Here is a 115,343-nt window from a genome sequence, read left to right on the forward strand (position 1 = left end):
CGGTGGCACGGTCACTTTCAGCAGCTTGGCCACCCACGGCAGGCTGGTGCCTTGCACCAGCAGCGAGACCAGCACGATAAAGAACGCCAGGTTGAAGTACAGCTGTGCATGGGGCAGGCCGGCCATCAGCGGGAACACCGCAAGAATGATCGGCACCGCGCCGCGCAGGCCGACCCAGGCGATAAAGGCTTTTTCGCGGCCGTGGAACGCCTTGAACGGCAGCAGGCCGACCATCACCGACAGCGGCCGCGCAAACAGGATCATCCACAGCGCCAGGCCCAGGGCGGGCAGCGCAATCGGCAGCAGGTCGTGGGGCGTGACCAGCAGGCCCAGCACCAGGAACATGCCGATCTGGGCGAGCCAGGCCATGCCGTCGAGCATATGCAAAATGCCATGACGGCTGCGCACCGGGCGGTTGCCGATCACCAGGCCGCACAGGTACACGGCGAGGAAGCCGCTGCCGTGCAGGGCGTTGGTCAGGGCGAAGACGAACAGGCCGCCGGCGATCACCAGGATCGGGTACAGGCCGTTGGCCAGGTTGATGCGGTTGACCATCTGCAGCATCAGCCAGCCGCCGCCCAGGCCGATGAGGCCGCCGATGCCGAACTCGCGCACCAGGTGCAACAGCAGGTTCCAGTGCAGGCCGGTCTGGCCGCTGGCGAGCATGTCGATCAGGGTGACGGTGAGGAACACTGCCATCGGGTCGTTGCTGCCGGATTCGATTTCCAGGCTGGCGGAGACCCGTTCGTTGAGCCCCTTGCCGCCGAGCAGCGAGAACACCGCGGCGGCGTCGGTGGAGCCGACAATCGCGCCGATCAGCAAGCCTTGAATGATGTTGAGGTCAAACAGCCAGGCCGCGGCCATGCCAGTGAGGCCGGTGGTAATCAACACCCCCACCGTGGCCAGCGACAACGCCGGCCAGAGTGCCACGCGAAAACTCGCCACCCGGGTGCGCAAGCCGCCGTCGAGCAGGATCACGGCCAGGGCGAGGTTGCCCACCAGGTAGGCGGTCGGGTAGTTATCGAAGATGATGCCGCCGCCGTCGACGCCGGCGACCATGCCCACGGCCAGGATGATCACCAGGATCGGAATGCCCAGGCGGGACGAAAGAGAGCTCACCAGAATGCTCGCACTCACCAGCAACGCGCCGATCAAGAACAGGCTGTTGATGGTGGTCGCATTCAAAGGCAGTACTCCATGGGCAAAATAAGACGGACGCATTCTGACCATGCAGTCTGCGTGCCAGCGATTCTAACCTGTTGAATTGCCGCGCTGTCAAAAAGCTTTTAGCGACGGGCGCCGATCTAAATGTGGGAGGGGGCTTGCCCCCGATTGCGATTTGTCAGCTAGCTTATCTACAGCTGACCCACCGCAATCGGGGGCAAGTCGAATCGTCGCACCGCCCCTCCCACATTCTTAGAGGCGAAACCGCCCAACCATCCCGTTCAAGTCCACCGCCAGGCGCGACAACTCGCTGCTCGCGGCACTGGTCTGGCCGGCGCCGGTTGCCGATTGCACCGACAGATCACGAATGTTCACCAGGTTGCGGTCCACTTCCCGTGCCACCTGCGCCTGTTCCTCCGCCGCGCTGGCGATCACCAGGTTGCGTTCATTGATCTCGACAATCGCCGTGTTGATCGTATCCAGCGACATCCCCGCGCCTTTGGCGATGTTCAGCGTCGATTCCGCGCGCTCGGTGCTGTTGCGCATCGAATCCACGGCATGCTCGGTGCCGGCCTGGATACTGCCGATCATCCGTTCGATCTCGCTGGTCGACTGCTGGGTGCGATGCGCCAGCGCACGCACTTCGTCGGCCACTACGGCAAAGCCACGGCCGGCTTCCCCGGCGCGTGCGGCTTCAATCGCCGCGTTCAGGGCCAGCAGGTTGGTCTGGTCGGCAAGGCCACGAATCACGTCGAGCACCTTGCCGATGTCGCGCGACTCATTGGCCAGGTCGCCGATTAGCGTCGCGGTGGCTTGCACGTCGCCGCTCATGCGCTCGATGGCGCTGACGGTTTCCTGCACCAGGTCGCGGCCGTCACCGGCGGAGGTGGTGGCGTTGCGCGAGGCCTCGGAGGTGCTCACCGCATTGCGCGCGACTTCCTCGACGGCGCTGGTCATCTCGTTGACCGCGGTGGCGGCCTGTTCGATTTCGTTGTTTTGTTGGGTCAGGCCACGGGCGCTTTCGTCGGTCACGGCGTTAAGCTCTTCGGCGGCAGAAGCCAACTGAGTGGCCGAGCCGGCGATGCGTTGCAGGGTGTCGCGCAGCTTGTCCTGCATCTTGGCCATGGCAGCCAGCAGGCGGCCGGCTTCGTCGTGGCCATCGACCTTGATCGGGCGTGTCAGGTTGCCTTCGGCGATTTCTTCAGCCGCGTCCAGGGCCTGGGCGATCGGCAGGGTGATGCTGCGGGTCAGCAGCCAGGCGAACAACAGGGTCAGCGTCGTGGCGATGACCAGCAGCCCAACCACCAGGTCGAAGGCCAGGTTGTATTGGTCTTTGGCCTGCTGATTGGTGGTCAGGGCCATCTTGTTGTTGATGTCCGCCAGGCGCGCCAGCACGGCGTTGGTCTGCTCGGCGTTGCTCAGCAACTCGCTGTTGAGCAACTCGCGCAGCTCGTCGACCTGATTGGCCCGCGACATGCTCTTCATGCGCTCTTCGATCTGATGGTACTGGGCTAGCAGGCGCACGTATTCGTCGTAGGCCGCGCGTTCTTCGCTGCTGTCGATGAGTTTTTCGTAGATGCCCTGGGCGGTCCGAATCTGCTGGTTGCGCTGTTCGATGGTTTCCAGGGTTTTTTGCTGCACGTCTGGCCCGCGGTTGGTCAGCAAGCGGTATGACAGCACCCGCAGGCGCAATGTCAGCTGGGTGAACTCATCGAGGGCGCGAATACTCGGCACGCTGGACAGCGTGATGTCTTCTGCCGCCGCGCGGATTTTGCTCATTTGGTTCAGGGCGAACACACCGAGAAACAACATGAGTGCACCAATCAACGCGAAGCCTAGGAACGCGCGCGGCGCGATATTCATATTACGAAGAGACATGCGGGAGTCCTGGGAAGAAGCGCGATCCATGCGGCTATGAGACAGGGTGAGTATTACCTATCGGCAGTACGACTAAAGTCTAAAGTGGCGTGTGTTTTTATCGCATCTGACGAGGGGCCGGGTCGATTCAGGAACCAGATGGGGGAAATGCAGTCACTAAGGCTCGAAAGTGCGGCCCGGCCCTTAACAATCGGGCTGCGCGCCGGGGATAACCCTGGCATCCGAGGTGAATTTTCTTTATCGTCACCGCCCTTTTAAAAAGCCCAGGAAATCAAAATGTTAGAAGCATCCCTCAGCCAGCTGGAACAACTGGTCAGCGACCTGGTACAGCAGAATCAAGACCTGTTGGGCACCAATGAATCCCTCAAGGCGCAATTGGCCCGCGCCAAGGATGAGAACGACAGCCTGCAATTGAACCTGATGGAACAGGAAGAAAAGAACGGCGCCACCGCTGCGCGTATCCAGGCGTTGGTTGAGCGTGTGAGCGCAGGGCCTGTCAGCGCATGAACGAAGGGATAAAGGTCGTTTCGATTCTCGGAGAGGATTACTCGATCAAGGCTCCGGCCGGGGAAGATCAAACCCTGATGCACGCCGTGACCCTGCTCAAGGCCTCCCTGGCCACCACCAAGAAAAAGTACCCGACCCTGATCGGTGACAAGCTATTGGTACTGGCCGCGCTGAACCTGTGCGCCGAGCAGATCGAAATGCAACAGCGTCACCAGCAGGAACTCGACCGTTACCAAGAGCAAGTCAGCGCCACGGTCGAGGTGATTTCCAAGGCTATCGGACAGCCTTAGAACCACTCATCCTGCATGCCGAGGCACGTATCGTCGCGGGCCTCCAGTATTGCCAGTTCATGATGGCAGCCCGGTACTTCCCAGGTCAGGAAGTAGCGGGCCGCCTGGAGCTTGCCTTTATAGAACGCGGTGTCCGCCGCATTGCCCTTGGCCAGGCCTTCTTCGGCGCGAATCGCCTGCTCCAGCCAGCGCCAGCCAATCACCGTGTGCCCGAATACCTTCAGGTACAGCGCCGAATTCGCCAGGCTGCTGTTGACCTTGCCTTGGGCGAGATCCGTCAGCAGGCCGATCGTCACGCTTTGCAGGCGCGCCACCAACTGTTCCAGCGGTTCTCTCATGGCCTTCAGCGATGGATATTGCTGCGCCCGCGCGCCTGTTTCGGCGATCAACCGAATCAGTTGCTTCAGGCCCGCGCCGCCGTTCTGCGCGAGCTTGCGCCCCAGCAGGTCGAGGGACTGGATACCGTGGGTGCCTTCATGGATCGGGTTGAGGCGGTTGTCGCGGTAATACTGTTCCACCGGGTATTCGCGGGTGTAGCCGTGGCCGCCGAGGATCTGGATCGCCAGCTCGTTGGCCTTGAGGCAGAACTCCGAGGGCCAGGATTTGACGATTGGCGTCAGCAGGTCGAGCAGTTCGTGAGCGTGCTTGCGTTCGACGTCGGTTGCCAGGGTGGTGGTGTCGTCGAACAGGCGCGCGGCAAACAGGCCGAGGTCGAAGGCGCCTTCGACGTAGGCTTTCTGGGTCAGCAACATGCGCTTGATATCGGCGTGCTGGATGATCGACACCGGCGCGGTACTCGGGTCTTTGCTGTCCGGCAGGCGGCCTTGCGGGCGTTCGCGGGCGTATTCCAGGGAATACAGGTAGCCGGCGTAACCGAGCATCACCGCGCCCATGCCGACGCCGATGCGCGCTTCGTTCATCATCTGGAACATGCAGCTCAGGCCCTGGTGCGGTTTGCCCACCAGATAGCCGACACAGTGCCCGTTATCGCCGAAATTCAGCGCCGTGGACGTGGTGCCACGCCAACCCATCTTGTGAAACAGCCCGGCCAGCAACACATCGTTGCGCGCACCCAGGCTGCCATCGTCGTTGACCAGGAATTTGGGCACGATAAACAGCGAAATGCCCTTCACCCCGGCCGGCGCGTCCGGCAGTTTGGCCAGCACCATATGCACGATGTTTTCCGACAGCGGGTGGTCGCCGCCGGAGATAAAGATCTTGTTGCCCTTGAGCCGATAGCTGCCGTCCGCCGCAGGCTCTGCGCGGGTACGAATGTCCGACAGCGACGAGCCGGCATGCGGCTCGGTCAGGGCCATGGTGCCGAAGAAGCGCCCCTCGATCATCGGCTGCAGGAAGCGTTGCTTCTGCTCCTCGGTGCCGAAACTTTCGATCAGGTTGGCGGCGCCCATGGTCAGGAACGGGTAGGACGTTGACGCCGCGTTGGCCGCCTGGAAGTGCGCGAAGCAGGCCTGGGACAGCAATGTCGGCAACTGCATGCCGCCGGCTTCGAAACTGCGTGCGGCATTGAGGAAGCCGGCTTCCAGGAAGGCGTCCACGGCCGGTTTGACTTCCGGGATCAGGATGGCCTTGCCGTCCTCGTAGCGCGGTTCGTTTTCGTCGTTTTTGCGGTTATGCGGTGCGAAGTACTTTTCGGCGATGGTGCGGGCGGTACTGATGGCCGCGTCGAAGGTTTCGCGATTATGTTCGGCAAACCGCTCGCGCTGGGTCAGGCCCTCGGCATCGAGGACTTCGTACAGCTCGAAAGCCAGATTGCGGGAACTGAGGAGCGTCTCGGACATGGCGGCTTACCTGTGTGGGAAGGAGCCTGAGTCTAAGTGCGCGAATAAAGGCTGGATAGCAAGATTGATCTGGGTGATGGAGGGGCAGAACGCGGACGAGGAGTTGAAATACAGCCAAAATGTGGGAGGGGGCAAGCCCCTCCCACATGTTTACCGCGTTTCGGCAGTTAGCCGATGGTCATCAGGCTGGCGTTACCGCCCGCCGCTGCGGTGTTGACGCTCAGCGCACGCTCGATCACCAGACGCTCCAGGGCAATTGCCGTCTCGCCTTGGGACAAACCATGTACCCCGACAATCGCCCCGCCACGCTGGGCCACTTGCTGGCAAACCGCGCGCAGTTGATCGGAATCGCCGTGGTGCAGGACTGCGTCAAACAGCACATCGTCCTTGGTCCAGTCGGCCACGCGCTTGATCTTCGCCTGAATCTCTTTCGGCAGGCGTGGGAACAAGGCTTTGGTCAGCTCGGTTTCCGGCCATACCGCCGAACCGCCGACGGCCAATACCGCCGCCAGTTGGGTCAGCAGGTCACCTTCTACTTCTGCCAGGCACAGTACGTGCTCGCGGGGCAGGATGGCGTAGCTGTTGCGCTCGCCGGTCGGGCCGGCCAACAGGCGGGTGATACCGCTTTGCGATTGCGTGGCGAACCGGCTGCACAGGGCGCTCAGGTCGCTGAGCGTGTGGCTGTCGGCCCAGGCTTTCAAGGCGGTCAGCGGTTGGCTCATGGCGTCGCGCAGGCGCACGTCCGGTGCGGACAATGCATCGCCGCGAACGAAGGACTGCTCGATCGCATCGGTAGGACGCGTCGACAGCAGGCGGTACAGGTACAGCGGACCACCGGCTTTCGGGCCGGTGCCCGACAAACCTTCGCCGCCAAACGGCTGCACGCCGACCACCGCCCCGACAATGTTGCGGTTGACGTAGACGTTGCCGGCATGAACGTTGTCGATCACCTTGGCGATGGTCTCGTCGATGCGCGTGTGTACGCCCAGGGTCAGGCCGTAGCCGGAAGCGTTGATCTGGCCGATCAACTGGTCGATCTCCTTGCGCTTGTAGCGCACCACGTGCAGCACCGGGCCGAAGATCTCCCGTTGCAGCTCGTCGAAGCTTTCCAGCTCGATCAGGGTGGGCATCACGAAGGTGCCGCGCTTGATCTCTTCGCCGTCGGCGATCGCCACTTGGTACACCGCGCGGCCTTTGTCGCGCATGGCCTGGATGTGTTTCTCGATGCCGGCCTTGGCTTCGGCGTCGATCACCGGGCCGATATCCACCGACAGGCGCTCCGGGTTGCCCAAACGGCATTCAGCCATGGCGCCCTTGAGCATTTCGATGACGCGGTCTGCAGAATCTTCCTGCAGGCACAGTACACGCAGGGCCGAGCAACGCTGGCCGGCGCTGTCGAAGGCCGACGACACCACGTCGATGACCACTTGTTCGGTCAGGGCCGAGGAGTCGACGATCATCGCGTTCTGGCCACCGGTTTCGGCGATCAGCGGGATCGGTCGGCCCTGGGCATCCAGGCGTCCGGCGACATTGCGTTGCAGCAGGCGCGCGACTTCGGTGGAGCCGGTGAACATCACGCCTTTGACGCGATCATCGCCGACCAGGCGCGCACCAACGGTTTCGCCCTGGCCCGGCAGCAGTTGCAGCACGCCTTCCGGAATACCGGCTTCGAGCAGGATACGTACCGCTTGTGCGGCCACCAGCGGGGTTTGCTCGGCAGGCTTGGCCAATACCGGGTTGCCGGCGGCCAGTGCGGCGGCGACTTGCCCACTGAAAATCGCCAGCGGGAAGTTCCACGGGCTGATGCAGACCACCGGGCCCAATGGGCGGTGGGCGTCGTTGGTGAAATCGTGACGCGCCTGCACCGCGTAGTAACGCAGGAAGTCCACAGCTTCGCGCACTTCGGCGATGGCGTTGGCGAAAGTCTTGCCGGCTTCACGGGCCAGCAGGCCCATCAGCGGCTGGATCTCGCCTTCCATCAGGTCGGCGGCGCGTTCAAGGATCGCGGCGCGCTCGGCGGGCGGGGTCGCCTGCCAGATCGGGCCGGCGTTGATGGCGCACTGGATCGCGTTGTCGACGTCATCGACGGTCGCTTCCTGTACGTGGCCGACCACATCACGCAGGTCGGACGGGTTCAGCACCGGCGTCGCAGCTTCATTACTGGCGGCGCAACCCAACATCGGCGCGGCTTTCCAGTGATTGTGCGCGGTGGCCAGCAGGGCGCAGGACAACGACGCCAAACGGTGTTCGTTGGCCAGGTCGATACCGGCCGAGTTGGCGCGGTCGCTGCCGTACAGATCGCGTGGCAATGGAATACGCGGGTGCGGCAGGCCGAAGCCGCCTTCCAGCGTCGCCATTTGCTCGATGCTGGCTACTGGATCGGCCACCAGCTCCTGGATCGAGATGGACTGGTCGGCGATACGGTTGACGAACGAGGTGTTGGCGCCGTTTTCCAACAGGCGACGTACCAGGTAGGCCAGCAGGGTTTCGTGGGTGCCGACCGGGGCGTACACGCGGCACGGACGGTTCAGCTTGCCCTCGGCCACTTTGCCGACGACCTGTTCGTAGAGCGGTTCGCCCATGCCGTGCAGGCACTGGAACTCGTACTGGCCGGGGTAATAGTTCTGACCGGCGATATGGTAGATAGCCGACAGGGTGTGGGCGTTATGCGTGGCGAACTGCGGGTAGATGACTTCCGGCACCGACAGCAGTTTGCGTGCGCAGGCGATGTAGGACACGTCGGTGTATACCTTGCGGGTATAGACCGGGTAGCCTTCCAGGCCTTCGACTTGGGCGCGCTTGATTTCGCTGTCCCAGTACGCGCCTTTTACCAGGCGGATCATCAGGCGGTGGCGGCTGCGGCGCGCCAGGTCGATGACGTAGTCGATCACATACGGGCAGCGCTTCTGGTAGGCCTGGATCACGAAACCGATGCCGTTCCAGCCGCTCAGTTGCGGCTCGAAGCACAGGCGTTCGAGCAGATCCAGGGACAGTTCCAGGCGGTCGGCTTCTTCGGCATCGATGTTCAGGCCGATGTCGTATTGCTTGGCCAGCAGGGTCAGGGACAGCAAGCGCGGGTACAGCTCGTCCATCACCCGTTCGTACTGGGCACGGCTGTAACGTGGGTGCAGGGCCGACAGCTTGATGGAAATGCCCGGGCCTTCATAAATCCCACGGCCGTTCGAGGCTTTGCCGATGGAATGAATGGCTTGTTCGTAAGAGGCGAGGTACTTCTGTGCATCGTGTTCGGTGAGTGCGGCTTCACCGAGCATGTCGTAGGAATAGCGGAAACCCTTGGCTTCGAACTTGCTCGCATTGGCCAGGGCTTCGGCGATGGTTTCGCCGGTGACGAACTGCTCGCCCATCAGGCGCATGGCCATGTCGACGCCCTTGCGGATCATCGGCTCGCCGCTCTTGCCGATGATGCGGCTCAGGGATGAGGTCAGGCCTGCTTCGTTGTGGGTGGCGACCAGTTTGCCGGTCAGCAGCAGGCCCCAGGTGGCCGCGTTGACGAACAGCGACGGGCTGTTGCCCAGGTGCGGTTGCCAGTTACCGGTGCTGATCTTGTCGCGGATCAGTGCGTCGCGGGTGCCTTTGTCGGGGATGCGCAGCAGCGCTTCGGCCAGGCACATCAGTGCCACGCCTTCCTGGGACGACAGGGAGAATTCCTGCAGCAAACCCTGGACGATGCCGGCACGGCCGCCGGCGCTCTTCTGATTGCGCAGTTTTTCTGCAATCGACGCGGCCAGCTTATTCGTGGCTTCGGCCATCTGGGCCGGCAGGCGAGCCTGTTCGATCAGCATCGGCACCACTTCCGGCTCCGGGCGGCGGTAAGCGGCGGTGATCGAGGCGCGCAGTACGGATTGCGGCAGGATGCTCTCGGCGAACTCGAGGAAGCACTGATGGGCGTGGTCGGCCTGGACCTCGCCGGCGTCATCGGCCTCCTTGCTGCTCAAGCCATTGAGCTCGGTCAGGGTTGCACCACCCTCGAGTTTCTCCAGGTAATTGAAAATCGCCTGCTTGATCAGCCAGTGCGGCGTGCGATCAATGGAGGTCGCGGCCGCCTTCAGGCGCTCGCGGGTCGGGTCGTCGAGTTTGACCCCAAGGGTGGTTGTAGCCATTTTCTTATCCTCATGGGTGCCACTACCGAGTGGCATCAGCTGGCGGCAAGATTAGCTTCGGTCTGGAAGAGGTGCAACCGGGTGCAACCCTTTTTATGCATGAATTTTTCGCCGTTCCATCGGGAAAAAACCGACACTCGACCGAATCCGCTGCACTTTGGTGCATTTGCTTCTGAGATCGGCTGTTCTTGCTCCGAAAAGGAGCAAAAACGCGGTGTTTTCTGTAAAACACATCGAGGTGCAACTTATTCGCGAGAAACTGGTTGCACCTTATTTGCTTTGTTGAATAGCATTCGCGGCCAAGGTGCAACCACCCGTATGGTGTGGTTCATCGGCTGACGGCTTTCCTGGGGAAACGTCAGTCATAAATGCGCGCGATGCAGCTACGTTTACTCACTGGATCAGTGGGTGGCCGTCTGACAGACCGCCGCTACATAAAAACAAAGCCAGGGCGTCACTTCTATGAGCGTTAGTAATCCAACCCTGATCACGTTCGTGATCTACATCGCAGCAATGGTGCTGATCGGCTTCATGGCCTATCGCTCCACCAACAACCTTTCCGATTACATCCTGGGCGGTCGCAGCCTCGGTAGCGTGGTGACTGCCTTGTCAGCCGGTGCTTCCGACATGAGCGGCTGGTTGTTGATGGGCCTGCCGGGCGCGATCTACATGTCCGGCCTGTCGGAAAGCTGGATCGCCATCGGCCTGATCGTCGGTGCGTACCTCAACTGGCTGTTCGTGGCCGGTCGCCTGCGCGTGCAGACCGAGCACAACGGCGACGCCCTGACGCTGCCGGATTACTTTTCCAGCCGTTTCGAAGATAAAAGCGGCCTGCTGCGGATCATCTCCGCAGTAGTGATCCTGGTGTTCTTCACCATCTATTGCGCTTCCGGCATCGTGGCCGGTGCCCGTCTGTTCGAAAGCACCTTCGGCATGTCCTACGAGACTGCGCTGTGGGCCGGCGCGGCGGCGACGATTGCCTACACCTTCGTCGGTGGTTTCCTGGCCGTGAGCTGGACCGACACCGTACAAGCCACCCTGATGATCTTCGCGCTGATCCTGACGCCGATCATCGTGCTGCTGGCCACCGGCGGTATCGATACCACGTTCCTGGCGATCGAAGCGAAGAACCCCGACAACTTCAACATGCTGAAAAACACCAGCTTCATCGGCATCATCTCGCTGATGGGCTGGGGCCTGGGTTACTTCGGCCAGCCGCACATCCTCGCGCGTTTCATGGCGGCGGATTCGGTGAAGTCGATCGCCAAGGCGCGTCGCATCTCCATGACCTGGATGATCCTGTGCCTGGGCGGCACCGTGGCCGTGGGCTTCTTCGGCATCGCCTACTTCTCGGCGCACCCGGAAGTGGCCGGCCCCGTGACCGAGAACCACGAGCGCGTGTTTATCGAGCTGGCCAAGCTGCTGTTCAACCCATGGATTGCTGGCGTTCTGCTGTCGGCGATTCTGGCGGCGGTCATGAGCACTTTGAGCTGCCAATTGCTGGTGTGCTCCAGCGCCCTGACCGAGGACTTCTACAAGACCTTCCTGCGCAAGAACGCTTCCCAGGTTGAGCTGGTGTGGGTCGGCCGCGCCATGGTGCTGCTGGTGGCCGTGATCGCCATCGGCCTGGCCGCCAACCCGAATAACCGCGTATTGGGCCTGGTGAGCTACGCCTGGGCCGGCTTCGGCGCCGCGTTCGGCCCTGTGGTGCTGATCTCGGTGATCTGGAAGCAGATGACCCGTAACGGCGCACTGGCTGGCATTCTGGTCGGCGCGATCACCGTGATCGTGTGGAAGCATTTCGAATTGCTGGGCCTGTACGAAATCATCCCAGGCTTCATCTTCGCCAGCCTGGCGATCTACATCGTCAGCAAGCTGGGCGCGCCGACTGCGGGTATGGTTGAGCGCTTTGATGCTGCGGAGAAAGACTACAACCTCAACAAATAAAACCTCGGGCGTTATGCGCCTGATGTGTTGAAGAAAACGGCTCGCTATCTTTTGGATAGCGGGCCGTTTTTTCTCAACTGGTCAGTCAAAGTAAATGACGGTCAGACCTATCAATCCGGCTGCGCCAATAAGCGCCGTGCCATGAAGCATGAGCTTTGTGCTGCGCGGAAAGGCTTGTACCTGCGGGAGGTCAATGACTCCCCGTCTTGCATTTAGCCTGGGTAGTGCGACGGCCACATACACTGCGCAAAGCCTCATCATCCTTTCGCGCGGTGAGTTTCCCCAGTAGCTGCTGTGGAAGGCGACTAGGCGGCACTTGTCCAAGAGCGCTTCCATGGGTTCAAGTTTTCGGTAACACAAGAAGAGCCCGCTGATGGTGGTGGTGATGACTGCGGATGCAGAGCTGATGGCAATCAAGGAAGTGGCAGGGAGATTCAAGAAGTCATCAATACTCATACAAAAGCTCTCCTACCTTCTCGCCGCCTTTCCCACCTAGTGTCGTGGTTTTGGCGGGGGATTTTTCGGTGGTTTTTTGCTTTTGGGAAAAGGGCTACTGAGTTGCGCCAGGTTTCCGACAGAGGCGTGAATGTTCACTGCCTTTGCGCCGACGACCTTGCGGCACAAGGTCGCCTGCTTCACGCGCCATGCAGATGTTAGCCATGGCGCGCGGGTCGCTTATCTGGCCTCAGGCGTGTGTTGCAGCCAGCGCCTGTTGCAGATCCTCGATCAAGTCTTCAATCGCCTCGATCCCCACCGACAGGCGAATCATCTCCGGCTTCACGCCGGCCTTGGCCTGTTCCTGCTCGTTCATCTGGCGATGGGTGGTGGACGCCGGGTGGCAGGCCAGGGATTTGGCGTCGCCGATGTTCACCAGGCGTTTGAAGATTTGCAGGGCGTCGTAGAAGCGTACACCGGCTTCGTAACCGCCCTTCAGACCAAACGACAGGATCGCCGACGGTTTGCCCTGCATGTATTTCTGCGCGAGTGCGTGGTGCGGATGATCGGGCAGCCCGGCGTAGCTGACCCACTCGACTTCGGCGTGATCTTGCAGGAACCGCGCGACCTTCAAGGCATTCTCGGTGTGGCGTTCCATGCGCAGGGCCAGGGTTTCCAGGCCTTGCAGCAGCAGGAAGGCGTTCATCGGCGCCAGCGCTGCGCCGGTGTTGCGCAGCGGTACGGTGCGGGCGCGGGCGATGAAGGCGGCGGGGCCGAATTTTTCGGTGTAGACCACGCCGTGGTAAGCCGGTTCGGGCTGGTTGAGGCCGGGGAATTTTTCCGCGTATTTCGCCCACGGGAACGTGCCGCTGTCGACAATCACGCCGCCCAGGGAGTTGCCATGGCCGCCAACGTATTTGGTCACCGAATGCACCACGATATCGGCACCGAACTGGATCGGTTTGCACAGGATCGGCGTGGCCACGGTGTTGTCCACCATCAGCGGTACGCCACGGGCGTGGGCCACGTCGGCGAGGGCTTGCAGGTCGATGATGTTGCCCGCCGGGTTGCCGATGCTCTCGCAGTAGACCAGTTTGGTGTTGTCATCGATCAGTTCGGCGATGGCGGCGGCGGAATCGTCGCGGGCGAAGCGCACATCGACGCCAAAGCTCGGCAGCAGGTGGGCGAACAGGGTGTAGGTGCCGCCATAGAGCTGCGGCGTGGTGACGATGTTGTCACCGGCGCGGGTCAGGGTCTGGATCGCATAGTGGATCGCTGCGCTGCCGGCGGACACGGCCAGCGCGGCGATACCGCCTTCGAGCGCGGCCATGCGTTGCTCCAGCACATCGTTGGTCGGGTTCATGATCCGCGTGTAGATATTGCCGGGTACGTCCAGGTTGAACAGGTCGGCGCCGTGCTGGGCGTTATCGAATTCGAAGGCGACGTTCTGGTAGATCGGCACCGCGACGGCCTTGGTGGTCGGGTCGGACTTGAAGCCGTGGTGCAGGGCGATGGTGGCGTCTTTCATGGTTATTGTTGACCTCCTTGGTTTTTAAGGGCGCCCCCGGGCAGGGTGGGAGCTGGCTTGGCTGCGATGGCATCATCGCGGAGTGCAGGTAATACCGCGTCGCTTGTGTCGCGGGCAAGCCCGCACATGCTGTAAGGATTAGATTGTTTTCACAAGGACGCCTGTCTTTGCGGCATAAGGACCGCCCGGCATGCGGCCCTGCACCTTTGCCCGTGTAGCAGGTAAACTTCGCCCCCTGCGCAGGAGCAACCATGAATTATCGTCACGCCTTTCACGCCGGCAACCACGCCGATGTCTTCAAACACCTGACCTTGACCCGCCTCATCGCCTTGATGTCGCGCAAGGAGCAGCCGTTCGCCTACCTCGATACCCATGCCGGGATCGGTCTGTACGACCTGCAGGGCGATCAGGCCAACCGTACCGGTGAATACCTGGAAGGCATCGCCCGTCTGTGGGGCAAGAGCGATCTGCCGCCATTGACCGCCGACTACATGCGCGTGCTGCACGAGATGAACCCGGATGGCCAGTTGCGCTACTACCCCGGTTCGCCGGAACTGGCACGCCGCCTGACCCGCCCCCAGGACCGCGTGCTGCTCAATGAAAAGCACCCGGAAGACGGCGTGCTGCTCAAGGACAACATGAAGGGCGATCGGCGCGTCAAGGTTCACCTGGGCGAAGGCTGGCATGTGCCACGCGCGTTGCTGCCGGTGCCGGAAAAGCGTGCGCTGATGCTGATCGACCCGCCGTTTGAACAGCTCGACGAAATGCAGCGCTGCGCGGCGTCGCTCAAAGAGGCGGTCGGCCGCATGCGCCAGACGGTCGCAGCGATCTGGTACCCGGTGAAGGACCAGCGCATGCTGCGCCGTTTCTACCAGGACCTGGCCGGCACCGGTGCGCCGAAGTTGTTGCGCGTCGAATTGCTGGTGCATCCGTTGGACACGCCCAACACCCTGACCGGCTCGGGCCTGGCGATTGCCAACCCGCCGTGGGGCTTGGAAGAGGAGTTGCGTGAGCTGCTGCCGTGGCTGTCCAAGCAACTGGGCCAGACCCAGGGCGGGTGGCAGATGGATTGGCTGATTGCTGAGTAACCGAGTCTGGCGCAGGCCCATGTGGGAGGGGGCTTGCCCCCGATAACGGTGTGTCAGTCCATACATCTGTACCTGATACATTGCTATCGGGGGCAAGTCGAACCGTCGCACCGCCCCTCCCACATTTTTTTAGATCGGGCAGGTCACGCCTGTACCGCCAATCCCGCAATACCCCTGCGGATTCTTCGCCAGGTACTGCTGGTGATACGCCTCGGCGAAGTACACCGTCGGGGCCTCGTCGATTTCCGTGGTGATGGGGCCCAGGCCAGCCTTGGTCAGCTCTTGCTGATACGCCTGCGCACTGGCCTGCGCCGCCGCCAATTGCTCCGGCGTGGTGGCGTAGATCACTGAACGGTACTGGCTGCCGATGTCGTTGCCCTGGCGCATGCCCTGGGTCGGGTTGTGCAGTTCCCAGAACATCTTCAGCAAGTCTTCGTATTTCACCTTGGCCTGGTCATACACCACCAGCACCACTTCGCTATGGCCGGTCAGGCCCGAGCAGACTTCTTCGTAAGTCGGGTTCGGCGTGTAGCCGCCGGCATAACCGACCACGGTACTGACTACGCCATCGCGCTGCCAGAATTTGCGTTCTGCGCCCCAGAAGCAGCCCAGGCCGAAGATCGCGAAGCCGACGTCGTCGAGGAACGGGCCGAGCAGCGGGTTGCCGTTGACGAAGTGCGTCTCCGGCAGCGTCATCGGGGTTTCGCGGCCAGGCAAAGCTTGTTCTGCAGTAGGAAGCACGTTTTTGTTCACCAGAATTTCCGAGCGCAAGACCATGATCAGTCCTCTCGTCAGGTTGAGTTAACAGTAAAGAATCAGACAGCCAGTGTGCCCGAGTGTTACAGCGCTGTCAGGCGATTGGCCCGCGAGGGTAGCGTTTAAGCTTCTCGAGCAGCTCTGAACCGGGGATGGGCCGGTCGAACAGATAGCCCTGGCCGACGTCGCAACGGTGCCGACGCAGGAACGCCAACTGCTCGGCGGTCTCGATGCCTTCGGCCACGACCTTGAGCTTGAGGTTGTGGGCCATGGCGATCACGGCGGAGGTGATTTCCATGTCGTCCTGGTTGTCCGGGATTTCGTGGATAAAGCTGCGATCGATCTTGATGATGTCGATCGGGAATTTTTTCAAGTAGCTCAGCGACGAGTAACCGGTGCCGAAGTCGTCCATGGCCAGGGTCAGGCCCAGGCTTTTCAACTGGTCCAGTTGCAGACGGGTGTCCTCGGTGGCCTCCAGCAGCAGGCCTTCGGTCAACTCAAGTTCGAGCAGGTTGGCCGGCAGTTCTTCTTCCTTGAGGATCGAGGCAATCGAGGCCACCAGGTCCGGGTCGGAGAACTGTTTGGGCGACAGGTTGATCGCCACCTGCAGGTTGCCCAGGCCGGCGGCGCTCAGTTGCTTGCTCATGCGGCAGGCCTGGCGGGCGATCCATTTGCCGATGGGGATGATCAGGCCGGTTTCTTCGGCCACGCTGATGAACTGGTCGGGGCGGATCATGCCCTTTTCCGGGTGGTTCCAACGCAGCAGCGCCTCCATGCCCAGCAAGCGGCCACTGCGCAGGCACAGCTTGGGCTGGTAGAACACGTCCAGCTCGTTCTGGGTCAGGGCGCGGCGCAGGTTGTTTTCCACGAACAGTTTGTAGCTGGCCTCGGCGTTCAGCGCTTCGGTAAACACTTGTACCTGGTGTTTGCCGTTGGCTTTGGCCTTGTGCAGGGCCAAGCCGGCGTTGCGCATCAGGGTTTGCGGGTCGCGGCCATGCAGCGGCGCGCAGGCCAGGCCCACGGAGCCGGTGACGCTGATCAATTGGTTGTCGACGAACATCGGCTTGTCGAGGGTCGCCAGCAGTTGGCTGGCAACGAGCTGGCCGCTCTCCAGGTCGGTGTCGTCGAGCAATACCGCAAATTCGTTACTGGCAAAGCGCGCCAGGCTGCCACCGGCGCTGAGGCTGTTGCGCAGGCGCCGGGCCAGGCTGATCAGCAGCTTGTCGCCGGTCTGGTGGCCGAGGCTGTCGTTGATCCGCTTGAAGTTGTCGATGTCCACCAGCAACAGACAGATCGGGCTGTCGCTGTCGCGGGCAAAGCGTTCGTCGAGGTTGCGGATAAACGCCGGACGGTTGCCCAGGTTGGTCAGGTTGTCGGTATAGGCCAGGCGCTCGATGCGCTGCTGGGCCAGCTTGGTCTGGGTGATGTCTTCGTAGATGCCGATATAGTGGGTCAGCTCGCGATTGTCGCCATAGACCTTGGAGATCGACAGCTGGCCCCAATAGGGTTCCAGGTTCTTGCGTCGGCTCTTGAACTCGCCCTGCCAGCTGTTGCTCTTGGCCAGGCTCGACGGCGCGTCGAACAGCAATTCGCTGAGGTTTTCCAGCGCGGGCAATTGCGCCAGGCGATGGCCGTGGACCTCTTCGGTACTGTACTGGGTGATCGCGGTAAAACTGGGGTTGACGTACTCCACCACGCCATCGCAATTGACCAGCAGGAAGGCGTTGGCGCTTTGTTCCACCGCGCGCTGAAACAGGTGCAGGGCGCTGGTGGCGGTACGACGGTTGTGATTGTTGATCACTTGCGCGAACTGATCCGCCAGCTCGCCGGCAAAGGCGATCTCGTCGGACTGCCAGACGCGTGTGCAGCCGCTTTGTTCCAGGCACAGCACACCCACGACCTGGCCATCGACACGGATGCTCGCGTCGAGCATTGCATACACGTCGTTGGCCTGCAGCGATTCGGCCATTTCGCGGGTGCGTGGGTCGCGCATGACATTGGTAGCATCGATCGCCCGGCTGGTTTGCAGGGCTTCGAGATAGTCCGGAAAGCCACTGGCGTCAATTGGCTCAGGCAAGTGGTGGCGCTGATCGGCGCGCTGGTACGCCGAAATCGGTACCAGGCGCTGGCCTTCGAGGTTCCAGATGCTGGCGCAATCGATCTGATAGATATCGCAGGCGCTGCGGGTAATCAGCTCGGCGGCTTCCTGCAGCGAATTATTCGTGGTGTAGCGCTGGCGTGCGAGCAGCAGGATCAGCTCTTGCTGGGCGCGTACCCGTTCCAGGTGCAGCAACTGTTCCTGTTGCGCGCGCTGGTTGAGTTCCAGGGCGATCTGCAGCCGGCTGTTCTGGCTTTCCAGGTCTGCTGTCGGCGCTGTCGACGGGATCTCGCTGAACAGGCCGTCGACCACCATCAGGTAGCCCCGCAGCAGGTGGCGATTGTGTTGTTTGTAGGCTTCGCCCAGTTCCAGCAGGCTTAGAGGGCCGTCGTTGGTGTGCAGGGTGTAGCGCACCAGGTAATGAGGGCTCTCGGCCAGTTGCTGCTGGATGGCATCGTGCAGTTGATAGCGCGCCTGTGGCTCCATCAGGCTGGCGTAGGGCGAGCCGATCAGCGCGCACAGTTCAACCGCCGGCAGGCCGAATTGGCGCTCGCAATTGGGGTCTAGGTAGAGCAGGGCCCAGCTTGCCTCATTCAGCCGCTCGAAACGCAGCATACCGAGGCGCGAAGGCACCGGTAATTGCGTCACTACCTCGGCCGCCGTCCGGGCGACATCGGGTTGGCTTTTCATGGGGAAGCTCACTTGAAAAAACGCACTCGGCGCCGGGCTCACGCCCTCTTTACTGTTGCCTGCAGCAAGGTTGCATCATGCAGCCCAGGCTGACAAGAGAGGATGAAGGCTAAGTGCTATAAGGGTTGTATCGGCTACGCGGTCGATTTCTGCAATCGGGGTGATAGGTGGTGTACAACCCTGTTTTTACTGTCCAAGAAACGCGCAAAAAAAGCCCCGCCAAGTGGCGGGGTTGAGGTACGAGCGTGGCGCTCGGAAATCGATGCAATCGGGCCTCCCTCGTGCAAGGGAGGCCCGTCGCGGCTTACAGCAAGATGGTGCGGATATCGTTCAGCAGTTGGCTCAGGCGCTGGGTGAAGCGTGCCGCCGCGGCGCCGTTGATCACGCGGTGATCGTAGGACAGCGACAGTGGCAGCATCAGCTTCGGCTGGAAGGCTTTACCGTCCCATACCGGCTGGATGGTCGCCTTGGAAACGCCCAGGATCGCCACTTCCGGCGCATTGACGATTGGCGTGAAGCCAGTGCCGCCAATGTGGCCGAGGCTGGAGATGGTGAAGCATGCGCCCTGCATGTCGTCCGCGGTGAGCTTCTTGTCGCGGGCCTTGGCAGCCAGCGCAGCGGCTTCGGCAGCCAGTTGCAGCAGGCTCTTCTGGTCGACGTTCTTGATGACCGGTACCAGCAGGCCATCCGGGGTGTCGACGGCAAAGCCGATGTGAACGTACTTCTTGCGAATGATCGCCTTGCCGCTTGGCGCCAGCGAACTGTTGAAGTCCGGCAGCTCCTTGAGCAGGTGCGCGCAGGCCTTGAGCAACAGTGGCAGCACGGTCAGTTTCACGCCGGCCTTCTCGGCCACGGCTTTCTGCGCAACGCGGAAAGCTTCCAGGTCGGTGATGTCGGCCTGGTCGAACTGGGTCACGTGCGGGATGTTCAGCCAGCTGCGGTGCAGGCTCGACGCGCCGATTTGCATCAGGCGGGTCATCTGCACTTCTTCGGTTTCGCCGAAGCGGCTGAAGTCCACGACCGGGATCGGCGGAATGCCCGCACCACCGGTAGCATTGCCGGCAGCCGGGGCTTCCTTGGCTTTCTGCATCATGGATTTGACGTAAACCTGTACGTCTTCCTTGAGCACGCGACCGTGCGGGCCGGTGGCCGTGACGGCGTTCAGCTCGACGCCGAACTCGCGGGCCAGTTGGCGCACGGCAGGGCCGGCGTGAACCTTGGCACCGCTTCGTGCCGGTGCCGCCGCCGGGGCCGGTGCGGCCTCGGCGTTTGCGGCAGGCGCTGGAGCCGCGGCGACCGGTGCGGCTTCAGCCTTGGCAGCCGGCGCAGCGGCCGGTGCCGGGGCAGCAGCCGACGCAGCGCCTTGGACTTTCAGCTTGAGGATGAAGTCGCCAGTGCCGACTTCGTCTTCCAGCTTGACCGCGATGCTTTCCACCACGCCGGCAGCCGGCGAAGGGATTTCCATGGAGGCCTTGTCGGACTCCAGGGTGATCAGCGACTGGTCGGCTTCGACGGTGTCGCCGACCTTGACCAGCAGTTCGATGATCTTGGCCTTGCCCGACGAGCCGATGTCCGGGACATGAATGTCCTGGATGGTGGCTGCGGCCGGTGCGGCAGCCGGGGCCGCAGGGGCCTCGGCAGCAGCAGGTTTTTCAGCCGGCGCTGGCGCCGGTGCAGCTGCGGCAGCTGGAGCAGGGGCCGCAGCGGCGGCGCCCTCGATTTCCAGCTCCAGCAGTTCGTCGCCTTCTTTCAGGCGATCGCCCAGCTTCACTTTCAGGCTCTTGACCACGCCGGCCTTGGGAGCAGGGATTTCCATGCTCGCCTTGTCCGATTCCAGGGTCAGGATGCTCTGGTCGGCTTCGACGGTGTCGCCGACCTTCACAAACAGCTCGATTACTTCACCTTCACCGCTGCCGATGTCAGGTACGCGAATGAGTTCGCTCACAAAAAGTCTCCTCAGCAGTCCAGTGGGTTGCGTTTTTCCGGGTTGATCCCGAACTTGACGATGGCGTCAGCCACCACCTTGGGTTCGATCTCACCGCGGTCAGCCAAGGCTTCCAGGGCTGCCAACACCACGAAGTGACGGTCGACTTCGAAGAAGTGACGCAGCTTCTTGCGGCTGTCACTGCGGCCGAAACCGTCGGTGCCCAGGACTTTGAATTCCTTGGACGGGACCCACTGGCGAATTTGTTCCGCAAACAGCTTCATGTAGTCGGTGGATGCGATCACCGGACCTTTACGGCCAGTCAGGCATTCTTCGACGTAGCTCAGCTCAGGCTTCTGACCTGGGTGCAGGCGGTTGTTGCGTTCTACGGCCAGGCCGTCGCGACGCAGTTCGTTGAAGCTGGTCACGCTCCACACGTCGGCGCCTACGTTGAATTCGTCACGCAGGATCTTCGCCGCTTCACGCACTTCGCGCAGGATGGTGCCGGAGCCCATCAGTTGCACGTGATGCGCTGCTTCCTTGGTGTCTTCTTCGAGCAGGTACATGCCCTTGATGATGCCTTCCTCGACACCGGCCGGCATGGCAGGTTGCTGGTAGGACTCGTTCATCACGGTGATGTAGTAGAAAACGTCCTGCTGCTCCTGGGTCATCTTCTTCATGCCGTCCTGGATGATCACCGCCAGCTCATAGCCGTAGGTTGGATCAAAGGTGCGGCAGTTCGGAATGGTGGCCGCCAGGATGTGGCTGTGACCGTCTTCGTGTTGCAGGCCTTCGCCGTTCAGCGTGGTGCGGCCGGCGGTGCCGCCGATCAGGAAGCCACGGGTACGGCTGTCGCCTGCTGCCCAGGCCAGGTCGCCGATACGCTGGAAGCCGAACATCGAGTAGAAGATGTAGAACGGCAGCATCGGCTGGTTGTGGCAGGAGTACGACGTACCGGCCGCGATGAAGGAACTCATGGCGCCCGCTTCGTTGATGCCTTCTTCGAGGATCTGGCCCTTCTTGTCTTCCTTGTAGAACATCACCTGGTCTTTATCGACTGGCTCGTAGAGCTGGCCGACGGAGGAGTAGATGCCCAACTGACGGAACATGCCTTCCATACCGAAGGTACGGGCTTCGTCCGGGATGATCGGCACGATGCGCGAACCGACTTCCTTATCCTTGACCAGCTGCGCGAGGATCCGCACGAAGGCCATGGTGGTGGAGATTTCACGGTCGCCCGAGCCGTCGAGGATGGCCTTGAGGGTATCCAGCGCCGGTGTTGGGATGTTGACGCTCTTGGCACGGCGCTGTGGCACGAAACCGCCCAGTGCGGCACGACGCTCGCTCAGGTAGCGGGCTTCGGCGCTGTTCGGCTCTGGCTTGAAGAACGGCAGGTTTTCCAGCTCTTCGTCCTTGACCGGGATGTCGAAGCGGTCGCGGAACAGCTTCAGGCTGCCGACATCGACTTTCTTGGTGTTGTGCGCAGTGTTCTTCGCTTCGCCGGCACCGGTGCCATAACCCTTGATGGTCTTGGCCAGGATGACGGTCGGTTGTTCTTTGTGGTTGACCGCTTCGTGGTACGCCGCGTAGACCTTGTACGGGTCGTGGCCGCCACGGTTGAGTTTCCAGATCTCGTCGTCGGACAGGTCGGCAACCATCGCCTTGAGTTCAGGCGTGTTGAAGAAGTGTTCACGCACGAACGCGCCGTCTTTGGCCTTGTAGTTCTGGTACTCGCCGTCGATGACTTCGTCCATGCGACGTTGCAGGATACCGTCGACGTCCTTGGCCAGCAGTGGGTCCCAGAAACGGCCCCAGATGACTTTGGTCACGTTCCACTGAGCACCGCGGAACACGCCTTCGAGTTCCTGGATGATCTTGCCGTTGCCGCGAACCGGGCCGTCGAGGCGCTGCAGGTTGCAGTTGATGACGAAGATCAGGTTGTCCAGCTTCTCGCGGCCGGCCAGGGAGATGGCACCCAGGGATTCCGGCTCGTCGCACTCGCCGTCGCCCAGGAAGCACCAGACTTTCTGCTTGCCTTCGGGGATGAAACCACGGGCTTCCATGTACTTCATGAAGCGCGCCTGGTAGATCGCCTGGATCGGGCCCAGACCCATGGAAACGGTCGGGAACTGCCAGAAATCAGGCATCAGCCAAGGGTGCGGGTAGGACGACAGGCCCTGACCGTCGACTTCCTGGCGGAAGTTGTTCATCTGTTCTTCGCTGATGCGACCTTCCATGAACGCACGGGCGTAGACGCCTGGCGAGGTGTGGCCCTGGAAGTAGATCAGGTCGCCGCCGTGTTCGTCGGTCGGGGCCTGGAAGAAGTAGTTGAAGCCGATGTCATAGAGCGTTGCGCTGGAAGCGAAGCTGGAGATGTGACCGCCCAGGTCAGAATCTTTCAAGTTCGTACGCATTACCATCGCCATGGCGTTCCAACGTACCAGCGAGCGAATGCGGCGTTCCATGAACAGGTCGCCAGGCATGCGTGCTTCGTGGGTAACAGGGATGGTATTGCGATATGGCGTGGTGATGGCGTAGGGCAGTTGCGAGCCGCTGCGGGTCGCGAGTTCGCCCATACGGGTCATCAGATAGTGAGCACGGTCTTCGCCTTCTTTGTCGAGAACCGATTCCAGGGCGTCCAGCCATTCCTGGGTTTCGACGGGATCGAGGTCTTGCATGGCTTGCTCCAGGGCGGAAAGGCTACCAGAATCGGTTGCCTGAAGTTTGCGACTGGCCTTGTGGGCAGACGACATAAATTCTTGGATGGCCGGAGGTTGCTCCGGCGTCCTGTAGTTTTACTACAAATCGTCGGCCATTTCAGCCTTTCGAATGTATATACGAGTAGTAAAACTACACAAGACTGAGCGGATTGCTCGGTCCGTTAGGTGAGCATAATCGTTATTGTTGATCTTTTGCGAAGAAGAAAAGGTAGAAATTTAATGTTACCTGCCAAAATTTATGAATTTTCAGCTATTTCTAACTTTTGTTCGACAGTCATTCATCGCGCCTGCCTCCTGCGTTCACCGCAACAAGCCCTTTACGCGCCGTTCAAGGATAGACCATGAGCCTTCCAACGCTGGCCGAGCTGCCGGCCGTTCTCTTGCCGTTCGCCATTCGGGCCGAACAGTCATTCCGTGACGCAGTGGCCGCGCTGGACGACGATCATGGCCTTTCTGAATGGACGCCGCAACGCTGGGCCGATTTCGCGCGGGTGTGCGCGGCCAGTGATTTCGTGATTGAACAGAGTGTTCGTGACCCGTTGATGTTGCTCGAACTGGTCGCCTGGGGCGAGTTGGACCGTGGTTTTGCGCCGGGCGAGCTGTGCGGGCAGATCGCCGGTGCCGTGCAACAGGCTGAAACAGAAGATGAGTTGGGCCGCGTGCTGCGCCGCCAGCGTACCCGCCAGCAAGTCCGCATCATCTGGCGCGACCTGACCCGCCAGGCGGATCTGGTGCAAACCTGTCGCGACCTCTCCGACATGGCCGACGCCAGCATCGACCAGGCCTACCAGTGGCTGTACCGGCGCCATTGCGCGCAGTTCGGCACGCCGACCGGGCGCCGCAGCGGTGAGCCGCAGCAGATGGTGATCCTCGGCATGGGCAAGCTCGGCGCGGTGGAGCTGAACCTGTCATCCGACATCGACTTGATCTTCGCCTACCCCGAAGGCGGCGAGACGGTGGGGGTGAAGCGCGCCCTGGATAACCAGGAGTTCTTCATTCGCCTGGGGCAAAAACTGATCAAGGCCCTCGACCCGATGACCGTCGACGGTTTTGTCTTCCGTGTCGACATGCGCCTGCGGCCTTACGGTTCGGCGGGCGCACTGGTGCTCAGCTTCAATGCGTTGGAACAGTATTACCAGGACCAGGGCCGCGACTGGGAGCGCTACGCCATGATCAAAGCGCGCGTGGTAGCCGGCGATCAGGTGGCCGGTGCGCAACTGCTCGACATGCTGCGACCGTTCGTCTACCGCCGCTATTTGGACTTCTCCGCCATCGAAGCGCTGCGCACCATGAAGCAGTTGATCCAGCAGGAAGTGCGGCGCAAGGGCATGGCCGACAACATCAAGCTCGGTTCGGGCGGCATCCGCGAAGTGGAATTTATCGCCCAGGCGTTCCAGTTGATCCATGGCGGGCGCGACCTCAGCCTGCAGCAACGGCCGTTGCTCAAGGTGCTGGGCACCCTGGAAGGCCAGGGCTACCTGCCGCCGGCGGTGATCGCCGAGTTGCGCGATGGCTACGAATTCCTGCGTTACACCGAGCATGCGATCCAGGCGATTGCCGACCGCCAGACCCAGATGCTGCCGGACAGCCCCGAAGACCAGGCGCGCATTGCCTTTATGCTCGGCTTCGCCGATTGGGCCGCGTTCCATGAGCGCCTGATGTACTGGCGTGGGCGGGTGGATTGGCACTTCCGCCAGGTGATCGCCGATCCGGATGAAGAAGACGGCGAAGAAAGCGAATTGGTCGTCGGAGGGGAATGGTTGCCACTGTGGGAGGAGTCCCAGGACGAAGACGCGGCCTGCCGCCAACTGGCCGAAGGTGGCTTCACTGACGCGCCCAAAGCGCTCAAAGCCTTGGCCGGCCTGCGCGGCAGCCCGCAATTGCGCGCCATGCAGCGCCTCGGTCGCGAGCGCCTGGATGCGTTTATCCCGCGTCTGCTGGCGCAGGCCGTCGAGCACGCCAACCCGGACCTGGTGCTGGAGCGCGTCTTGCCGCTGGTGGAAGCCGTCGCCCGCCGGTCCGCCTACCTGGTGTTGCTCACGGAAAACCCTGACGCCCTGCGGCGCCTGTTGACCTTGTGCGCTGCCAGCCCGTGGATCGCCGAACAGATCACCCGCTTCCCGCTGCTGCTTGACGAATTGCTCAACGAAGGCCGCTTGTTCAAGCCGCCGTTGGCGCCGGAACTCGCCGCCGAACTGCGCGAACGCCTTACGCGTATCCCCGAAGACGACCTTGAGCAGCAGATGGAAGCGCTGCGGCACTTCAAGCTGGCTCACCGCTTGCGGGTGGCTGCCTCGGAAATCGCCGGCAGCCTGCCGCTGATGAAAGTCAGCGACTACCTGACCTGGCTCGCCGAAGCCATCCTCGAACAAGTGCTGGCCCTGGCCTGGCGCCAGACCGTCGCCCGCCACGGCGCGCCGCAGCGGTTGGATGGCAGCGTGTGCGATCCTGGATTCATCATTGTCGGTTATGGGAAAGTCGGCGGCATCGAATTGGGGCATGGTTCGGACCTGGACCTGGTGTTTATCCATGACGGCGACCCGCAGGCCGAAACCGATGGCGCCAAGCCGATCGACGGCGCGCAGTTTTTCACGCGCCTGGGCCAGCGGATCATTCACTTGCTGACCACGCAGACCAACTCGGGGCAATTGTATGAAGTGGACATGCGCCTGCGGCCGTCGGGCGCATCCGGTTTGCTGGTGAGTTCCCTCGGCGCCTTCGCGCGCTATCAGGAAAACGAAGCCTGGACCTGGGAACATCAGGCCCTGATCCGCGCGCGGGTGTTGGTGGGCAGCCAGGACGTGGGCCGCGCCTTCGAACAGGTGCGGGCCAAGGTGTTGGGCCGTGAACGCGACTTGACGAAGCTGCGCCAGGAGGTCAGCGAGATGCGCGCCAAGATGCGCGATAACCTCGGGACCCGGGCCACGGCGGCCGGTACCGGCGCGAATGCCTTCGAACCGACGGTGGCGTTCGACCTCAAGCAGGACGCCGGAGGTATCGTCGATATTGAATTTATGGTGCAATACGCCGCTTTGGCATGGTCTGCGCAACATCCGTCGTTGCTGCGCTACACCGACAATATCCGCATTCTGGAGGGCCTGGAGCAGGTCGGGCTGATGCCCGCCGCCGATGCCCATTTACTGCGCGAGGTATATAAGGCCTACCGTTCCGCGGCGCACCGCCAGGCTTTGCAGAACGAAGCCGGTACGGTGGCCGGGGATCAGTTCGCCGACGAACGGCGCCAGGTGATGCGAATCTGGCAGGCGCTGGGGTTAAGCTGACACTCGATTAAATGAGCGACGCCAATCTAATGTGGAAACCGGCTTCATGTGGGAGCAGGCTTGCTCGTGATGCAGGCGCTGCGGTCTGTCTAGCGGACCGCGGTGATGCTATCGCGAGCGAGCCCGCTGCCACACAAAGTGCGATCTACAGTAATCATCGAGGCGGGGAGGCGTAAGCCTCCCCGCATCGTTTGTGGAAACTACATGAATATTCTGATCGTTGGGCCCAGCTGGGTCGGTGACATGGTGATGGCGCAGACACTGTTCCAGTGCCTCAAACAACGTCATCCCGACTGCCAAATCGACGTGCTCGCCCCTGAGTGGAGCCGGCCGATCCTTGAGCGCATGCCGCAAGTGCGCCAGGCCTTGAGCTTCCCGCTCGGCCATGGCGCCCTCGAACTGGCGACCCGCCGTCGCATCGGCAAATCCCTGGCCGGGCAGTACGACCAGGCGATCTTGCTGCCCAACTCGATGAAATCGGCGCTGGTGCCGTTTTTCGCCGGTATTCCCAAGCGCACCGGCTGGCGTGGCGAGTTTCGCTACGGTCTGCTCACCGACGTGCGCAAGCTCGACAAGGCGCGCTACCCGCTGATGATCGAACGCTTCATGGCCCTGGCCTACGCGCCGGGTGCCGAGTTGCCGACGCCGTATCCGCGCCCGAGCCTGCAGATCGACCCGATCACCCGCGACGCGGCCCTGGCCAAGTTCAGCCTGGCCCTCGACCGTCCGGTGCTCGCGCTGTGCCCCGGTGCCGAGTTTGGCGAGTCCAAGCGCTGGCCGTCGGAGCATTACGCCAAAGTCGCGGAGACGAAGATCCGCGAAGGCTGGCAGGTGTGGCTGTTCGGCTCGAAGAACGATCATGCGGTGGGTGAAGACATCCGCCAGCGCCTGATCCCCGGCCTGCGCGAAGAAGCGGTGAACCTCAGTGGCGACACCTCGCTGGCCGAGGCCATCGACTTGCTGTCCTGCGCGGATGCGGTGGTGTCCAACGACTCCGGGCTGATGCACGTCGCGGCGGCGCTGAACCGCCCGCTGGTCGCGGTGTACGGCTCGACCTCCCCAGGGTTTACCCCGCCGTTGGCCGACAAGGTCGAAGTGGTACGCCTGGGCCTGGAATGCAGCCCGTGTTTTGACCGCACCTGCCGTTTCGGCCACTACAACTGCCTGCGCCAGTTGTTGCCGCAACCGGTCAACGAAGCCTTGCAGCGGTTGCAGGGCACTGTGGTCGAGGTTCACTGAGTTGCGGGTACTGGTAATCAAGACCTCATCCCTGGGCGACGTGATTCATGCGTTGCCGGCACTGACCGATGCGGCGCGGGCGATCCCGGGCATTCGATTCGACTGGGTGGTGGAAGAAGGCTTTGCCGAGATCCCCACCTGGCACCCGGCGGTGGACAAGGTGATCCCGGTGGCGATTCGCCGCTGGCGCAAGAACCTCTGGCAAACCTTCAAAAGTGGCGAATGGCGGCGCTTCAAGCAGCGTATCCAGTCAACCAAATACGACCTGGTGATCGACGCCCAGGGCCTGCTCAAAAGCGCCTGGCTGACCCGCTACGTGCGCGCCCCGGTGGCCGGGTTTGACAAAAACTCGGCGCGTGAACCGATCGCGGCGCGCTTTTATTCGCGGCGCCTGGCCGTGGCCCGCGGGCAGCACGCGGTGGAGCGCCTGCGCCAGCTGTTCGCCGTGGCCCTCGGCTATGACTTGCCCAAGGCCCTGGGCGACTACGGCCTGAGCGTCGACAAGCTGCTCGGCCTGCCGCCGAAAAAGCCGTTTGTGTTGTTGCTGCACGGCACCACCTGGGACACCAAGCACTGGCCCGAAGCCTACTGGCGCGAGCTGGCCGAGCGCATGGGCCGCCTGGGTGTGGACGTGAAGTTGCCATGGGGCAATGCCGCCGAAAAGGCCCGCGCCGAACGCCTGGCCCAGGGCCTGGACAACGCCGAGGTGCTGCCCAAACTGAACCTGGCCGGCGTCGCCCGCGTGCTCGCCGGCGCCCGCGCCTGCGTTGCGGTGGACACCGGCCTCGGGCACCTGGCCGCAGCCCTGGACGTGCCGACCATTTCGCTGTTCGGCCCCACCAACCCCGGCCTGACCGGCGCCTACGGCAAGAGCCAGATTCACCTGGCCAGCGACTTCCCGTGTGCGCCCTGCCTGCTGAAACAGTGTACCTATCAACCCACGGCCGACGATCTGCGTCGGTTCGACATCAAGCGCGAATCGCCCCTGTGCTTCACGCGGCTGAACCCTGAGCGTGTGGCGAGCCGGCTGAGCACGTTGTTACTGGCCGAGGAGATGCACTGATGCAACTGGCGTTTGTTCTGTACAAGTATTTTCCGTTCGGTGGCTTGCAGCGCGACTTCATGCGTATCGCCCTGGAGTGCCAGCAGCGCGGTCATCAGATCCGTGTCTACACCCTGATCTGGGAAGGCGATGTACCGCCCGGCTTCGAAGTGCTGGTGGCGCCGGTCAAGGCGCTGTTCAACCATCGCCGCAACGAAAAACTCTACGCCTGGATTCAGGCCGACCTGGCCAAGCGCCCGGTGGACCGCGTGGTCGGGTTCAATAAAATGCCCGGGCTGGACCTGTACTTCGCCGCCGATGGCGTGTTTGAAGACAAGGCACAAACCCTGCGCAACCCGATGTACCGCTGGTTCGGCCGCTACAAACACTTTGCCGAGTACGAGCGCGCCGTCTTCGAACAGAGCGCCAAGACCCAGATCATGGTGCTCTCGGCCCATCAGCAGGAATTGTTCACGCGTTACTACGGCACCCAGGCGCAGCGCTTTCATTTGCTGCCGCCGGGCATCGCTCGTGACCGGCGCGCGCCGCCGAATGCCGCGCAGGTCCGCGCACAGTTTCGCGATGAGTTCGGCCTGGCCGAGGACGATTTGCTGTTGGTGCAGATCGGTTCCGGCTTCAAGACCAAGGGCGTCGACCGCAGCCTCAAGGCTGTGGCCGCATTGCCGTCGGCGCTGAAGAAACGTACCCGGCTGTTTGTAATCGGCCAGGACGACCCCAAAGTATTCCAATTACAGAGCGCCGCACTGGGCCTGGGCGAGCAAGTGCATTTCTTCAAGGGGCGCAGCGATATTCCGCGCTTTCTGCTGGGGGCCGACCTGTTGATCCACCCGGCCTACAACGAAGCGGCCGGCATGGTGCTGATCGAGGCGGTTGTCGCCGGCCTGCCGGTGCTGGTGAGCAAGGTCTGCGGTTATGCCTTCTATATCGACAAGGCCGGCAATGGCCGGGTGTTGGACGAGCCGTTCGAACAGGCTCAACTCAATCAATACCTGGTCGATATGCTCGACGATCCACAAGCGCGCGCGACCATGAGTCGCAATGGTCTGGCCTTCGCCGAGACGGCCGACCTCTATAGCATGCCGCAGTACGCTGCGGACCTGATCCTGGCGGAGCCGAACCGATGAAGTTGATGCTTGCCGAACCGTTCAAGACCCTTTGGGCCGGACGCGATGCGTTCGCCGAAGTCGAGAAGCTGGACGGCCTGGTGTACCGCGAACTCGATGCCCGTCGTACCTTGCGTACAGAGGTCGAGGGCCGCGGTTATTTCGTGAAGATTCACCGTGGTATCGGCTGGGCCGAAATCCTCAAGAACCTGATCACCGCGAAGTTGCCGGTATTGGGCGCCGGCCAGGAATGGCGGGCGATCCAGCGCTTGCAGCAAGTCGGCGTGCCGACCATGACCGCCGTGGCTTATGGCGAAAAGGGCAGCAACCCGGCCGACCAGCATTCGTTTATCGTCACCGAAGAGCTGGCGCCCACCGTCAGCCTCGAAGACCTGAGCATGGACTGGCTCAAGCAACCGCCATCGTCAGTCATCAAGCATGCGCTGATCGCCGAAGTGGCGCGCATGACCGGCATGATGCACCGCGCCGGGGTCAACCATCGCGACTGCTATATCTGCCATTTCCTGCTGCACACGGACAAGCCGCTGGTGGCCGATGATTTCAAGTTGTCGGTGATCGATCTGCACCGTGCGCAGGTGCGCTCGAAGATCCCGCTGCGCTGGCGCAACAAGGACCTGGCGGCGCTGTATTTTTCGGCGCTGGATATCGGCCTGACCCAGCGTGACAAGCTGCGTTTTCTCAAGGGCTACTTCCAACAGCCGTTGCGCCAGATTCTCGCCGAAGAGGCCGCACTGCTGCAGTGGCTGGAGCACAAGGCGGCCAAGCTCTACGCGCGCAAACAACGTTACGGGGATGCGCTCTGATGGCGGGTTGGAACCTGGAACCCGCATACGCCGGCCTCGCGGATGATTTTGGAAGCCTTGAAGCGGTGTTCGCCCTGCAAGGCGAGCGGCTGACCCGCGACCCGCTGTCGGAAGTGATCCGGGTGGCGCGCGGCGGGGTCAATTATTACGTCAAGCGCTACGTCGGTGCCGGCAAGGGCCTGCGCCGCTACCTGGGCAAGCCGCGGGTGAAGTCCGAGTGGCAGAACCTCAAGCGTTTCGCCAAGTGGGGCATTCCCACCGCCGACGTGGTCGCCTGGGGCCTGGAGCGCAATGGCCTGGCCTACGCCCGGGGCGCGCTGATCACCCGTGAGTTGCCCAAGACCGAAGACTTGTCGGTGCTGGCCGAGCGCAGCGACGTGCGCCTCAAAGACCCCAAATGGGTCGATGCGGTCAGCCGCCAGCTCGCCGAATACACGCGTACCATGCACGATCATCACTTCACCCATAACGACTTGAAGTGGCGCAACCTGCTGATCGACGACCAGCACACCCTGTACCTGATCGATTGCCCCAACGGCGATTTCTGGCGCGGGTTCTGGCTCAAATACCGCATCACCAAAGACCTGGCCTGCCTGGACAAGGTGGCCAAGTATCACCTGTCGGCCACCCAGCGCCTGCGCTTCTACCTGCAATACCGCCAGCGCGCGCACCTGAGTGCGTCGGACAAACAGCGAATTCGCCATGTGGTGAAGTTTTTCGAGGGACGCGAATGAGTGATTTCCTGGCGGCCGAAGACCGCGCTCTGCTGGAGCGCAACGGTCTGGCCAGTTTCGATGCCCTGTGGGCCAAGCAACTGGACGCGGTGGACGAGCCGAACACCAGCCGTGGCGGCTGGAGCAGCGTGTTCCGCCTGGAGCTCGACGGCCACGGTTACTACCTCAAGCGCCAGAGCAACTACCTCACGCGCAGCTTGCACCGACCGTTTGGCGAGCCGAGTTTTTCCCGCGAGTTTCGTAACATCAGCCGTTATCGCGCGTTGGGTATCCCGGCCTTGCAGGCGGCGTTCTACGGTGAGCGCAAAGTCGCTGGCGAGCACCGCGCGATGCTGTTGACCCGCGCCCTGGACGGCTGGAATGACCTGGACTCGTTGCTCGAACAGTGGCCGCAACTGAGCGACGCCCAGCACCGTGCGATCCTGTTGGCCTGCGGCCAATTGGCGCGCCGTCTGCACGGCGTGGGACAGGTCCACGGGTGTTTTTACCCCAAGCATATTTTCCTGCAGGCCACCGGCGACGGTTATGCCGCGCAGTTGATCGACCTGGAGAAAACCCGCCCACTGCTGTTTGGCTGGCGTGACCGGGTCAAGGACCTGGAGCCGCTGTTGCGCCGTGCGCCGCAGTGGTCGGATGCGCAAACGCGTCACCTGCTGGCGGCGTATCTGGAACAACCTGAAGACAGCCCGCTGGTCGCCACCTGGCAGCAGCGCCTGACCGCTCGCCGCAGCCACAAGGAGCACCGTTGATGCGTTTATCCGCGCTGAAACAGGCCGGCCGCAGCCCAAACCTGCCGCTGACCATCGAACTGGCGGACGCCGCAGGCCCTGGTCAATTGCAATTGCTCAGCCTGTTGCGCGTGTTGCCGGGCCAGCGCTATGTGGGCGCCGGTGTCTGGCGCGGTCGCGCGGTGTTGGCCAAGTTGTTGGTGGGCAGCAAGGCGGCGCGGCATTTTCAGCGTGAGCTCAACGGCGTGCGCCTGCTGGCCGAGCAAGGCCTGACCACGCCGCTGCTGCTGGCCGACGGTTTGCAGGAAGGCGAGGGCGGTTGGCTGCTGTTTGAGTTTATCGACGGCGCCGAAAGCCTGGCCGATGCCTGGCAAGCGGTCGAAGGCCTGCCGCCGTTGGCCGATGAGCAGACCGCTGTGCTCGCCGAAGCGCTGGACGCGATCGCCCGCATGCACGCCAAGGGCCTGTGGCAGGAAGACCTGCACCTGGACAACCTGCTGCGCCAGGGCGGCAAGCTGTACCTGATCGATGGTGCCGGGATCTGCGTGGAACAGGCGGGCCAGCCGCTGTCGCGCAACCGGGTGCTGGAAAACCTCGGGGTGTTTTTCGCCCAGTTGCCGAAAAACCTCGCGCCGTTTACCGAAGAGTTGCTGGTGTATTACCTGCTGAGCAACGGCGAGCATGCGTTACCGCTCGAAGCCCTGGAGAAGCAGGTGCGCAAGGTCAGCGCCTGGCGCCTGAAGGACTTCCTCGACAAGGTCGGCCGCGAATGCACACTGTTCAGCGTGGTGCGCGGCGCGTTTGGCTTGCGGGCGATCCGTCGCGAGGAGGAGCGCGCGATGCTGCCGGTGCTGGAGCAGGCCGATGCCTTGCTCGACCAGGGGCATTTGTACAAGACCGGCGGTGCGGCCAGCGTGGCCAAGGTCGAAGTGGCCGGCCGGCCGCTGGTGATCAAACGCTACAACATCAAGGGCTTCGCCCATTGGCTCAAGCGTTTCTGGCGCCCGAGCCGCGCCTGGCATTCCTGGCGCGAAGGCAATCGCCTGGCGTTCCTCGGCATTGCCACACCCAAGCCGCTGGCCGTGCTGGAAAAGCGCTTTTTCTGGCTGCGCAGCCGCGCTTACCTGGTCACTGAATACCTGCCGGGGCCGGACATCATCGAGCGCTTCGCACCGTATGTGGAGCAGGGCGACGCGCCTGAAAACGAACTGCTGGCGCTGGACCACCTGTTCGCCGAGCTGATACGCGAGCGCATTAGCCATGGCGATTTCAAGGGCCATAACCTGTTCTGGCACGACGGCCGCTGGGCCTTGATCGACCTGGATGCGATGCGCCAGCATCGCTCCGACGCCAGCTTCGCCGCGGCGTTTGCCAAGGATCGCGCACGCTTCATGCGTAATTGGCCGCAAGGCAGTGCGCTGTATCAGGTCATCGATCAGCGTTTGCCGAAGGAAGTCGGCGGCGCCGGCTGACGGTCGAGCGGGTTTTTCAGGTAGGACGCGGTCAAGTGTGGGGGCGGGCTTGCAGGGGCCTGTCCCCCAGCAGCCAGTTGGCCTGCACGAACTGCTCGAATCTGGCAATTATGTATCATTTTATACAATGCCCGGTTGCGAGGCTGTCTTGATACGGGTTGCGGGCTTTAAGTAAGTTAGAAGTTGAAACGGATTCGGCGGATAGCGCGAAGTGTGCTGGCTTATATCAGACTTGTCCTAGAGCAATTTATTGGGGCAAGGTATTTGTTTGGTTGTATTGTACTTCTTGTTTTAAACGGATACATGTGTGGCGCATGTTGCGGGTTGAGCATTCTTTTGTCGTTCTATAAATTTGTTCTACAGCCGATGAGGTTGTTCAATTATTTATAGGAGGTTTTTATGTCGTCTATCAATGCTAACTCAAACGTGGCTGCTGATTATCAGAGGTACGAAAATAATAACTTTAATGAGAAGGGGCAAAACAATCCGCTGGATCAGGCGGCCGGGGAAGATGCTGAGTATTTGGGTGCGCAAAATCAGCCGATTGATCATGAGATTCAATCCGACGGTAATGGTGGTTTCTATCAGCCGGGTACGGGCAGGGGGCAGCCGGGTAATGGTGAGCCAGGGTTAGGAAGCATCAACGTTGGAGCGGGGCATCAAATTGACTTTGATGGTGCGGAGCCTCCGCGGTCGCTGCACTATTAAGGCGCCCGTGGGCGTGTAACGTCGAAAAGAATGCTGCTGCATGGGTATGCGCAGCATTCATGTCGTCTCGTTGTTATTGCGTTTTTTGGGTAATGGGTTTCATGCCGTTGATCATGTTGATAGTTGCAGGTGCGGTTTAAAGGAAGGGTTGGTTTGAACGTTAACCAAGCGTATTGATTTGCCCGTCAGTGCTCTTTGCTCCGGTGTGTTCGCGGCGCGAAGCAACTAATCCTGTATTGTCTTATCGGAACTTTCTCACATGACGTATCGGTGTGCCGGTGTAGGCTATCTTCGCTGGCGATGTTAGTGTGGTCGACCCTCTATGCTGAACGGTGTCGTTCATGATCCGTATGTACCCTGTGTTGCTTGCTGCTCTCCTGGCAATCTCCGGTTGCGGGACCATCAACACCGTCTTTCGCCCGGACGCTGTCGCCAGCCAGAACCTCAAGGAGTCGCGCAGCTACTGCGAAAATATCCCGCGCATCTACAGTGGGGTGATCTACGGGTTTTGTACGCTCAATGCTGAGCCCGCCCCAGAAAAAAGCCTGAATGACCGAGCCCTGTCGGACCACGAGAACAATGCTTTCCCGATCATCGCCATCGAGTTCATCGGCTCTGGCGTGCTGGACACCCTGGTCCTGCCCTACACGATCTACCGTCAGAACAAGGACGGCAGCATCGAGATCTTCCGCTGAACCTCCTCGACGCTCGCCGCTAACAGCTTCCTCCTGCTTTTGAGCTATAATCCCGCCCTTTAGCTGTTTCTCGCCCAGGCGAGAGGCACACTTTTTTCAGGCGTAACGCGCCTGCATGCAGACTAAAAGAGGCTAGACCCCTGTGGCATTGACGATTCTTGGCCTGTCCGGCGCCCTTAGCCATGATCCTTCCGCAGCCCTGTATATCGACGGCAAGCTGATCGCGGCCGCCGAAGAAGAACGCTTCGTGCGCGACAAGCATGCAAAGCACCGCATGCCCTACGAATCGGCGAAATTCTGCCTGGAACAGGCCGGCATCAAGCCCTCCGACGTTGATGTGGTCGCGATCCCGTTCGCCCCGATCAGCCTGTTCGGCGAAGCGCGCTGGCACTATGCCAAGCGTTACTGGTACGCCCCGGACCGCGCTCTCGATGCGATCCTGATGGGCAACCGGCGCTACAAGCGCTACCGCAACAAGATCGTCTGGTGCCTGGAACAGCTGGGCTTCGATCCGAAGAAAATCAAGATCGAGCCGGTTGAACACCACTTGGCCCACGCCTCCAGTGCCTACCACTGCTCCGGCTTCAAGGAGAAAACCGCGATCCTGGGGATCGACGGCAAGGGTGAGTACGCCACCACGTTCTTCGGCTACGGCGAAAACGGCAAGATCCACAAGATCAAGGAATTCTACGATCCGGACTCCCTCGGCGGCCTGTACGGCGCGGTCACCGAGTTCCTCGGTTTCGAGATGCTCGACGGCGAGTTCAAGGTCATGGGCATGGCGCCTTATGGCGATGCCAGCAAGTACGATTTCTCGCGCCTGGCCTCCTTTGAAAACGGCGAGCTGGTGATCAACACCGACTATGCCAACGTCATCGGCCTGCGTCGTTATAAAGAGAAGGGCAAGGGTTTCTACTTCTCGCCCAAACTGATCGAGTGGCTGGGGCCCAAGCGCGAAGGCGACATCGCCGACGAACCGTACATCCACTACGCGGCCAGCATGCAGGCGCTGTTCGAGAAGCTGTCCCTGCAGATGATCGACTACTACCTGGGCGACATCCTCAAGGAAACCGGCAAGCTGGCCTTCGCCGGCGGCTGTGCGCTGAACGTCAAGCTGAACCAGAAGATCATTGCCCGTGACGACGTGAAAGAGCTGTTCGTGCAACCGGCGTCCGGCGATGCCGGCACCGCCGTGGGCGCCGCCGCTTACGTGTCCAACGCCCGTGGTGTGCCGGTGGAGAAGATGGAACACGTCTACCTCGGCCCGTCCTACAGCAACGAAGACGTGATCGCCGCTTGCGCCAAGCACCCGAGCAAGCCGGACTGGCGCAAGATCGACAGCATGCCTAAACGCATCGCCAAGATCATGGTCGACGGCAACCCGGTGGCCTGGTTCCAGGGGCGCATGGAGTTTGGCCCGCGTGCCTTGGGCGGTCGTTCGATCATTGGCTGCCCGAGCGCTACCGGCGTGGCGGACCGCATCAACCATCAGATCAAGTTCCGCGAGCGCTGGAGGCCTTTCTGCCCGTCGATGCTCGACACCGTGGCCCCGCTGATGATCAAGGTCGATCACCCGGCGCCGTTCATGACCTTCACCTTTGAAGTGTCGGAAGAGTGGAAAACCCGCGTGCCGGAAGTGGTCCATGAGGATGGCACGTCCCGCGCCCAGGTGCTCAAGCGCGAATACAACCCGCGCTACTACGACATGATGAAAGAACTCGAAGTGCTGACCGGCAACGGCGTGTCCCTGAACACTTCGCTCAACCGTCGTGGCGAAGCGATGATCTGCTCGCCGACCGATGCGCTGAACATGTTCTTCGGTTCCGACCTGCAGTACCTGATCATGGAAGACATCCTGGTGGTCAAGGACGGCGTGGACCCTTATGACGCTGTGGTTTAAATGCTGAATCGCTTCCAGGGTTGGCGTGAACGCGGCTGGGTACCTGTCGAGGCCGAGGTCTACGCCCAGGCCTGGCAGCGGTTTGGCGGCAGCGTGGCGACGCATCCGCTGATCGTCGAACGGTTGGCGGACCTGGCGCAGATTCCGGTGCGCTACCTGGGCTGGGAGCAGGACGGCGAACTCAAGGGCGCGATTGCCACTTGGGGGCGCGACCTGGCCTTGTCCAAGGACGTGCTCAAGCGGCGCGGCAAGAAAGGCGTGTTCGATCTGGGCAATGCCGAAATCATCCTGCCGATCGCCGCCGACGCGCAGTTGCCGGTACGCCACCGTGGGCGCTACCTGTCGGCGTTGAACGAGGGGCGCGTCAGCACCCTCAAGCCCCAGGCCGAGCAGTTGGCCATGGCGCGCACCCCGGAAGACCTGTCGAAGAAGTTTCGCTACAACCAGCGCCGCGAATTGCGGTTGCTCGAAGAAGCCGGCGGCGTGGTGCGGGCGGTGAGTGAGTTTTCCAGCGGCGAGCTGGCGGCGATCTACTGCGACCTGTTCCAGCGCCGCTGGGGCTTCCCGGCCACCGGCGCCGAGCATCTGGCGCAGGTGCTGGGCTTGCTCAAGGAGTTCCTGGTGGGCTCGGTACTGTTTCTCAACGATGCGCCGATTGCCGTGCAACTGGTGTATCGCGTCGAGGCGCCCGAGTGGGTCAGCATCGAATACGTCAACGGCGGTGTCGACCCTCAGACCCGTGAGTTCAGCCCCGGCAGCGTGTTGAGTTTCCTCAATACGCAAAGCGCCTGGGAACAGGCGCGGGCCGTGGATAAACCGCTGCGCTTTTCCTTCGGGCGCGCCGACCGTGAATACAAGGAGCGCTGGTGCAACCCGGTGCCGGTGTTCAGCCTATGAGCCGCAAGCAGCAACTGCTCAAGCGTCATCGGCGCACCAAGCGCATCGCGCTGCTGATTGGCTTGCTGGTGCTGATCGCGGCCGGTGTGCTCGTGGCCTGGTGGCTGCCGTTGATTCTGGCGGTGGTGCTGTGGGCGGCCCATGAAGCCTGGTTTGCCGATCATCTGTTCTATTCGCCCAACGAGGATTATGCCTACGCATTCCCTCACGGCAGTGAAGTGCCAGGCCTGCGCCTGGACGCGGGGCGGCTGCTGCTGGACGCGCCGCTGGCGGCGGACGACACCCTGATCGTCGGCATCGAGCTGCGCAGCTCGTGGCTCGGGCGTTTCATCGACCCGGCGGTGGAACTGCTGGGCCTGCAAACGCCGGACCGGCAAGTGTTCGAGCGCGGCGTCGGCGGGCGCCGTTACCTCAATCTGACCGGCGCCGCCGAGGCATTGGCCGCCGGCAAACTGCGGGTGCGCGGGCGTTTTTGCCGGATCAACGGCCAGCCGACGCTGTGGCGTTTCCGTCAGCCGGATTATCGCCAGCAACGTGTGATGGTGATTGCGCCCCATGCCGACGACGCCGAACTGGCGGCCTTCAGCCTGTACAGCCAGGCGGCCGAAAGTTGGATCGTCACGTTGACCGCCGGTGAAATCGAAGCCGAGCATTATCAACAGATGGGCCTGCCCAAGGCGCAAGCGGCGCAACTCAAAGGGCGCCTGCGGGCCTGGGACAGCATTGCCGTGCCGCGCTGGGCCGGCGTTCCCGAAGCACAGTGCGTGCAATTGGGCTACTTCTGCATGCAGTTGGCGGCCATGCAGGCCGCGCCGGACCAGGCTCAAGCCTCCCGCGAGGCGCAATTGAGCGATACGCGGCTGTTTCGTCAGTTCAATGCCTTTGCGCTGCCCGGCGACGTGGACGGCGCGCCGACCTGGCACAACCTGATCGCCGACCTGCGCGCGCTGCTGCTCAAGGCGCGACCGCAGGTGATCGTGCTGCCGACGCCGTTGCTCGACCCGCACGCCGACCATATCTGCGCTCACGCGGCGATACTGGAAGCCCTGGAAGGCCTGGCGTGGCAGCCCGACACATTGCTCGGCTACGCCAATCACTTGCATGATAACGACCGCTGGCCCATGGGCGACTCGGGCGCCGGCGTGGCCCTGCCGCCGCGTTTCGACACCGCGGACGAACTGGTCCCCTGCAGTTTCACGCTCGCCTTGAGTCAGCAGCAGGACAAGGCCATGGCCCTGGGCATGATGCACGACCTGCAACCGCGCGCGCCGTTCAAGCGCCGTGTGCGTCGCTGGTTGCAACAGGTGCTGGCCGGGCGTAGCCCATCGCCATACGGAGAGAACGAATTCTTCCGCAAGGCTGTGCGTCGGCATGAATTGCTGTGGGTCCTGAAACAGGACTGAGACCTTATTTACGGCAGACCGCATCCGTTTGCCGCACCATTTTTTGCCGGGCTGCGCGCCCGCAGCCAGATCGCTGCATGGAGAGTTATGAAGCCTCGTTTCAAGGTTTTGCAGTTACAGCCGGACTACAACGTCAAGACCAATGACTTCGCCGACCTGGGTGAGCAGATCGTCAAATCGTTGCCGGTTGAACGCTTCGAGGTGACATCGGGGTATCTCAGTGGCCGCCCGTTACCGGGCCAGCCGCTGAGCGTGGCCGAGCACTCCCACTATTTCGAACTGCCGGAGAAGTCCCTCAAGGGCATCCGCTTTGGCGCCATGTGGCAGATCTACAAGTATTGCCGCGAGCAGAAGTTCGATGTGGTCATCTGCAACCGCTTCAAGTCGGTGAACATGATGCTGTCCCTCAACCGCTGGTTGAAGATCCCGCTGTGCATCGGCATCTCCCATGGTTTCGGCGAGTACGCCCGTGGCTACCGCCGGCGTCAGACCCAGCGCTGGGTGAGCCCGGCGTGGCGCTTCGTCGGCGTGTCGGAGGCGGTGCAGGAGTACCTGGTGGCGCTCAATTGCGGGTTCACCCGTGAAAACACCACCTATGTCACCAACGCCATCGACATCCCGCAGGCAGAAGCCTTGCAGTTGCCGCGCGATGAAGCACGCAAGGCCCTGGGCCTGCCGCTGGACGCGCGGATGATCGGCGCCCTGGGCCGCCTGGTGCCGATCAAGGGCCACACGCATCTGCTGCAGGCGTTTGCCACGCTCAAGGACAAATACCCGCAGGCACAGGTGGGGATCATCGGTTCCGGCCGCGCCGAAGCCGACCTGCGTGCCGACATCGAGCGCCTCGGCCTGACCGGTCGCGCGCACCTGTTGGGGTTCCGTGAAGACGGCATGAAGTACGTGCGCGGTTTCGATATCTGGACCATGCCGTCGCTGTTCGAAGGCCTGGGCCTGGCGCTGCTGGAAGGCATGAGCGGGCATTTGCCGGTGATCGCCTCCAACGGCCCGGCGATGCTGCCGCTGGTGCAGGGCGCGGGCGGGCTGTCTCACGATCCGGGCAACGTCGAGCAACTGGCTGCGGCGCTGGATACTTACCTGGCACTGAGCGATGAGCAATTGCGTGCCAAGGGCGAGGAGGTGTTCCGTTACCTGGTAGCCAACCACACTCTGGACGAGTTCAAGCACAAGTACCTGACCCTGATTGAAACCGGTTTGCGTGAAGTAGGTAGAGCATGAATCAGCCACAACCCCTGGTCTCGGTGATCATCGCGTCCTACAACCATGGCCCGTACATCGAGCAGAGCATCCTCAGCGTGCTGGGGCAGACCTACGCGAACATCGAACTGTTGGTGGTCGACGATGGCTCCAAGGACGACAGCGTCGAGCGCATCCGGCGCTTGCAGGCCGAGCACGGCTTTGATTTCCAGGTCCAGCAGAACCAGGGGCTGACCAATACGCTCAACGGCGCGATCGCCCGGGCCAAAGGCACGCTGATCGCGCCGTTCGGTTCCGACGACATCATGTTGCCCGAGCGCATTGCGGCCCAGGTCGCCTATATGGAAGGCAAGCCCAAGGTCGGCATCTGCGCGGGCAACATCGAGTTGATCGATGGCGATGGCCAGCCCTATCCCGACAGGAAGCAGCACCGGGACCTGCCGTTTCGCAGCCTGGACTTCGATGACCTGTTCCTGGACCGCAAGCCGTTCCCACCAGCACCGACCCTGTTGATCCGCCGCGAAGCGCTGGAGCAGGTGGGGGGCTTCGATCCGCTGATTCCGCTGGAAGACTTGCTGATCGAATTGAAGATCACCCACGCCGGCTACACCATCGACGTGTTGAACATGGTCATGGCGCGCTATCGCCAGCACGCCACCAACACGTACAAGAACCATCGCTACATGATTCAGAACATCCTCAAGACTTATGGATTGTTCAGCGAACACCCGTCGTATGACGCGGTGCGCTACAACTTCCTCAACTCGATGTTCCTCAAGACCGCCGACCGTGACCGGCCGCTGGCGCGGGAGATCCTCAAGCAGATCCCGTTGAAGTTCTGGGGGCGCAAGACCCTGCGCGGGCTGGTGCGGTTGTACCTGGCGCCCCTCAGAAGCTGAGGCGGCGGTGGCAGTGAAAAAGGCGACTATCAGCAGTGATAGTCGCCTTTTTTATCAGGCAGCCGGGCTAGCCAGGCCCTGGACCTGCTCGCGGATTTTTGCCGTGGCTTTTGGGCTGGCGATGCTGGCGTAACCCTTGGCCAGTTGCTCGAAGTGCGTTTCGAACAGCCAGTTACGGTCCTGCGGGTAACGTTGCATATGGCGCAGGTTGCGTTGGCGCAAGGCATTGCGCAGGGCCGACGGGAAGATGCGCAGGTCGGCGATATCGATCAGCGCGAACTCGCCGTCATCCATCAGCAGCACGTTGCCCAGGTGCAGCGAGCGGAAGTACACACCACGCTCATGCAATTGGGCCATGAATCGACCGAAGCGCTCGATCAGCGATTCGCGCAGGCTGCTGTCCAGGCTTTGCAGGGCCTGGCGCAGGGTCAGGCCGGGCAGTGGCGAGTAGGTGACGGCGCTGCTGGCGTCGCGCAGACCGTACACGCCGAGGATCTGCGGGGTGGGAATGCCCAGGCTGCGTAATTGTTCGGCGTTGCTGGCAAACCGTTCTGAGTAAGGGTTGAAGCTGCCCGAGGTGTACCAGCGGCGTGCGCGGAAAACCTTGAGGAAACTGCCGTCTTCCAGGCGCAGGACTTTCGGGCCCAGGCCGTCGGCTTCAATCACATGGGCGTTGTGGCACAGTTGATCGAAGGCCTCGGCCTTGAGGGTTTGCACCGGCATGCGCAGCAGGCTGTGACGGCGCTGGGCGATGCTCAGGCCGGCGATGATCGCCAAAGGAATCCACAGCAGGAACCAGTGTTCCTTGGGCCGCGACAGGATGCCGCCGCCCTCGGTCAGGCCGGCGCCGATGCCGTAGGCCAGCAGGGAGGACGCAAGGATGAACAGCGGTTGCGCCCGCTCTTTGAGGCTTTTGTACAGGCCCCAGCCGAGCATGAAGATCCACGGGATAAAGCCGATGATGCCGACGTAATACAGCACGCCCAGGGCAAAGCTATGGGGTTCGCGCAGTTGGTAGCCGTTGGCCAGGGTCAGGTACAGCTCGGAGTCGTAGCTGTGGCCGATCCACGGGTGTTCGGCGATGCGCTGCAGCGTCATGCTCCACAGTTCGAAGCGGAACGAACTGCCACGGTTGGTGATCAGTTCAGGGTAGAACAGCAAGAGCGCCGCCGCGCCCAGGACCAGGCCCGCGATCATCATGGCCGAGCGGCGGTTGCGGCTGACAAAACTCATCCACAGGAGGGCCAGGGTCAGGGCCACCAACGGTGTGCGGGAACCGGTGGCCAGGACCGCGGCGGTCATGATGGCCAGGGCCGGTATGCTGAACCACAACACCGGTAAGCGCTGGCTGGTCATGCAGACATACAACCAGTAGACGCTGAAAAAACCGAACACGTGGGAGCTGAGCAGCGGGTTGTCGAGGGCGCCGCGGCCGCCGATCATGCGTATTTCAAGGCCCGGCTCAAACCCCTTGGCGAAGGCCACCAGGTCACACAGGGTCGCCACCAGTGCGATCACTGCCGCACTGAAGAACACGGGCTTGAACAGGTCGTTGCGGTAATGCAGCAACAGCCCGCAGCCGGCAAACAACATGAACGTGTGCAGCGGTCGCTTGAACAGGTCGGTGTCGGGATGAAACTCCGGGCTCCAGAACAGGCTGGTCAGGGCCCAGGCGGAGAAGACCAGGAATGCGATGGCCAGCGGCTCACGCAGCAATTCCATGAATTCCCTGGGGCGCAGGCACAACAGCAACAAGGTCGGCGCGCTGAACAGGACGTAGTAGAACCTGTGCAGCACGTTGCGATTGGTGACGAAGAACAGCGAACTCAGCAGAAGCAACAAGCCAATGGGCAAAATCCATAGGACCAGGAAGTCGAAGACGCGATTTGAGCCATAAGTAAGACGCTTGCACTGCATACGGTAAAAGCCATTTCAGAAATAGAAAGCCGACCATCTTAAAGTAGTGGCTATATAATGTCGCCGGTTGGATTTCGCCGGCCCGCGGGTCATGTGGGGTGCAAGTACAACAGAGAAGCTGTGCTAAAGTCAGCCTCCTTTTTTAAAACGCCGCGTGATATGACCGACTCCAGTCCGAGCGCAAGCCCTTCGAGCTTGAAAATATACTTCCGCCTGCTCAGTTACGTCAGGCCCTATGCGGGTTTGTTCGCGCTGAGTATTGTCGGATTTCTGATTTTCGCGTCGACCCAGCCGATGCTGGGGTACATCCTCAAGTACTTTGTCGACGGCCTTTCGAACCCGCAAGCCGTGTTGTTCCCCAGCGTGCCGTTCCTGCGCGACCTGCAATTGCTGCAGGCCGTGCCGCTGCTGATCATCCTGATCGCCGCCTGGCAGGGCCTGGGTTCGTTCCTCGGTAACTACCTGCTGGCCAAGGTTTCCCTGGGCCTGGTCCACGACCTGCGGGTGCAACTGTTCAACAACCTGCTGACACTGCCCAACCGCTACTTCGACAATCACAACTCCGGGCACCTGATTTCCCGCATCACCTTCAACGTGACCATGGTCACGGGGGCGGCGACCGATGCGATCAAGGTGGTGATTCGCGAAGGCATGACCGTGATCTTCCTGTTCGCTTCGCTGCTGTTCATGAACTGGCGTCTGACGCTGGTGATGATCGCCATCCTGCCGTTGATTGCGGTGATGGTCAGCACGGCCAGCAAGAAATTCCGCAAACAGAGCAAGAAGATCCAGGTGGCCATGGGCGACGTGACCCACGTGGCGTCTGAGACCATCCAGGGTTACCGCGTCGTGCGCAGCTTCGGCGGCGAGATCTACGAGGAAAAACGCTTCCTCAAGGCCAGCCAGAGCAACACCAACAAGCAACTGCGCATGACCCGCACCGGGGCGATCTACACCCCGGCGCTGCAACTGGTGATCTACACCGCCATGGCCGTGCTGATGTTCCTGGTGCTTTACCTGCGCGGCGACGCATCGGCGGGCGACATGGTGGCCTACATCACTTTGGCCGGTCTGCTGCCTAAGCCGATCCGCCAGTTGTCGGAAGTCAGTTCGACCATCCAGAAGGGTGTGGCGGGCGCCGAGAGTATTTTCGAACAGCTGGACGAAGAGGCTGAAGTCGACAACGGCACGATCGAGCGCGACAAGGTCAGCGGCCATCTGGAAGTGCGTCACCTCAACTTCACCTATCCCGGCACCGAACGTCCTGTACTCAAGGACATCAGCTTTACCGCCGAGCCTGGGCAGATGATCGCCCTGGTGGGGCGCTCGGGCAGCGGCAAGTCGACCCTGGCCAGCCTGATCCCGCGTTTCTACCACCATGCAAGCGGTGAAATCCTGCTCGATGGCGTCGAGATCGAAGACTACAAACTGCTCAACCTGCGCAAGCACATCGCCCAGGTGACCCAGCACGTGACCCTGTTCAGCGACACGGTGACCAACAACATCGCCTACGGCGACCTGGCCGGCGCACCACGGGCCGACGTCGAAGCCGCCGCGATGGATGCCAACGCCAAGGACTTCATCGACCAGTTGCCTAAAGGCTTCGACACCCAGGTCGGCGAAAACGGCGTGCTGCTGTCCGGCGGTCAACGCCAGCGCCTGGCAATTGCCCGCGCCCTGCTCAAGAATGCGCCGCTGCTGATTCTCGACGAGGCCACCTCGGCCCTCGACACCGAGTCCGAGCGCCACATTCAGGCGGCGCTGGACAAGGTCATGCAAGGCCGCACGACCCTGGTGATCGCGCACCGCCTGTCCACCATCGAGAAGGCCGACCTGATCCTGGTGATGGACGACGGGCGTATTGTCGAGCGCGGCACCCACGGTCAATTGCTTGCACAGAACGGCTACTACGCCCGCCTGCATGCCATGGGCCTGGATGCCCCGGTGTCGGCGGATATCACCTGATACCCTTGGTGGGGCGGGCAATCCGCCTCACCAACGTTCCTGCAACATCTTCTGTCACACCCCCACAAGCCTTCTGTAACCCTGTGCTAATATCGCGCCCCTGTTCATTTTGTATGTGGGTTGCTCCATGAAGTTGTCCATGCCGCGATTCGATCAAGCCCCTGTCTTGGTGGTCGGCGATGTCATGCTCGACCGTTACTGGCATGGCGGAACCTCACGGATTTCCCCTGAGGCGCCGGTACCGGTAGTCAAGGTCGAGCAAATCGAAGACCGTCCAGGCGGCGCTGCCAACGTTGCCCTCAATATTGCCGCCCTCGGCGCCCCTGCCTCCCTGGTGGGCGTGACCGGCGACGACGAAGCCGCCGACAGCCTGGCCAACAGCCTGCGCGGTGCCGGCGTGCGCGCGCTGTTCCAGCGCATCGCCCATCAGCCGACCATCGTCAAGCTGCGGGTCATGAGCCGTCACCAGCAATTGCTGCGCATCGATTTCGAAGAACCCTTCGCCACCGACGCCCTGGCCCTCAGCGCGCAGGTCGATGAGTTGCTCGAAGGCATCAAGGTGCTGGTGTTGTCCGACTACGGCAAAGGCGCACTGAAGAACCACCAGATGCTGATCCAGGCCGCCAAGGCCCGCAATATTCCGGTGCTGGCCGATCCCAAGGGCAAGGACTTCTCGATTTATCGCGGCGCCAGCCTGATCACGCCGAACCTCAGCGAGTTCGAAGCCATCGTCGGCGGTTGCGCCGATGAGCACGAACTGGTGAGCAAGGGCGCGACGCTGATGGCCGAACTGGACCTGGGCGCCTTGCTGGTGACCCGTGGCGAGCACGGCATGACCTTGCTGCGCCCGGGCTATGCGGCGATGCACCTGCCAGCGCGTGCGCGTGAAGTGTTCGACGTCACCGGCGCCGGCGACACCGTGATTTCCACCCTGGCCGCCTCCATCGCGGCCGGCGAGGAATTGCCCCACGCCGTGGCCCTGGCCAACCTGGCAGCGGGCATCGTGGTCGGCAAGCTCGGCACCGCCGCGATCAGCGCGCCCGAACTGCGCCGTGCGATCCAGCGTTCCGAAGGCTCGGAGCGTGGGGTGTTGAGTCTCGAGCAATTGCTGCTGGCGATTGACGACGCGCGCGCCCACAACGAAAGCATTGTGTTCACCAATGGCTGTTTCGACATCCTGCATGCCGGTCATGTGACGTACCTGGAACAGGCGCGCGCCCAAGGCGATCGCCTGATCGTCGCGGTCAATGACGATGCGTCGGTCAGCCGCCTGAAAGGTCCGGGCCGCCCGATCAACAGTGTCGACCGACGCATGGCGGTCCTGGCCGGCTTGGGTGCGGTGGACTGGGTGATCAGCTTCCCCGAAGCCACCCCGGAAAACCTGCTGGCCCAGGTCAAGCCCGATGTGCTGGTCAAGGGCGGCGACTATTCCGTCGACCAGGTGGTCGGCGCCGACATCGTCAGCGCCTACGGCGGCAAGGTCAAAGTGCTGGGGTTGGTTGAGAACAGCTCGACGACCGCGATCGTGGAAAAAATCCGCAATCACGAATAAGGCTTGCGGCCGTAGGAGCGGGCCTGCTCGCTCCTACGGTCTGGCCTTCTTTGGCACGATCTTGCGCAACATCTGCCGGGCCTTGCCGGTCAGGCGCTTGAGCTTCGACTCTTTCTCCGGGACGGCCAGGCCTTGCTGCCTGAGCCAATCCTTCCAACGAATCCGCTCGTCGCGCACCACCCAGCCGTCCTGCTGGGCGAAGCTCTCCGCCAGGTACAAACCCCGCGTGCTCGCCGGGTACAGCTGATCTTTCTTGACCGTATACAGTTCGGCGAGCGGCTGCCCGTCCTTCAAGGGCATCAGGTACAGGTCCGGGCGCTGGCGGTCCAGGCGCGCGACCAGTTGATCGCCTTCGAGTCGCTCATCCACATGGAACAGGCTCAAGGATTTGGCTTCCTTGGGCACCTCCAGGCGCAAGTCATAAATCAATTGCAGCGAGGCCGTAGGCAAGTGGACGTAGGCCCGTGGGCGCTCGATCAGTTGCGTGGTCGCGCATCGCACCGGGCGGGCCGCGCCGGACAAGGGGCTCAAGCGAAACGGCAAGGCTTCGCGGTAGTGCAGCGCGGCGGAGTAGGGCGCCGGCAGCCAGGTGTCGTTGAAGCGCCCGCTGAGCCAGCCTTCGGGCGTCTCCAGCAGGCACTCTTCGGCGATTTCCTGGATGGCGGTGTGCAGCGGCAGGTTCAGCTCATGGGCGGGGACGTAGCCGGAAATCAGCTTGAGCACCACGTCGCCACGGTCCTGGCGGCGTTGGCGCACCAGCACCCAGTAATCCTTGTTTTGCCAATGCAGGGTCAAACGCACCGACACGCCGAGGTTGGCCAGCTCGAGGGCGAAACGCTCCGGGTCTGTCACTTCTACCGGCTTGCGCCGTTGCAGGGTCTGGGCAAAGTTGAGCGGCATGCCGACGCTCTGGTAGCTCAGGCCTTCGGGGGTGGCTTCGACATGCAGTGGCAGAGTCTTGAAGTTGCTGGGGTTTTTTCTTATGAGCGTTCGCGACATGTCGGCTCCTTCTTACGTCGGGGCGGCCGCGTCGGCGGCATCAGAGTTGACGAATGACCTGGGCAGCGGTCGCCACGTTGTGAGCCAGGTGCAGCGGATTAATGGTCCCGACAATAGCACTGGCGACACCCGTTTGCGCAAACAACAACATGAAACTGGCACGTATGGGGTCCATTCCCGGTTCCAGGCAGACGTGGCCGCTGGCGAGGGCTTTTTTCACCAGGATGCCTTTGCCATGGGCGGCCGCATAATCAATGACGGCTTTCTCGGCCTGTTCGTTCAGATTGTAGGTGACCATTGCGCAATCGCCCTGTTCCAGAGCCTTCACGCCGCCTTCGACGGTTTTGCCGGAGAAGCCGAAACCGCGGATTTTGCCCTCTCGTTTCAAGTCCGCGAGGGTCTGGTACACCTCGCAGTCGTTGAGAATGTGCAGGTCGTTGCCGTCGGAATGCACCAGCACCAGGTCGATAAAGTCGGTTTCCAGTCGTTTCAGGCTGCGTTCGATCGACATCCGGGTATGGGCCGCGCTGAAGTCGTGACGGGACACGCCGTTGTCGAATTCTTCGCCGACCTTGCTGACAATCACCCACTCGTTGCGCTGGCCCCGCAACAGCGGCCCCAGGCGTTCTTCGCTGCGGCCATAGGCCGGCGCGGTATCGATCAGGTTGATGCCCAACTGACGGGCCTGGCGCAGCAGCAGGCGCGCTTCGTCGTCATCGGGAATCTGGAAGCCGCTGGGGTATTTCACCCCTTGGTCGCGACCGAGCTTGACGGTGCCCAGGCCCAGCGGCGACACCAGCAGGCCGGTACTGCCCAGCGAGCGGTGCAGGTCGTGCAGGGTGGGCAGGCTCATGGCAACAGTTGCTCCCAGGCCGGTTGGCCGATGGCGGGTTTGGGCAGCTCGGGCAGCGGGGTGGCGGGGCCGGGTTGGATGCCATCGCGTTCGAGGGCGTGGAGCACCCGGTCGGCGAAGTCCGGTGCCAGGGCCAGCTTGGTCGGCCAGCCCACGAGCAGGCGGCCCTGTTCGGCGAGGAAGGCGTTGTCGGGGCGAGTCAGGCCCGATTGCAGCGGCTCGGCACGTTCGACGCGAAGGGTGGCCCATTCGGTGTGGCTCATGTCGATCCACGGCAGCAGAAGCGCCAACTCGTGCTGCGCGGTGGCGATCTGTTCCTGTGGCGTGCGTGCTACGCCGTCGGCCTCGGCGATGTCGCCGCCGATGTACCACACCCAGTTGCCATCGGCGGCCGGGTGCGTGGTCACGGTGAGGCGCGGTTTGGTGCCGCCGCCCAGGCAGTGGGCGTACAGCGGTTTCAGGCCTGGGCCTTTGGCGATGATCATGTGCAGCGCACGCTTTTGCATGGCCGGCTCGCTCAGGCCCAGAGCGGCGAGCAGATCGGCAGTGCCGCCGCCGGCGCTCAAGACGATGCGCTGGGCGCGGATCTCGCGGCCGTCGACTTTCAGACCGACCAATGCGTCGTTTTCCCGCAGCGGTTCGATGTGTTGTCCGGCGAGCAAACCATCGCCGGCCAACTGCGCCAGGCGTCCGATCAGGCTCGGCACGTCGACCACCAATTCCGACAGGCGATAGACCTTGCCCTTGAAGCGGCGGTCTTGCAGGGCTGGCGGCAGGGCGTCGCCCTTGACCTGATCGACGCGGCCGCGCACGGCCTTGCTGGCGAAGAAGCTGGTGAGGTTGCCGGCGAGCGTGCCAGGGGACCACAGGTAATGGGCTTCGGATAGCAGGCGCACGCCGGTCAGGTCCAGTTCGCCGTGACCGGCCAGGGCCTCACGCCAGCGCCGCGGCATATCGGCAATCGCTTCGGAGGCGCCGGTGAGTGCACCGTGCAGCGCGTATTTCGCACCGCCATGAATGATGCCTTGGGACTTCACGCTTTGCCCGCCTCCCAGGGTGGCGTTTTCCACCACCACCGTGGAAAACCCCTGGCGGCGCAGGCGCGCATTCAGCCAGAGGCCGGCAACTCCGGCGCCGACAATCAGAACGTCGGTGGAAATAACGGATGGCATGGGCAACCTCAGTGTTCAAATCAAGGTGCCAAGTATACAGACTCAACGAATGGATCTTTGCGCGGGATCAATATTGACGCGTGAGGTCAGTGCCCCGCCGTTTTCGAGAACAGTTGAATCACCACCACGCCCAACACAATCAAGCCCATCCCCAGCATTGCCGGCAGATCGAGCTTCTGCCCATAGATGAACAGCGCCGCGACGCTGACCATCACGATGCCCATCCCAGCCCACACGGCATACGCCACGCCGACCGGCACTGTACGCACCACCAGGGTCAGCATCCAGAACGCCACGCCGTAGCCGACGATCACCAGCAGCAGTGGGATCGGTGTGCTCCAGCCCTTGATGGCTTTCATGGAAACGGTGGCGATGACTTCCGAGCAGATGGCGATGGCCAGGTAGTAGTAGGCAGGGGTCATGGTGCGGTCCTCGGTGTGTAGCGCGCTGGATAAGGTCGGCATTCTAGAGGCTCGTCAGATGGGGTAAAGTCATTACCTATCCGAATTAAAGATGGGTTGTGCCATGAATGTGCAGTGGAACCTGGAACAGATGCGCCTGTTCGTCAGCGTCGCCGAGCAGCGTTCTTTTTCGGCGGTGGCGCGTCAGCAGCGCAAGGCTCAGTCGGCGGTCAGCAACGGGATCGCCTTGCTGGAAGCGGACCTGGGCGTCAGCCTGTTCGAACGAAGCAGCGGCCGCCAGCCGCGCTTGACCGAAGCCGGCACGGTGCTGCTCGAAGAGGCTCGGGAAGTGCTGCGCCAGTGCGAACGCCTCAATGGCCGCGCACTGTCGTTGGTGCGCGGCGAAGAAGCCTGCCTGCGCCTGGCCCAGGATGAAGCGATGCTGTACCAGCCGGTCCTCGACAGTCTCGACGCCTTGGCCGGCCAGTTTCCCAACCTCGAGGTGCAGCTTTCCAGCGCTGCCCAGGGCGATGTCGCACGCAAACTGGTGGAGCGCAGGGCCGACCTGGGCATGTTGTTCTATCACGATCAAATCCCCGAAGCGTTGGAGCGGCGGGTCGTCGGCAGTGTGGAAATGGTCACGGTGTGCGGGCGTCGCCATCCGCTGGCGGCGCAGCAAACCGTGGACTGCCAGGGGTTGGCGCAGTATCGCCAGTTGCTGATGTCGACCCAGACCAGCGTCTACCCCGGCAGCGAGGCCGCCAGCCCGCAGGTGTGGCGCGCCGACAGCTTCTACGTGCTGGCCGAATGGCTTATCCGTGGCCTGGGTTGGGCCTGGTTGCCCCGGCATGTGGTGCAATACCCCGCGTACCAGAACCAAATGGTCGAACTCGACAGCGAATGGACCCCGCCGGCGCTTGTGGTCGAGCTGGTGTGGCGCCGCGATGAACCCCTGGGCCCTGCCGCGCGCTTTCTCGCCGAGCGTTTTGCCGAGTGCTTGCAGGCGATCGATTGAAAAAGCCGATAAACTCCGCCGCCATGAATAGAACTCTCTACAGCTGTCTGTTTTACCTGGCGCTGCCGTTGGTGGCTTTACGTCTATGGCTGCGCGCGCGCAAGGCGCCGGCCTACGCCAAGCGCGTGGGCGAGCGCTTTTCCTACGGCTTGCCGCGGATGCAACCGGGCGGGATCTGGGTGCATGCGGTGTCGGTGGGCGAAAGCATCGCCGCCGCGCCGATGATCCGTGGCCTGCTGGAGCGTTACCCGCAGTTGCCGATGACGGTCACCTGCATGACGCCCACCGGCTCCGAGCGTATCCAGGCATTGTTCGCCGATGAACCGCGCGTCCAGCATTGCTACTTGCCCTATGACTTGCCCTGCGCGGCCAAGCGTTTTCTCGACCGTGTCCAGCCCAAACTGGCCGTGATCATGGAGACCGAGCTGTGGCCCAACCACATCCACGCCTGCGCCCAGCGCGGGATTCCGGTGGCGCTGGCCAATGCACGCTTGTCGGCGCGTTCGGCCAAGGGCTACGCACGTTTTGCCAAACTGACGGCGCCGATGCTGGCAGAAATGAGTCTGATCGCCGTGCAGACCGAGACTGAGGCCGAGCGTTTCCGCAGCCTGGGTGCGCGTCCGGACACGGTGCAAGTGACCGGCTCGATCAAGTTCGACCTGACCATCGACCCGCAACTGCTGGCGCGCGCGGCCGCGTTGCGCGAACAGTGGGGCGCCGGCGAGCGCCCGGTGTGGATCGCCGCCAGTACCCATGAAGGCGAAGATGAGGTGGTGCTGGCGGCCCATCGCCAACTGCTCGCCAGCTATCCCAATGCGCTGCTGATTCTGGTGCCGCGTCATCAGGAACGCTTCGGCCCGATGTTTGAGCTGTGCGAGCGACAAGGGTTCGCCACGGTGCGTCGTTCCAGCGGCGAGCCGGTCACCGCGCACACCGCCGTGTTGCTCGGCGACACCATGGGCGAGTTGCTGTTTTTGTATGCCTTGGCCGACAGCGCGTTGGTGGGTGGCAGCCTGGTCGCGACCGGCGGGCACAACCCACTGGAACCGGCGGCGTTGGGCAAGCCAGTGATCATGGGGCCGCACCGGTTCAACTTCCTCGAAATCAGCGCAATGCTGCGCGACGCCGGGGCGTTGCGTGAGGTGGATGATGCCGAAGGTTTGGCCGAGGCCGTGCGGCAGCTGTTCGAGCTACCGCAGGATGCCCAGCGGATGGCGCAGGCGGGGCTTAAGGTGATGCAGGCCAACCAGGGCGCGCTAACCCGTTTACTGGATGGCCTGGATAGGCTGATAACGCACTAAATGTGGGAGGGGGCTTGCCCCCGATAGCGGTGTGCCAGTTGAAGTCATGTTGACTGACTCGCCGTCATCGGGGGCAAGCCCCCTCTCACATTAGTAGCCAGGGCGGGCCTTGAGCTGCTCGGCGGCGGCCTTGGCCAGGTCCGGCGGCAGGAAGTCGCGGTCCGGGTTGTAGTCGGCCTTGAGATAACGCGTCAGGTCTTGCAGGTCCCCAGGGTTCAACGTGCCGGCTGCCTGCTTCAAGCGCAGGTTGTCGAGGATGTAGTCGTAGCGGCTGTTGTTGTAGTTGCGCACCGACGCATAGAGCTGGCGCTGGGCGTCGAGCACGTCGACGATATTGCGCGTACCCACCTGATAACCGATTTCCGTGGCTTCCACTGCGCTCTGGTTGGAGATGATCGACTGGCGGCGTGCCTGCACCTGCTCCACGTCGGTGTTGACCGCGCGGTGCAGGTTGCGCGTGTTTTCCACCACCTGGCGGCGCAGGCCTTCGCGTTGCTGCTCGGTCTGGCCCAGGCGCGAGTACGATTCGCGCACTTGCGAGCTGGTCAGGCCACCGCTGTACAGCGGGATATTCAGGCGCAGGCCAATGGTGCGTTGCGAGACATCGCCGCCATAAGGCGTGCCGAAGGCATTCGGGTTGCTGAAGCCGAGCGCGTCGTTATCGCCCTTTTCATACTGCGCCACGGCGTCCAGGGTCGGCGCATGCCCGGCCTTGCGCTGCTTGAGGGTTTCCTCGGCGGCGGTGACGGCGTAGTTGCTGGCGAGCAGGTTCAGGTTCTGGCGGCCGGCGGTTTCGACCCAGGCCTTGGCGTCGTTCGGCAGCGGCGGCAGCACCGGCAGTGTATGCACAATGCCCTGGATCGAATTGTATTGACGGTTGGTCAGCGCGATCAGTGCTTCGAAGGCGTCGTCCACCTGGCGTTGCGCGACGATCCGGTTGGCTCGCGCGGTGTCGTAGCTGGCCTGGGATTGCAGCACGTCGGTCTTGTCCGACAGGCCCACGTCGAAGCGCTCGTTGGACTGGTCCAGTTGGCGCTTGAAGGCGCTTTCTTCGGCCTTGGTGGAGGCCAGGTTGTCCTGGGCGCGCAGCACGGCGAAGTAGTTCTCGGCGCTTTGCAGGATCAGGTTCTGTTCGGTGGCTGAAAGTTGCAGCGCAGCCTGTTCGTTGACGGCTTCGGCGGCTTGCAGCTGGAACCAGCGGTCGGCGCGGAACAGCGGCTGGCTCAAGGTCGCGCGCCAGGAATGCGCGTCGCGGTTGGCGGTGGCGGCCGGGGTGTCGATCTGGGTGCGCGAATTGTTGATATCGGCACCGGCCGACAGGTTGGGCAGCAAACCGGCGCGGGCCTGGGGCACCACTTCTTTCTGCGCACCGTACTGGGCGCGGGCGGCGGCCAGGTCGGCGTTGTTGTCCACCGCTTCCTGGTAGACGCTGACCAGGTCGGTTCGGGCGGACAAGGGCGCTTCAGCTGCCCAGACCATTCCGTTGGTCGCACAAGACACGGCGAGAGCCAGTGAGAGTTTGCGCAGCATGAATTGATCCCTAGTTTTAATATTACGATGATAATTTAACGCCCAAGGCTACGGTTGGCCATTCCTGGCGTCAAGCGTCGGGGCAGTCACCGAGTGTAGTGGTGGTTACACGGCGCAACAATCCTGCAATTGCGCCATTCATCACGCTGAATGCTCCGTTATTGGCAATTTGCCCTCACCCTGTCTAGACTGGCCGGGTTCTTGTCGGGGTGCCTTGTTGGAAGGCTGAGATCGGTAAATACCGGATCCCGTTGAACCTGATCAGGTTAACGCCTGCGTAGGGAACAAGATTTCTCGTCACCCGGCGAGTCCTCTTGTGCTTTGTCCGGGATGTTGTTCGACCTTCGAACAACCCTCGAGTACCCAGCACAGCACTGCTTCCAGTGCGTCCATCCGCCACAGGTTCGCTCCGACAAAAATCCACCGCCTGGATAGTTGGAGAGCCCGTGATGAGTACAAAACCAAAAAATACCGTGCATTTGAGTGAATCGGCCAAGGTCGACTCCGGCTCCGTGCAACCGTTTACCCGCTCGCAGAAAATCTACGTGCAAGGCACCCGTCCGGACATCCGCGTGCCGATGCGTGAAATCAGCCTCGACGTCACCCCCACCGATTTCGGTGGTGAGATCAACGCCCCCGTGGTGGTCTACGACACCTCCGGCCCCTACACCGACCCCAACGTCATCATCGATGTGCGCAAGGGCCTGGGCGATGTGCGCTCGCCGTGGATCGAGTCGCGTGGCGACACCGAACGCCTGTCGGGCCTGAGCTCGCACTTCGGCCAGCAACGCCTGACCGATGCCGAACTGACCGCGCTGCGCTTCGCCCATGTGAAGAACCCGCGCCGCGCCAAGGCCGGTGCCAACGTCACGCAGATGCACTATGCGCGCAAAGGCATCATCACCGCCGAGATGGAATACGTCGCCATCCGCGAAAACATGAAGCTCGAAGAAGCCCGCGCCAGCGGCCTGCTCGACCAGCAACACGCCGGCTACAGCTTCGGCGCCAGCGTGCCGAAGATCATCACCCCGGAATTCGTGCGCGAAGAAATCGCCCGCGGCCGCGCGATCATCCCGGCCAACATCAACCACACCGAACTGGAACCGATGATCATCGGCCGTAACTTCCTGGTGAAGATCAACGGCAACATCGGCAACAGCGCCCTGGGCTCGTCCATCGAAGAAGAAGTGGCGAAACTGACCTGGGGCATTCGCTGGGGCTCGGACACGGTGATGGACCTGTCCACCGGCAAGCACATCCACGAAACCCGCGAGTGGATCATCCGCAACTCGCCGGTGCCGATCGGCACAGTGCCGATCTACCAGGCCCTGGAAAAAGTCGGCGGCGCCGCTGAAGACCTGACCTGGGAGCTGTTCCGCGACACCCTGATCGAACAGGCCGAGCAGGGCGTCGACTACTTCACCATCCACGCCGGCGTGCTGCTGCGCTACGTTCCGCTGACCGCCAAGCGCGTTACCGGCATCGTCTCCCGCGGCGGCTCGATCATGGCCAAGTGGTGCCTGGCGCACCACAAAGAGAACTTCACCTACACGCATTTCGACGAAATCTGCGAAATCATGAAGGCCTATGACGTCAGCTTCTCCTTAGGCGACGGTCTGCGCCCGGGTTCGATCGCCGACGCCAACGACGCCGCGCAATTCGGCGAGCTGGAAACCCTCGGCGAGCTGACCAAGATCGCCTGGAAGCACGACGTGCAAACCATGATCGAAGGCCCCGGCCATGTGCCGATGCAACTGATCAAGGAGAACATGGACAAGCAGCTCGAATGCTGCGACGAGGCGCCGTTCTACACCCTCGGCCCGCTGACCACCGACATCGCGCCGGGCTACGACCACATCACCTCCGGCATCGGTGCGGCGATGATCGGTTGGTTCGGTTGCGCCATGCTCTGCTACGTCACACCCAAGGAACACCTGGGCCTGCCGAACAAGGATGACGTGAAGACCGGGATCATCACTTACAAGATCGCCGCCCATGCAGCCGATCTCGCGAAAGGTCATCCGGGCGCGCAGATCCGCGATAACGCACTGAGCAAGGCACGCTTCGAGTTCCGTTGGGAGGACCAGTTCAACCTCGGCCTCGACCCGGACACCGCGCGTTCGTATCACGACGAAACCCTGCCGAAGGACTCGGCCAAGGTCGCGCATTTCTGCTCGATGTGCGGGCCGAAGTTCTGCTCGATGAAAATCACCCAGGAAGTGCGTGAGTACGCGGCCAACCAGCGCATCGATGCGGTGGATGTGGAGGTGGCCAAGGGCTTGGCCGAGCAGGCGGAGCGGTTCAAGCAGGAAGGCAGCCAGCTCTACAAGAAGGTCTGATCCGAGGTTGTAGGCGCTTTCAAGGGCCTTATCGGGGGCAAGCCCCCTCCCACATTTTGAATTGTGAACACATTCAAGTGTGGGAGGGGGCTTGCCCCCGATAACAATCTTTCAAACAACAAATGCCCCTCAGAGATTCCATCCTTGAGCATTCAACCCAGCACCTATTCCCCCGACATCGCAGTACCGACCGGCAAACGCGTTTTCGGCGCCCGCGATCTGTTTTCCCTGTGGTTCTCCCTCGGCATCGGCCTGATGGTCCTGCAAACCGGCGCGCTGCTCGCGCCCGGCCTGGGCCTGGCCGGTGGGTTGCTGGCGATTTTCCTCGGCACCCTGGTCGGCGTGCTGCTGCTCGCCGCTGTCGGCGTGATCGGCAGCGACACCGGGCTGTCCGCCATGGCCGCGCTCAAGCTCAGCCTCGGCGCCAAAGGCGCGAGCCTGCCGGCATTGTTGAACCTGCTGCAACTGATCGGTTGGGGCGCGTTTGAAATCATCGTCATGCGCGATGCCGCCAGCCTGTTGGGCGCGCGGGCCTTCAGCGACGCCAGCCTGTTGGCCAGCCCGATGCTGTGGACCCTGTTTTTCGGTGGCCTGGCGACCTTGCTGGCGGTCAGTGGCCCGCTGACGTTCGTGCGCCAGATCCTGCGTAAATGGGGCATCTGGCTGCTGCTCGCGGCCTGCCTGTGGCTGACCTGGAACCTGTTCGCCAAAGCCGATCTCGCCACGCTATGGGCCCAGGCCGGTGACGGTTCGATGCCCTTCGCGGTGGGGTTTGATATCGCCATCGCCATGCCGCTGTCGTGGCTGCCGCTGATCGCCGATTATTCGCGCTTCGGCAAACGTGCGAAAAGCGTGTTCGGCGGCACGGCGCTGGGCTTTTTTATCGGCAATTTCTGGCTGATGAGCCTGGGCGTGGCCTACACCCTGGCGTTTGCGCCGAGCGGTGAAGTCAATGCGCTGTTGCTGGCGCTGGCCGGCGCGGGGCTGGGGATTCCGTTGTTGCTGATCCTGTTGGATGAGTCGGAAAACGCCTTTGCCGATATTCACTCGGCGGCCGTCTCCAGCGGGATTCTGTTGCGCCTGAAGGTCGAGCACCTGGCCTTGGCCATCGGTGTGCTCTGCACGTTGATCGCCTGCTTTGCTCCGTTGGCGCAGTACCAGAACTTTCTGCTGTTGATCGGTTCGGTATTCGCGCCGCTGTTTGGCGTGGTGCTGGTCGATCATTTCATCCTGCGCCGCCGCGGCCAGGGCGCGCTTGCCACGCTACGCTGGACGGCGTTGCTGGCCTGGCTGGGCGGCATCGGCACCTACCACTTGCTGGCCAACCTGTATCCGGATATCGGCGCGACCCTGCCGGCACTGGCGCTGGCAGGGCTGTTGCAGTTCATCCTCGGGCGCGTCTTCAGCGGCGCGCGGGCACCAGCTCAGGCTTGATGATGCCTTCCAGGCGCGAGTAAGGAATCTGCAACTCGATGTGGCCCAGGGCATACGGCGCGATCGTGGTGGTGGGGTACTTGAGGGTCACGCTGGCGGAGGTCAGCGCCACGTTCGGGGTTTTCTGGAACGGGTAGCGCTTGACGAACTCCGGCTCCAGGCTCAGGCGGGTGCTGATCAGCCAGCTGTTGTGCGCCACCTGGGCGGCCTTCCAGAATGCTTCTTCCTTGCCGGGCAGCAGCATGTCGCTCAGCGACAGGGCTTTTTGCTGCGGGCGCGAATAGTTGATGAAGGCGCGGCCCGGTTCGCCGTGGGTGGCGCCCTGGTCCAGGTAGCTGGACAGTTCGATGATCACCAAGCCGTCATGCTGCTCGCGTACCTTGGCCTGCAAGTACATGCTGTTGCGTGGCGCGGCGGTGCTCAGGAACTGCTCGCGGTACGTCGCCAGGCTCGACGGCAACGGGTCGCTCGACCGGGTGCGGGTCATTTCCAGCAGGCGTTGTTCGATCAGTGCGTCGAGCTTGGGCTCCTTGGCAAAATGCACGGTGTCGATATTCACCAGCGGGCAATCGGCGTTGGCGCAGTCCGGCTTGCTTTGCTCGCTGGCGTCGCGGGTGGCTTCCAGCGGGGTGCTGTAGTTCGGTTGGAACAGGCTCTGGCAGGCGCCGAGCGTCAAGGCGATACACGCCACGGAGGCGATTTTTAAAAGTGACATGTAGGGTCTTCGTCCGTCGATAAGAGCGAAATTCGTGGAGCTTCGACTACCGGCATGGCAGTCAGTTCGCCACTAAGCTCATTAGAGTGAGTTTGACGCCCGCCGTCTATCCCGGCAACCGTAAAGGGGCTGCGCCAACGGGCAGGAGCGCGTTAGGATGGCGCCAATTGCACGGGCATAACGAGGAAGGATATGACGGACATCGCGAAATCGACGCCGAGCACGATCGAGATTGTTCAGCGCGACAATGCCTATCAGGGTTTCTACAAGCTCGATCGCGTGCAACTGCGCCACGAAAAATTCGACGGCGGCATGAGCCGGGTGATCAACCGCGAGGTCTTCGTGCGGCATGACGCCGTGTGCGTGCTGCCCTACGACCCGCAGCGCGATGAAGTGGTGCTGATCGAGCAGTTTCGCGTCGGCGCCATGGGCCGTGCCGCCAACCCGTGGCTGGTGGAAATGGTCGCCGGCCTGATCGACAAGGACGAACAACCGGAGGAGGTTGCACACCGCGAAGCCGAGGAGGAAGCTGGACTGACATTCTCCGCACTGTGGCCGATCACCCAATATTTCCCTTCGCCCGGCGGCAGTACCGAATTCGTCCACTTGTACCTGGGCCGTTGCGACAGCTCGGGCGCCGGTGGCGTTCATGGACTGGAAGAAGAGGCAGAAGATATCCGCGTCAGCACCTGGGCTTTCGAAGATGCCTTGCAAGCGGTGCGTGATGGTCGGATATCCAATGCGCCCAGCATTATTGCCTTGCAATGGCTAGCGCTCAATCGCGCGGAAGTGAGGGGGTTATGGCAGTAAAGGCACGGGAACGATACCGGGTTGACCTGATCGGGCTGCAAGCCGCCTGCGAGGCCAACTATGCGCGGCTGATGCGCCTGCTGCCGGACATGCGCCACACGCCCGAGGCACGGCGCATCGCCGTGACCCATGGCGACCAGATGCTCGGCGTGCTGACCCTGGAAGTCATCGTCAATTGCCCGTACACCACCACCCTGCGCGTGCGCCAGGAGCACAGCCTGCCATGGCTGCCGGTGCCGCAACTGGAAGTGCAGGTGTACCACGATGCGCGAATGGCCGAAGTCATCAGCGCCGAACATGCGCGACGCTTTCGCAGCATCTATCCTTACCCCAATGTGTTCATGCACCAGCCCGATGAGAAAGCACAGCTCAATGTGTTCCTCGGTGAATGGTTGAGTCACTGTCTGGCCCTGGGCCACGAGTTCGAAGTCGTGCGGTAGATGTGAACTGCATCTGCTTCCCTGGGTTTCCTCTTTGTGTCCTGCCCCAGCATAATCGCGCCATACGTCCATTCCTGTGATTGCCTTGGGAGAGCACCTTGCCCCGCGTACCCACCGTGACCCCCGATGCACCGGCAGTGCTGGTGCAACTGTCCGACAGCCATCTGTTTGCCGAGGCCGACGCCACGCTGGTGGGCATGAACACCCGCGAGAGCTTGCAACGGGTGATCGGCCTGGTGCGCGAGCAGCAGCCTCGGATCGACTTGCTGCTGGCCACGGGGGACTTGTCCCAGGACGGTACGTTGGCGTCCTATCAGCACTTCAGGGAGATGACCGCGCCCTTTGGTGTGCCGGCGCGCTGGATTCCCGGCAACCACGATGAGCCGCAGATCATGGCCCACGCCGCCCTGCACAGCGACCTGCTGGAACCGGTGGTCGACGTCGGCAATTGGCGCATTACCCTGCTCGACTCCGCCGTACCCGGTTCGGTGCCGGGTTATCTGCAGGACAGCCAGCTGCAACTGCTGGCCCAAGCCTTGAGCGAAGCGCCGCACCGCCATCATCTGGTGTGTTTCCACCATCATCCGGTGCCCATCGGCTGTGCGTGGATGGAACCCATCGGCCTGCGCAACCCCGAGGCACTGTTTGCCGTGCTGGACCGTTTCCCTCAGGTCCGGGCCTTGCTCTGGGGGCATGTACACCAGGAGATCGACCGCGAGCGCAACGGCGTGCGCCTGCTGGCGTCGCCGTCCACCTGCATCCAGTTCACGCCGGGCAGCGAGGACTTCAACGTCAGCACCGAGGCGCCGGGCTATCGCTGGCTGCGTCTGCATGCCGACGGGCGGTTGGAGACCGGGGTGGAACGGGTCAAAGGCTTTGCCTTTACCGTGGATTACGCCAGCAACGGCTACTGAAGGTGGGAGGGGAAGACAGGGGACTCACCACTCCGATCCCTGTAAACTGCGCCTTTTTGGCGCAAGCACGGAGAGCCCGGCATGTCCGCTTCGATCCTGTATATCCACGGTTTCAACAGCGCGCCTGCGTCGAACAAGGCCAGCCAGTTGATCCGCGTGATGGACACCCTCGGCCTGGCCGACCAACTGCGCGTGCCGGCCCTGCATCACCACCCTCGCCAGGCGATTCCTCAATTGGAGGCGGCCATCGCAGAACTGGGGCGGCCGCTGCTGGTCGGCAGCTCGCTCGGCGGCTACTATGCAACCTGTCTTGCCGAGCGCCATGGCCTCAAGGCGCTGCTGGTCAACCCGGCGGTCAGCCCCCATCGGATGTTCGACGGTTACCTGGGCACCCAGAAGAACCTCTATACCGATGAAACCTGGGAACTGACCCACGATCACGTCACGGCGCTGGCCGAGCTGGAAGTCCCGGCGCCCCAGGATGCCGCGCGTTATCAGGTGTGGTTGCAGACCGGGGACGAAACCCTGGATTATCGCCTCGCCCAGCAGTATTACCGGGCCTGTGCCTTGCGCATCCAGGCCGGTGGCGACCACGGTTACCAGGGGTTTGCCCGGCAGTTGCCGGCGTTGTTGAGCTTTGCCGGCATTGGCGCGGATCAGTATCAATCCTTCGATTTCTCGGCACTGTAATTGCCTTGGAAACCGCAGGTCACTTTTTAATCGAACGACTCACGACGAGACCCCATGGCCACTCCCAGCGCTAGCTCTTATAACGCCGACGCCATCGAAGTCCTCTCGGGCCTCGACCCGGTGCGCAAACGCCCCGGCATGTACACCGACACCAGTCGGCCGAACCACCTTGCCCAGGAAGTCATCGACAACAGCGTCGACGAAGCCTTGGCCGGGCACGCCAAGTCGGTGCATGTCATTCTCCACGCTGACCACTCCCTGGAAGTGTCCGACGACGGTCGCGGCATGCCGGTGGACATTCACCCGGAAGAGGGGGTGTCGGGCGTCGAGCTGATCCTCACCAAGCTGCACGCCGGCGGCAAGTTCTCCAACAAGAACTACCAGTTCTCCGGTGGCTTGCACGGTGTCGGTATTTCCGTGGTCAACGCCCTGTCGACGTTGGTGCGGGTGCGGGTCAAGCGCGACGGCAACGAATACGAGATGACCTTCGCCGATGGCTACAAAGCCACCGACCTGCAGGTGATCGGCACCGTTGGCAAGCGCAACACCGGCACCAGCGTGTACTTCGCCCCGGACCCGAAATACTTCGATTCGCCGAAATTCTCCGTCAGCCGCCTCAAGCATGTGCTCAAGGCCAAGGCCGTGTTGTGCCCGGGCCTGCTGGTCACCTTTGAAGACAAAGGCAGCGGCGAAAAGGTCGAGTGGCACTACGAAGACGGCCTGCGCTCCTACCTGGAAGACGCCGTCAGCGATTTCGAACGCCTGCCCAACGAGCCGTTCTGCGGCAGCCTGGCCGGGAACAAAGAAGCCGTCGATTGGGCGCTGCTGTGGCTGCCCGAAGGCGGCGACAGCGTGCAGGAAAGCTACGTCAACCTGATCCCTACCGCCCAGGGCGGTACCCACGTCAACGGCTTGCGCCAGGGCCTGCTCGACGCCATGCGCGAGTTCTGCGAATACCGCAGCCTGCTGCCGCGCGGCGTGAAGCTGGCGCCGGAAGACGTGTGGGAGCGCATCGCGTTCGTGCTGTCGATGAAAATGCAGGAGCCGCAATTCTCCGGCCAGACCAAAGAGCGTTTGTCGTCCCGCGAGGCGGCGGCGTTTGTCTCCGGTGTGGTCAAGGATGCGTTCAGCCTGTGGCTCAACGAGCACCCGGAATTGGGCCTGGCCCTGGCGGAGCTGGCGATCAACAACGCCGGCCGTCGTCTCAAGGCCAGCAAGAAGGTCGAGCGCAAACGCATCACGGCGGGCCCGGCACTGCCGGGCAAGCTGGCCGATTGCGCCGGGCAGGACCCGATGCGCTCCGAGCTGTTCCTGGTGGAAGGTGACTCCGCTGGCGGTTCCGCCAAGCAAGCGCGGGACAAGGAATTCCAGGCGATCCTGCCGTTGCGCGGCAAGATCCTCAACACCTGGGAAGTCGACGGCAGCGAAGTCCTGGCCAGCCAGGAAGTGCACAATATTGCCGTGGCCATCGGCGTCGACCCCGGCGCGGCGGACATGAGCCAGTTGCGCTACGGCAAGATCTGCATCCTCGCCGACGCCGACTCCGACGGTCTGCACATCGCCACCTTGCTGTGCGCGCTGTTCGTGCAGCACTTCCGCCCGTTGGTGGACGCCGGTCACGTCTACGTCGCGATGCCGCCGCTGTACCGTATCGACCTGGGCAAGGAGATTTTCTACGCCCTCGACGAAGGCGAGCGCGATGGCATCCTCGACCGCCTGATCGCCGAGAAGAAACGCGGCAAGCCGCAGGTCACGCGATTCAAAGGCCTGGGTGAGATGAACCCGCCGCAACTGCGCGAAACCACCATGGACCCGAACACGCGGCGCCTGGTGCAGTTGACCCTGGACGACTTCGCTGCCACTTCGGAAATGATGGACATGCTGCTGGCGAAGAAACGCGCGCCGGACCGCAAGTCCTGGCTGGAGTCCAAGGGCAACCTCGCCGAGGTCCTGGGCTGATGCGTACAGGTTTCGCCCTGGCGATCCTGATGTTGAGCGGGTTGGCGGCCACCCAGGCGGTCGCCGCGCCCGTGGCTGAGCTCAAGCTGGTGTCCGAACACCCGGTGGACGGCATGCGCGGCGGTAACCTGTCGGGCCTGGCTTTGTGTGGCAACGCGTTGTGGACGGTTTCCGACCGCGACGACGACCAGATCTACCGCCTGGATATCAGCGCGCCGACCTGGCAGGCCGAAACGGTGAAGCTCGACGTGCCGCCCGTGCCTGACTCCGGCCTGCCCTGGGGGCTGCGTTCGCGCACCAAGGCGGCGTCGCTGATTCGCGGCGGCGACCTGGATTTTGAAGGCATCGGCTGCGATGCCGCGGGTAACCGCTACGTGGTCAGCGAAGCCCATGCGGCGGTGCTGAAAGTGCCGGCGAGCGGTGCGCCCGAGTGGTTGAAGATCGCCCCCGGCATGGTGCGTGAGGCCCGCGCCAGCGGCATGTTGCTGCATTTCAATGCGTTGTTCGAAGGCCTCGCGGTGAACCCCGAGGGCAATCAGATCTGGCTGGCGGCGGAGCGTGAACGGCGCGGGCTGATTTCCATCAAGCGCCAGCAAAGCGTGTGGGATTGCGCGGGCGCGTGCGTGCTGTTGAGCGAGGCCGGCCAGGAAGTGCAGCCGGCGCAGTTCCCCAGTGCCAAGGCGGTGTCCAAGGACTTTTCCGACCTGGCGCTGTTCAACGGTAAGTTGTTTACCCTGGAGCGCAATGCGTTCCAGATTTGTCGGCGCGATGCGGTCACGGCCAAGGTCGAGCTGTGCTGGTCGTTCGCCGACGAGACCCTGACGCCCGAACGGCGCTACGCCCAGCCTTATGGCCTGGCCGAAGCCCTGGTGCTGGATGCAGACGGTGCCTGGTTGGGCATCGACAATAATTTCGGCGCCCGCGCCGATGGCGAAAAACGCCCGGTGGTCTATCGTTTCGCCGCCCCCGCCGGTGGCTGGAGCGCCCAGCCATGAGCCACCCCTGTTTTGAATTGACCCGGCGCCGCGGCATTTCCGCTGCGCCTTACCAAACAATGATGAGGCCCGCATGAGTGACATCCTCGCAGACAGCTTAGACGGCGTAGAACGCCGGTCGCTGGCTGACTTCACCGAAAATGCCTACCTCAACTACTCCATGTACGTGATCATGGACCGTGCCTTGCCGCATATCGGCGACGGCCTGAAGCCCGTACAACGGCGCATCATCTACGCCATGAGTGAGTTGGGCCTGGACGCAGATTCCAAGCACAAGAAGTCGGCGCGTACCGTCGGTGACGTGCTCGGTAAGTTCCACCCCCACGGCGACTCGGCCTGCTATGAAGCCATGGTGCTGATGGCCCAGCCGTTCAGCTACCGCTACACGCTGGTAGATGGCCAGGGGAACTGGGGTGCGCCGGATGATCCCAAGTCTTTCGCGGCCATGCGTTACACCGAGGCGCGCCTGTCGCGTTATTCGGAAGTGCTGCTCAGCGAACTGGGCCAGGGCACCGCGAACTGGGGCCCGAACTTCGACGGCACCCTCGACGAGCCCCTGGTGTTGCCGGCACGTTTGCCGAACATCCTGCTCAATGGCACCACCGGCATCGCCGTCGGCATGGCCACCGACGTACCGCCGCACAACCTGCGGGAAGTCGCCACGGCCTGCGTGCGCTTGCTCGATGAACCCAAAGCCACGGTCGAGCAGCTCTGCGAGCACATCCAGGGCCCGGATTACCCGACCGAAGCGGAAATCATCACGCCGCGTGCCGACCTGCTGAAAATGTACGAAACCGGCAAGGGCTCGGTGCGTATGCGCGCCGTGTACCACGTCGAAGACGGCGACATCATCGTCACCGCGTTGCCGCATCAGGTGTCCGGCGCCAAGGTGCTGGAACAGATCGCCGCGCTGATGCAGGCCAAACCGTCGAAATTGCCGCAGGTCGCTGACCTGCGCGACGAGTCCGACCACGAAAACCCGTGCCGCATCGTGATTATTCCGACCAACAGCCGGGTCGACCATGAAGTGCTGATGCAGCATCTGTTCGCCAGCACCGACTTGGAGTCCAGCTACCGGGTCAACATCAACATCATCGGCCTGGACGGCAAGCCGCAGCTGAAGAACCTGCGCAATCTGCTGGTGGAGTGGCTGGAGTTCCGCGTCCAGACCGTGCGTCGTCGCCTGCAGTTCCGCCTGGACAAGGTCGAGCGCCGCCTGCACCTGTTGGACGGCTTGCTGATTGCCTACCTCAACCTGGATGAAGTGATCCACATCATCCGTACCGCCGAGCACCCGAAAGCCGAGCTGATCGCGCGTTTCGAGCTGAGCGAGATCCAGGCCGACTACATCCTCGACACCCGCTTGCGTCAGTTGGCGCGACTGGAAGAAATGAAGCTGCGCGACGAACAGGACGCGTTGCTCAAGGAGCAAGCCAAGCTGCAAGCCCTGCTGGGCAGCGAAACCAAGCTCAAGAAGCTGGTGCGCAGCGAGCTGATCAAAGACGCCGAGACCTATGGCGACGACCGCCGTTCACCGATCGTTGAGCGCGCCGAAGCGAAAGCGCTGACAGAAACCGAGCTGCTGCCAAACGAGAAAATTACTGTCGTTCTGTCGGAAAAGGGTTGGGTCCGTTCCGCCAAGGGGCATGATATCGATGCGACCGGCTTGTCGTACAAGGCTGGCGACGGCTTCAAGACCGCCGCCGCCGGGCGGTCCAACCAGTTTGCGGTGTTTATCGACTCCACCGGGCGCAGTTACTCGGTGCCGGCCCACACCTTGCCGTCTGCGCGCGGGCAGGGCGAGCCGTTGACCGGGCGCCTGACGCCGCCACCGGGGGCGAGTTTCGAATGCGTGCTGCTGCCGGACGACGACTCGCTGTATGTGATCGCCTCCGACGCGGGTTACGGCTTTGTGGTCAAGGGTGAAGACCTGCAGGCCAAGAACAAAGCAGGTAAAGCACTGTTGAGCCTGCCGAATAACGCCAAGGTGATCCTGCCGCGGCCGGTGGACGATCGCGAGGGTAATTGGCTGGCGTCGGTGACCACGGAAGGGCGTTTGCTGGTGTTCAAGATCAGCGACCTGCCGCAGTTGGGCAAAGGCAAAGGCAACAAGATCATTGGTATTCCCGGCGAGCGGGTGGCCAGTCGCGAAGAGTACGTGACAGACATCGCAGTGATCCCGGAAGGCTCTACCCTGGTGCTACAGGCCGGCAAGCGCACGTTGTCGCTGCGCCCTGACGACCTTGAGCACTACAAGGGCGAGCGTGGCCGACGCGGTAATAAACTGCCTCGTGGCTTCCAGCGCGTGGATGCTTTACTGGTGGAAACGCCGGTTTAGCGCGGATTAGAGCTCTTGATCTACGATTTAACGCGTAGATCGACGCTTTCGCGCTGGAGTCATGGCGCATATTCACGGATGATATGGCCTTTCCAGCGCCGGCGTGGCCGAGCGTGTTTAGGTTATTTTTAGTATTACATTGTGGTTTGCCTTGTGGCAGCCGCCTGGATGGGATGATGACTGCTCCACGCCTTCCTTTTATTTTTATGCTCGCTGGCCTTCTGGGGTTGGCGGGTTGCAGCACGCACCAGCCGGTGTCGCTGTACCAGCTGGACAGCGGAAGTCCCGCTCAGCCAGCTCAATCGGCCGGCATGGCCGTCTTGCTCGGCCCGGTCGTCGTCGCTGACTACCTGCAACGCGAAACATTGCTGCAACGTCAGAACGACGGCAGCCTGCAAGGTTCCACCGATGGTCGTTGGGCGGGTAGTTTGTCGTCCGACATCAATCAGTTGATGTTGCGCCAGGTGGCGGGTCAGTTGGACAGTCAGCGTGTGGTCCTGGCGCCTGCGCCCGCCGGTTTTTCCCCGGATGTGCAGGTGTTGCTGACCATTACCCGACTCGACTCCGGCACCTCGCAACCGGCGATCCTCGATGCGCAATGGCGCTTGATTGACCGCCGCGGCCAGGTGCGTGATAGCCGCATCGTGCATCTGCAGGAAGAGCATGCCGGCACCACGGCGTCCCAGGTCCAGGCCCAGGGCGTGCTGTTGCAGCATCTGGCGCAGCAGTTGTCGGTGGCCCTCAAGCCATTGGCCAACCAGCAACCAGTCGCCGAGGCGCCGCGCAAGCAAGCGCCGGTACAGGCCAAGCCGGCGGCTCCGGGGAAACCGAAAATGCCGATGGCTACGCCGATCCGCACGGATATGGAAGTGTTCAGGTTCTGATCTGAATGGCTCCAACCCAAAAGGCCCGCTTATTCAGCGGGCCTTTTGTTTGTGCGCGATTTACTTGAGGCTTGTGGCGTCCAAATGTGGGAGGGGGCTTGCCCCCGATAGCGATGTGTCAGTTGCCGCCGTTTTGACTGACGCGCCGTCATCGGGGGCAAGCCCCCTCTCACATGTCAGTCAGGGCTTGGCACGGGACTCGTGCATCCGCGCCAATTGCCGCTCCAGCATCGACGGATACGGCTCCATCAAGCGCTCTACGCAACTGGCGCCCTCGGGGCTGGCAATCGGACGGATGCGCGCGCGTTGGCGGATCAGCGTGTCTTCGCTGATCTTGCGCTCCACCAGCAGCAGGTTGCGGCTGTGTTGGGACAGGGCCAAGGCGTCCTGGGCGATTTCGGTCAGCAGCAGGTCGATCTGGCTCATGCCGAACAGGTCGTCGCCAACGGTCAGGCCCAGTTGCAGTTGCAGCGTGATGCCGCTGTCGGCCACTTCGATCTGCAACTCATGGCCCAGGGCGCGCAGCAGTTCGCCGCAGCAGATGGCGTTGGTCAGGTAGTCTTCGCCGCTGTCTTCGCTGTGGAACAGCATCAGTGTGCTGCCATCGTTCAGGGTGTGCAGCTCGCTCTGGTAGAGCGAGGCGGCCTGGTCGAGGCAGTCGCGGTAGCGTTCCAGCAATTCCGTCAGGCGGGCGCGGGGCAGGCGGCGCAGTTGGTCCTGGGCACCCAGTTGCACGGCCAGGACCGCACTGTGTTGGGGTTCGGCGTTCTTTGCCGGCACGGGCTTCGGCGCGATGGCCGGGCTGCTGGCCGAGGTGTCGCGCAGGTCGGCGAACGGGTCTTCGTCGTCCAGCTCGTCTTCTTCGGCCTTGATTACATGGCGTGGCGCAGGCTTCAGGCCCGCGACCGGCGCGCTTTCGTCAAAGCCCGGGTCGCGCAGGTTGCGCACTTCAAAGGCAGGTTCGTCGTAATCGCTGTCGTCGAACTCGGGCTCGGGTTCAACCTCGTGTACCACCGGTTCCGGGGCGAAGCTGGCGTGAAGCTGGCGCGCAAGGTCGCCGATCTCGTCCTGACGATCGGTGGCCGGGGTGTGCTCGTCGATATCCCGCAGCCAGATGCGCAGTTGCATCAACGGCGTGGAGATATGCCGCCCCAGGCGCAGGCTCAAGGCCAGGGCCAGCGCCAGCAGGATCGCGCTGAGGATGCCCATGCTTTGCAGGCTGATGGTCATCGGCTGCTGGAATTGCTGCATGTCCAGGCTGATGCGCAATTGGCCGGCTTTCACATCCTGAAACGTGATATTGCTCTGGTACAGGCCTTCGGCCTCACCCAGCAGGCCGTTTTTCGGGCGTTGCCCGGCTTCGGCCATGATCCGGTTGTCCACGCTGTAGATGGCGGCGTGGGCCACCAGCGGGTTCTTGGTCAGGTTGTTGAGCAGCACGTTGAGGCTGAGGATGTCGTTGGACACCAGCAGCTCGGTCGCCGAGGTGGCGGTCTGGGTGGTCAAGCTCTCGCCCAGGGCATCGGCTTGTTCGTGCATGGCCTGTTTGAACTGCAAACCCATCACGCAGGCGTAGATCACCAGGGCCAGGGCGACCAGGATCACGTTATGGCTGGCGATGCGTAATGCGATCGGTACACGGCGGTGGCGCAGTGCCCGGAAGATCAGCAGGAAGAAGTTGTCGGTTTTTACTGGCGTGGGCCGGTTCACTTGAGCTCGGCTCTTTAGTCCGTGAAGTTGACGCGCAGTATAGCGACAGGCCCAAGACCGGCAAAGCGCTGGCTGTGCCCGATGGTCACTGAAAGTGGGTAGAATGCGGTTTTTTTCCAGCCTGGGGGTGCGCTTTGCGCGAAATTGTCCTGATTAACATCACGGGGGAAGACCGGCCAGGTCTGACCGCCGCCATTACCGGTGTTCTGGCCCAGGGTGGTGTGAACATTCTCGACATCGGCCAGGCGGTGATCCACGACACCCTGTCCTTCGGGATTCTGGTGGAAATCCCCAGCACCGAGCAGGCGTCGTCTGTCCTCAAGGACATCCTGTTTACCGCGTACAAGCTGGATCAGCAGGTGCGTTTCACCCCGGTGTCCGAAGAGGATTACCGGCATTGGGTGTCCGGCCAGGGCAAAAAACGCCATATCGTGACCTTGCTGACCCGCAAGGTGACGGCCGAGCAGTTGCAGCGCGTCAGCTCGATCACCGCGCAATATGGCTTGAATATCGACCATATCGACCGTCTGTCGGGCCGCATGCCATTGGACACGCCAGATGACCAGGGCAAGGGCTGCATCGAGTTTTCCGTGCGCGGCGAACCGGCCGATCCCCAAGCCTTGCGTGCCGACTTCCTGAGCGTGGCGCAGGAGCTGAATGTCGATATCGCCTTCCAGGAAGATTCGCTGTTCCGCCGCAACCGCCGCCTGGCGGTGTTCGACATGGACTCCACGCTGATCGAAGCCGAAGTCATCGACGAACTGGCCAAGGCTGCCGGTGTGGGTGAGCAAGTCTCCGCGATCACCGAGCGCGCCATGGCCGGCGAGCTGGATTTCCGCGCCAGCTTCAAGGAGCGCCTGGCGTTGCTCAAGGGCCTGGATGTCAGCGTGCTGGATTCGATCGGCGCCTCCCTGCGCCTGACCGAAGGCGCCGAAACCCTGTTCGCCGAACTCAAGCGCCTGGGCTACAAGACTGCGATCCTGTCCGGCGGCTTCAGCTACTTCGCCAAGCAATTGCAGGCCAAGCTGGGCATCGACTATGTGTTCGCCAACGAGCTGGAAGTGGTGGATGGCAAGGTGACCGGCGTGGCCGTGGAGCCGATCGTCGACGCGCAGCGCAAGGCCGACTTGCTGCGGGAATTGGCTCACAAGGAAGGTTTGCGTCTGGAGCAGACCATTGCGGTCGGCGACGGTGCGAATGACTTGCCGATGCTGGCGATTGCCGGGTTGGGCGTGGCGTTCCGCGCCAAGCCGCTGGTCAAACAATCGGCCAAGCAGGCGATTTCGACCCTTGGGTTGGACGGTGTGTTGTATTTGCTGGGCTTTCGCGACCGCGACGGGCAGCTCTAACTGAAACAATGCGCTTAAAAATGTGGGAGGGGGCTTGCCCCCGATGGCGGTGGTTCAGCTACAAATAAGTGACTGACCCACCGCTATCGGGGGCAAGCCCCCTCCCACATTGGATCTTTGCAGGTTTCGGATCAGGCTTTCGGCAATGCGATACCCTGGCCCATCTGCACTGGCGAACCCGCCACCAGTGTTTCTGCCCACTTCACCTGATCCGGCCCGAACAGCACGATCGCGGTCGAACCCAGCTTGAAGCGACCCAGCTCTGCGCCTTTCTCCAGGTGAATCGGCGCACGCGCGGCTTCGTCGTAGCGGAAGGTTTTCAGCTCGCGCTTGGGCGGCGTGACCAGGCCGGCCCACACGGTTTCGATCGACGCCACAATCATCGCGCCCACCAACACCACGGCCATCGGGCCGCGTTCGGTGTCGAACAGGCAGACAACCCGCTCGTTACGCGCAAACAGCTCCGGCACGTTTTCGGCGGTGGTCTGGTTGACCGAGAAAATCCGCCCTGGCACGTAGACCATCTCGCGCAAGGTGCCCGCCAGTGGCATATGCACCCGGTGGTAGTCTTTCGGCGACAGGTAAATGGTGGCGAAATCGCCGCCCATGAACGGCGCAGCCATGGCCGCATCGCCGCCCAGCAATTCCAGCACGCTGAAGCTGTGGCCCTTGGCCTGGAACACGCGACCATGCTCGATCGGGCCGAGCTGGCTGACTGCGCCATCGGCTGGGCTCAGCACGGCGCCCGGGGTTTGATCGAGTGGGCGCGCGCCGTCTTTCAGGGCGCGGGTGAAGAACGCGTTGAAGTGTTCGTAGGCGCTCAGGTCTTCAACCAGGGCCTGGGACATGTCCACTTGATAGCGCTTGGCGAACCAGGCGGTGAAGGCGTTCTTGAACCAGCGCACGCGGCACTCGGCAATGCAGCCGGCCAGGCGCGACAGCAAGTGGTGCGGCAGCAAGTACTGGCTGAGGATGAACAACTGCTTTTTCATTAACTGTCCTTAAACCTTAAATCTCGACGGGGGTGTCGGGGTGGTTGCCCCATTCGCCCCAGGAACCGGCATAACCTTTGACTCGCGGATAACCGAGCGCCTTGGCCACCAGGTAGGTGAAGCCAGAGCGGTGATGAGTCTGGCAGTGGGTGATGATTTCTTTGTCGCGGGTCAGCCCGAGGTTTTCGAGGATCTGCGGCATGTCGCGGCGGATGCGCAGGTTGCGCGCCTTGTCCATGCCGGCAGTCCACTCGAAGTTCACGGCGCCGGGGATGTGACCGCCCTTGGCTGCCAGGACCTTTTCGCCGGAATATTCCAGCGGGCCGCGTGCGTCCCAGATGCCCAGGTCGGCGGCGCCGAGACGGCTTTGCAGGTATTCGCGGGTCGCGGTGGGGCCGTCATGCAGGGTGAGGCTGACAGGCCCGCCAGCCGGGGCCGGCACCTCGGTGGACAGCGGGAGCGGGTCTGCCAGCCACGCCAGCAGGCCGCCGTCGAGGTAGTGGTATTTCGTGTGGCCGATCACGTCGAGCAGCCAGATGAAACGTCCGGCCCAGCCACCGCCTTCGTCGTCGTAGACCACGTAGGTCGCGTCCGGGGTGTGGCCCAGCTCGCCGAACAGTTTTTCCAGGTCTGCCTTGTTCGGCAACAGGCCGGGGGCTGGCGGCTGGCCCAGTTGGGTGCGCTTGGGGTCAACGAAATGCGCGCCGGGGATATGCCCTTCGGCGTAGCGGGCGGCGCTGGTGAGGTCCACCAGAATCAGTTGGTCGGCATCAAGGCGGCCAAGCAGGTCGCTGGGTTCGATCACCAGCGGCAAGCCAGAGAAGTCAGGCATGTGAGGTCTCCTGGGCACAAATGTTGGCGATAAAAGAGGGCGATTGTAGCGCAAGCATCAGCCGGTGCGGTTGGTAAAGCTGTGCAGGGCTTTCTCGATGCATTGAGCGGTTTTGCCGAAGGCCTGCACGGTGGTTTCCGAGAACGGCCCGCCGCCCTGGTCGGCGATCATCAGCATGACCACCCGGCCGTTGCAGCTCAGTGAGCGCAACAGCAGGTGTTCACCGTTGAACAGGCGACGCAGGATCGGCGGCAACAGGGCGGCAAATTGCGCGTGGTTGTCGGGCGTGAGGCGCACCTGGGCGGATTTTTCCAGCATGCGTTGCAGCAGCGTGCTGTTGACCACGTCCAGGCTCAAGTTCGCGGCGTCCTTCGGCAGGCCGGCGGCCTGGTGGACGCGCAAGGTGCTCAGGGCGCGATCGGCCATGAACAGCAAGACGCGCTGCATGCCGCTGGCCTCCAGGGCTTCCTTGGCGCAGGTGGTCAGGTGCATGGCGTTGGCGAAGCGGCTTGGCTCCATCAGCAGTTCGGTGCAACGGCTGCGCCAGACGGCCAGGGCCTCGGCGGTCGGCGGCGGTGCGGGCAGCAGGCCACGATGGATTTTCTGTACATTCCACGGCCAGATCAGCGACAGCGCCGGGTGCCAGAGGTCGGGCATCAGGGTTGCGCGAGCGCTGATCACCGCTTGCTGGTGAACCTGTTGCTGCACCTCGCTCAACGGCTGTTGCAGGTACAGCGCGGTGAGGTATTGCCAGCGCTCGGTATGCGGGCAGGTCCAGGATTCCTGGGCCGACATCGCCAGGCCGTTGGCCAGCAACACCGTATTGGCCGGCTGGTTCAGCCAGCGCCGCAAACTGGGCTCGGCATCCAGCAGTTGTTGCTGGCGCAGTGGGTCGTCTTCCCGGGCGATGCGCAATGCCTTGACCAGCAAGCGTTGCTCGGTCAGCAGCAGGTGATAGCCCTGGGATACCCAGATCGGCAGGTGCCAGGTTTCGGTCAGGCCAAGGCACAGGTCGAGCAGGCGCACGCCGAACAATTCCTGTTCGACCTGACGCGCCGATTGGCCTTTGTGGATCACCCGCAGTTCCCATTCTTCCAGGAGCTTGGGGTAGGCCACCGCCATTGGCCACAACGGCGCCAGGAACAGCAGGCTGCCCCAATGAATGTCTTGCCACAACCGCGCCAGGCGGCTGGCGAACAAGCCGCTGGCTTGCTGCGACGCGTGGCGGCTGACCAGCACCAGTTGGCGAAAGGCGACGGGGATTTCATTCATCGGCACCGACGGCAGCCGTTCCAGCAGGTCCTCGGCGCGTTTGAGGCCGAGACGGTTAAGCGCCACCTCAAGGTTTTCTGCCGGTTCCGCCATGCTGCCATGGGTGTGGCTGTTGGCCTCGCGCATTACGCTGAGTACCAGCGACGGGCTGTTCTGCATCAGCTCGGCAATATCTCGCAAAGAACTGCGGCTATCGCGGATGGCTTTGCACACGCGCTCGTGGCTGGCCTGGGGAACGGGCAACCGGACTTCGTCCAGGCACTTGATCCAAGCGGCGAGAGAGATGGGTCTTACAGATGGGGCTGTCTTTTCATTGGCCATGATTGGGGCGCGATCATCACTTACTTCAACACGCCCTGAACGGGCCGAACTGGCTTTTCGCCTTGACGGCCTATAGTCTGGCGCAGTTTTGCCGATAAGTAGAACAAGAGTTTTTCAGTTACCCCAAATATGTCCATGAACCCGACGGCGCAAGTACAAAACCCCTATGGCTAAAATAATCGGCATCATCGTCGTCCTTGCAAGTGTGCTCGGTGGCTATGTCCTGTCTCACGGCAAGATTGCTGCGTTGATCCAGCCCTTCGAAGTGATGATTATTGGCGGCGCGGCATTCGGCGCATTCTTGCAGGCCAACCCCGGCTACATGACCATGCACGTGATCAAGAAGTCGCTGGGCATGTTCAGCTCGCGCTTCTCCCACACCTTCTACATGGAAGTGCTGGGCCTGGTTTATGAGATCCTCAACAAGAGTCGCCGTGAAGGCATGATGGCCATCGAAGCGGACATCGAAGACGCTGCAGCGAGCCCGATTTTCGCCAAATACCCGGCAGTGCTCAAAGACGAGCGCATGACCGCCTACATCTGCGATTACCTGCGCATCATGTCCTCCGGCAACATGGCCCCCCACGAGCTGGAAGGCCTGTTCGACATGGAACTGTTCAGCCTCAAGGAAGAGCTGGAGCACCCGTCCCACGCCGTCACCGGTATTGCCGACGGCATGCCCGGCTTCGGTATCGTTGCGGCGGTACTCGGTATCGTGGTGACCATGGCCTCCCTCGGCGAGGGCGACCAGGCGGCCATCGGCATGCACGTAGGTGCGGCGCTGGTGGGTACGTTCTTCGGTATTCTCGCGGCCTACGGTTTCTTCGGTCCGCTCGCCACCTCCCTGGCCCACGATGCCAAGGAAGAAGTCAATCTGTATGAAGCGATCAAGGCCAGCCTGGTGGCTTCGGCCTCCGGCATGCCGCCTTCGCTGGCGGTGGAATTCGGTCGCAAGGTGCTGTACCCGAAACATCGCCCGAGCTTTGCCGAGTTGGAACAAGCGGTTCGCGGTCGCTAAGCCATGGAAAACAACCAGCCGATAATCATCAAGCGCGTCAAGCGCTTCGCTGCGGGGCACCATGGTGGCGCCTGGAAAATCGCCTTCGCCGACTTTGCAACGGCGATGATGGCGTTCTTCCTGGTGCTGTGGCTGATGTCCACCGCGACCCCCGAGCAGAAGATCGCCATCGCCGGTTACTTCAAAGACCCGATCGGCTTCTCGGAAAGCGGCACACCCTTCGTGATCGACCTGGGCGGTTCGCCGCAGTTGGCGCCGGAGCGCACCATCAACCCTGAGGTCAAGACCGAGGCGCCGCAGGAAAAAATTCCGATCGAGCGCGACACCGTCGAGAGCCTGGCCGAACAGGTCGAGCAGGAACGCCTCGAATTGTTGCTGAAGGAATTGCAGACCAAGGTCGAAGAAAACCCGCAGTTGCTGAAATTCAAGGATCAGATTTCCTTCGAGATCACGCCGGATGGCTTGCGCATCCAGATCACCGACGCCGCCAACCGGCCGATGTTCGACTCTGGCAGTGCGCGGTTGAAGCCGTACTTTGAAGACATCTTGCTGGCCATGGCCGACACCATCAAGGCGGTGCCGAACAAGATCAGCATCAGCGGTCACACCGATGCCAAGCCGTATTCGGGGCAGGGCGACTTCGGCAACTGGGAGCTTTCGGCCAACCGCGCCAACGCCGCCCGACGTGCGCTGGTGGCCGGCAGCTACCCGGACTCGCAGGTGGCGCGGGTGGTGGGTTTCGCTTCGTCGCAGCTGTTTGATTCGAAGGACCCATTCAACCCGATCAACCGTCGGATCGATATCGTCGTGCTGACCAAAAAGGCCCAGCGCGCGATTGAAGGTGATCAGCCGCCACCGCCCCCAGATACGGGCACGCAGGGCGGTGCACCGGCCGACCCGAACGCGATCCCGCCGGGGCAGGAGCCGTTGCCGGCGCATGAGCTGCGGCAGAAGCTGAATCTGTTCGAAGGTGGCGGGATGAAAGACCCTACGGTGCCGGGTACGGGATCGTAAGCTGTATACGACAAGGCCGCGATAAACGCGGCCTTGTCGTATGTGCTGTTTAGTAACTGCTCTCGGGCAAACTCGCAATAATCGACCGATAGCTGTTCATCCGTTGCTGCTGCACGCGGCCATCTTCCAACGCCTTGAGCAGGGCGCAACCGGGTTCGCGGTCATGTTTGCAGTCGCGGAAGCGGCAGGTGCCGATCAGGTCGTTGAACTCGATGAAACCGGCTTCCACGTCGCTGCGGCTGACATGGCCGAGGCCGAATTCACGAATGCCCGGGGAGTCGATCAGCTCACCGCCGCCGGGGAAGTGGAACAACCGCGCGGTGGTGGTGGTGTGGGTGCCCTGGCCGGACAGCTCCGACAGCGGGCCGACACGGGTGTCGACTTCCGGCAGCAGGCTGTTGACCAGCGAGGACTTGCCCACGCCAGACTGGCCGACGAACACGCTGATGCGCCCGTCCAACTGGTGTTGCAGCTGTTCCATGCCATTGCCGTGATGGGCCGACACTTCCAGCACCGGGTAACCCAGGGTGCGGTAGACCGCCAGCAACGCGTTGAGCGCCGGGGCGTTCTGTTCGTCGATCAAGTCGAATTTGTTCAGCAGCAACAGCGGGCGAATGCCGGCATGCTCGGCGGCGACCAGGTAACGGTCGATCAGGTTGGCATGAGGCTCGGGCAGCGGTGCGAAGACGATGACGATCATGTCGACGTTGGCCGCCACCGGCTTCAACTGGCCGCGGCTGTCGGGACGGCGCAGTTCGGTGGTGCGGGGCAGTTGCGCGACGATCACGCCGATGCCTTGGTTGCCGGCACGCCACACCACTCGGTCGCCGGTCACCAGCGCCGGCAGGTTGGCACGCAGGTGGCAGCGGAAGACCTGGCCGGCGAGTTCGCCTTCGAGCGCCTCGACCTCGACCTGCACACCAAAGTGCGCGATCACCAGGCCCGTTTGTTCGGGGCCCAGGTCGCCGCCCTCGAGCGCTTCCACGGCGGAGGATTCACGTTTGGCGGCGCGTGCGGCGCGTTCGCCCTGAATCTTTTCGATGCGCCAGTTTTGGCGACGGTTGAGCTGGCGTTTGGCCATTGGTGTTCCGTGTCGATAATGCAAAGGTTGGGTGAAACGGTCGCGAGTCTAGCACGGCCCCGCCTGCTAAACTGCGCAGCTACGCCAAGGTGCCAAGAGAATCAAGCCATGCAAAACCCACAGAATCTGATTTGGATCGATCTGGAAATGACCGGTCTGAACCCCGACACCGACGTCATCATCGAGATGGCGACCATTGTCACCGACAGCAACCTCAACACCTTGGCCGAAGGTCCGGTGATCGCCATCCACCACAGCGACGCCGTTCTCGCCACCATGGACGAGTGGAACACCCGCACCCACGGCAACTCCGGCCTGACCCAGCGCGTGCGCGACAGCCGTGTCAGCATGGCCGAAGCCGAAGCCGAAACCATCGCCTTCCTGGAAAAGTGGGTGCCCAAGGGCAAGTCGCCGATCTGCGGTAACAGCATCTGCCAGGACCGCCGCTTTCTTTATAACCACATGAAGGCGCTGGAAAGCTACTTCCACTACCGCAACCTGGATGTGTCCACGCTCAAGGAACTGGCCGCGCGCTGGGCGCCGGAAGTCAAAGACAGCTTCCATAAAGGCAGCACTCATTTGGCGCTGGATGACATTCGTGAGTCGATCGCCGAGTTGCAGCACTACCGCAAGCACTTCATCAAGGCTTGATGCTGGGGGCGCCTCGGTCTTTCGCCAAGCGCCCTCTTTTGGTGCCGTCAGCAAATGATTAGACTGCGCGCCTCTTTGTAAGGATCGCCATCATGCTGCTGATGCTCTACCTCGTCGCCATCACCGCCGAAGCTATGACTGGCGCCTTGTCTGCCGGTCGGCGCGGCATGGATTGGTTTGGCGTGGTGCTGATCGCCTGCGTGACGGCGTTGGGTGGCGGTTCGGTGCGCGATGTGCTGCTCGGGCATTACCCGCTGACCTGGGTCAAGCACCCGGAATACCTGGTGCTGACCTCCGTCGCCGCGCTGGTGACGATCTTTATCGCGCCGCTGATGCGCCGCCTGCGCTCGCTGTTTCTGGCGCTGGATGCCGTGGGGTTGGTCGCCTTTACCCTGATCGGCTGCATGACCGCCCTGGAAATGGGTCACGGTATGTTGGTGGCGTCGGTCAGCGGCGTGATCACCGGGGTGTTCGGTGGGATCCTGCGGGATATTTTCTGCAACGACATCCCGCTGATCTTTCGCCGTGAGCTGTACGCCAGCGTGTCATTCCTCGCCGCTTGGTTCTACTTGCTGTGCCTTTACCTGCAATTGCCGGGCGAGCAGGCGATTATGCTCACCCTGTTCAGCGGCTTTCTCCTGCGCCTGCTGGCGATCCGTTTTCACTGGGAAATGCCCAAGTTCATCTACAACGACGACGTTCACTGACGCTCGGCGTGCTGCTTCAGCGCCCATTCCACATGTTCGCGCACCAGCTCCGACGGGTAGTCCCGGCGCGCCTTCAAGGCTTCCAGCACCGGAATGCTCGATGGCGCATTGCCCAGGCCTACCGCCAGGTTGCGCAGCCAGCGCTCGTAACCTGCGCGGCGTAGGGGCGAGCCTTCGGTGCTGCTGAGGAATTTTTCCTCGTCCCACATGAACAGTTCGGCCAGTTGTGCGTTATCCAGGTTGTGCCGTGGCTTGAAATCGCTTTCGGCGGTGGTGCGGGCGAAACGATTCCATGGGCAAACGATCTGACAGTCATCGCAACCGAAAACCCGATTGCCGATCAGCGGGCGCAAGTCTTCAGGGATCGCGCTCTTGAGTTCGATGGTCAGATAGGAAATGCAGCGCCGCGCGTCCAGCACGTAGGGCCCGACGAACGCGTTGGTCGGGCAGATATCCAGACAGGCGGTACAGCGGCCGCAGTGCTCGGTGGCGTGGGGCGGATCGACCGGCAGCGGCAAGTCGACAAACAACTCGCTGAGGAAGAAGTAGCTGCCGGCCTTGCGATTGAGGACCAGGGTGTTTTTGCCGATCCAGCCCAGCCCGGCTTTCTCGGCGATGGCTTTCTCCAGCACCGGCGCGCTGTCGACAAAGGCGCGAAAGCCGAAGGGGCCGATTTGTGCCTGGATGCGTTCGGCCAGTTGCTGCACGCGCTTGCGGATCAGTTTGTGGTAGTCGCGGCCCAGGGCGTAACGGGAGATGTAGGCTTTTTCCGGTTGGGCCAACCGTTGCGCCATGTGCGTGTCGCCGGGCAGGTAATCCATGCGCAGTGAGACCACGCGCAAGGTGCCCGGCACCAACTCGTCGGGGTGCGAGCGTTTGCTGCCGTGGGCGCCCATGTATTCCATCTCGCCGTGGTAGCCCGCGTCGAGCCAGCGTTGCAGGTGCTGTTCATGCTCGGCCAGGTCCAGGCCGCTGATGCCGACTTGTTGAAAGCCCAGCTCGCGGCCCCAGTCTTTGATCGATTGGGCGAGCGCGGGCAGATCGGAAGTAATAGCAGGCATGAGACACGGGAAACCACAGGTTAGATGAGTATAATTCTGCCAGACATCGGAGCTTGAAGACGCATGCCGCAGACAAAACACGCAATAACCGACGTTCAGCCCCTGTTGCCCGGCAATTTGCCGCAACTGGCTGCGCGTTCCCTGGACGCCCATAAAGGCCGTTTCGGTCATCTGCTGGTCATCGGCGGCGACCGAGGCTTTGGCGGCGCTGCGTTGCTCAGTGCCGAAAGTGCGCTGCGCAGCGGGGCGGGCATGGTGTCCCTGGCGACTCGCCTTGAACATGTGCCCGCCGCGCTGGCGCGCCTGCCGGAAGTCATGAGCGTCGGCGTGAGTTCGGCCAACCAATTGATGGGTTTGCTCGAAAAGATCTCGGTTATCGTCATTGGCCCGGGCCTGGGCCATGCCGCCTGGGGCAAGAGCCTGCTGTCCGTCGCCGCCAACGCCAAGCAGCCGCAAGTCTGGGACGCCGATGCCTTGAACCAGCTGGCGACCGGCAGCGTCAGCCTTCCCGCCAACTGCGTGATCACCCCGCATCCGGGCGAAGCGGCGCGCTTGATGGGTATTTCGACAGCTGAGGTTCAGGCGGATCGTCTTAACGTGGCGCGCGCGTTGAGCCAGAAATTCAATGCAGTGGCTATTCTCAAGGGGGCGGGCAGTCTGATCGCCTGCCCGGACGGTCGCGTCGCGCGATGTGACCAAGGCCATCCGGCCATGGCGACCGCGGGGCTCGGCGACGTATTGGCCGGCCTGGTGGGCGCGTTACTGGCACAAGGCATGCCCGCTTATGAAGCCGGCTGCCTGGCCGTGTGGCTGCACGCCACGGCCGGAGCCCGGCAGGGCACCTTTGGTCGCGGCCTGGCGGCCAGTGACCTGATACCTGCCATCCGTCAATTGCTCGAGGAACAGTCGCCGTGTCTGAAGTAAACCTTTTCCTGGCGGATGAAGCGGCAATGGTCGCCTTCGGTCATCGGATTGCCCAGGTGACAGGCGGCGCGGGGCTGATCTTTCTCGAGGGCGACCTGGGGGCGGGCAAGACCACGCTGTCGCGGGGCATCATTCGCGGGTTGGGCCATGCTGGGGCGGTGAAAAGTCCGACCTTTACGCTGGTCGAGCCTTATGAGATCGGGGCGACAAGGGCCTTCCACTTTGATCTCTATCGTCTGGTGGACCCCGAAGAGCTGGAGTACATGGGGATTCGGGATTATTTCGAGGATGACGCGCTGTGCCTGATCGAGTGGCCAGATAAAGGCACAGGCTTTTTGCCAAAGCCGGACCTGACCATTACCATTACGCCGCATGAGCACGGACGTCGGCTGAAGTTGTTGCCCCAGGGTGCGCGCGGTGAGTCGTGGTGCGCTGCTCTGGCATTGGAATTCAAATAATTGGTGGGGTTAGGTATGCGCTTTCGCGCGTTGGTTGCTGTCGTAGGGGTGTTGCTTGCGGCAATGACTGTCAATGCTCTGGCTGCTTCACAGGTGAAGAGTGTTCGCCTGTGGCGAGCGCCGGATAACACGCGACTGGTGTTCGACCTGTCTGGCCCGGTCCAGCACAGCGTCTTTACCCTGACGGCGCCTGATCGCCTGGTGATCGACATCAACGGTGCGACCCTGGCCGCGCCGCTGAAAATCTCCACTGCCAACACGCCGATTACCAGCATGCGTTCGGCCCAGCGCACGCCGACCGATCTGCGCGTGGTCATCGACCTGAAAAAGGCCGTGACCCCGAAGAGCTTCTCCCTGGCGCCCAACGCCCAGTACGGCAACCGCCTGGTGGTCGACCTGTTCGACAACGCCGCCGATGCCGCACCGCCGCCCGCGCCGACGCCGAGCGTGGCGACCGTACCGGCCGTGCCGGTCAACCCGTCGCAACCGCAGGTCAAGTTGCCACCGCCGCCGCCGGCGCCAGCGGGTAAACGCGACATCATCGTGGTGATCGACGCCGGTCACGGCGGTGAAGACCCGGGCGCTTCCGGTTCGCGTGGCCAGCATGAAAAAGACGTGGTGTTGGCCATCGCCCGTGAACTGCAGCGCCAGGTCAGCGGTATGAAAGGCTATCGCGCCGAGCTGACCCGTACCGGCGACTACTTCATCCCGTTGCGTGGCCGCACCGAAATCGCGCGCAAGAAGGGCGCCGACTTGTTCGTCTCGATCCACGCCGACGCCGCGCCGTCGGCCGCCGCCTTCGGCGCCTCGGTGTTTGCCCTGTCGGATCGCGGCGCCACGTCCGAGACGGCCCGCTGGCTGGCCGACAGTGAAAACCGTTCCGACTTGATCGGCGGGGCCGGCAACGTGTCCCTCGACGACAAAGACAAGATGCTCGCCGGTGTACTGCTCGACCTGTCGATGACCGCCTCGCTGACCTCCAGCTTGAACGTCGGGCAGAAAGTCCTGAGCAACATTGGCCGTGTGACATCGCTGCACAAACAACGCGTGGAGCAGGCCGGGTTCATGGTGTTGAAGTCGCCGGACATCCCGTCGATCCTGGTGGAAACCGGGTTTATCTCCAACTCCAACGAAGCCTCGAAACTGGCCAGCGCCAGCCACCAGCAGGCATTGGCGCGTTCCATCAGCGCCGGCGTGCGCCAGTTCTTCCAGCAGAACCCGCCGCCGGGCACGTATATCGCCTGGCTGCGCGACTCCGGGAAAATCGCCCAGGGCCCGCGTGACCATCGCGTCCAGCCGGGCGACACCCTGGCGATGCTGGCGGTGCGTTTCCAGGTGTCGCCTGCGACGTTGCGCAGCGCCAACAACCTGAAAACCGATGAGCTGAAAGTCGGCCAGGTGTTGACCATCCCCGGCACTGAATTGGCGGCACAGTAATGAGCGAATCGATCCTCAACAGCGGCTCGCGCATCGAACTGCTCAGCCCGCGCCTTGCCAACCAGATTGCGGCGGGCGAGGTGGTCGAGCGGCCGGCGTCGGTGATCAAGGAGTTGCTGGAAAACAGCATCGACTCCGGCGCCAAGCGTATCGATGTCGACGTGGAGCAAGGTGGCGTCAAGCTGCTGCGGGTGCGTGACGACGGCAGCGGCATCTCCTCCGATGACCTGCCGCTGGCCTTGGCGCGGCACGCCACCAGCAAGATTCGCGACCTGGAAGACCTTGAGCGGGTGATGAGCCTGGGCTTTCGCGGTGAGGCCCTGGCCTCGATCAGTTCCGTGGCGCGCCTGACGCTGACCTCCCGCACGCGCAGCGCCGACCAGGCCTGGCAAGTGGAAACCGAAGGCCGCGACATGGCGCCTCGGGTCCAGCCGGCTGCGCATCCGGTGGGCACTTCGGTGGAGGTGCGCGACCTGTTCTTCAACACCCCGGCGCGGCGCAAATTCCTCAAGGCCGAGAAAACCGAATTCGATCACCTGCAGGAAGTCATCAAGCGCCTGGCCCTGGCGCGCTTCGACGTGGCATTCCACCTGCGCCACAACGGCAAGACCATCCTCAGCCTGCACGAAGCCAACGACGACGCCGCGCGCGCTCGGCGGGTGGCGGCGGTGTGCGGCGCGGGGTTCTTGGAGCAGGCGCTGCCGATTGAAATCGAACGCAATGGCCTGCGCCTATGGGGTTGGGTGGGGCTGCCGACGTTCTCCCGCAGCCAGGCGGACTTGCAGTATTTCTTTGTGAACGGCCGGGCGGTGCGCGACAAGCTGGTGGCCCACGCGGTGCGCCAGGCGTATCGCGACGTGCTGTTCAATGGGCGGCACCCGACGTTTGTGCTGTTTTTCGAGGTCGACCCATCGGTGGTCGACGTCAACGTACACCCGACCAAGCATGAAGTGCGCTTCCGTGACGGGCGCATGGTGCATGACTTTCTCTACGGCACCTTGCACCGCGCGCTGGGCGATGTGCGCCCGGATGACCAACTGTCCGCGCCGATCGTGACGGCGGTGGTTCGTCCGAGCGGCCCGCAAGCCGGCGAGTTCGGCCCGCAGGGCGAAATGAGCCTGGCGGGCAACCTGCTGCAGTCGCCGCAACCCCAGCCGAGCTACACGGCGCCGGGTTCGGGTTCGGGTTCGGGGGCAGGCTATCAGTATCAATACACCCCGCGTCCGCAATCGGCGGTGCCGGCGGCCGAGGCCCAGGCGGCCTATCGTGAATTCTTTGCGCCGCTGCCGGGCGCCGAGCCGAGCGCGGTCGCGTTGCCCGAAGGTGGCGGGGATATTCCGCCGCTGGGTTATGCATTGGCGCAGCTCAAGGGCATCTACATCCTTGCGGAAAACGCCCACGGCCTGGTGCTGGTGGACATGCACGCGGCCCACGAACGGATCATGTACGAGCGTCTGAAAATTGCCATGGCCAGCGAAGGCCTGAGCGGTCAGCCGCTGTTGGTGCCGGAATCCCTGGCGGTCAGCCAGCGCGAAGCCGATTGTGCCGAAGAGCACGCCAGCGTGTTCCAGAAACTCGGTTTTGAACTGCAACGCCTGGGCCCGGAAACGCTGGCGATCCGCCAGATTCCCGCGTTGCTCAAGCAAGCCGAGGCCAACCGGTTGGTGGCCGACGTCTTGGCGGACCTGATGGAGTACGGCACCAGTGACCGTATCCAGGCGCACATCAACGAACTGCTCGGCACCATGGCCTGCCACGGCGCGATCCGCGCGAATCGCCGCCTGGCCTTGCCGGAAATGAACGGCCTGCTGCGCGACATGGAAAACACCGAGCGCAGCGGACAATGCAACCATGGCCGACCGACCTGGACCCAAATGGGCCTGGACGATCTGGACAAACTGTTCTTGCGCGGCCGCTGATGAGTGCCTTGCCCCCCGCGATCTTCCTGATGGGCCCCACGGCCGCCGGCAAGACCGACCTGGCTATCGAGCTGAGCAAAGTGCTGCCCTGCGAGCTGATCAGCGTCGACTCGGCCCTGGTTTATCGCGGTATGGACATCGGCACGGCCAAGCCTTCGAAGGAGTTGCTGGCGCAGTATCCGCACCGCTTGATCGACATCATCGACCCTGCGATGAGCTATTCGGCGGCGGATTTTCGCAGCGATGCCCTGGCGGCCATGGCCGATATCACCGCGCGCGGCAACATCCCGCTGCTGGTGGGCGGCACGATGCTCTACTACAAGGCTTTGCAGGAAGGCCTGGCGGATATGCCGCCGGCCGACGCCCAGGTGCGCGCCGAGCTTGAAGAAGAAGCGGCGCGCCTTGGCTGGCAAGCCCTGCACGAGCAACTGGCGGCGGTCGATCCGGTGTCCGCTGCGCGCATCCACCCCAACGATCCGCAGCGCCTGAGTCGAGCTCTGGAAGTCTGGCGGGTAAGTGGTCAAACCATGACCGAGCATCGGCAGCGACAATCTGCGCAAAGTGCTGACGCAGGCGCATCGGGGCGGTCACAATTGCCCTATACTGTGGCGAATCTGGCGATTGCTCCGGCAAATCGCCAGGTGCTGCATGAACGAATTGCACAAAGATTCACAATTATGTTGGAACAGGGGTTCGTGGAGGAGGTCGTAGCACTGCGTTCAAGAGGTGACCTGCATCCGGGGTTGCCTTCGATACGTGCTGTAGGCTATCGCCAAGTCTGGGATCATCTGGATGGCAAGCTGACGTCAGCCGAAATGCAGGAGCGCGGCATCATTGCCACGCGCCAATTGGCGAAGCGCCAGTTCACCTGGCTGCGCAGCTGGAGCGATTTGCACTGGCTGGACAGCCTGGACAGCGACAATCTGTCACGCGCCTTGAAATACTTGGGAACGGTCTCCATATTGAGCTGAGTCCTTGCAATTGCCGTCTATCCTTGGGGGTGTGACGGCCATAAGCTATTTATTTTCCGATTTTTTATTATTGATCCTTAAAGGAGTGCGGCACATGTCAAAAGGGCATTCGCTACAAGACCCTTACTTGAATACTTTACGTAAAGAGAAAGTGGGGGTTTCCATCTACCTGGTCAACGGTATCAAACTGCAAGGTACGATCGAATCGTTCGACCAGTTCGTTATCCTGCTGAAAAACACCGTCAGCCAAATGGTTTACAAGCACGCTATCTCGACAGTCGTTCCCGTCCGTCCAATCCGTCTGCCTAGCGCGACTGATGGCGAACAGGGTGACGCTGAGCCAGGTAACGCCTGATAGGAGTCTCCTTTGTTCTTTGAGCGCCACGGTGGTGGTGAGCGAGTGATCCTCGTTCACTTGGATGGACAGGACCCTGAGGCGCGCGAAGATCCGCAGGAGTTTCAGGAGTTGGCTAATTCGGCCGGCGCCGAGACCGTTGCGTTTTTTAACGTGCCGCGTCATCGGCCAACCGCCAAATACCTGATTGGCAGCGGCAAGGTCGAGGAACTGCGCGACCTGGTCCATGCCGAACAGGCCGATCTGGTGATCTTCAATCACATCCTCACGCCCAGTCAGGAACGTAACCTCGAACGTGTTTTCGAGTGTCGCGTGATCGACCGTACCGGCCTGATTCTCGATATTTTCGCCCAACGCGCGCGTACCCATGAGGGCAAGCTCCAGGTTGAACTGGCCCAGCTTGACCACATGAGCACCCGGCTGGTGCGCGGCTGGACTCACCTTGAGCGTCAGGGTGGCGGTATCGGCATGCGTGGCCCGGGCGAGACCCAGCTGGAAACCGACCGGCGACTGTTGCGGGTTCGCCTGCGTCAGATCAAGGGCCGGCTGGAAAAAGTCCGCAGCCAGCGCGAACAATCGCGACGTGGCCGCAGCCGTGCGGATATCCCGACCGTTTCCCTGGTGGGTTACACCAACGCCGGCAAGTCCACGCTGTTCAACAACTTGACCAAGTCGGACGTGTACGCGGCCGACCAACTGTTCGCGACCCTCGACCCGACCCTGCGTCGCCTGGAACTGGCCGACCTGGGGCCGATCGTGCTGGCCGACACCGTGGGCTTCATTCGGCACTTGCCGCACAAGCTGGTCGAGGCGTTTCGGTCTACGCTCGAAGAGTCGAGCAACTCCGACCTGCTGTTGCACGTGATCGATGCGGCCGAGCCGGATCGCATGTTGCAGATTGAACAGGTGATGGTGGTGCTGGGCGAGATTGGTGCCCAGGACTTGCCCATCCTCGAGGTCTATAACAAACTCGATTTGCTTGAAGGCGTTGAGCCACAAATTCAGCGCGACGAGGACGGCAAGCCCCAGCGGGTCTGGCTGTCGGCGCGTGATGGCCGGGGCCTGGACTTGCTCGAGCAAGCGATTGCCGAGTTGCTCGGCAACGATTTGTTCGTCGGCACCTTGCGCTTGCCTCAGCGTTTTGCTCGACTGCGTGCACAGTTTTTCGAGCTGGGCGCGGTACAGAAAGAAGAACACGATGAAGATGGCGTCAGCTTGCTGGCCGTTCGATTGCCGCGCTCGGAGCTGAATCGGCTGGTCAGTCGCGAAGGCGTTGTACCGACAGAGTTCATCGAGCAACACACTTTGCAATAAAAGCCTGAGAAAGCGGTTGTGCCGCAGTAGCAGGCATTCTGTAGCATTGGTCGGCGCGCCGTGGGTGCGTCTTTGCTTTATCAGATGGAGAGCGCTATGGCTTGGAATGAGCCGGGTGGCAACTCGAATAATCAGGATCCTTGGGGTGGTAAGCGCCGCAATAATGGCGACCGCAAGGGGCCGCCGGATCTCGACGAGGCCTTCCGAAAGCTGCAGGAAAGCCTGAATGGGTTGTTCGGTGGTGGAAAAAAACGCGGTGGTGACGATGGCGGTCGCACAAGCAAGGGCGGCGGCTATGGCCTGCTGGGTCTTGGGCTTGTCGTGCTCGCGGCCGTGTGGCTGTACAGCGCGGTCTACGTGGTGGACGAGCAGGAGCAAGCCGTGGTGCTGCGCTTCGGCAAATACTACGAGACTGTCGGCCCGGGCCTGAACATCTACTTCCCGCCGATCGACAAGAAGTACATGGAGAACGTCACGCGTGAGCGTGCCTACACCAAGCAGGGCCAGATGCTGACCGAAGACGAGAACATCGTCGAAGTGCCGCTGACCGTGCAGTACAAGATCAGCAACCTGCAGGACTTCGTGCTGAACGTCGATCAACCTGAGATCAGTCTGCAACAGGCGACTGAGAGCGCCCTGCGCCATGTGGTGGGTTCCACCGCGATGGATCAGGTGCTCACCGAGGGTCGTGAATTGATGGCCAGCGAGATCAAGGAGCGCCTGCAACGGTTCCTCGACACCTATCGCACCGGTATCACCGTCACCCAGGTCAACATACAGAGCGCAGCGGCACCGCGTGAAGTGCAGGAAGCCTTCGATGACGTGATCCGCGCCCGTGAAGACGAGCAGCGTTCGCGCAACCAGGCTGAAACCTACGCCAACGGCGTCGTGCCGGAAGCCCGTGGTCAGGCCCAGCGCATCCTTGAAGATGCCAACGGTTACCGCGATGAAGTGGTCTCCCGCGCCAAGGGTGAGGCGGATCGTTTTACCAAGCTGGTCGCCGAGTACCGCAAGGCACCGGAAGTCACGCGTGAGCGTCTGTACCTGGACACCATGCAGGAAGTCTTCAGCAACACCAGCAAGGTTCTCGTGACCGGCGGCAAGGGTGGGCAGAACAACCTGCTGTACCTGCCGTTGGACAAGATGATCGAAGGTGGACGTAGTGGCGCCAGCGCACCGGCCACCGGTTCGAATGCCGCTGCCAACGAAGCGAGCGCCCGTGCGGCTGCTGACTTGCTGCAACAGCAAACACGTACCAGGGAGAGTCGTTGATGAACAATAAATCGCTGACCGCCCTGATTGTGGGCGTCGTCGTGGTCATCGCTGCCTGGAACTGCTTCTACATCGTCGCTCAGACCGAGCGTGCGGTGCTGCTGCAATTCGGTCGCGTGGTCCAGGCAGACGTCCAGCCGGGCCTGCATGTGAAAGTCCCCTACGTCAACCAGGTGCGCAAGTTCGACGCGCGCCTGATGACCCTGGATGCACCGACACAGCGTTTCCTGACCCTGGAAAAGAAAGCCGTGATGGTTGACGCCTACGCCAAGTGGCGCGTCAAGGATGCCGAGCGCTTCTACACCGCGACCTCCGGCCTCAAGCAGATTGCCGACGAGCGTTTGTCGCGTCGTCTGGAATCGGGCCTGCGTGACCAGTTCGGTAAACGCACCCTGCACGAGGTGGTGTCCGGTGAACGTGATGCGCTGATGGCGGATATCACCCGTTCGCTGAATACGATGGCGGAAAAAGAGCTGGGGATCGAAGTTGTCGATGTCCGGGTCAAGGCCATCGATCTGCCGAAGGAAGTGAACCGCAGCGTGTTCGAGCGCATGAGCACCGAGCGTGAGCGTGAAGCGCGTGAGCACCGCGCCAAAGGTAACGAACTGGCCGAGGGTATCCGTGCGGATGCCGACCGTCAGCGTCGCGTACTGCTGGCCGAGGCCTATCGCGAGTCTGAAGAGGCGCGTGGTGACGGTGATGCGCAAGCCGCGTCGATCTACGCCAAAGCCTACGGCCAGGACCAGGAGTTCTACGCGTTCTACCGTAGCCTGCGTGCCTACCGTGAAAGCTTTGCGAACAAAACCGACGTCATGGTGCTGGACCCGAGCAGCGACTTCTTCCGCTACCTGGAAAAGTCCAAGTAACTCATTGTTCACTCCCGTCGGGCGGCTAAAACGCCTGGCGGGGTGATCCTTTGAGAAAACGGGTGTATGATGCGGCAGCCGGGAAATCCCCGGCTTTTTTGCGTCTGCATGTTTGATTCGGCAGGCGCGACAGGTTTTTCGAGGAAAGTGCCCGACGAGGCCGTTTGCAGGCCGTTCGTCACGTCGCTCTTGCGCGTGGTTTATGCCGGGGGCGGGCATTTTCTGCTTCACTCAAGGCTCGGCCGAGGGCTGGCCGCCCGGATCATAGGGGAATGGCGTAATGGCAACGGTAGACCGCTGGCTGCTGCCAGATGGCATCGAAGAAGTACTGCCACCAGAAGCTGCGCGCATTGAAGTAGCGCGTCGCCAGGTGTTGGATCTGTTCCAGAGCTGGGGTTACGAGTTTGTCGTGACCCCGCATATCGAGTACCTGGAATCCCTGCTGACCGGCGCGGGCCAGGACCTCGATCTGCGCACGTTCAAGGTCATTGACCCGCAATCGGGCCGGCAAATGGGGTTCCGTGCCGACATCACGCCGCAAGTGGCGCGCATTGATGCACACACCCTGCGTCGCGAAGGCCCGAGCCGCCTGTGCTATGCCGGCAGCGTGCTGCATGCAAAACCGCGGGCGTTGTCGTCGTCGCGCAGCCCGATCCAGTTGGGCGCCGAGTTGTATGGCGATGCCAGCCCGAGCAGCGACGTGGAAGTCATCAGCCTGATGCTGGCCATGCTGCAACTGGCTGACGTGCCGGATGTCCACATGGATCTGGGCCACGTCGGTATCTACCGTGGCCTGGCGCGTGCGGCCGGTTTGTCCGGTGAAGTGGAGCAACAGTTGTTCGATGCCCTGCAGCGCAAGGCAATCGATGAAGTCGTCGCCTTGACCGAAGGCGTGCCGGCCGAACTGGCTGACATGCTGCGTGCGCTGGTGAACCTGTGCGGCGGCCGCGAAGTCCTGGACGCTGCCCGTGAGCGCCTGGCCAATGCGCCGGCGCCAGTATTGGCGGCACTGGATGACGTGCTGGCGATTGCCGCGCAGTTGTCGGCGAGGTTCCCGCAACTGCCGCTGTATTTCGACCTGGGCGAGTTGCGCGGCTACCACTACCACACCGGTGTGGTGTTCGCTGTGTTTGTGCCGGGTGTTGGCCAGGCCATCGCCCAGGGCGGTCGTTATGACGATATCGGCGCCGACTTCGGTCGTGCGCGTCCGGCCACCGGCTTTTCCACCGATTTGAAAACCCTGGTGACCCTGGGGCGTGCTGAGGTCGAGCTGCCGTCTGGTGGCATCTGGATGCCCGACAGTACGGACGCAGCACTCTGGCAGCAGGTTTGTCAGTTGCGCGGTGAGGGTCAGCGTGTCGTCCAGGCGTTGCCTGGGCAGCCATTGGCCGCCGCCCGTGAAGCGGACTGCGACCGGCAATTGATTCTGCAGAACGGGCTTTGGCAAGTATCGCCACTGGCTTCTTGAGTTTTCCTGCCGGCCATCGCCGGCACCAAGTTTGCGCGAATGAGGACAAGTGTTATGGGTAAGAATGTCGTAGTCCTGGGCACCCAATGGGGTGATGAGGGCAAAGGCAAGATCGTTGATCTGCTGACCGAACATGCTGCCGCCGTAGTGCGCTACCAAGGTGGCCACAACGCTGGCCACACCCTGGTCATCGATGGCGAAAAAACCGTCTTGCACCTGATCCCGTCGGGCGTCCTGCGCGAAGGCGTGCAGTGCCTGATCGGCAACGGCGTGGTGGTTGCACCCGACGCCCTGATGCGGGAAATCACCAAGCTGGAAGAGAAAGGCGTACCGGTGCGCGAGCGCCTGCGTATCAGCCCAGCCTGCCCGCTGATCCTGTCCTTCCACGTCGCGCTGGACCAGGCCCGTGAAAAGGCCCGTGGCGAGCTGAAGATCGGTACTACCGGTCGCGGTATCGGCCCAGCCTACGAAGACAAGGTTGCGCGTCGTGGCCTGCGTGTTGGCGACCTGCTCAACATGCCGCGCTTTGAAGACAAACTGCGTGAACTGGTGGATTACCACAACTTCATGCTGGTGGGTTACTACAAAGAGCCAGCCATCGAATTCGACAAGACCCTGGCCGAATGCAAGGAATACGCTGAGCTGCTCAAGCCGCTGATGCTGGACGTGACGGCCGAGCTGCACGACCTGCGTCGCGCTGGCAAAGACATCATGTTCGAGGGCGCCCAAGGTTCGTTGCTGGACATCGACCACGGTACCTACCCCTACGTGACCAGCTCTAACACCACCGCTGGCGGCGTCGCTACCGGTTCGGGTGTTGGCCCGATGTTCCTGGACTACATCCTGGGCATCACCAAGGCTTACACCACGCGGGTCGGTTCGGGTCCATTCCCGACTGAACTGTTCGACGAAGTGGGCGCGCACCTGGCTAAACAAGGTCACGAGTTTGGCGCGACTACTGGCCGTGCTCGTCGTTGTGGCTGGTTCGATGCCGTTATCCTGCGTCGCGCTATCGATGTGAACAGCATCTCGGGTATCTGCCTGACCAAGCTGGACGTACTCGACGGTCTGGAAACCATCAACATCTGTGTCGGCTACAAAGATGCAGAAGGTAAGGTCGTTGCCCCGACTGACGCTGACAGCTACGTGGGTCTGCAGCCGGTGTACGAAGAAGTGCCGGGCTGGGTCGAATCGACCGTGGGTGCCAAGACCCTGGAAGAGCTGCCCGCCAACGCTCGTGCGTACATCAAGCGCGTTGAAGAGCTGATCGGCGCACCGATCGACATTATTTCGACGGGCCCGGACCGCAACGAGACCATCGTTCTGCGTCACCCGTTCGCTTAATAAGCTGTTGATGTAAAACGCAAAGGGCTCCTCAGGGAGCCCTTTGTCGTTTAAGTTCGCCAAGCGGCACGACCCTTGCTGTGTTTCCTTCTTTCGCGGTGCTATCAAATTAATGGCACCCGTGGTGGAGGGATTCCCGATGTCTGCCGTTCTCTCATTGTTACAAAGTCGTCTGTTGCGGCCGGTGTTCGTTACCCTAGGTATCGCTCTTTTGGTGCAAGTGCTGGTGGCGGTCGCTCTTACTCGGAGCACAGTCACGGCGCTGGAAGCTGATTTGGGCAATCGCCTCGGGGTCGACAGTCAGAAACTGTCCGGCGAATTGGCCCAGGCCGGCAAGGAAGTCACATCCAGCCTGGACAGCTTGTCCAGCAGTACCCGTCAGCGTCTGACCGTCGGGCTTTCCACGCGCCTGCAGGAAGAGCAGAAGCAACTGCGTGCGACCCTGGAAAAAGACCTGCAAGACTCCGCTAACGACATGGCGCAACTGCTGGCCTCCGTGGCGCCTCGCGCCATGTGGGACAACGATGTGCCGACGCTGTCGGAGTTCGCCCGACGGGCCCAGCGCAATCCCAACGTGTTGTTCGTGGTCTACGACGACGCCGCCGGTGAGCATCTGACCCGCTATCTGAACCGGGAAAACCCGATCAACCAGGCGCTGCTGGAAAAGGGCAAGGGCGACCGCGCCCTGGATAAAGTGCTGGACGCCGCCAAGGCGGACCCTTCCGTGTACTACGTCGAAGCGTCCATCAGCCCCAACGGTGTCGAGATCGGCAAGGTTCGCATGGGGGTTTCGACCGCGTCGGTGGAAGCCAACCTGCAGGCGCTGGATAAGCGCTTTGCGACACTGATCGCCAGCGGCGATCAGTTGGTGGGCGATAGCCTCAAGGGTGCGGCGGCCGATAGCGCGGCCGCCATGGGCGCAAGACTGCAGTCGGCGCAGGCGACCGCCACCCAGATGACCGCCAACACCACCAATGCCGTGCAGGACGCGGCGGGCACCTTGCGCTGGCGCATCGGCATGGGGCTCGCGGCGGTCGGCTTCGGTGTGCTGCTGCTGATCGCGGTGGTGCTCGGGCGGCGGGTGGTCAATCGCCTGAAACTGTTGATCGCGGCCATGGATGATCTGGCGGCGGGCGAGGGCGACCTGACCAAGCGTGTGCAGATCAACAGCAAAGATGAGATCGGCGACATGGCGTCGGCGGTCAATCGCTTTGTGGATAAGTTGCAGCCCATCGTGCGCGAGGCCGGCGATGTGGCGCAGCGTACCGGTGTGGAAATCGGCGCGATGACCTTGCGCAATGCCGGCGCCGATGCGGCTGCCGGTTTGCAGCGCGACGAAGTGGCCGAGAGCCTGCGCGCGCTGTCGCAGATGGCGGATGAGGCGCAGGCCGAAAGCCATGCGATGCAGGCCGCGCTGCAGCAGGTGGTGGATATACGCCAGGCCACGGATGAAAACTCACGCACTTCGGCTGAAGTCGGCAGCTTGATCGAAGCGCTGGCGGGCCAGGTGCAGGCCGGTTCCAAGGTCATCGAGCGCCTCGCCGCGCAAAGCGAGCAGATCGAAGTGGTATTGACGGTGATCCATGGCATCGCCGAGCAGACCAACCTGCTGGCGCTCAACGCGGCCATCGAAGCGGCGCGTGCCGGTGAGACCGGGCGTGGCTTTGCGGTGGTGGCGGACGAGGTGCGTGCGCTGGCGAGTAAAACCCAAAGCTCCACCGGCGATATCCAGGCACATATCGTGGCGTTGCAGCAGGGCGCGCGCGAGGCGGTCGAAACCATTGGCAAGGCCGGGCGCCAGGCCAACGAAGGCTTGCTGGTGCTGCGCGACAGTGTGCGCTTGCAGCAGACGGTGCAGGCCTCGGTGGAGCAGGTGCATGCGGCGATTGGCCTGGCCACTCGTGCGGCCGAGCATCAGGCCCAGGGCGCGCATGCGGTGCGTGGGCGGGTCGAGGTGATCCATGCCCAGGCCGAGCGTGCCGCACAGGCTGTGGTGGAAACCACGGCCAGCGGCAAGGTGCTGGATGGCTTGGCGGCGCAGTTGAAGGCGAGCCTGGGGCAGTTCCGGGCTTAGTGTGGTCTGTGTCGCCCCCATCGGGAGCAAGCTCCCTCCCACATTCGACTGCATTCCAAAGCTGGAACCCAGTCAACTGTGGGAGGGGGCTTGCCCCCGATAGCGGTTTCAGCGACTCAGATACATCCGCGTCGTGAGCAAATAAACCGGCAACCCCGACACCAGAATCAACAACGCCGCATACGGCGCCGCCGCCGCGAATTCGATATTCGAGGTGTGCGCCCACACCGCCGTCGCCAGGGTATTCAGCCCGGTCGGGCTGAGCAGTAATGTCGCGGTCAATTCCTTCATCGCATCGAGAAATACCAGCGCGAATGCCGCCCCCAAAGCCGGGAAAATAATCGGCAGGGTCACTCGGCAAAAGGCACTGAACGACGACGCCCCCAACGTGCGTGCAGCCTCTTCCAGCTGCGGTGCCGCCTTGTTCAAGGCCGTCCGGATCGGCGCCTGGGCCAGCGGCAGAAACAGCAGCGCATAGGCAATCAACAGCAGTGCCGACGTCTGGTACAGCGCCGGCACGTAGTGCAAGGCGAAGTACACCAGCGTCAGCGCAATCACCAGGCCGGGCAGGGCGTGCAGCAAGTACGGCAGGCGCTCGGCCCAGAGCGCCAGCGGGCCTTTGTAGCGCACCACCAGCAACCCCACCGGCACCGCGAGTGCCAGGCACAGCGCCGCGCCGCCCAGCGACAGCGCCAGGGAGGACAGCAGCGCCTCACCAATCTCGGCCACCGGGAACGCGGCCGACGAGCCCACCGCCAGCCAATAGCCGAGCATCCCCAGCGGAATGCCGCTGCCGATGATCGCCAGCGCCAGGCAATACAGCTGCCCCAATGGCGCCCACTTGCCCAGTCGGATCTGTTCCGCATGCCGCGCCGCGCCCTGGCCGATCCGCACATGTCGGCCCTTGCCGCGCACGCGCAGTTCCAGCCACAGCAGTGTCAGGCACATTGCCAGCAACACCGCCGACAGCATCGCTGCATTGGCGTTGCTGAATTCCAGTTCGAATTGCTGATAGATCGCCGTAGTAAAGGTCTGCAGGCCGATGATCGACAGCGCGCCGAATTCCACCAGCATATGCAGCGCGATCAACAATGCCCCGGCCAACAGCGACGGCCACAGCAAGGGCAGGGTGATGCGCCGGAACACGCCCCAGCGATTCAGCCCCAGGGTGCGCGCGGACTCTTCGAGGGAGGGGTCGAGATTGCGCAGGGTCGCCGCCACCGGCAGAAACACCAGCGGGTATTTCGACAGGGTCATCACCAGGATCGCCCCGCCGAGCCCTTCGAAGTTAGCGCTCAGCGACACCCAGGTGAAGCTGCTGACAAACGCCGGCACCGCAAACGGCAGGCACAGGATCACGCCCCAGAGACGGCGCCCCGGCAGGTTGCTGCGCTCCAGCAGCCAGGCGAGAGATAGGCCGATCACGCCGCACGCCAGCGTCACCCCGACCATCAGCGCCAGGGTGTTGCGCAGCAGCCCGAACACATACGGGCGCCACAGCAGATGCACGGCCTCCGCCCAGCCCGCTTGCCAGGCCTTGAGCCCGACATACGCCAGCGGCAACAGGCTCAAGCCCACCAGGAGCAGCACAGGCAGCAACAGCCAGATCGACGGGCGCTTGCGTCGCGGGCTGTAGCCCCCGCGCAGGGCGGGAGCGCGGAGCGATGGGTTCATCAGTTCAGGCCAACGTCACGTTCCAGGTCCAGGGCTTCTTGCGCGTTGCCCAGGTCGGCGGGGGTGACTTTCGGCGGTTGCAGCTCGCTGAACGGCTTCAGGCCGCGACTGGACTCCATGCCCTTGCGCAGCGGATATTCGGCCGAGGTGTTGGTGATTACGCGCTGGCCTTCTTCGCTGACCATGAACGCCAGCAGTTGCTGGGCTTCTTGCGGGTGCTTGCTGGATTTCAGTGCGGCAGCGGAAGACACGGTGATCAGGCCGCCGGCATCGCCGTTGGTGAAGTAGTGCAGTTGCGAGTCCAGGTTGGTTTTTTCCTTCTTCAGGGCAAACCAGTAGTAGTTGTTCACCAGCACGCTGGCGACTTCGCCGTTTTCCACGGCTTTGAGGGCGACCATATTGTTGCTGTACACCTTGCCGAAGGCGCGCAGGCCGGTCAGCCATTCTTCGGCGGCTTCGCGACCGTGCAGCTTGATGATCGCCACGGCTTGCTCCTGGAACGCGCCGCTGGTGGGCACGAAGCCGACCTTGCCTTGCCATTCGGGGCGGGCGAAATCCAGGACCGACTTGGGCAGGTCTTTCTCGGCGATCAGTTTCGGGTTGAAGGCCACGACGCGGGTGCGCGCGGTCACGCCCATCCAGTCGCCCTGGCTGCCGATGTAATCCTTGGGCAATACCTCAAGGGTGCCGGCGTCGATTTTCGCCAGCAGGCCTTGCTCGCCGAGTTTGTTCAACGGCGGCGATTCTTCGGTGTAGATCACATCGGCCGGGGAGCGCGCGCCTTCTTCGACGACCTGGCTGGCCAGTTGGTTGCTGCTGCCTTTGCGCACGTTGACGTGAATGCCGGTCTTGGCTTCGAAGGCTTTGGCGAGTTCATCGCCGACTTCTTTGTGTTGGCCGTTGTACAGGGTCAGGGCAACCTTGTCGGCGCAATAGGCGGTGGGCGAGAGCAGGGTCAGGCCGAGCAGAGTGAGGCTAAGGCCACGCAGAAGGGATGTCTTGAGATGGGTGCCACGGATCATCATCCGGAAGTTTCCTCGCTTGAGTGCAACAAATCGTTGCAAGGATAAACGATAAAGCTTCTCAAGTGCGGATGAAGGAGAAATCCATGGGGCGGTTTTCACACCCCAGAAACGAAAAAACCCGCTTTCGCGGGTTTGATCTGAATTTGGTGCCCAGGAGAAGACTCGAACTTCCACGACCTTGCGATCACCAGCACCTGAAGCTGGCGTGTCTACCAATTTCACCACCTGGGCATTATCAAGCAACGTTGCCGCTGTTGATGGAGCGAACTATACGGAGCGCTTTTTGATCTGTAAACCCCTGATTCGAAAATATAAATCAGTTTTTCGTTAAGAATCAAAGGACTGTAACGCAAAAACCCGCTTTCGCGGGTTTCTGGATAACTCAAGGCTGACCTCGAGTTTTGAATTGGTGCCCAGAAGAAGACTCGAACTTCCACGACCTTGCGGTCACCAGCACCTGAAGCTGGCGTGTCTACCAATTTCACCATCTGGGCAGTATCTTCAACGTTGCCGTCGTCGATGGCGCGCACTATACGGAGTGGCTTTTGAACTGTAAACCCCTGCCATGAAAAAAGCCTGGAAAATTTCGCCAATGGTCGTACAAGGTGCGTGTTGGGGGTCACAAAGTGCTTTAAAACGCTTGTTGACGCCTGAAATTTCCCGTTTCAATACGCGTATGCCAAACTAACCCGCATATAGACAAGGTGAAAACTCTCTAATGGCCGATTGGCAGTCCCTCGATCCCGAGGCCGCTCGTGAAGCGGAAAAATATGAAAACCCTATTCCTAGCCGCGAACTGATCCTGGCGCATCTCGCCGATCGTGGTTCGCCTGCTAGCCGCGAGCAGCTGGTTGAAGAATTCGGTCTGACCACCGAAGACCAGCTCGAAGCCCTGCGCCGCCGTCTGCGTGCCATGGAGCGCGATGCTCAGTTGATCTACACCCGCCGTGGCACCTATGCGCCCGTGGACAAGCTCGACCTGATCCTGGGTCGCATTGCCGGCCACCGTGACGGCTTTGGCTTCCTGATCCCGGATGACGGCAGCGACGACCTGTTCATGAGCCCGGCGCAAATGCGCCTGGTGTTCGATGGCGACCGTGCGCTGGCGCGCGTGTCGGGCCTGGACCGTCGCGGCCGCCGTGAAGGCGTGATCGTCGAAGTGGTGTCCCGTGCCCATGAGTCCATCGTCGGGCGTTACTTCGAAGAAGGCGGCATCGGCTTCGTCATTCCGGACAACCCGAAGGTCCAGCAGGAAGTGCTGGTGACCCCGGGCCGCAATGGCGCGGCCAAGGTCGGTCAGTTCGTGGAGGTGAAAATCACCCACTGGCCGACCCCGCGCTTCCAGCCTCAGGGCGATATCATCGAAGTGGTCGGCAACTACATGGCGCCGGGCATGGAAATCGACGTCGCGCTGCGCACCTACGATATTCCTCACGTCTGGCCCGAAGCCGTGCTCAAGGAAGCCGCCAAGCTCAAGCCGGAAGTCGAAGAGAAGGACAAGGAAAAGCGCATCGACCTGCGCCATCTGCCGTTCGTCACCATCGACGGCGAAGACGCCCGCGACTTCGATGATGCGGTGTATTGCGAAGCCAAGCCTGGCAAGTTGCGCCTGTTCTCCGGCGGCTGGAAGTTGTACGTGGCGATTGCCGACGTCTCCAGCTACGTGAAGATCGGTTCGGCGCTGGATAACGAAGCCCAGGTGCGCGGCAACTCCGTGTATTTCCCTGAGCGCGTGATCCCGATGTTGCCTGAGCAGCTGTCCAACGGCCTGTGCTCGCTGAACCCGAAAGTCGACCGTTTGGCCATGGTGTGCGAGATGACCCTCTCGAAAACCGGCGAAATGACCGACTACCAGTTCTACGAAGCGGTGATCCACTCCCAGGCGCGCCTGACCTACAACAAGGTCAGCACCATCCTGGAAACGCCGAAGACCAGCGAAGCCAAGGCCCTGCGTACCGAATATGCCGGTGTGGTGCCGCATCTCAAGCAGCTGTATGCGCTTTACAAGGTGCTGCTGGGCGCACGTCATGTGCGTGGCGCGATCGATTTTGAAACCCAGGAAACCCGGATCATCTTCGGTTCCGAGCGCAAGATCGCCGAGATCACCCCGACCACCCGCAACGACGCGCACAAGCTGATCGAGGAATGCATGCTGGCGGCCAACGTGGCCACCGCTGAATTCCTGAAGAAGCACGAAATTCCTGCGTTGTACCGGGTACACGACGGCCCGCCGCCGGAGCGTCTGGAAAAACTGCGCGCCTTCCTCGGCGAGCTCGGCCTGTCCCTGCATAAAGGCAAGGACGGCCCGTCGCCGAAGGATTACCAGGCACTGCTGGCCAGCATCAAGGACCGTCCGGATTTCCACCTGATCCAGACCGTGATGCTGCGTTCGCTGAGCCAGGCGGTGTACAGCGCCGACAATCAGGGCCACTTCGGCCTGAATTACGAGGCGTACACCCACTTCACCTCGCCGATCCGTCGTTACCCGGACTTGCTCACGCACCGCGCGATCCGCAGCGTGATCCACTCCAAGCAGGACACCCCGCACGTCAAGCGCGCCGGTGCCATGACCATTCCGAAGGCGCGGATCTATCCTTACGACGAAGCGGCCCTGGAACAGCTCGGCGAGCAGTGCTCCATGAGTGAGCGCCGTGCCGACGAAGCCACCCGCGACGTCGTGAACTGGCTCAAGTGCGAGTTCATGAAGGACCGCGTGGGCGAGTCGTTCCCTGGCGTGATCACGGCCGTGACCGGCTTTGGTCTGTTTGTCGAACTGACCGATATCTACGTCGAGGGCCTGGTGCATGTCACCGCCTTGCCGGGTGACTACTACCACTTCGATCCTGTGCATCACCGCCTGGCGGGCGAGCGTACCGGTCGCAGTTTCCGCCTGGGCGACACGGTCGAAGTGCGCGTCATGCGCGTCGACCTGGACGAACGCAAGATCGACTTCGAGATGGCTGAAAAAACCATCGCCGCGCCGATCGGCCGTAAAAAACGTGGCAGCGAAACCGCCGCGCCGGCCACCCAAGGCAAGGGCGCTCCTGCGAAAGCTGCGGTTGCTGAGCCTGCGCCGGCCAAGGCCAGTCGTCGTCCGGCGGCCAAGGACAAGGTTCCCGAGGCCTACCGCCCAAGCGATGCAGCGGCGAAAAACGCCGAACTGCGCAGAAGCCGTGAGTTGAAGCAGCAGTTGCTCAACGAAGCCAAAAGCGGTGGTAAAGCGGCGTCTGGGGGAAAGCCCCACACGGCGGAAAAGCCGTCGAGCAAGCCCAGTAAACACCGTAAAGGCCCGCCAAAAGCGGGTTCGGCCCCCGCGAAAAGCGGCGGGTCGCGTAAACCTAAGGCCAAGTCATGAGTCTGGAAAAAATCTACGGCGTCCACGCCGTAGAAGCACTGCTGCGTCATCACCCTAAGCGCGTCAAACAGGTTTGGCTGGCGGAAGGTCGCAGCGAGCCGCGCGTGCAGGCGCTGGTCGAGCTGGCCAACGAAAACCGCGTGGCGATCGGCCAGGCCGAGCGTCGCGAAATGGACGTATGGGTTGAAGGCGTCCACCAAGGCGTCGTCGCGGATGTCAGCCCGAGCCAGGTGTGGGGCGAGGCGATGCTCGACGAGCTGCTCGACCGCACCGAAGGCGCACCGCTGTTGCTGGTGCTGGACGGCGTGACCGACCCGCACAACCTCGGCGCCTGCCTGCGTTCTGCGGATGCTGCCGGTGCGCTGGCGGTGATCGTGCCCAAGGACAAGTCGGCCACGTTGACGCCAGTTGTGCGTAAAGTCGCATGCGGCGCGGCGGAAGTGATTCCGTTGGTGGCCGTGACCAACCTCGCGCGCACCCTGGAGAAACTCCAGCAGCGCGGCCTGTGGGTCGTGGGCACGGCGGGGGAGGCCGAGGTCAGCATTTATGACCAGGACCTCACCGGCCCGACCATCCTGATCATGGGCGCCGAAGGCAAGGGCATGCGTCGCCTGACTCGCGAGCATTGCGATTATCTGGTTCATCTGCCGATGGCTGGCAGCGTCAGCAGTCTCAACGTGTCGGTCGCTACCGGCGTGTGTCTGTTCGAGGCCCAGCGCCAGCGCGGTGCGAAGGCCAAGACCAAGAAGTAATGTCGGGCCTGGCATAGATGCAAAATGTGGGAGGGGGCAAGCCCTCTCCCACTTTTGTTTTGTGGTGTCTGGAAGATTGTTCAAATAATCACCAATCACCTTGCGCCCTTCCTCCCCCTTCTCTACAATTGCGCCCCTTGCCTTCCTGGCAGGCACCGATGTGCCTCCCTGCGGCAAGATCCATAAGTGTCATTCACTCCTTGTCTGACCGTTTTTGAGCGGCAGGCTACAACCCGTAAGGAGCATTCATGCGTCATTACGAAATCATCTTTTTGGTCCACCCGGATCAAAGCGAGCAAGTCGGCGGCATGGTAGAGCGTTACACCAAGCTGATCGAAGAAGACGGCGGCAAAATCCACCGTCTGGAAGATTGGGGCCGTCGTCAACTGGCCTACGCAATCAACAATGTTCACAAGGCTCACTACGTGATGCTGAACGTTGAATGCACTGGCAAGGCCCTGGCCGAGCTGGAAGACAACTTCCGCTACAACGATGCTGTGATCCGTAACCTGGTCATCCGTCGCGAAGAAGCCGTTACCGGCCAATCCGAGATGCTCAAGGCTGAAGAAAACCGCAGTGAGCGCCGTGAGCGTCGCGACCGTCCTGAGCACGAAGGCGCTGAAAGCGCTGATAGTGATGACAGCGACAACAGCGATAACGCTGACGAGTAATCCACGGACCTTTTAAGGAGCCTATCAAATGGCACGTTTCTTCCGTCGTCGTAAATTCTGCCGCTTCACCGCTGAAGACGTGAAAGAGATCGATTACAAAGATCTCAACACTCTGAAAGCCTACGTATCCGAGACCGGCAAAATCGTTCCAAGCCGTATCACCGGTACCAAAGCACGTTATCAGCGTCAGCTGGCCACCGCTATCAAGCGCGCCCGCTTCCTGGCCCTGCTGGCCTACACCGACAGCCACGGCCGCTGAGACCGGGCAGTCGACAAGTAGTAAGGGATTGAATGCATGCGCGCCTTAGCTGAGTTCATCATGCGCGGTCGCGTGCAGGCCACTCTGGTAGTGGCTGGATGTGCAGCATTGCCGTTGTTGTATTGGTTGGGTGCTGCCGCGGGATGCCTTGTGCTTCTGCGGCGCGGTTTGCAGGATGCCGTTGGCGTCCTGGCCCTGGGGTTGCTGGCCGCCTTGATCTGGTGGCTGCAATTGGGCGAACCCAAAGTGCTTATGGTGCTGCTGGGGTCGTCGAGCCTTGCGTTGGTTTTACGCGCAAGTGAGTCCTGGGTCCGCACGCTGCTGGTCAGCGTGGCATTGGGGTTGGTGTTTTCAGTGTTGCTCGGCGCGGCTTTCCACCCGCAAATCGAGGCGCTGGCGCAAGAGATCGTCAAGGTCCTGCCGCTGGCTCTCGGGGAGCTCTACCAGCAATTGTCGGTAGACGAGCGAGCGCGCCTTGCGGCGCTGATAGCACCGGCCCTGATCGGCCTGATGGCGGTGGTGTTGCAGATTGTCAGTGTGCTGAGCCTGATGCTTGGGCGTTACTGGCAGGCGTTGTTGTACAACCCGGGTGGTTTTGGTCGCGAGTTTCGCAGTATCAGAATCCCCGCGGGCCCGGCGATGTTGCTGCTGGCATGCATGGTGGTCGGACCGAACTTCGGTCCAGAGGCGGCCTTGTTATTGCTGTTTTGCAGCGTACCGCTGGTGTTCTCCGGGCTGGCCCTGATTCACGGGCTGGTGGCGCAGAAGCGCCTGGCCAGGTTCTGGCTGGTGGGGTTGTACGTCACGCTGATGCTGTTCATGCAGCTGATCTATCCGTTACTCGTGGTTTTGGCCATTGTCGACGGCCTGATTGATTTTCGCGGTCGTCTGGCGCCGAAAGACGCCGATAACGCGAACGGTGAAGGTTAAAAGTTAGAGGATTTTCACATGCAACTGATCCTTCTGGAAAAAGTCGCCAACCTGGGCAACCTGGGCGACAAAGTGAACGTTAAGGCCGGCTACGGTCGTAACTACCTGCTGCCATACGGCAAAGCCACCGCTGCAACCGCTGCCAACCTGGCTGCGTTTGAAGAGCGTCGTGCTGAGCTGGAAAAAGCAGCAGCAGACAAAAAAGCTTCGGCCGAAACTCGCGCTGCCCAACTGGCTGAGCTGGAAGTGACTATCACTGCCACCGCCGGTGACGAAGGCAAGCTGTTCGGTTCGATCGGCACCCACGACATCGCTGACGCACTGACCGCCTCTGGCGTTGAAGTTGCGAAAAGCGAAGTTCGTCTGCCGAACGGCACCATCCGCAACGTAGGTGAATTCGACGTAGCCGTGCACTTGCACGCTGAAGTTGAAGCCACTGTACGCGTTGTCGTGGTAGCAGCTTAAGTCGCACCTAACTGACTGGCACCTCGCGTGCCAGGCGGTTAACATCGGGCACGATCCTGTTTACAGGTCGTGCCTTTTGTTTTTTTCACCCCCCCTAATTCCAAGTGGCCATGAACGATATTTCAGCTCCTGAGCAATACGATCTGCAAACCGCTGCCCTGAAGGTGCCGCCGCATTCCATCGAGGCCGAACAGGCCGTGCTCGGTGGTTTGATGCTGGACAACAACGCCTGGGAACGCGTGCTGGATCAAGTCTCGGACGGTGATTTCTATCGTCATGACCACCGCTTGATCTTCCGCGCCATCGCCAAGCTGGCCGACCAGAACTCACCAATCGACGTGGTGACCCTGGCCGAGCAGCTGGACAAGGAAGGCCAGACCTCCCAGGTCGGCGGCCTGGGCTACCTCGGTGAGTTGGCCAAAAACACGCCGTCCGTCGCCAACATCAAGGCATATGCCCAGATCGTTCGCGAGCGCGCCACCTTGCGCCAGTTGATCGGCATCAGCACCGAAATCGCCGATAGCGCCTTCAACCCCGAAGGTCGCAGCGCCGCCGAGATCCTTGACGAGGCCGAGCGCCAGATCTTCCAGATCGCCGAAGCCCGGCCGAAAACCGGCGGCCCGGTCAGCGTCAACGACCTGCTGACCAAGGCCATCGACCGTATCGATACGCTGTTCAACACCGACAATGCCATCACCGGCATCTCCACCGGTTACACCGACCTCGACGAGAAGACCAGCGGCCTGCAGCCGTCCGACCTGATCATCGTCGCCGGCCGTCCATCCATGGGTAAAACCACCTTTGCGATGAACCTGGTGGAAAACGCCGTGTTGCGCAGTGACAAGACCGTGCTGGTGTACTCCCTGGAGATGCCAGGCGAATCGCTGATCATGCGGATGCTCTCGTCCCTGGGCCGTATCGACCAGACCAAAGTGCGTGCCGGTCGCCTGGAAGACGACGATTGGCCGCGCCTGACCTCGGCGGTCAACCTGCTCAACGACCGCAAGCTGTTCATCGATGACACCGCGGGCATCAGCCCGTCGGAGATGCGCGCGCGTACCCGCCGCCTGGTGCGTGAGCACGGCGATATCGCCCTGATCATGATCGACTACCTGCAACTGATGCAGATCCCGGGTTCCAGCGGCGACAACCGGACCAACGAGATTTCCGAGATCTCCCGGTCCTTGAAAGCCCTGGCCAAGGAATTCAACTGCCCGGTGGTGGCGCTGTCGCAGCTCAACCGCTCCCTGGAACAACGCCCCAACAAGCGCCCGGTGAACTCCGACTTGCGTGAATCCGGAGCGATCGAGCAGGATGCCGACGTGATCATGTTCGTCTACCGCGACGAGGTGTATCACCCGGAGACCGAGCACAAAGGCATTGCCGAAATCATCATCGGCAAGCAGCGGAACGGCCCGATCGGCTTTATCCGCCTGGCGTTCATTGGCAAATACACGCGTTTCGAGAACCTTGCGCCGGGCAGTTACAACTTCGACGACGACGAATAATCCTTCTGTTCAATTCCTACTGTTATCGTCGGAATTGGTCAAAATTTGTGCTATATTCCGCGCCCGCGATTTTTCATCTCAACACCGGTCACCGTCATGCAAACAGCCAAGCCGTTATTTGACTATCCCAAGTACTGGGCCGAATGTTTCGGTCCTGCGCCATTCCTGCCGATGAGCAGGGAGGAGATGGATCAGCTTGGCTGGGATTCCTGCGACATCATCATCGTCACCGGTGATGCCTACGTTGACCATCCGTCGTTCGGCATGGCGATCATCGGCCGGCTGCTGGAGTCCCAGGGCTTCCGCGTCGGGATCATTGCCCAGCCGAACTGGCAGTCCAAAGACGACTTCATGAAGCTCGGCGAGCCGAACCTGTTCTTCGGCGTCGCGGCCGGCAACATGGACTCGATGATCAACCGCTACACCGCTGACAAGAAAATCCGCTCCGACGACGCCTACACCCCTGGCGGCATGGCCGGCAAACGCCCGGACCGCGCGAGCCTGGTGTACAGCCAGCGGTGCAAGGAAGCCTACAAGAACGTGCCGATCGTGCTCGGTGGCATCGAAGCGTCCCTGCGCCGCATCGCCCACTACGACTACTGGCAGGACCGGGTGCGCAATTCGATCCTGATCGACGCCACCGCCGACATCCTGCTGTACGGCAACGCCGAGCGGGCCATCGTCGAAGTGGCCCAGCGCCTGTCGTGGGGCCACAAGATCGAAGACATCACCGATGTGCGCGGCACCGCGTTCATTCGCCGTGATACGCCCGAAGGCTGGTATGAGGTGGACTCCACCCGTATCGACCGTCCGGGCAAGGTCGACAAGATCATCAACCCATACGTGAATACCCAGGACACCCAGGCCTGCGCCATCGAGCAGGAAAAGGGGCCGGTTGAAGATCCGCAGGAAGCCAAGGTCGTGCAGATCCTGGCCAGCCCGCGCATGACCCGTGAGAAGACCGTGATCCGCCTGCCATCGGTGGAAAAAGTCCGTGGTGACGCGGTGCTTTATGCCCACGCCAACCGCGTGTTGCACCTGGAAACCAACCCAGGCAACGCCCGTGCCCTGGTGCAGAAACACGGCGAAGTGGACGTGTGGTTCAACCCGCCGCCCATTCCGATGACCACCGAAGAAATGGACTACGTGTTTGGCATGCCTTACGCACGTGTCCCGCACCCGGCGTATGGCAAGGAAAAAATCCCGGCCTACGACATGATCCGTTTCTCGGTGAACATCATGCGCGGCTGCTTCGGCGGCTGTACCTTCTGCTCGATCACCGAGCACGAAGGCCGCATCATCCAGAACCGTTCCGAAGAGTCGATCATTCGCGAGATCGAAGAAATCCGCGACAAGGTTCCGGGTTTCACCGGCGTGATTTCCGACCTCGGCGGCCCGACCGCGAACATGTACCGCATCGCCTGCAAGAGCCCGGAAATCGAATCCGCGTGCCGCAAGCCGTCGTGCGTGTTCCCTGGCATCTGCCCGAACCTGAACACCGACCACTCGTCGCTGATCCAGTTGTATCGCAGCGCCCGTGCGTTGCCGGGTGTGAAGAAGATCCTGATCGCCTCCGGCCTGCGCTACGACCTGGCCGTTGAGTCGCCGGAGTATGTGAAGGAACTGGTCACCCACCACGTCGGTGGTTACCTGAAGATCGCCCCGGAACACACCGAGGAAGGTCCGCTCAACCAGATGATGAAACCGGGCATCGGCAGCTATGACAAGTTCAAGCGCATGTTCGAGAAGTACACCAAGGAAGCGGGCAAGGAGCAGTACCTGATCCCGTACTTCATCGCCGCCCACCCTGGCACCACCGATGAAGACATGATGAACCTGGCCCTGTGGCTCAAGGGCAACGGTTTCCGCGCCGACCAGGTGCAGGCGTTCTACCCGTCGCCGATGGCCACCGCCACCGCGATGTACCACTCGGGCAAGAACCCGCTGCGCAAGGTCACCTACAAGAGCGACGCGGTGACCATCGTCAAGAGCGAAGAACAGCGCCGTCTGCACAAGGCGTTCCTGCGCTACCACGACCCGAAAGGCTGGCCGATGCTGCGCGAAGCACTGACCCGCATGGGCCGCGCCGACCTGATCGGGCCGGGCAAGGATCAACTGATCCCGTTGCACCAGCCGGCCACCGACAGCTACCAGAGCGCGCGTCGCAAGAACTCGACGCCGGCCGGCAGCCACAAGGTCGCCAAGGAAACCACCACCAGGATCCTCACCCAGCACACCGGCCTGCCGCCCCGTGGCAGCGACGGCAGCAACCCGTGGGACAAGCGCGAGCAAGCCAAGGCCGCGGCCATGGCGCGCAACAAGCAGGCCGCCAAGGAACGCGCGGATGCGGCCAAGGGCAAGGGCGGCAAGCCAGCCCGCAAGCCGGTGGTACCGCGTTGATCGTTGCCTGAATATGCCAAACGCCAGCCTCGTGCTGGCGTTTTGCTTTCTAGCCGGTGGGGAGTCTGTTTGTTAAGGTGGCGGCCATTAAATCGCTATCGGGAGCAAGCCGAATCGTCGCATCGGCCCTCCCACATTTTGAATGTATTCACACTTCAAATGTGGGAGGGGGCTTGCCCCCGATGGCGTCAGTCCAGTCCCCAACTTTTCAAGGAAGAACACCCCCATGAGCAACCCCCTGCTCAACATCGGCATGGACTCCAACCGCTCGCAGTTCATGGCGCGCCAGCGCATCGAGAGTGAAGTCGACCTGCCTCGGCTGTTTGCCATCATCGACGCCGACCCCGGCATCGTCGGCGCGGGCGTGGTGTATATCGACGCTGACTTCAACGTCGTGACCCTGCGCGAGTTCAAGCCGATCTGCAGCATTCGACCCAAGCGCATCATTGTGCGCGAGGCGCAGAAATACATCGCCCCGGCGCAGTTCGCCGACCAAGTGCTGAACAACCCGCGCGAGTCGCGACTGGTGAGTGAAGCCTTCAACACCACGTTGTCCTGCGGCGGCGCGGTCATTGGCTGGCTGGTGGTGTTGAGCGGCACCATCGCTATCCCGTTCACCGCTGGCGCCAGCACGGTCGTGACGGCCATCGGCTATACCGCCGCCTCGGCCAGCACCGTGTCGTGCCTGGTCGGTGGGTTCCGCACGCGCAACGAAATCGTCAACCCGTCGATGAATGATTACCTGGATAACGAAGAGTGGTACCAGACGGCGACCAAAGTCCTCGACGGTGCCGCCTTGGTCGGCGTGGGCGCCTCGGCGCTGACGACAGTCAAGCTGGTCAACGTCACTCGTGCGGCCACGGGTAAAAGCCTGCGTCAGGTGCTCAAAGGCCTGAACGGGCAGGAGCGGGAGAAACTCACCAAAGAGCTGCTGAAAGTGGCCGACCCGCAAATGTCGAACAAGATGCGCAAGCTGCTGCAACTGAGCGGCGAGTTGCCCAAACGCTTTACGCCGACCCAGCTCAAGCACGCCACCTATGTCCAATTGGGCGATGCCTTCAGTGCGGGGCTGAGCGTCTGGGGCTTGAAGCGTTCGGATAACTACAAACAGGCCAAGACCTTCGCGATTGGCTTGTACGAAGAGGCCGAGTGATGGGTGGTGTTCCTTCGCTTAAACCGTTTTTGCTGGAGCATTTTCCCGCATTCATCGGCGTGATTCTCGCTGGTTGCCTCGGCGGTTCGGCGGCGATTTCCCTGGCGGCCAGCACCTATTTTTCCGACGTGCCCATGGCAACCAATGCCACTGTGTCCTGGTTCGTGGTGATAGCCGCCGCACTGTTCGTGGCCAACAGCAACTTCCTGGTGGTGCGCGGCCGAGCCTGGGGCGTGTGGGCGATGGTGGCGTTTTTTGCGGTGTGCCTGTTGGTCGTGCTGCCGACACTGCTCTACCGGCCGCACTGGTTTATCTACAGTGAAAGCCTGTTCTGGCCATTGCTGGGGTTGTTGCTGATCAACAGCAAGGGCTATCGGTCGATGGTCAAGAAGTTGGTTGAAGTGCGGCGGTTGCGGGAGGCGGCCAAGGCGGGGCTGTAGCCTCGGCACGTGGTTTCAGATTTTGACGTTCTGGCGAATGTTCCAGCCGTATTTGACGGCGCCGCCGTCCTTGCCGCCGTCGGATTTTTGCGGCTGGTAGCTGACTTCGACCGTGGCGAAGTTCAGGGCTATCACCTCAGTCAGCACATCGCTGCTGGTCACCGCGTCGGTTTGGTAAGACGTGACCATCACTTCCTTCAGCGTGATCACCAGATACTCCACGGCATTGCTGCCACCGGCCTTGCGCACCACCAACCGTGCCTCCGGGTAATGCTTGCCGGTGGAGCAGGCCATCATCAGGTTGGGTGAAGACTTGTCCATGACCTTGGAGACAGACAGGTTTTCAATATTGACCTTGCCGGCACCGCCGCCGCTGCCGGTATGCATCGAACCGGTCTGGGACATGCCCCAGCCCCATCGGCTGATCTCGATTTCGTCGCGATGGGCCTGGTCTTTGGACTCGCCCTTGATGTCCCCCAGCTTCAAAAACATATCAGTTGCCATTGTCACTCCCTGTTTTGGTGTGCGCCGGTAGTGGCGCGGGGCGTACTTTTTCTTATTCGGGATATGGCTTACAAGGTGCGGCATCACGATCAGGAAGTGCCTGTCCGGATAAAGCGAAGCTTCTGACATTTTTCGGGGATAGGCAGTCTTTACCCTCTGCGCTCTTGTGAACCTCAGGACTAAAGGGATGACTTCCAGCGTATTCAGAGACAGTTTCCTCAGTCCCAATTACATGACGCGGCAGCGGCTGGAAAGCAGTATTGATCTGCGCAAGTTATTTGCGGCGATTGATGCTGATCCGGCCATCGTCGGTGCCGGCGTGGTGTACATCGACGCGCAGCTACGGATGGTTGTGCTGCGTGAATTTCAGCCGATTTGCAGTATCGCACCGAAGAATGTGATTTTGCGCGAGGCGCCCAGCTATGTCGGGCGGGTGGAGTTCGCTCGGCAACTGGCGAATGAACCGCGAGAGTCGCAGGTGGCGTTTGAGGCGGTGAATACAGCTTTGGCGTGTACTTCTGCGGTGATCAGTTGGATCAGTGGTACTGAGTGGATCGGCGCTCAGTCCGTTCAGCTTTGGGGTTACTGGGGTGGTAGCTGCGATAAGCTTTACATCAGCAACAGCCAGTTCAATTCAGTGCTTAGTTGGCGGCCAGAGGACTCGCAACGAAATTATTGACCCGGCTCTTAACGATGCTCTGGATAGCGAGCCATGGTATCAGGCTGTGACGATTGGTTTGGACGCTGTTTCGCTACTGGGCGCTAGTGTCTCGGCACTGGCAACTATACGACTGGTTAATGCGACAAGAAAATCTACCGGAAAAACTTTGCCGCAGGTGTTGAAAGGACTGAGTCGTCAAGAGCGAGCAAAGTTGACCCAGGAGTTGTTGAGTATTCGGCACCCGGAAATGACCCGGAAAATGATCAGGTTGAAGCAACTCGCTGGAAAAATGCCAAAGCGTTTTACGCCCGCAGAAGTAAAACAGGGCACTGTTTTGCAGATTCAAGACGCTCTAGGTGCTGCCTTAGGGGTTGCTAGCAGTTCGATGTCTGGGAATATTCGCACTGTCGCGGTCGGAATTTATGAGGAGATGACCGAGTGATATTGCTGCTGCCCCTTCGCCCTTTTCTCAAGCGTTATTTACCCGTGTTTCTCGGGGGGATTTTTTCAAGCATTTTTGCTGGATCTTCCGTAGTGGTGGTAGTGCAAAATTACTATCTCAAAGCCATTTCTTTAGCTATTTCGGCACAAGTAGCGTGGTGGGCATGTGTCGTTCTGGCATGCGCCTTGAGTCTTAGCAACATTATGATTGTCCGTGGGCGACGAGACTGGGTGTGGGTCATGGTTGTCTATTTTGGAGCCTGCCTGGTTACCGCTCTTCCGGCCATTCGTTATTCCGCTCATCTGTTCATCTATGCCGAAAGTTTGTTTTGGCCATTGCTTGGTCTGCTGATTCTCAACAGCAAGCGTCATCGTGAGATGCGTGGGAAGCTTGTTGAACTTCGTTTTAGGCGAAAACGGATACAGAAAATTGCTGACAGGCTACAAAAAAGGTGATTTTGCTTTGATTAATTGGGAGCGTTGCCTCATTCCCGACAACTTACTGTTCGGGAACATCCGGATCGTCGCGGTTGGGCTGTATGAGGATATATCAGAGTGAGACTTCTCGGACGGAAACCTCTCATACCGGTGCGCCCTTTTCTTTTGCGCTACTTTCCCGTGTTTATCGGCGTAATTTTAGCGGGCATCTTCGGCAGTTCTTCTGTTGTTGTGCTGGTGGAAAACTATTATTTTCCATCGTTATCGAACGCGGCAGCTAAAAGTGCCGGCGTGCTCTTGGTCTGGTTTATCACCCACTGCAATTTCATGATCGCCTACGGGCGACCGAAGTGGGTCTGGGGAATGTATGGCCTTTTCATCGCCTGCCTGTTGGTCGCTGTGCCAGGTTTTCATTTTTCACCGAACCCATTCATTTACGCGGAATGCTTCTTTTGGCCGGTACTCGGCCTGCTGCTGCTTCGCAGCAAACGCCACCGGGAACTGCGTGCCAAATGCGTAGAACTTCGCCATATGCGCGGGAAGGTAAGGGTGGCCATTGAAAAGCGGCGTAAACACGAGCGCGCAATAATCAGAATAAAGAAATCGAGGTAATTCCCCACCCCGCCCCCAAAACCGATACCGCCCCACCCACTCCCCGCCACATATATGTGCAGCTCTTGCACCATTGCACCAACGTTGGCGCCGTTTTGGTGCTGTACTGCACCGGGTCTTACGATAAAGCGCAATGACTGCCGCTCTGGCATAAGTCTTGCGCGCGTTGTGTCCATGCCCTGGCTTGCAGGAGGCCGCCGTGTCGATTCATGTCGCGTTGCACCACGTTACGCATTACCGCTACGACCGCGCTGTCGAACTCGGCCCACAGATCGTGCGTTTGCGCCCGGCGGCCCATAGCCGCACGCGGATTTTGTCCTACGCACTGAAAGTGCTGCCCGAGCAGCATTTCATCAATTGGCAGCAGGACCCTCAGGGTAATTACCTGGCGCGCCTGGTGTTCCCGGAAAAGACTGACGAACTGCGTATCGAAGTCGACCTGGTCGCCGAGATGGCGGTGTTCAACCCGTTCGATTTTTTCCTTGAACCCTACGCGGAAAAAATCCCGTTTTGCTACGCCGCCGACGAGCAGCGCGAGCTGGCGCCGTACCTGGAAACCTTGCCGCTGACGCCGAGGTTCGCCGCTTACCTGGCGGGTATCGACCGCACGCCGCTGCCGGCCGTGGATTTCCTGGTGGGCCTCAACCAACGCCTGGCCGCCGATATCGGTTACCTGATCCGCATGGAACCCGGCGTGCAGACCCCGGAATTCACCCTGGAAAATGCCTCCGGCTCGTGCCGCGATTCGGCTTGGCTGCTGGTGCAATTGCTGCGCAACCTGGGGCTGGCCGCGCGGTTTGTGTCCGGCTATCTGATTCAGCTCACCGCCGACGTCAAAGCCCTCGATGGCCCGTCCGGTACCGAGGTGGACTTCACCGACCTGCACGCCTGGTGCGAAGTGTATTTGCCCGGCGCCGGCTGGATCGGCCTGGATGCCACCTCCGGGTTATTCGCCGGTGAAGGCCATATTCCGTTGGCCTGTAGTCCCGATCCATCGTCTGCCGCGCCGATCAGTGGCCTGGTGGAGCCGTGCGAGTGCGAATTCACCCACGAGATGTCGGTAGAGCGCATCTGGGAAGCGCCACGGGTAACCAAGCCCTACACCGAAGAACAGTGGCTGGCGATCCAGGCCCTGGGGCGGCAGATCGATGGCGACCTGCTGGCGGACGACGTGCGCCTGACCATGGGCGGCGAACCGACCTTCGTCTCCATCGACGACCCCGACGGCGCCGAGTGGAACACCGCTGCCCTGGGGCCGGACAAGCGTCGCCTGTCGGCCGAGCTGTTCCAGCGCATGCGCAAGCACTACGCGCCCAAGGGCCTGGTGCATTTCGGCCAGGGCAAGTGGTACCCCGGCGAGCAACTGCCGCGCTGGTCGCTCAACTGTTACTGGCGCCGCGATGGCGAGCCGATTTGGCACAACAGCGCGCTGATCGCCGATGAGCAACAGGACTACGGCGCCGACGGCGTGCTGGCCGGGCGTTTCCTGGGCTGTGTTGCCGAGCGCCTGAAGCTGCCGGCGCGCTTTGTGTTTCCGGCCTTTGAAGACAACTTCTATTACCTGTGGCGCGAAGGCGCGCTGCCGCAAAACGTCACCGCCCTTGACCCGCGCCTGAGCGATGAGCTGGAACGCGAGCGTCTGCGCAAAGTGTTCAGCCAGGGCCTGGACAAGGTCATCGGCCAAGTGCTGCCGCTGGCGCGCACCGCTGCCAATGACCGCTGGCAGAGTGGGCGCTGGTACCTACGCGACAATCACTGCCGACTGGTGCCGGGGGATTCGCCGCTGGGTTATCGCCTGCCGCTGGCCTCGCAGCCCTGGGTGACGGCGGCAGAGTACCCGTTTGTCCACCCGACCGACCCCAACCAGGACTTGCCCGAGCTGCCGAGCACGGCGCAATTGCAACGCCATGGCGAAGCGGCGCCGAGCGCCGAGCGCCTGCCGAAGATCGACGAGTCCGCCGACTGGCTGACCCGCACCGCGCTGTGCGCCGAAGCGCGCGAAGGCCGCCTGTATCTGTTCATGCCGCCGCTGGAGCGCGTCGAGGACTACCTGGAGCTGGTGGCCGCCATCGAAGCCACCGCCGAAGAGCTGCACTGCCCGGTGCTGCTGGAGGGCTACGAGCCGCCGGCGGATTACCGTCTGAGCAACTTCCGGGTCACGCCCGACCCGGGTGTGATCGAGGTCAACGTGCAGCCGTCCGCCACCTGGGACGAGTTGGTGGAACGCACCGAATTCCTCTACGAAGAGGCGCGGCAAACCCGCCTGACCACCGAAAAGTTCATGATCGACGGGCGCCACACCGGTACCGGTGGCGGTAACCACTTCGTGCTGGGCGGCGCGACACCCAAGGACTCACCGTTCCTGCGGCGTCCCGATCTGCTGCGCAGTTTGATCAGCTACTGGCACAACCATCCGTCGTTGTCCTACCTGTTTTCCGGCTTGTTCATCGGCCCGACGTCCCAGGCGCCCCGGGTCGATGAAGCGCGTAACGATGCGCTGTATGAGCTGGAAATCGCCTTCGCGCAAATGCCCGCGCCAGGCGAAGAGTGCCCGCCGTGGCTGGTCGACCGCCTGCTGCGCAATCTGCTGATCGACGTGACGGGCAACACCCACCGCGCCGAATTCTGTATCGATAAGCTCTACTCGCCCGATGGCGCCACCGGGCGCCTGGGCCTGCTGGAGTTGCGCGCCTTTGAAATGCCGCCCCATGCGCGCATGAGCCTGACCCAGCAACTGCTGCTGCGCGCGCTGGTAGCGCGCTTCTGGCGCGAACCCTATGCGCCCCCGAAACTGGCGCGCTGGGGCACTGAGCTGCATGACCGTTTCCTGTTGCCGCACTTCATCGAGCAGGATTTTGCCGACGTGATCGTCGAACTCAACGCCGCCGGCTACCCGTTGCGCGCCGAATGGTTTGCCGCGCACCTGGAATTCCGCTTTCCCAAAGTCGGCGACTACGCCGTCAGCGGTATCGAACTCGAACTGCGCCAGGCCCTGGAACCCTGGCATGTGCTGGGCGAGGAGGGCGCGGTGGGCGGCACGGTGCGTTATGTGGATTCGTCCCTGGAGCGCCTGCAGGTGAAGTTGAGCGGGCTGCCACCGCAACGCTATTTGCTCACCTGCAACGGCATCCCGGTGCCGCTGCAAGCGACCGGGCGCATCGGCGAGTTCGTCGCCGGCGTGCGGTATCGCGCCTGGCAACCGGCCAACTGCCTGCAGCCGACCATCGCGGTCCACGCGCCGTTGGTGTTCGACCTGCTGGACACCTGGATGCAGCGCTCCCTGGGCGGTTGCCAGTATCATGTGGCGCATCCGGGCGGGCGTAACTACGACAGCCTGCCGGTGAATGCCAATGAAGCCGAGAGCCGGCGCATGGCGCGGTTCTTCCGCCTGGGTCATACCCCGGGCAAGCAGCCGGTTCCGACCGTAGTGGTGAACGATGAATTACCGATGACCCTGGATCTGCGACGTTTCCCCAATAAAAATGACTGAATGCAAGCCAAAATGTGGGAGGGAGCTTGCTCCCGATTGCGGTAAATCAGCCGATACATGAGTTGACTGACCCACCGCAATCGGGAGCAAGCCCCCTCCCACAAAGGATTTGCAGTGTTTGTTAGGTTAATCTGAGCCCCCTTGCCCCTGCCGAGCGTTCCATGTCCGACTTGCTCGACCGTTACCCGCTGACCGCGGGCACTTATCACGAACTGCTGGACGACAGTGGCGCGGTGCGTGCCCATTGGCGGCGCCTGCTCGACCATCTGCAACGCAGCACCCCCGCGCAACTGGCCCAGCGCCAGGCGTTGCTGACCCGGCAGATCCAGGAAAACGGCGTGACCTACAACGTCTACGCCGACCCCAAGGGCGCTGATCGCCCGTGGGAACTGGACCTGCTGCCCCATGTGCTGGCGGCCGATGAATGGCAGCACCTGTCGGCCGGTATTGCCCAGCGTGCGCGGCTGCTCAACGCGGTACTGGCGGACCTCTACGGCCCGCAACGCTTGATCAAGGAAGGCCTGCTGCCGGCCGAACTGGTGTTCGGGCATAACAATTTTCTGTGGCCGTGCCAGGGCATCCAGCCGCCCGACGGTACGTTCCTGCACCTGTACGCCGTCGATCTGGCGCGCACCCCGGATGGTCGCTGGTGGGTCACTGCCGACCGCACCCAGGCCCCTTCGGGCGCCGGTTATGCGCTGGAAAACCGCACCATTGTGTCCCGCGCCTTTCCGGATCTGTACCGCGACCTGCAGGTGCAGCACCTCACCGGTTTCTTCCGCACCCTGCAGGAAACCCTGGCGCGCCAGGCGCCCAGCGATAGTCA

At 62.0% G+C, this 115,343-nt stretch carries 91 protein-coding genes, 2 tRNA genes, 2 pseudogenes and 1 riboswitch (2 of these 96 only partly in view); of the genes and pseudogenes, 66 read left to right on the forward strand and 29 right to left on the reverse strand.

Annotated elements, in window-relative coordinates; genetic code table 11:
• The 3 genes and pseudogenes from JN756_RS02235 to JN756_RS32300 all read right to left on the reverse strand — a co-directional run.
• On the reverse strand, nt 1-1,185 hold the 5' portion of the coding sequence (locus JN756_RS02235) for a potassium/proton antiporter (RefSeq protein WP_046384946.1). 558 nt of this gene lie to the left of the window's left edge; 1,185 of the gene's 1,743 nt are visible here — the first part of the coding sequence; its start codon is at nt 1,183-1,185; its stop codon lies off the left edge, out of view.
• 231 nt (nt 1,186-1,416) lie between these two features.
• A complete protein-coding gene (locus JN756_RS32295; protein ID WP_371928164.1) occupies nt 1,417-2,289 on the reverse strand; it encodes a methyl-accepting chemotaxis protein in 873 nt (290 codons plus the stop codon).
• A 30-nt stretch (nt 2,290-2,319) separates the two neighbouring features.
• Nucleotides 2,320-3,072: pseudogene (locus tag JN756_RS32300) on the reverse strand (MCP four helix bundle domain-containing protein); the annotation flags it as partial.
• Nucleotides 3,073-3,318: 246 nt separating this feature from the next.
• On the opposite strand from JN756_RS32300, the gene JN756_RS02245 reads away from it, so the two are divergent.
• Both JN756_RS02245 and JN756_RS02250 read left to right on the forward strand, forming a co-directional pair.
• Nucleotides 3,319-3,549: a hypothetical protein gene (locus tag JN756_RS02245; RefSeq protein WP_017849821.1), complete on the forward strand. Its 231-nt coding sequence runs from the start codon at nt 3,319-3,321 to the stop codon at nt 3,547-3,549.
• Nucleotides 3,546-3,839: a cell division protein ZapA gene (locus JN756_RS02250; protein WP_017849820.1), complete on the forward strand. Its 294-nt coding sequence runs from the start codon at nt 3,546-3,548 to the stop codon at nt 3,837-3,839. The genes JN756_RS02245 and JN756_RS02250 overlap by 4 nt, the downstream gene beginning before the upstream one ends.
• Here the strand turns inward: JN756_RS02250 and JN756_RS02255 are convergent.
• Both JN756_RS02255 and putA read right to left on the reverse strand, forming a co-directional pair.
• A complete protein-coding gene (locus tag JN756_RS02255; protein ID WP_057003648.1) occupies nt 3,836-5,638 on the reverse strand; it encodes an acyl-CoA dehydrogenase in 1,803 nt (600 codons plus the stop codon). The two genes, JN756_RS02250 and JN756_RS02255, sit on opposite strands and share 4 nt — an antisense overlap.
• Before the next feature lie 167 nt (nt 5,639-5,805).
• Entirely contained in the window at nt 5,806-9,759 is a 3,954-nt protein-coding gene (gene putA / locus JN756_RS02260; protein WP_017849817.1) for a trifunctional transcriptional regulator/proline dehydrogenase/L-glutamate gamma-semialdehyde dehydrogenase, read from the reverse strand.
• Nucleotides 9,760-9,840: 81 nt separating this feature from the next.
• Here putA and JN756_RS02265 point away from each other — a divergent pair, with 81 nt between their 5' ends.
• Both JN756_RS02265 and putP read left to right on the forward strand, forming a co-directional pair.
• Nucleotides 9,841-10,098, forward strand: coding sequence for a hypothetical protein (locus JN756_RS02265; protein ID WP_126588441.1), 258 nt, complete (start codon nt 9,841-9,843; stop codon nt 10,096-10,098).
• 123 nt (nt 10,099-10,221) lie between these two features.
• On the forward strand, nt 10,222-11,706 hold the full coding sequence (gene putP / locus JN756_RS02270; RefSeq protein WP_046384943.1) for a sodium/proline symporter PutP: 1,485 nt from the start codon (nt 10,222-10,224) through the stop codon (nt 11,704-11,706).
• An 81-nt stretch (nt 11,707-11,787) separates the two neighbouring features.
• Here the strand turns inward: putP and JN756_RS02275 are convergent, their stop codons facing one another.
• Nucleotides 11,788-12,162 carry a hypothetical protein gene (locus JN756_RS02275; protein WP_201021748.1) on the reverse strand — a complete coding sequence of 125 codons (375 nt, stop codon included), beginning with the start codon at nt 12,160-12,162 and terminating at the stop codon, nt 11,788-11,790.
• Nucleotides 12,163-12,391: 229 nt separating this feature from the next.
• Nucleotides 12,392-13,669 (reverse strand): O-acetylhomoserine aminocarboxypropyltransferase/cysteine synthase family protein, encoded by a 1,278-nt coding sequence (locus JN756_RS02280; RefSeq protein ID WP_057003651.1) that lies wholly within the window; start codon nt 13,667-13,669, stop codon nt 12,392-12,394.
• 251 nt (nt 13,670-13,920) lie between these two features.
• On the opposite strand from JN756_RS02280, the gene JN756_RS02285 reads away from it, so the two are divergent.
• Nucleotides 13,921-14,757: a 23S rRNA (adenine(2030)-N(6))-methyltransferase RlmJ gene (locus JN756_RS02285; RefSeq protein WP_017849812.1), complete on the forward strand. Its 837-nt coding sequence runs from the start codon at nt 13,921-13,923 to the stop codon at nt 14,755-14,757.
• A 129-nt stretch (nt 14,758-14,886) separates the two neighbouring features.
• Here JN756_RS02285 and msrA read toward each other — a convergent pair whose 3' ends face one another.
• From msrA to aceE, 4 genes are all read right to left on the reverse strand, one after another.
• Nucleotides 14,887-15,534, reverse strand: coding sequence for a peptide-methionine (S)-S-oxide reductase MsrA (msrA, locus tag JN756_RS02290; RefSeq protein WP_017849811.1), 648 nt, complete (start codon nt 15,532-15,534; stop codon nt 14,887-14,889).
• Nucleotides 15,535-15,607: 73 nt separating this feature from the next.
• A complete protein-coding gene (locus JN756_RS02295) occupies nt 15,608-18,301 on the reverse strand; it encodes a putative bifunctional diguanylate cyclase/phosphodiesterase (protein WP_046384941.1) in 2,694 nt (897 codons plus the stop codon).
• A gap of 304 nt (nt 18,302-18,605) precedes the next feature.
• Entirely contained in the window at nt 18,606-20,246 is a 1,641-nt protein-coding gene (gene aceF, locus JN756_RS02300; RefSeq protein ID WP_079442702.1) for a dihydrolipoyllysine-residue acetyltransferase, read from the reverse strand.
• An 11-nt stretch (nt 20,247-20,257) separates the two neighbouring features.
• Nucleotides 20,258-22,903: a pyruvate dehydrogenase (acetyl-transferring), homodimeric type gene (gene aceE / locus JN756_RS02305; protein WP_046384939.1), complete on the reverse strand. Its 2,646-nt coding sequence runs from the start codon at nt 22,901-22,903 to the stop codon at nt 20,258-20,260.
• 383 nt (nt 22,904-23,286) lie between these two features.
• Between aceE and glnE the strand changes: the two genes are divergently transcribed.
• From glnE to JN756_RS02380, 15 genes are all read left to right on the forward strand, one after another.
• A complete protein-coding gene (gene glnE, locus JN756_RS02310) occupies nt 23,287-26,226 on the forward strand; it encodes a bifunctional [glutamate--ammonia ligase]-adenylyl-L-tyrosine phosphorylase/[glutamate--ammonia-ligase] adenylyltransferase (RefSeq protein WP_201021749.1) in 2,940 nt (979 codons plus the stop codon).
• Nucleotides 26,227-26,430: 204 nt separating this feature from the next.
• Complete coding sequence (waaF, locus tag JN756_RS02315; RefSeq protein WP_201021750.1) at nt 26,431-27,465, forward strand: lipopolysaccharide heptosyltransferase II; 1,035 nt, start codon at nt 26,431-26,433, stop codon at nt 27,463-27,465.
• A gap of 1 nt (nt 27,466) precedes the next feature.
• On the forward strand, nt 27,467-28,528 hold the full coding sequence (gene waaC / locus JN756_RS02320) for a lipopolysaccharide heptosyltransferase I (protein WP_046384936.1): 1,062 nt from the start codon (nt 27,467-27,469) through the stop codon (nt 28,526-28,528).
• Nucleotides 28,528-29,652, forward strand: coding sequence for a glycosyltransferase family 4 protein (locus JN756_RS02325; RefSeq protein ID WP_201021751.1), 1,125 nt, complete (start codon nt 28,528-28,530; stop codon nt 29,650-29,652). Before waaC ends, JN756_RS02325 begins: the two co-directional genes overlap by 1 nt.
• Nucleotides 29,649-30,455 (forward strand): lipopolysaccharide core heptose(I) kinase RfaP, encoded by an 807-nt coding sequence (gene rfaP / locus JN756_RS02330; RefSeq protein ID WP_057003655.1) that lies wholly within the window; start codon nt 29,649-29,651, stop codon nt 30,453-30,455. Before JN756_RS02325 ends, rfaP begins: the two co-directional genes overlap by 4 nt.
• Nucleotides 30,455-31,189, forward strand: a complete 735-nt coding sequence (locus tag JN756_RS02335) for a lipopolysaccharide kinase InaA family protein (RefSeq protein WP_046384933.1) — start codon at nt 30,455-30,457, stop codon at nt 31,187-31,189. The genes rfaP and JN756_RS02335 overlap by 1 nt, the downstream gene beginning before the upstream one ends.
• On the forward strand, nt 31,186-31,938 hold the full coding sequence (locus tag JN756_RS02340; RefSeq protein ID WP_177029548.1) for a lipopolysaccharide kinase InaA family protein: 753 nt from the start codon (nt 31,186-31,188) through the stop codon (nt 31,936-31,938). Before JN756_RS02335 ends, JN756_RS02340 begins: the two co-directional genes overlap by 4 nt.
• Complete coding sequence (locus JN756_RS02345) at nt 31,938-33,389, forward strand: lipopolysaccharide kinase InaA family protein (RefSeq protein ID WP_126588436.1); 1,452 nt, start codon at nt 31,938-31,940, stop codon at nt 33,387-33,389. The genes JN756_RS02340 and JN756_RS02345 overlap by 1 nt, the downstream gene beginning before the upstream one ends.
• Nucleotides 33,390-33,788: 399 nt before the next feature.
• The gene (locus JN756_RS02350; RefSeq protein ID WP_046384930.1) at nt 33,789-34,097 is read left to right on the forward strand and encodes a hypothetical protein; all 309 of its coding nucleotides are present in this window, start codon (nt 33,789-33,791) and stop codon (nt 34,095-34,097) included.
• Between the two features lie 341 nt (nt 34,098-34,438).
• On the forward strand, nt 34,439-34,792 hold the full coding sequence (locus tag JN756_RS02355; protein ID WP_057003658.1) for a YceK/YidQ family lipoprotein: 354 nt from the start codon (nt 34,439-34,441) through the stop codon (nt 34,790-34,792).
• 142 nt (nt 34,793-34,934) lie between these two features.
• Nucleotides 34,935-36,692: a carbamoyltransferase family protein gene (locus tag JN756_RS02360; RefSeq protein ID WP_017849797.1), complete on the forward strand. Its 1,758-nt coding sequence runs from the start codon at nt 34,935-34,937 to the stop codon at nt 36,690-36,692.
• The gene (locus tag JN756_RS02365) at nt 36,693-37,589 is read left to right on the forward strand and encodes an antimicrobial resistance protein Mig-14 (RefSeq protein ID WP_126588435.1); all 897 of its coding nucleotides are present in this window, start codon (nt 36,693-36,695) and stop codon (nt 37,587-37,589) included. It abuts the gene before it with no gap.
• Nucleotides 37,586-38,992 (forward strand): PIG-L deacetylase family protein, encoded by a 1,407-nt coding sequence (locus tag JN756_RS02370; protein ID WP_126588434.1) that lies wholly within the window; start codon nt 37,586-37,588, stop codon nt 38,990-38,992. Before JN756_RS02365 ends, JN756_RS02370 begins: the two co-directional genes overlap by 4 nt.
• 87 nt (nt 38,993-39,079) lie before the next feature.
• Nucleotides 39,080-40,228: a glycosyltransferase family 4 protein gene (locus JN756_RS02375; protein WP_017849794.1), complete on the forward strand. Its 1,149-nt coding sequence runs from the start codon at nt 39,080-39,082 to the stop codon at nt 40,226-40,228.
• Complete coding sequence (locus JN756_RS02380; RefSeq protein WP_169864673.1) at nt 40,225-41,106, forward strand: glycosyltransferase; 882 nt, start codon at nt 40,225-40,227, stop codon at nt 41,104-41,106. Before JN756_RS02375 ends, JN756_RS02380 begins: the two co-directional genes overlap by 4 nt.
• Nucleotides 41,107-41,160: 54 nt before the next feature.
• Here JN756_RS02380 and JN756_RS02385 read toward each other — a convergent pair whose 3' ends face one another.
• Complete coding sequence (locus JN756_RS02385) at nt 41,161-43,023, reverse strand: bifunctional O-antigen ligase/aminoglycoside phosphotransferase family protein (RefSeq protein ID WP_201021752.1); 1,863 nt, start codon at nt 43,021-43,023, stop codon at nt 41,161-41,163.
• Nucleotides 43,024-43,182: 159 nt separating this feature from the next.
• Here JN756_RS02385 and msbA point away from each other — a divergent pair, with 159 nt between their 5' ends.
• The gene (gene msbA / locus JN756_RS02390; RefSeq protein ID WP_046384924.1) at nt 43,183-44,988 is read left to right on the forward strand and encodes a lipid A export permease/ATP-binding protein MsbA; all 1,806 of its coding nucleotides are present in this window, start codon (nt 43,183-43,185) and stop codon (nt 44,986-44,988) included.
• A gap of 127 nt (nt 44,989-45,115) precedes the next feature.
• On the forward strand, nt 45,116-46,540 hold the full coding sequence (gene hldE, locus JN756_RS02395; protein ID WP_026140386.1) for a bifunctional D-glycero-beta-D-manno-heptose-7-phosphate kinase/D-glycero-beta-D-manno-heptose 1-phosphate adenylyltransferase HldE: 1,425 nt from the start codon (nt 45,116-45,118) through the stop codon (nt 46,538-46,540).
• A 33-nt stretch (nt 46,541-46,573) separates the two neighbouring features.
• Here the strand turns inward: hldE and JN756_RS02400 are convergent, their stop codons facing one another.
• The 4 genes from JN756_RS02400 to JN756_RS02415 form a co-directional block, all read right to left on the reverse strand.
• A complete protein-coding gene (locus tag JN756_RS02400) occupies nt 46,574-47,539 on the reverse strand; it encodes a hypothetical protein (protein ID WP_017849789.1) in 966 nt (321 codons plus the stop codon).
• A 40-nt stretch (nt 47,540-47,579) separates the two neighbouring features.
• On the reverse strand, nt 47,580-48,392 hold the full coding sequence (locus JN756_RS02405; protein ID WP_201021753.1) for an aldo/keto reductase: 813 nt from the start codon (nt 48,390-48,392) through the stop codon (nt 47,580-47,582).
• Entirely contained in the window at nt 48,389-49,564 is a 1,176-nt protein-coding gene (locus JN756_RS02410; protein ID WP_177029545.1) for an NAD(P)/FAD-dependent oxidoreductase, read from the reverse strand. The genes JN756_RS02405 and JN756_RS02410 overlap by 4 nt, the downstream gene beginning before the upstream one ends.
• 86 nt (nt 49,565-49,650) lie before the next feature.
• A complete protein-coding gene (locus JN756_RS02415; protein WP_026140385.1) occupies nt 49,651-49,986 on the reverse strand; it encodes a DMT family transporter in 336 nt (111 codons plus the stop codon).
• Between the two features lie 103 nt (nt 49,987-50,089).
• Between JN756_RS02415 and JN756_RS02420 the strand changes: the two genes are divergently transcribed.
• Nucleotides 50,090-50,980 carry a LysR family transcriptional regulator gene (locus JN756_RS02420; RefSeq protein WP_017849785.1) on the forward strand — a complete coding sequence of 297 codons (891 nt, stop codon included), beginning with the start codon at nt 50,090-50,092 and terminating at the stop codon, nt 50,978-50,980.
• A gap of 23 nt (nt 50,981-51,003) precedes the next feature.
• A complete protein-coding gene (waaA, locus tag JN756_RS02425; protein ID WP_201021754.1) occupies nt 51,004-52,281 on the forward strand; it encodes a lipid IV(A) 3-deoxy-D-manno-octulosonic acid transferase in 1,278 nt (425 codons plus the stop codon).
• A gap of 90 nt (nt 52,282-52,371) precedes the next feature.
• Here waaA and JN756_RS02430 read toward each other — a convergent pair whose 3' ends face one another.
• Nucleotides 52,372-53,811 (reverse strand): TolC family outer membrane protein, encoded by a 1,440-nt coding sequence (locus JN756_RS02430; RefSeq protein WP_046384920.1) that lies wholly within the window; start codon nt 53,809-53,811, stop codon nt 52,372-52,374.
• Nucleotides 53,812-54,006: 195 nt separating this feature from the next.
• Nucleotides 54,007-54,112: riboswitch (TPP riboswitch) on the forward strand.
• Nucleotides 54,113-54,260: 148 nt separating this feature from the next.
• On the opposite strand from JN756_RS02430, the gene thiC reads away from it, so the two are divergent.
• Both thiC and cytX read left to right on the forward strand, forming a co-directional pair.
• The gene (thiC, locus tag JN756_RS02435) at nt 54,261-56,150 is read left to right on the forward strand and encodes a phosphomethylpyrimidine synthase ThiC (protein ID WP_046384919.1); all 1,890 of its coding nucleotides are present in this window, start codon (nt 54,261-54,263) and stop codon (nt 56,148-56,150) included.
• Nucleotides 56,151-56,294: 144 nt separating this feature from the next.
• Complete coding sequence (gene cytX, locus JN756_RS02440) at nt 56,295-57,584, forward strand: putative hydroxymethylpyrimidine transporter CytX (protein WP_128192103.1); 1,290 nt, start codon at nt 56,295-56,297, stop codon at nt 57,582-57,584.
• Here the strand turns inward: cytX and JN756_RS02445 are convergent.
• Nucleotides 57,553-58,299: an RsiV family protein gene (locus tag JN756_RS02445; protein ID WP_046384917.1), complete on the reverse strand. Its 747-nt coding sequence runs from the start codon at nt 58,297-58,299 to the stop codon at nt 57,553-57,555. The two genes, cytX and JN756_RS02445, sit on opposite strands and share 32 nt — an antisense overlap.
• Nucleotides 58,300-58,491: 192 nt before the next feature.
• Between JN756_RS02445 and JN756_RS02450 the strand changes: the two genes are divergently transcribed.
• The 8 genes from JN756_RS02450 (at nt 58,492) to JN756_RS02485 (ending at nt 67,329) form a co-directional block, all read left to right on the forward strand.
• Nucleotides 58,492-59,109, forward strand: coding sequence for an NUDIX domain-containing protein (locus tag JN756_RS02450; protein WP_017849779.1), 618 nt, complete (start codon nt 58,492-58,494; stop codon nt 59,107-59,109).
• Entirely contained in the window at nt 59,100-59,549 is a 450-nt protein-coding gene (locus JN756_RS02455) for a DUF1249 domain-containing protein (protein WP_003209507.1), read from the forward strand. Before JN756_RS02450 ends, JN756_RS02455 begins: the two co-directional genes overlap by 10 nt.
• A gap of 98 nt (nt 59,550-59,647) precedes the next feature.
• On the forward strand, nt 59,648-60,463 hold the full coding sequence (cpdA, locus tag JN756_RS02460) for a 3',5'-cyclic-AMP phosphodiesterase (RefSeq protein WP_046490734.1): 816 nt from the start codon (nt 59,648-59,650) through the stop codon (nt 60,461-60,463).
• A gap of 81 nt (nt 60,464-60,544) precedes the next feature.
• Nucleotides 60,545-61,153, forward strand: a complete 609-nt coding sequence (locus tag JN756_RS02465) for a YqiA/YcfP family alpha/beta fold hydrolase (protein ID WP_017849777.1) — start codon at nt 60,545-60,547, stop codon at nt 61,151-61,153.
• A 54-nt stretch (nt 61,154-61,207) separates the two neighbouring features.
• Entirely contained in the window at nt 61,208-63,112 is a 1,905-nt protein-coding gene (gene parE, locus JN756_RS02470; RefSeq protein ID WP_046384916.1) for a DNA topoisomerase IV subunit B, read from the forward strand.
• On the forward strand, nt 63,112-64,107 hold the full coding sequence (locus JN756_RS02475) for an esterase-like activity of phytase family protein (protein WP_108526096.1): 996 nt from the start codon (nt 63,112-63,114) through the stop codon (nt 64,105-64,107). Before parE ends, JN756_RS02475 begins: the two co-directional genes overlap by 1 nt.
• Before the next feature lie 73 nt (nt 64,108-64,180).
• Complete coding sequence (gene parC, locus JN756_RS02480; protein WP_017849774.1) at nt 64,181-66,445, forward strand: DNA topoisomerase IV subunit A; 2,265 nt, start codon at nt 64,181-64,183, stop codon at nt 66,443-66,445.
• Between the two features lie 176 nt (nt 66,446-66,621).
• The gene (locus JN756_RS02485; protein ID WP_502941109.1) at nt 66,622-67,329 is read left to right on the forward strand and encodes a PqiC family protein; all 708 of its coding nucleotides are present in this window, start codon (nt 66,622-66,624) and stop codon (nt 67,327-67,329) included.
• Nucleotides 67,330-67,509: 180 nt separating this feature from the next.
• Here the strand turns inward: JN756_RS02485 and JN756_RS02490 are convergent, their stop codons facing one another.
• Nucleotides 67,510-69,039 carry an AhpA/YtjB family protein gene (locus JN756_RS02490; RefSeq protein WP_079442718.1) on the reverse strand — a complete coding sequence of 510 codons (1,530 nt, stop codon included), beginning with the start codon at nt 69,037-69,039 and terminating at the stop codon, nt 67,510-67,512.
• Between the two features lie 134 nt (nt 69,040-69,173).
• Here JN756_RS02490 and serB point away from each other — a divergent pair, with 134 nt between their 5' ends.
• Nucleotides 69,174-70,388, forward strand: coding sequence for a phosphoserine phosphatase SerB (gene serB, locus JN756_RS02495; RefSeq protein WP_017849771.1), 1,215 nt, complete (start codon nt 69,174-69,176; stop codon nt 70,386-70,388).
• A 131-nt stretch (nt 70,389-70,519) separates the two neighbouring features.
• Here the strand turns inward: serB and asd are convergent, their stop codons facing one another.
• The 3 genes from asd to JN756_RS02510 are packed head-to-tail and all read right to left on the reverse strand — an operon-like array spanning nt 70,520 to nt 73,805.
• Nucleotides 70,520-71,380 (reverse strand): archaetidylserine decarboxylase, encoded by an 861-nt coding sequence (gene asd / locus JN756_RS02500; protein ID WP_108526098.1) that lies wholly within the window; start codon nt 71,378-71,380, stop codon nt 70,520-70,522.
• Nucleotides 71,381-71,396: 16 nt separating this feature from the next.
• Complete coding sequence (gene rhdA, locus JN756_RS02505; RefSeq protein ID WP_017849769.1) at nt 71,397-72,212, reverse strand: thiosulfate sulfurtransferase; 816 nt, start codon at nt 72,210-72,212, stop codon at nt 71,397-71,399.
• Nucleotides 72,213-72,269: 57 nt separating this feature from the next.
• Complete coding sequence (locus tag JN756_RS02510; protein ID WP_126588426.1) at nt 72,270-73,805, reverse strand: HDOD domain-containing protein; 1,536 nt, start codon at nt 73,803-73,805, stop codon at nt 72,270-72,272.
• Nucleotides 73,806-73,971: 166 nt separating this feature from the next.
• On the opposite strand from JN756_RS02510, the gene motA reads away from it, so the two are divergent.
• Together motA and motB are read left to right on the forward strand one after the other, a co-directional pair.
• A complete protein-coding gene (gene motA, locus JN756_RS02515) occupies nt 73,972-74,823 on the forward strand; it encodes a flagellar motor stator protein MotA (RefSeq protein ID WP_046384911.1) in 852 nt (283 codons plus the stop codon).
• 3 nt (nt 74,824-74,826) lie between these two features.
• Nucleotides 74,827-75,837, forward strand: coding sequence for a flagellar motor protein MotB (motB, locus tag JN756_RS02520; RefSeq protein WP_201021755.1), 1,011 nt, complete (start codon nt 74,827-74,829; stop codon nt 75,835-75,837).
• Nucleotides 75,838-75,886: 49 nt separating this feature from the next.
• On the opposite strand, the gene rsgA is transcribed toward motB, so the two are convergent.
• On the reverse strand, nt 75,887-76,918 hold the full coding sequence (rsgA, locus tag JN756_RS02525; RefSeq protein WP_017849765.1) for a small ribosomal subunit biogenesis GTPase RsgA: 1,032 nt from the start codon (nt 76,916-76,918) through the stop codon (nt 75,887-75,889).
• A gap of 108 nt (nt 76,919-77,026) precedes the next feature.
• On the opposite strand from rsgA, the gene orn reads away from it, so the two are divergent.
• Together orn and JN756_RS02535 are read left to right on the forward strand one after the other, a co-directional pair.
• The gene (orn, locus tag JN756_RS02530) at nt 77,027-77,569 is read left to right on the forward strand and encodes an oligoribonuclease (RefSeq protein ID WP_017849764.1); all 543 of its coding nucleotides are present in this window, start codon (nt 77,027-77,029) and stop codon (nt 77,567-77,569) included.
• A gap of 89 nt (nt 77,570-77,658) precedes the next feature.
• The gene (locus JN756_RS02535) at nt 77,659-78,276 is read left to right on the forward strand and encodes a trimeric intracellular cation channel family protein (RefSeq protein ID WP_169850564.1); all 618 of its coding nucleotides are present in this window, start codon (nt 77,659-77,661) and stop codon (nt 78,274-78,276) included.
• Here JN756_RS02535 and queG read toward each other — a convergent pair.
• Nucleotides 78,270-79,337 (reverse strand): tRNA epoxyqueuosine(34) reductase QueG, encoded by a 1,068-nt coding sequence (gene queG, locus JN756_RS02540; protein WP_046490718.1) that lies wholly within the window; start codon nt 79,335-79,337, stop codon nt 78,270-78,272. The genes JN756_RS02535 and queG overlap by 7 nt on opposite strands.
• Nucleotides 79,338-79,400: 63 nt before the next feature.
• On the opposite strand from queG, the gene JN756_RS02545 reads away from it, so the two are divergent.
• The 12 genes from JN756_RS02545 to JN756_RS02600 all read left to right on the forward strand — a co-directional run bounded on the left by JN756_RS02545 (nt 79,401) and on the right by JN756_RS02600 (nt 93,739).
• Entirely contained in the window at nt 79,401-80,261 is an 861-nt protein-coding gene (locus tag JN756_RS02545) for an NAD(P)H-hydrate dehydratase (protein WP_201021756.1), read from the forward strand.
• Complete coding sequence (gene tsaE, locus JN756_RS02550; protein WP_046490714.1) at nt 80,249-80,719, forward strand: tRNA (adenosine(37)-N6)-threonylcarbamoyltransferase complex ATPase subunit type 1 TsaE; 471 nt, start codon at nt 80,249-80,251, stop codon at nt 80,717-80,719. Before JN756_RS02545 ends, tsaE begins: the two co-directional genes overlap by 13 nt.
• 15 nt (nt 80,720-80,734) lie before the next feature.
• Nucleotides 80,735-82,156 (forward strand): N-acetylmuramoyl-L-alanine amidase, encoded by a 1,422-nt coding sequence (locus JN756_RS02555; RefSeq protein ID WP_057003674.1) that lies wholly within the window; start codon nt 80,735-80,737, stop codon nt 82,154-82,156.
• The gene (gene mutL / locus JN756_RS02560; RefSeq protein ID WP_201021757.1) at nt 82,156-84,075 is read left to right on the forward strand and encodes a DNA mismatch repair endonuclease MutL; all 1,920 of its coding nucleotides are present in this window, start codon (nt 82,156-82,158) and stop codon (nt 84,073-84,075) included. The genes JN756_RS02555 and mutL overlap by 1 nt, the downstream gene beginning before the upstream one ends.
• Nucleotides 84,075-85,046: a tRNA (adenosine(37)-N6)-dimethylallyltransferase MiaA gene (gene miaA, locus JN756_RS02565; RefSeq protein ID WP_017849757.1), complete on the forward strand. Its 972-nt coding sequence runs from the start codon at nt 84,075-84,077 to the stop codon at nt 85,044-85,046. Before mutL ends, miaA begins: the two co-directional genes overlap by 1 nt.
• A gap of 94 nt (nt 85,047-85,140) precedes the next feature.
• On the forward strand, nt 85,141-85,401 hold the full coding sequence (gene hfq / locus JN756_RS02570) for an RNA chaperone Hfq (protein WP_017849756.1): 261 nt from the start codon (nt 85,141-85,143) through the stop codon (nt 85,399-85,401).
• 12 nt (nt 85,402-85,413) lie between these two features.
• Entirely contained in the window at nt 85,414-86,715 is a 1,302-nt protein-coding gene (gene hflX / locus JN756_RS02575) for a ribosome rescue GTPase HflX (protein WP_046384903.1), read from the forward strand.
• A gap of 96 nt (nt 86,716-86,811) precedes the next feature.
• A complete protein-coding gene (gene hflK, locus JN756_RS02580; RefSeq protein ID WP_017849754.1) occupies nt 86,812-87,987 on the forward strand; it encodes an FtsH protease activity modulator HflK in 1,176 nt (391 codons plus the stop codon).
• Entirely contained in the window at nt 87,987-88,853 is an 867-nt protein-coding gene (hflC, locus tag JN756_RS02585) for a protease modulator HflC (protein WP_046384902.1), read from the forward strand. Before hflK ends, hflC begins: the two co-directional genes overlap by 1 nt.
• Nucleotides 88,854-89,133: 280 nt before the next feature.
• A complete protein-coding gene (locus JN756_RS02590; protein ID WP_017849752.1) occupies nt 89,134-90,321 on the forward strand; it encodes an ATP phosphoribosyltransferase regulatory subunit in 1,188 nt (395 codons plus the stop codon).
• 54 nt (nt 90,322-90,375) lie between these two features.
• Nucleotides 90,376-91,665, forward strand: coding sequence for an adenylosuccinate synthase (locus JN756_RS02595; protein ID WP_017849751.1), 1,290 nt, complete (start codon nt 90,376-90,378; stop codon nt 91,663-91,665).
• A 139-nt stretch (nt 91,666-91,804) separates the two neighbouring features.
• A complete protein-coding gene (locus JN756_RS02600) occupies nt 91,805-93,739 on the forward strand; it encodes a methyl-accepting chemotaxis protein (protein WP_057003675.1) in 1,935 nt (644 codons plus the stop codon).
• Nucleotides 93,740-93,847: 108 nt separating this feature from the next.
• Here the strand turns inward: JN756_RS02600 and JN756_RS02605 are convergent, their stop codons facing one another.
• The 4 genes from JN756_RS02605 to JN756_RS02620 form a co-directional block, all read right to left on the reverse strand.
• On the reverse strand, nt 93,848-95,413 hold the full coding sequence (locus tag JN756_RS02605; protein ID WP_126588422.1) for an ABC transporter permease: 1,566 nt from the start codon (nt 95,411-95,413) through the stop codon (nt 93,848-93,850).
• Nucleotides 95,413-96,438 (reverse strand): extracellular solute-binding protein, encoded by a 1,026-nt coding sequence (locus JN756_RS02610; RefSeq protein ID WP_046384898.1) that lies wholly within the window; start codon nt 96,436-96,438, stop codon nt 95,413-95,415. Before JN756_RS02610 ends, JN756_RS02605 begins: the two co-directional genes overlap by 1 nt.
• Nucleotides 96,439-96,582: 144 nt before the next feature.
• A tRNA-Leu gene (locus JN756_RS02615) sits at nt 96,583-96,669 on the reverse strand.
• Between the two features lie 176 nt (nt 96,670-96,845).
• Nucleotides 96,846-96,932: transfer RNA gene (locus JN756_RS02620), tRNA-Leu, on the reverse strand.
• Between the two features lie 224 nt (nt 96,933-97,156).
• Here JN756_RS02620 and rnr point away from each other — a divergent pair.
• The 10 genes from rnr (at nt 97,157) to JN756_RS02670 (ending at nt 108,371) form a co-directional block, all read left to right on the forward strand.
• Nucleotides 97,157-99,793, forward strand: a complete 2,637-nt coding sequence (rnr, locus tag JN756_RS02625; RefSeq protein ID WP_046384897.1) for a ribonuclease R — start codon at nt 97,157-97,159, stop codon at nt 99,791-99,793.
• The gene (rlmB, locus tag JN756_RS02630; protein ID WP_046384896.1) at nt 99,790-100,545 is read left to right on the forward strand and encodes a 23S rRNA (guanosine(2251)-2'-O)-methyltransferase RlmB; all 756 of its coding nucleotides are present in this window, start codon (nt 99,790-99,792) and stop codon (nt 100,543-100,545) included. The genes rnr and rlmB overlap by 4 nt, the downstream gene beginning before the upstream one ends.
• A gap of 248 nt (nt 100,546-100,793) precedes the next feature.
• Nucleotides 100,794-101,216 carry a 30S ribosomal protein S6 gene (gene rpsF, locus JN756_RS02635; RefSeq protein WP_003217491.1) on the forward strand — a complete coding sequence of 141 codons (423 nt, stop codon included), beginning with the start codon at nt 100,794-100,796 and terminating at the stop codon, nt 101,214-101,216.
• Nucleotides 101,217-101,244: 28 nt separating this feature from the next.
• Nucleotides 101,245-101,475, forward strand: coding sequence for a 30S ribosomal protein S18 (gene rpsR, locus JN756_RS02640; protein WP_002551829.1), 231 nt, complete (start codon nt 101,245-101,247; stop codon nt 101,473-101,475).
• 36 nt (nt 101,476-101,511) lie between these two features.
• Entirely contained in the window at nt 101,512-102,405 is an 894-nt protein-coding gene (locus JN756_RS02645) for a YybS family protein (protein WP_057003678.1), read from the forward strand.
• A gap of 18 nt (nt 102,406-102,423) precedes the next feature.
• Nucleotides 102,424-102,870 (forward strand): 50S ribosomal protein L9, encoded by a 447-nt coding sequence (gene rplI, locus JN756_RS02650; RefSeq protein ID WP_010563337.1) that lies wholly within the window; start codon nt 102,424-102,426, stop codon nt 102,868-102,870.
• A gap of 110 nt (nt 102,871-102,980) precedes the next feature.
• The gene (dnaB, locus tag JN756_RS02655) at nt 102,981-104,378 is read left to right on the forward strand and encodes a replicative DNA helicase (RefSeq protein ID WP_017849744.1); all 1,398 of its coding nucleotides are present in this window, start codon (nt 102,981-102,983) and stop codon (nt 104,376-104,378) included.
• A 96-nt stretch (nt 104,379-104,474) separates the two neighbouring features.
• Entirely contained in the window at nt 104,475-106,778 is a 2,304-nt protein-coding gene (locus tag JN756_RS02660; RefSeq protein WP_026140380.1) for a YgiQ family radical SAM protein, read from the forward strand.
• Between the two features lie 226 nt (nt 106,779-107,004).
• Nucleotides 107,005-107,931, forward strand: coding sequence for an Ssp4 family T6SS effector (gene ssp4 / locus JN756_RS02665; RefSeq protein WP_046384895.1), 927 nt, complete (start codon nt 107,005-107,007; stop codon nt 107,929-107,931).
• On the forward strand, nt 107,931-108,371 hold the full coding sequence (locus tag JN756_RS02670; protein WP_046384894.1) for a hypothetical protein: 441 nt from the start codon (nt 107,931-107,933) through the stop codon (nt 108,369-108,371). The genes ssp4 (JN756_RS02665) and JN756_RS02670 overlap by 1 nt, the downstream gene beginning before the upstream one ends.
• A 15-nt stretch (nt 108,372-108,386) precedes the next feature.
• Here JN756_RS02670 and JN756_RS02675 read toward each other — a convergent pair whose 3' ends face one another.
• The gene (locus JN756_RS02675) at nt 108,387-108,875 is read right to left on the reverse strand and encodes an Hcp family type VI secretion system effector (RefSeq protein WP_046384893.1); all 489 of its coding nucleotides are present in this window, start codon (nt 108,873-108,875) and stop codon (nt 108,387-108,389) included.
• A 187-nt stretch (nt 108,876-109,062) separates the two neighbouring features.
• On the opposite strand from JN756_RS02675, the pseudogene ssp4 (JN756_RS02680) reads away from it, so the two are divergent.
• From ssp4 (JN756_RS02680) to JN756_RS02700, 5 genes and pseudogenes are all read left to right on the forward strand, one after another.
• Nucleotides 109,063-109,978 (forward strand): annotated as a pseudogene (ssp4, locus tag JN756_RS02680) (Ssp4 family T6SS effector).
• Nucleotides 109,975-110,433 (forward strand): hypothetical protein, encoded by a 459-nt coding sequence (locus JN756_RS02685; protein ID WP_082643793.1) that lies wholly within the window; start codon nt 109,975-109,977, stop codon nt 110,431-110,433. Before ssp4 (JN756_RS02680) ends, JN756_RS02685 begins: the two are co-directional and overlap by 4 nt.
• Before the next feature lie 99 nt (nt 110,434-110,532).
• Nucleotides 110,533-111,027, forward strand: coding sequence for a hypothetical protein (locus JN756_RS02690; RefSeq protein WP_104904047.1), 495 nt, complete (start codon nt 110,533-110,535; stop codon nt 111,025-111,027).
• A gap of 199 nt (nt 111,028-111,226) precedes the next feature.
• Nucleotides 111,227-114,517, forward strand: a complete 3,291-nt coding sequence (locus tag JN756_RS02695) for a transglutaminase family protein (protein WP_201021758.1) — start codon at nt 111,227-111,229, stop codon at nt 114,515-114,517.
• Nucleotides 114,518-114,678: 161 nt separating this feature from the next.
• On the forward strand, nt 114,679-115,343 hold the 5' end (the start) of the coding sequence (locus JN756_RS02700) for a circularly permuted type 2 ATP-grasp protein (protein ID WP_046384889.1). Its footprint extends 1,822 nt past the window's final position; only the first 665 of its 2,487 coding nucleotides appear in the window; it begins with the start codon at nt 114,679-114,681; its stop codon lies off the right edge, out of view.

The sequence above is a fragment of the Pseudomonas sp. Y39-6 genome, assembly GCF_023651955.1.
GTDB lineage: Bacteria > Pseudomonadota > Gammaproteobacteria > Pseudomonadales > Pseudomonadaceae > Aquipseudomonas > Aquipseudomonas veronii.

Excerpts from the sequence above, each read along its gene's own strand:
- JN756_RS02595 (WP_017849751.1), top strand. The coding sequence starts at position 90,376 with ATGGGTAAGAATGTCGTAGTCCTGGGCACCCAATGGGGTGATGAGGGC.
- JN756_RS02355 (WP_057003658.1), top strand. The coding sequence starts at position 34,439 with ATGATCCGTATGTACCCTGTGTTGCTTGCTGCTCTCCTGGCAATCTCC.
- JN756_RS02415 (WP_026140385.1), bottom strand. The coding sequence starts at position 49,986 with ATGACCCCTGCCTACTACTACCTGGCCATCGCCATCTGCTCGGAAGTC.
- queG (WP_046490718.1), bottom strand. The coding sequence starts at position 79,337 with ATGCCTGCTATTACTTCCGATCTGCCCGCGCTCGCCCAATCGATCAAA.
- JN756_RS02455 (WP_003209507.1), top strand. The coding sequence starts at position 59,100 with ATGGCAGTAAAGGCACGGGAACGATACCGGGTTGACCTGATCGGGCTG.
- JN756_RS02555 (WP_057003674.1), top strand. The coding sequence starts at position 80,735 with ATGCGCTTTCGCGCGTTGGTTGCTGTCGTAGGGGTGTTGCTTGCGGCA.
- miaA (WP_017849757.1), top strand. The coding sequence starts at position 84,075 with ATGAGTGCCTTGCCCCCCGCGATCTTCCTGATGGGCCCCACGGCCGCC.
- JN756_RS02350 (WP_046384930.1), top strand. The coding sequence starts at position 33,789 with ATGTCGTCTATCAATGCTAACTCAAACGTGGCTGCTGATTATCAGAGG.
- dnaB (WP_017849744.1), top strand. The coding sequence starts at position 102,981 with ATGAACGATATTTCAGCTCCTGAGCAATACGATCTGCAAACCGCTGCC.
- JN756_RS32295 (WP_371928164.1), bottom strand. The coding sequence starts at position 2,289 with ATGGCCAAGATGCAGGACAAGCTGCGCGACACCCTGCAACGCATCGCC.
- JN756_RS02645 (WP_057003678.1), top strand. The coding sequence starts at position 101,512 with ATGCGCGCCTTAGCTGAGTTCATCATGCGCGGTCGCGTGCAGGCCACT.
- motB (WP_201021755.1), top strand. The coding sequence starts at position 74,827 with ATGGAAAACAACCAGCCGATAATCATCAAGCGCGTCAAGCGCTTCGCT.
- JN756_RS02510 (WP_126588426.1), bottom strand. The coding sequence starts at position 73,805 with ATGGCCAATGAAAAGACAGCCCCATCTGTAAGACCCATCTCTCTCGCC.
- JN756_RS02675 (WP_046384893.1), bottom strand. The coding sequence starts at position 108,875 with ATGGCAACTGATATGTTTTTGAAGCTGGGGGACATCAAGGGCGAGTCC.
- ssp4 (WP_046384895.1), top strand. The coding sequence starts at position 107,005 with ATGAGCAACCCCCTGCTCAACATCGGCATGGACTCCAACCGCTCGCAG.
- JN756_RS02255 (WP_057003648.1), bottom strand. The coding sequence starts at position 5,638 with ATGTCCGAGACGCTCCTCAGTTCCCGCAATCTGGCTTTCGAGCTGTAC.
- hldE (WP_026140386.1), top strand. The coding sequence starts at position 45,116 with ATGAAGTTGTCCATGCCGCGATTCGATCAAGCCCCTGTCTTGGTGGTC.
- JN756_RS02400 (WP_017849789.1), bottom strand. The coding sequence starts at position 47,539 with ATGTCGCGAACGCTCATAAGAAAAAACCCCAGCAACTTCAAGACTCTG.
- JN756_RS02285 (WP_017849812.1), top strand. The coding sequence starts at position 13,921 with ATGAATTATCGTCACGCCTTTCACGCCGGCAACCACGCCGATGTCTTC.
- rhdA (WP_017849769.1), bottom strand. The coding sequence starts at position 72,212 with ATGCCTGACTTCTCTGGCTTGCCGCTGGTGATCGAACCCAGCGACCTG.
- JN756_RS02375 (WP_017849794.1), top strand. The coding sequence starts at position 39,080 with ATGAAGCCTCGTTTCAAGGTTTTGCAGTTACAGCCGGACTACAACGTC.
- rfaP (WP_057003655.1), top strand. The coding sequence starts at position 29,649 with ATGAAGTTGATGCTTGCCGAACCGTTCAAGACCCTTTGGGCCGGACGC.
- JN756_RS02295 (WP_046384941.1), bottom strand. The coding sequence starts at position 18,301 with ATGAAAAGCCAACCCGATGTCGCCCGGACGGCGGCCGAGGTAGTGACG.
- asd (WP_108526098.1), bottom strand. The coding sequence starts at position 71,380 with ATGAAAAAGCAGTTGTTCATCCTCAGCCAGTACTTGCTGCCGCACCAC.
- JN756_RS02420 (WP_017849785.1), top strand. The coding sequence starts at position 50,090 with ATGAATGTGCAGTGGAACCTGGAACAGATGCGCCTGTTCGTCAGCGTC.
- JN756_RS02275 (WP_201021748.1), bottom strand. The coding sequence starts at position 12,162 with ATGAGTATTGATGACTTCTTGAATCTCCCTGCCACTTCCTTGATTGCC.
- JN756_RS02345 (WP_126588436.1), top strand. The coding sequence starts at position 31,938 with ATGCGTTTATCCGCGCTGAAACAGGCCGGCCGCAGCCCAAACCTGCCG.
- JN756_RS02660 (WP_026140380.1), top strand. The coding sequence starts at position 104,475 with ATGCAAACAGCCAAGCCGTTATTTGACTATCCCAAGTACTGGGCCGAA.
- JN756_RS02410 (WP_177029545.1), bottom strand. The coding sequence starts at position 49,564 with ATGCCATCCGTTATTTCCACCGACGTTCTGATTGTCGGCGCCGGAGTT.
- JN756_RS02445 (WP_046384917.1), bottom strand. The coding sequence starts at position 58,299 with ATGTCACTTTTAAAAATCGCCTCCGTGGCGTGTATCGCCTTGACGCTC.
- JN756_RS02370 (WP_126588434.1), top strand. The coding sequence starts at position 37,586 with ATGAGCCGCAAGCAGCAACTGCTCAAGCGTCATCGGCGCACCAAGCGC.
- glnE (WP_201021749.1), top strand. The coding sequence starts at position 23,287 with ATGAGCCTTCCAACGCTGGCCGAGCTGCCGGCCGTTCTCTTGCCGTTC.
- JN756_RS02365 (WP_126588435.1), top strand. The coding sequence starts at position 36,693 with ATGCTGAATCGCTTCCAGGGTTGGCGTGAACGCGGCTGGGTACCTGTC.
- aceE (WP_046384939.1), bottom strand. The coding sequence starts at position 22,903 with ATGCAAGACCTCGATCCCGTCGAAACCCAGGAATGGCTGGACGCCCTG.
- putA (WP_017849817.1), bottom strand. The coding sequence starts at position 9,759 with ATGGCTACAACCACCCTTGGGGTCAAACTCGACGACCCGACCCGCGAG.
- JN756_RS02325 (WP_201021751.1), top strand. The coding sequence starts at position 28,528 with ATGCAACTGGCGTTTGTTCTGTACAAGTATTTTCCGTTCGGTGGCTTG.
- JN756_RS02610 (WP_046384898.1), bottom strand. The coding sequence starts at position 96,438 with ATGATGATCCGTGGCACCCATCTCAAGACATCCCTTCTGCGTGGCCTT.
- putP (WP_046384943.1), top strand. The coding sequence starts at position 10,222 with ATGAGCGTTAGTAATCCAACCCTGATCACGTTCGTGATCTACATCGCA.
- rsgA (WP_017849765.1), bottom strand. The coding sequence starts at position 76,918 with ATGGCCAAACGCCAGCTCAACCGTCGCCAAAACTGGCGCATCGAAAAG.
- rpsF (WP_003217491.1), top strand. The coding sequence starts at position 100,794 with ATGCGTCATTACGAAATCATCTTTTTGGTCCACCCGGATCAAAGCGAG.
- hflC (WP_046384902.1), top strand. The coding sequence starts at position 87,987 with ATGAACAATAAATCGCTGACCGCCCTGATTGTGGGCGTCGTCGTGGTC.
- JN756_RS02450 (WP_017849779.1), top strand. The coding sequence starts at position 58,492 with ATGACGGACATCGCGAAATCGACGCCGAGCACGATCGAGATTGTTCAG.
- mutL (WP_201021757.1), top strand. The coding sequence starts at position 82,156 with ATGAGCGAATCGATCCTCAACAGCGGCTCGCGCATCGAACTGCTCAGC.
- JN756_RS02605 (WP_126588422.1), bottom strand. The coding sequence starts at position 95,413 with ATGAACCCATCGCTCCGCGCTCCCGCCCTGCGCGGGGGCTACAGCCCG.
- orn (WP_017849764.1), top strand. The coding sequence starts at position 77,027 with ATGCAAAACCCACAGAATCTGATTTGGATCGATCTGGAAATGACCGGT.
- msrA (WP_017849811.1), bottom strand. The coding sequence starts at position 15,534 with ATGGTCTTGCGCTCGGAAATTCTGGTGAACAAAAACGTGCTTCCTACT.
- hfq (WP_017849756.1), top strand. The coding sequence starts at position 85,141 with ATGTCAAAAGGGCATTCGCTACAAGACCCTTACTTGAATACTTTACGT.
- JN756_RS02670 (WP_046384894.1), top strand. The coding sequence starts at position 107,931 with ATGGGTGGTGTTCCTTCGCTTAAACCGTTTTTGCTGGAGCATTTTCCC.
- JN756_RS02380 (WP_169864673.1), top strand. The coding sequence starts at position 40,225 with ATGAATCAGCCACAACCCCTGGTCTCGGTGATCATCGCGTCCTACAAC.
- JN756_RS02465 (WP_017849777.1), top strand. The coding sequence starts at position 60,545 with ATGTCCGCTTCGATCCTGTATATCCACGGTTTCAACAGCGCGCCTGCG.
- JN756_RS02245 (WP_017849821.1), top strand. The coding sequence starts at position 3,319 with ATGTTAGAAGCATCCCTCAGCCAGCTGGAACAACTGGTCAGCGACCTG.
- rnr (WP_046384897.1), top strand. The coding sequence starts at position 97,157 with ATGGCCGATTGGCAGTCCCTCGATCCCGAGGCCGCTCGTGAAGCGGAA.
- rpsR (WP_002551829.1), top strand. The coding sequence starts at position 101,245 with ATGGCACGTTTCTTCCGTCGTCGTAAATTCTGCCGCTTCACCGCTGAA.
- JN756_RS02430 (WP_046384920.1), bottom strand. The coding sequence starts at position 53,811 with ATGCTGCGCAAACTCTCACTGGCTCTCGCCGTGTCTTGTGCGACCAAC.
- JN756_RS02385 (WP_201021752.1), bottom strand. The coding sequence starts at position 43,023 with ATGCAGTGCAAGCGTCTTACTTATGGCTCAAATCGCGTCTTCGACTTC.
- parC (WP_017849774.1), top strand. The coding sequence starts at position 64,181 with ATGAGTGACATCCTCGCAGACAGCTTAGACGGCGTAGAACGCCGGTCG.
- thiC (WP_046384919.1), top strand. The coding sequence starts at position 54,261 with ATGAGTACAAAACCAAAAAATACCGTGCATTTGAGTGAATCGGCCAAG.
- JN756_RS02405 (WP_201021753.1), bottom strand. The coding sequence starts at position 48,392 with ATGAGCCTGCCCACCCTGCACGACCTGCACCGCTCGCTGGGCAGTACC.
- rplI (WP_010563337.1), top strand. The coding sequence starts at position 102,424 with ATGCAACTGATCCTTCTGGAAAAAGTCGCCAACCTGGGCAACCTGGGC.
- JN756_RS02600 (WP_057003675.1), top strand. The coding sequence starts at position 91,805 with ATGTCTGCCGTTCTCTCATTGTTACAAAGTCGTCTGTTGCGGCCGGTG.
- JN756_RS02335 (WP_046384933.1), top strand. The coding sequence starts at position 30,455 with ATGGCGGGTTGGAACCTGGAACCCGCATACGCCGGCCTCGCGGATGAT.
- rlmB (WP_046384896.1), top strand. The coding sequence starts at position 99,790 with ATGAGTCTGGAAAAAATCTACGGCGTCCACGCCGTAGAAGCACTGCTG.
- JN756_RS02590 (WP_017849752.1), top strand. The coding sequence starts at position 89,134 with ATGGCAACGGTAGACCGCTGGCTGCTGCCAGATGGCATCGAAGAAGTA.
- JN756_RS02545 (WP_201021756.1), top strand. The coding sequence starts at position 79,401 with ATGCCGCAGACAAAACACGCAATAACCGACGTTCAGCCCCTGTTGCCC.
- waaF (WP_201021750.1), top strand. The coding sequence starts at position 26,431 with ATGAATATTCTGATCGTTGGGCCCAGCTGGGTCGGTGACATGGTGATG.
- JN756_RS02340 (WP_177029548.1), top strand. The coding sequence starts at position 31,186 with ATGAGTGATTTCCTGGCGGCCGAAGACCGCGCTCTGCTGGAGCGCAAC.
- waaA (WP_201021754.1), top strand. The coding sequence starts at position 51,004 with ATGAATAGAACTCTCTACAGCTGTCTGTTTTACCTGGCGCTGCCGTTG.
- JN756_RS02280 (WP_057003651.1), bottom strand. The coding sequence starts at position 13,669 with ATGAAAGACGCCACCATCGCCCTGCACCACGGCTTCAAGTCCGACCCG.
- JN756_RS02475 (WP_108526096.1), top strand. The coding sequence starts at position 63,112 with ATGCGTACAGGTTTCGCCCTGGCGATCCTGATGTTGAGCGGGTTGGCG.
- hflK (WP_017849754.1), top strand. The coding sequence starts at position 86,812 with ATGGCTTGGAATGAGCCGGGTGGCAACTCGAATAATCAGGATCCTTGG.
- msbA (WP_046384924.1), top strand. The coding sequence starts at position 43,183 with ATGACCGACTCCAGTCCGAGCGCAAGCCCTTCGAGCTTGAAAATATAC.
- parE (WP_046384916.1), top strand. The coding sequence starts at position 61,208 with ATGGCCACTCCCAGCGCTAGCTCTTATAACGCCGACGCCATCGAAGTC.
- JN756_RS02485 (WP_502941109.1), top strand. The coding sequence starts at position 66,622 with ATGACTGCTCCACGCCTTCCTTTTATTTTTATGCTCGCTGGCCTTCTG.
- JN756_RS02250 (WP_017849820.1), top strand. The coding sequence starts at position 3,546 with ATGAACGAAGGGATAAAGGTCGTTTCGATTCTCGGAGAGGATTACTCG.
- motA (WP_046384911.1), top strand. The coding sequence starts at position 73,972 with ATGGCTAAAATAATCGGCATCATCGTCGTCCTTGCAAGTGTGCTCGGT.